The sequence below is a fragment of the Dyella sp. genome, assembly GCF_035685805.1.
GTDB lineage: Bacteria > Pseudomonadota > Gammaproteobacteria > Xanthomonadales > Rhodanobacteraceae > Dyella_A.
In genome coordinates this window covers 1-111305 of sequence record NZ_DASSAB010000045.1, presented here as the reverse complement: position 1 = coordinate 111305, position 111305 = coordinate 1, and the positions used below count along the sequence as shown (strand labels likewise).

At 66.9% G+C, this 111305-nt stretch carries 107 protein-coding genes, 1 tRNA gene, 1 pseudogene and 1 riboswitch (1 of these 110 running past the window's edge); of the genes and pseudogenes, 67 read left to right on the top strand and 42 right to left on the bottom strand.

Annotated elements, in window-relative coordinates:
* The 11 genes from tolQ to VFG40_RS13765 form a co-directional block, all read left to right on the top strand.
* Positions 1–597, top strand: partial view of a protein TolQ gene (gene tolQ, locus VFG40_RS13815; protein WP_324898459.1) — the 3' portion only. Its footprint begins 90 nt before the window's first position; the window shows 597 of its 687 coding nt (coding positions 91–687); its start codon lies beyond the left edge, outside the window; the stop codon is at positions 595–597.
* Between the two features lie 10 nt (positions 598–607).
* A complete protein-coding gene (tolR, locus tag VFG40_RS13810; protein ID WP_324898457.1) occupies positions 608–1057 on the top strand; it encodes a protein TolR in 450 nt (149 codons plus the stop codon).
* Positions 1044–1985, top strand: a complete 942-nt coding sequence (tolA, locus tag VFG40_RS13805) for a cell envelope integrity protein TolA (protein WP_324898455.1) — start codon at positions 1044–1046, stop codon at positions 1983–1985. The genes tolR and tolA overlap by 14 nt, the downstream gene beginning before the upstream one ends.
* An 8-nt stretch (positions 1986–1993) precedes the next feature.
* On the top strand, positions 1994–3310 hold the full coding sequence (gene tolB / locus VFG40_RS13800) for a Tol-Pal system beta propeller repeat protein TolB (protein WP_414649301.1): 1317 nt from the start codon (positions 1994–1996) through the stop codon (positions 3308–3310).
* Positions 3311–3557: 247 nt separating this feature from the next.
* Positions 3558–4067, top strand: coding sequence for a peptidoglycan-associated lipoprotein Pal (gene pal, locus VFG40_RS13795; protein ID WP_324898453.1), 510 nt, complete (start codon positions 3558–3560; stop codon positions 4065–4067).
* Positions 4067–4918 (top strand): tol-pal system protein YbgF, encoded by an 852-nt coding sequence (gene ybgF / locus VFG40_RS13790; protein WP_324898451.1) that lies wholly within the window; start codon positions 4067–4069, stop codon positions 4916–4918. The genes pal and ybgF overlap by 1 nt, the downstream gene beginning before the upstream one ends.
* 19 nt (positions 4919–4937) lie before the next feature.
* The gene (gene queE, locus VFG40_RS13785) at positions 4938–5621 is read left to right on the top strand and encodes a 7-carboxy-7-deazaguanine synthase QueE (RefSeq protein WP_324898649.1); all 684 of its coding nucleotides are present in this window, start codon (positions 4938–4940) and stop codon (positions 5619–5621) included.
* 175 nt (positions 5622–5796) lie between these two features.
* On the top strand, positions 5797–6480 hold the full coding sequence (queC, locus tag VFG40_RS13780; RefSeq protein WP_324898449.1) for a 7-cyano-7-deazaguanine synthase QueC: 684 nt from the start codon (positions 5797–5799) through the stop codon (positions 6478–6480).
* A gap of 74 nt (positions 6481–6554) precedes the next feature.
* Positions 6555–6630: transfer RNA gene (locus tag VFG40_RS13775), tRNA-Lys, on the top strand.
* Positions 6631–6740: 110 nt separating this feature from the next.
* Positions 6741–7439, top strand: a complete 699-nt coding sequence (locus VFG40_RS13770; RefSeq protein WP_324898447.1) for an HAD family hydrolase — start codon at positions 6741–6743, stop codon at positions 7437–7439.
* Positions 7440–7452: 13 nt separating this feature from the next.
* Positions 7453–8010 (top strand): GNAT family N-acetyltransferase, encoded by a 558-nt coding sequence (locus VFG40_RS13765; RefSeq protein ID WP_324898445.1) that lies wholly within the window; start codon positions 7453–7455, stop codon positions 8008–8010.
* 10 nt (positions 8011–8020) lie between these two features.
* Here the strand turns inward: VFG40_RS13765 and VFG40_RS13760 are convergent, their stop codons facing one another.
* The 3 genes from VFG40_RS13760 to VFG40_RS13750 all read right to left on the bottom strand — a co-directional run bounded on the left by VFG40_RS13760 (position 8021) and on the right by VFG40_RS13750 (position 10971).
* Positions 8021–8524 carry a DUF2127 domain-containing protein gene (locus VFG40_RS13760; protein WP_324898443.1) on the bottom strand — a complete coding sequence of 168 codons (504 nt, stop codon included), beginning with the start codon at positions 8522–8524 and terminating at the stop codon, positions 8021–8023.
* 141 nt (positions 8525–8665) lie between these two features.
* Positions 8666–8896 carry a YbdD/YjiX family protein gene (locus tag VFG40_RS13755; protein WP_324898441.1) on the bottom strand — a complete coding sequence of 77 codons (231 nt, stop codon included), beginning with the start codon at positions 8894–8896 and terminating at the stop codon, positions 8666–8668.
* A complete protein-coding gene (locus VFG40_RS13750) occupies positions 8893–10971 on the bottom strand; it encodes a carbon starvation CstA family protein (protein WP_324898438.1) in 2079 nt (692 codons plus the stop codon). The genes VFG40_RS13755 and VFG40_RS13750 overlap by 4 nt, the downstream gene beginning before the upstream one ends.
* A gap of 167 nt (positions 10972–11138) precedes the next feature.
* Between VFG40_RS13750 and VFG40_RS13745 the strand changes: the two genes are divergently transcribed.
* From VFG40_RS13745 to VFG40_RS13710, 8 genes are all read left to right on the top strand, one after another.
* On the top strand, positions 11139–11942 hold the full coding sequence (locus VFG40_RS13745) for a DUF4197 domain-containing protein (RefSeq protein ID WP_324898436.1): 804 nt from the start codon (positions 11139–11141) through the stop codon (positions 11940–11942).
* 67 nt (positions 11943–12009) lie between these two features.
* Positions 12010–12546, top strand: a complete 537-nt coding sequence (def, locus tag VFG40_RS13740; protein WP_324898433.1) for a peptide deformylase — start codon at positions 12010–12012, stop codon at positions 12544–12546.
* 1 nt (position 12547) lies between these two features.
* Positions 12548–12829 carry a DUF427 domain-containing protein gene (locus VFG40_RS13735; RefSeq protein ID WP_324898431.1) on the top strand — a complete coding sequence of 94 codons (282 nt, stop codon included), beginning with the start codon at positions 12548–12550 and terminating at the stop codon, positions 12827–12829.
* An 86-nt stretch (positions 12830–12915) separates the two neighbouring features.
* Complete coding sequence (locus VFG40_RS13730; protein WP_324898429.1) at positions 12916–13671, top strand: queuosine precursor transporter; 756 nt, start codon at positions 12916–12918, stop codon at positions 13669–13671.
* A 71-nt stretch (positions 13672–13742) separates the two neighbouring features.
* Complete coding sequence (locus VFG40_RS13725; protein ID WP_324898427.1) at positions 13743–14474, top strand: TlpA family protein disulfide reductase; 732 nt, start codon at positions 13743–13745, stop codon at positions 14472–14474.
* A 126-nt stretch (positions 14475–14600) separates the two neighbouring features.
* Positions 14601–15668 carry an acyltransferase family protein gene (locus VFG40_RS13720; RefSeq protein WP_414649299.1) on the top strand — a complete coding sequence of 356 codons (1068 nt, stop codon included), beginning with the start codon at positions 14601–14603 and terminating at the stop codon, positions 15666–15668.
* 84 nt (positions 15669–15752) lie between these two features.
* Complete coding sequence (locus tag VFG40_RS13715) at positions 15753–16364, top strand: flavodoxin family protein (protein WP_324898425.1); 612 nt, start codon at positions 15753–15755, stop codon at positions 16362–16364.
* Positions 16365–16636: 272 nt separating this feature from the next.
* Complete coding sequence (locus VFG40_RS13710) at positions 16637–17014, top strand: hypothetical protein (RefSeq protein ID WP_324898423.1); 378 nt, start codon at positions 16637–16639, stop codon at positions 17012–17014.
* 162 nt (positions 17015–17176) lie between these two features.
* On the opposite strand, the gene pyrF is transcribed toward VFG40_RS13710, so the two are convergent.
* The 3 genes from pyrF to ettA are packed head-to-tail and all read right to left on the bottom strand — an operon-like array spanning position 17177 to position 20163.
* Positions 17177–17995: an orotidine-5'-phosphate decarboxylase gene (gene pyrF, locus VFG40_RS13705; protein ID WP_324898421.1), complete on the bottom strand. Its 819-nt coding sequence runs from the start codon at positions 17993–17995 to the stop codon at positions 17177–17179.
* 29 nt (positions 17996–18024) lie between these two features.
* Positions 18025–18501, bottom strand: a complete 477-nt coding sequence (locus VFG40_RS13700) for a cupin domain-containing protein (RefSeq protein WP_324898419.1) — start codon at positions 18499–18501, stop codon at positions 18025–18027.
* Positions 18502–18504: 3 nt separating this feature from the next.
* Entirely contained in the window at positions 18505–20163 is a 1659-nt protein-coding gene (gene ettA, locus VFG40_RS13695) for an energy-dependent translational throttle protein EttA (protein ID WP_324898417.1), read from the bottom strand.
* A 191-nt stretch (positions 20164–20354) separates the two neighbouring features.
* Between ettA and VFG40_RS13690 the strand changes: the two genes are divergently transcribed.
* From VFG40_RS13690 to VFG40_RS13630, 13 genes are all read left to right on the top strand, one after another.
* The gene (locus VFG40_RS13690) at positions 20355–21245 is read left to right on the top strand and encodes a DUF817 domain-containing protein (protein WP_324898414.1); all 891 of its coding nucleotides are present in this window, start codon (positions 20355–20357) and stop codon (positions 21243–21245) included.
* 131 nt (positions 21246–21376) lie between these two features.
* On the top strand, positions 21377–22645 hold the full coding sequence (gene glyA, locus VFG40_RS13685; RefSeq protein ID WP_324898412.1) for a serine hydroxymethyltransferase: 1269 nt from the start codon (positions 21377–21379) through the stop codon (positions 22643–22645).
* A gap of 501 nt (positions 22646–23146) precedes the next feature.
* Positions 23147–23674 carry a transcriptional regulator NrdR gene (gene nrdR / locus VFG40_RS13680; RefSeq protein WP_324898410.1) on the top strand — a complete coding sequence of 176 codons (528 nt, stop codon included), beginning with the start codon at positions 23147–23149 and terminating at the stop codon, positions 23672–23674.
* A gap of 49 nt (positions 23675–23723) precedes the next feature.
* Positions 23724–24857, top strand: coding sequence for a bifunctional diaminohydroxyphosphoribosylaminopyrimidine deaminase/5-amino-6-(5-phosphoribosylamino)uracil reductase RibD (gene ribD, locus VFG40_RS13675; RefSeq protein ID WP_324898408.1), 1134 nt, complete (start codon positions 23724–23726; stop codon positions 24855–24857).
* Positions 24858–24976: 119 nt separating this feature from the next.
* A riboswitch (FMN riboswitch) is annotated at positions 24977–25160 on the top strand.
* A gap of 127 nt (positions 25161–25287) precedes the next feature.
* The gene (locus VFG40_RS13670; protein WP_324898406.1) at positions 25288–25929 is read left to right on the top strand and encodes a riboflavin synthase; all 642 of its coding nucleotides are present in this window, start codon (positions 25288–25290) and stop codon (positions 25927–25929) included.
* Between the two features lie 114 nt (positions 25930–26043).
* The gene (gene ribB, locus VFG40_RS13665; RefSeq protein WP_324898404.1) at positions 26044–27135 is read left to right on the top strand and encodes a 3,4-dihydroxy-2-butanone-4-phosphate synthase; all 1092 of its coding nucleotides are present in this window, start codon (positions 26044–26046) and stop codon (positions 27133–27135) included.
* Between the two features lie 177 nt (positions 27136–27312).
* Positions 27313–28224, top strand: a complete 912-nt coding sequence (locus VFG40_RS13660) for an LD-carboxypeptidase (protein WP_324898401.1) — start codon at positions 27313–27315, stop codon at positions 28222–28224.
* Between the two features lie 84 nt (positions 28225–28308).
* The gene (gene ribH, locus VFG40_RS13655) at positions 28309–28770 is read left to right on the top strand and encodes a 6,7-dimethyl-8-ribityllumazine synthase (protein ID WP_324898399.1); all 462 of its coding nucleotides are present in this window, start codon (positions 28309–28311) and stop codon (positions 28768–28770) included.
* Entirely contained in the window at positions 28770–29216 is a 447-nt protein-coding gene (nusB, locus tag VFG40_RS13650) for a transcription antitermination factor NusB (protein WP_324898397.1), read from the top strand. The genes ribH and nusB overlap by 1 nt, the downstream gene beginning before the upstream one ends.
* Positions 29216–29788 (top strand): GNAT family N-acetyltransferase, encoded by a 573-nt coding sequence (locus VFG40_RS13645; protein ID WP_324898395.1) that lies wholly within the window; start codon positions 29216–29218, stop codon positions 29786–29788. The genes nusB and VFG40_RS13645 overlap by 1 nt, the downstream gene beginning before the upstream one ends.
* Before the next feature lie 27 nt (positions 29789–29815).
* Positions 29816–30829, top strand: a complete 1014-nt coding sequence (thiL, locus tag VFG40_RS13640) for a thiamine-phosphate kinase (protein WP_324898393.1) — start codon at positions 29816–29818, stop codon at positions 30827–30829.
* Positions 30826–31365, top strand: a complete 540-nt coding sequence (locus tag VFG40_RS13635; RefSeq protein ID WP_324898391.1) for a phosphatidylglycerophosphatase A family protein — start codon at positions 30826–30828, stop codon at positions 31363–31365. The genes thiL and VFG40_RS13635 overlap by 4 nt, the downstream gene beginning before the upstream one ends.
* A 49-nt stretch (positions 31366–31414) precedes the next feature.
* Positions 31415–32383 carry a potassium channel beta subunit family protein gene (locus VFG40_RS13630; RefSeq protein ID WP_324898389.1) on the top strand — a complete coding sequence of 323 codons (969 nt, stop codon included), beginning with the start codon at positions 31415–31417 and terminating at the stop codon, positions 32381–32383.
* A gap of 76 nt (positions 32384–32459) precedes the next feature.
* On the opposite strand, the gene VFG40_RS13625 is transcribed toward VFG40_RS13630, so the two are convergent.
* The gene (locus VFG40_RS13625; protein WP_324898387.1) at positions 32460–33035 is read right to left on the bottom strand and encodes a YggT family protein; all 576 of its coding nucleotides are present in this window, start codon (positions 33033–33035) and stop codon (positions 32460–32462) included.
* 242 nt (positions 33036–33277) lie between these two features.
* Positions 33278–34096, bottom strand: coding sequence for a pyrroline-5-carboxylate reductase (gene proC / locus VFG40_RS13620; RefSeq protein ID WP_324898385.1), 819 nt, complete (start codon positions 34094–34096; stop codon positions 33278–33280).
* Positions 34097–34415: 319 nt separating this feature from the next.
* On the opposite strand from proC, the gene VFG40_RS13615 reads away from it, so the two are divergent.
* Positions 34416–35453 (top strand): type IV pilus twitching motility protein PilT, encoded by a 1038-nt coding sequence (locus VFG40_RS13615; protein ID WP_324898383.1) that lies wholly within the window; start codon positions 34416–34418, stop codon positions 35451–35453.
* Between the two features lie 81 nt (positions 35454–35534).
* On the top strand, positions 35535–36701 hold the full coding sequence (locus VFG40_RS13610) for a PilT/PilU family type 4a pilus ATPase (protein ID WP_324898380.1): 1167 nt from the start codon (positions 35535–35537) through the stop codon (positions 36699–36701).
* 110 nt (positions 36702–36811) lie between these two features.
* Here VFG40_RS13610 and VFG40_RS13605 read toward each other — a convergent pair whose 3' ends face one another.
* From VFG40_RS13605 to gshB, 7 genes are all read right to left on the bottom strand, one after another.
* Positions 36812–37741, bottom strand: coding sequence for a BON domain-containing protein (locus tag VFG40_RS13605; protein WP_324898378.1), 930 nt, complete (start codon positions 37739–37741; stop codon positions 36812–36814).
* A 231-nt stretch (positions 37742–37972) separates the two neighbouring features.
* A complete protein-coding gene (locus VFG40_RS13600; protein WP_324898376.1) occupies positions 37973–39760 on the bottom strand; it encodes a hypothetical protein in 1788 nt (595 codons plus the stop codon).
* A 67-nt stretch (positions 39761–39827) separates the two neighbouring features.
* Entirely contained in the window at positions 39828–40754 is a 927-nt protein-coding gene (locus VFG40_RS13595; protein WP_324898374.1) for an aspartate carbamoyltransferase catalytic subunit, read from the bottom strand.
* A 30-nt stretch (positions 40755–40784) separates the two neighbouring features.
* Positions 40785–41222: a Holliday junction resolvase RuvX gene (gene ruvX / locus VFG40_RS13590; RefSeq protein WP_324898372.1), complete on the bottom strand. Its 438-nt coding sequence runs from the start codon at positions 41220–41222 to the stop codon at positions 40785–40787.
* A gap of 25 nt (positions 41223–41247) precedes the next feature.
* On the bottom strand, positions 41248–41817 hold the full coding sequence (locus VFG40_RS13585; protein ID WP_324898370.1) for a YqgE/AlgH family protein: 570 nt from the start codon (positions 41815–41817) through the stop codon (positions 41248–41250).
* A 58-nt stretch (positions 41818–41875) separates the two neighbouring features.
* Entirely contained in the window at positions 41876–42739 is an 864-nt protein-coding gene (locus tag VFG40_RS13580; RefSeq protein ID WP_324898368.1) for an energy transducer TonB, read from the bottom strand.
* Positions 42740–43714 (bottom strand): glutathione synthase, encoded by a 975-nt coding sequence (gshB, locus tag VFG40_RS13575; RefSeq protein WP_324898366.1) that lies wholly within the window; start codon positions 43712–43714, stop codon positions 42740–42742.
* Positions 43715–44116: 402 nt separating this feature from the next.
* On the opposite strand from gshB, the gene pilG reads away from it, so the two are divergent.
* From pilG to VFG40_RS13540, 7 genes are all read left to right on the top strand, one after another.
* Positions 44117–44476, top strand: coding sequence for a twitching motility response regulator PilG (gene pilG, locus VFG40_RS13570; protein WP_414649305.1), 360 nt, complete (start codon positions 44117–44119; stop codon positions 44474–44476).
* Between the two features lie 32 nt (positions 44477–44508).
* Positions 44509–44880, top strand: a complete 372-nt coding sequence (locus VFG40_RS13565) for a response regulator (protein WP_324898362.1) — start codon at positions 44509–44511, stop codon at positions 44878–44880.
* Positions 44877–45416, top strand: coding sequence for a chemotaxis protein CheW (locus tag VFG40_RS13560; protein WP_324898360.1), 540 nt, complete (start codon positions 44877–44879; stop codon positions 45414–45416). Before VFG40_RS13565 ends, VFG40_RS13560 begins: the two co-directional genes overlap by 4 nt.
* A gap of 125 nt (positions 45417–45541) precedes the next feature.
* Entirely contained in the window at positions 45542–47572 is a 2031-nt protein-coding gene (locus VFG40_RS13555; RefSeq protein WP_324898357.1) for a methyl-accepting chemotaxis protein, read from the top strand.
* A 73-nt stretch (positions 47573–47645) separates the two neighbouring features.
* Positions 47646–53807, top strand: coding sequence for an Hpt domain-containing protein (locus tag VFG40_RS13550; RefSeq protein WP_324898355.1), 6162 nt, complete (start codon positions 47646–47648; stop codon positions 53805–53807).
* Positions 53800–55557, top strand: a complete 1758-nt coding sequence (locus VFG40_RS13545) for a chemotaxis protein CheB (protein WP_324898353.1) — start codon at positions 53800–53802, stop codon at positions 55555–55557. Before VFG40_RS13550 ends, VFG40_RS13545 begins: the two co-directional genes overlap by 8 nt.
* Positions 55557–56027, top strand: a complete 471-nt coding sequence (locus tag VFG40_RS13540; RefSeq protein WP_324898351.1) for a chemotaxis protein CheW — start codon at positions 55557–55559, stop codon at positions 56025–56027. Before VFG40_RS13545 ends, VFG40_RS13540 begins: the two co-directional genes overlap by 1 nt.
* 41 nt (positions 56028–56068) lie before the next feature.
* Here VFG40_RS13540 and VFG40_RS13535 read toward each other — a convergent pair whose 3' ends face one another.
* The gene (locus VFG40_RS13535) at positions 56069–56806 is read right to left on the bottom strand and encodes a 16S rRNA (uracil(1498)-N(3))-methyltransferase (RefSeq protein WP_324898349.1); all 738 of its coding nucleotides are present in this window, start codon (positions 56804–56806) and stop codon (positions 56069–56071) included.
* A 63-nt stretch (positions 56807–56869) separates the two neighbouring features.
* On the bottom strand, positions 56870–58234 hold the full coding sequence (bioA, locus tag VFG40_RS13530) for an adenosylmethionine--8-amino-7-oxononanoate transaminase (protein WP_324898347.1): 1365 nt from the start codon (positions 58232–58234) through the stop codon (positions 56870–56872).
* 68 nt (positions 58235–58302) lie between these two features.
* On the opposite strand from bioA, the gene gspN reads away from it, so the two are divergent.
* Together gspN and VFG40_RS13520 are read left to right on the top strand one after the other, a co-directional pair.
* A complete protein-coding gene (gene gspN, locus VFG40_RS13525) occupies positions 58303–59082 on the top strand; it encodes a type II secretion system protein N (RefSeq protein WP_324898345.1) in 780 nt (259 codons plus the stop codon).
* Positions 59079–59855, top strand: a complete 777-nt coding sequence (locus VFG40_RS13520; RefSeq protein ID WP_324898343.1) for an inositol monophosphatase family protein — start codon at positions 59079–59081, stop codon at positions 59853–59855. The genes gspN and VFG40_RS13520 overlap by 4 nt, the downstream gene beginning before the upstream one ends.
* An 81-nt stretch (positions 59856–59936) precedes the next feature.
* Here the strand turns inward: VFG40_RS13520 and VFG40_RS13515 are convergent, their stop codons facing one another.
* Positions 59937–60902, bottom strand: coding sequence for a lipase secretion chaperone (locus VFG40_RS13515; RefSeq protein ID WP_324898341.1), 966 nt, complete (start codon positions 60900–60902; stop codon positions 59937–59939).
* Positions 60902–61849, bottom strand: a complete 948-nt coding sequence (locus VFG40_RS13510; protein WP_324898339.1) for a lipase family alpha/beta hydrolase — start codon at positions 61847–61849, stop codon at positions 60902–60904. Before VFG40_RS13510 ends, VFG40_RS13515 begins: the two co-directional genes overlap by 1 nt.
* Positions 61850–62123: 274 nt before the next feature.
* Between VFG40_RS13510 and nudE the strand changes: the two genes are divergently transcribed.
* The 5 genes from nudE (at position 62124) to VFG40_RS13485 (ending at position 65653) form a co-directional block, all read left to right on the top strand.
* Positions 62124–62681 carry an ADP compounds hydrolase NudE gene (nudE, locus tag VFG40_RS13505; protein ID WP_324898337.1) on the top strand — a complete coding sequence of 186 codons (558 nt, stop codon included), beginning with the start codon at positions 62124–62126 and terminating at the stop codon, positions 62679–62681.
* Entirely contained in the window at positions 62678–63496 is an 819-nt protein-coding gene (gene cysQ, locus VFG40_RS13500; RefSeq protein ID WP_324898335.1) for a 3'(2'),5'-bisphosphate nucleotidase CysQ, read from the top strand. The genes nudE and cysQ overlap by 4 nt, the downstream gene beginning before the upstream one ends.
* Positions 63493–63942 (top strand): hypothetical protein, encoded by a 450-nt coding sequence (locus VFG40_RS13495; protein ID WP_324898333.1) that lies wholly within the window; start codon positions 63493–63495, stop codon positions 63940–63942. Before cysQ ends, VFG40_RS13495 begins: the two co-directional genes overlap by 4 nt.
* Before the next feature lie 41 nt (positions 63943–63983).
* The gene (mazG, locus tag VFG40_RS13490) at positions 63984–64790 is read left to right on the top strand and encodes a nucleoside triphosphate pyrophosphohydrolase (protein ID WP_324898331.1); all 807 of its coding nucleotides are present in this window, start codon (positions 63984–63986) and stop codon (positions 64788–64790) included.
* 83 nt (positions 64791–64873) lie between these two features.
* Positions 64874–65653 (top strand): GIN domain-containing protein, encoded by a 780-nt coding sequence (locus tag VFG40_RS13485; protein WP_324898329.1) that lies wholly within the window; start codon positions 64874–64876, stop codon positions 65651–65653.
* A gap of 9 nt (positions 65654–65662) precedes the next feature.
* Here the strand turns inward: VFG40_RS13485 and VFG40_RS13480 are convergent, their stop codons facing one another.
* From VFG40_RS13480 to VFG40_RS13465, 4 genes are all read right to left on the bottom strand, one after another.
* Positions 65663–66790 carry an SLC13 family permease gene (locus tag VFG40_RS13480; RefSeq protein ID WP_324898327.1) on the bottom strand — a complete coding sequence of 376 codons (1128 nt, stop codon included), beginning with the start codon at positions 66788–66790 and terminating at the stop codon, positions 65663–65665.
* On the bottom strand, positions 66787–67416 hold the full coding sequence (locus tag VFG40_RS13475) for a glutathione S-transferase family protein (protein WP_324898325.1): 630 nt from the start codon (positions 67414–67416) through the stop codon (positions 66787–66789). The genes VFG40_RS13480 and VFG40_RS13475 overlap by 4 nt, the downstream gene beginning before the upstream one ends.
* 65 nt (positions 67417–67481) lie before the next feature.
* A complete protein-coding gene (locus tag VFG40_RS13470) occupies positions 67482–69965 on the bottom strand; it encodes an ABC transporter permease (RefSeq protein ID WP_324898323.1) in 2484 nt (827 codons plus the stop codon).
* The gene (locus tag VFG40_RS13465; protein ID WP_324898321.1) at positions 69962–70669 is read right to left on the bottom strand and encodes an ABC transporter ATP-binding protein; all 708 of its coding nucleotides are present in this window, start codon (positions 70667–70669) and stop codon (positions 69962–69964) included. The genes VFG40_RS13470 and VFG40_RS13465 overlap by 4 nt, the downstream gene beginning before the upstream one ends.
* Here VFG40_RS13465 and VFG40_RS13460 point away from each other — a divergent pair.
* The 3 genes from VFG40_RS13460 (at position 70668) to VFG40_RS13450 (ending at position 73177) form a co-directional block, all read left to right on the top strand.
* A complete protein-coding gene (locus tag VFG40_RS13460) occupies positions 70668–71294 on the top strand; it encodes an arylesterase (RefSeq protein WP_324898318.1) in 627 nt (208 codons plus the stop codon). The two genes, VFG40_RS13465 and VFG40_RS13460, sit on opposite strands and share 2 nt — an antisense overlap.
* Before the next feature lie 116 nt (positions 71295–71410).
* Entirely contained in the window at positions 71411–72142 is a 732-nt protein-coding gene (locus VFG40_RS13455) for a response regulator transcription factor (RefSeq protein WP_324898316.1), read from the top strand.
* A gap of 108 nt (positions 72143–72250) precedes the next feature.
* Positions 72251–73177: a sensor histidine kinase gene (locus VFG40_RS13450; RefSeq protein ID WP_324898314.1), complete on the top strand. Its 927-nt coding sequence runs from the start codon at positions 72251–72253 to the stop codon at positions 73175–73177.
* Between the two features lie 155 nt (positions 73178–73332).
* Here VFG40_RS13450 and VFG40_RS13445 read toward each other — a convergent pair whose 3' ends face one another.
* Together VFG40_RS13445 and VFG40_RS13440 are read right to left on the bottom strand one after the other, a co-directional pair.
* Complete coding sequence (locus tag VFG40_RS13445; RefSeq protein WP_324898645.1) at positions 73333–73962, bottom strand: 3-oxoacid CoA-transferase subunit B; 630 nt, start codon at positions 73960–73962, stop codon at positions 73333–73335.
* A gap of 93 nt (positions 73963–74055) precedes the next feature.
* Positions 74056–74691: pseudogene (locus VFG40_RS13440) on the bottom strand (CoA transferase subunit A); the annotation flags it as partial.
* A 215-nt stretch (positions 74692–74906) separates the two neighbouring features.
* On the opposite strand from VFG40_RS13440, the gene VFG40_RS13435 reads away from it, so the two are divergent.
* The 3 genes from VFG40_RS13435 to VFG40_RS13425 are packed head-to-tail and all read left to right on the top strand — an operon-like array spanning position 74907 to position 78260.
* Positions 74907–75275, top strand: a complete 369-nt coding sequence (locus VFG40_RS13435) for a BlaI/MecI/CopY family transcriptional regulator (protein ID WP_324898312.1) — start codon at positions 74907–74909, stop codon at positions 75273–75275.
* Positions 75262–77148: a M56 family metallopeptidase gene (locus VFG40_RS13430; RefSeq protein WP_324898310.1), complete on the top strand. Its 1887-nt coding sequence runs from the start codon at positions 75262–75264 to the stop codon at positions 77146–77148. The genes VFG40_RS13435 and VFG40_RS13430 overlap by 14 nt, the downstream gene beginning before the upstream one ends.
* 50 nt (positions 77149–77198) lie before the next feature.
* Complete coding sequence (locus tag VFG40_RS13425) at positions 77199–78260, top strand: isoaspartyl peptidase/L-asparaginase family protein (protein ID WP_324898308.1); 1062 nt, start codon at positions 77199–77201, stop codon at positions 78258–78260.
* Positions 78261–78269: 9 nt separating this feature from the next.
* On the opposite strand, the gene VFG40_RS13420 is transcribed toward VFG40_RS13425, so the two are convergent.
* The 3 genes from VFG40_RS13420 to VFG40_RS13410 all read right to left on the bottom strand — a co-directional run bounded on the left by VFG40_RS13420 (position 78270) and on the right by VFG40_RS13410 (position 81817).
* A complete protein-coding gene (locus tag VFG40_RS13420; protein WP_324898306.1) occupies positions 78270–78857 on the bottom strand; it encodes a response regulator transcription factor in 588 nt (195 codons plus the stop codon).
* A gap of 85 nt (positions 78858–78942) precedes the next feature.
* Positions 78943–80214 (bottom strand): ATP-binding protein, encoded by a 1272-nt coding sequence (locus VFG40_RS13415; RefSeq protein ID WP_324898304.1) that lies wholly within the window; start codon positions 80212–80214, stop codon positions 78943–78945.
* Between the two features lie 46 nt (positions 80215–80260).
* Positions 80261–81817, bottom strand: coding sequence for a peptide MFS transporter (locus tag VFG40_RS13410; protein ID WP_324898302.1), 1557 nt, complete (start codon positions 81815–81817; stop codon positions 80261–80263).
* 284 nt (positions 81818–82101) lie between these two features.
* Here VFG40_RS13410 and VFG40_RS13405 point away from each other — a divergent pair, with 284 nt between their 5' ends.
* The 4 genes from VFG40_RS13405 (at position 82102) to VFG40_RS13390 (ending at position 84575) form a co-directional block, all read left to right on the top strand.
* A complete protein-coding gene (locus VFG40_RS13405) occupies positions 82102–82476 on the top strand; it encodes a diacylglycerol kinase (protein ID WP_324898300.1) in 375 nt (124 codons plus the stop codon).
* 86 nt (positions 82477–82562) lie between these two features.
* Positions 82563–83183 carry a LemA family protein gene (locus VFG40_RS13400; RefSeq protein WP_324898298.1) on the top strand — a complete coding sequence of 207 codons (621 nt, stop codon included), beginning with the start codon at positions 82563–82565 and terminating at the stop codon, positions 83181–83183.
* Between the two features lie 16 nt (positions 83184–83199).
* A complete protein-coding gene (locus VFG40_RS13395) occupies positions 83200–84072 on the top strand; it encodes a TPM domain-containing protein (protein WP_324898296.1) in 873 nt (290 codons plus the stop codon).
* Entirely contained in the window at positions 84072–84575 is a 504-nt protein-coding gene (locus VFG40_RS13390; protein ID WP_324898294.1) for a TPM domain-containing protein, read from the top strand. Before VFG40_RS13395 ends, VFG40_RS13390 begins: the two co-directional genes overlap by 1 nt.
* A 45-nt stretch (positions 84576–84620) precedes the next feature.
* Here VFG40_RS13390 and VFG40_RS13385 read toward each other — a convergent pair whose 3' ends face one another.
* Positions 84621–86588 carry an alpha/beta hydrolase family protein gene (locus tag VFG40_RS13385; RefSeq protein WP_324898292.1) on the bottom strand — a complete coding sequence of 656 codons (1968 nt, stop codon included), beginning with the start codon at positions 86586–86588 and terminating at the stop codon, positions 84621–84623.
* 215 nt (positions 86589–86803) lie between these two features.
* On the opposite strand from VFG40_RS13385, the gene lgt reads away from it, so the two are divergent.
* Positions 86804–87706 (top strand): prolipoprotein diacylglyceryl transferase, encoded by a 903-nt coding sequence (lgt, locus tag VFG40_RS13380; RefSeq protein WP_324898290.1) that lies wholly within the window; start codon positions 86804–86806, stop codon positions 87704–87706.
* A 199-nt stretch (positions 87707–87905) separates the two neighbouring features.
* On the opposite strand, the gene VFG40_RS13375 is transcribed toward lgt, so the two are convergent.
* Positions 87906–88916: a TIGR00266 family protein gene (locus VFG40_RS13375; protein WP_324898288.1), complete on the bottom strand. Its 1011-nt coding sequence runs from the start codon at positions 88914–88916 to the stop codon at positions 87906–87908.
* 118 nt (positions 88917–89034) lie between these two features.
* On the opposite strand from VFG40_RS13375, the gene VFG40_RS13370 reads away from it, so the two are divergent.
* The 3 genes from VFG40_RS13370 (at position 89035) to VFG40_RS13360 (ending at position 90846) form a co-directional block, all read left to right on the top strand.
* Entirely contained in the window at positions 89035–89829 is a 795-nt protein-coding gene (locus VFG40_RS13370; RefSeq protein WP_324898286.1) for a thymidylate synthase, read from the top strand.
* A 79-nt stretch (positions 89830–89908) separates the two neighbouring features.
* Positions 89909–90397 (top strand): dihydrofolate reductase, encoded by a 489-nt coding sequence (locus VFG40_RS13365; protein ID WP_324898284.1) that lies wholly within the window; start codon positions 89909–89911, stop codon positions 90395–90397.
* Positions 90397–90846 carry a (deoxy)nucleoside triphosphate pyrophosphohydrolase gene (locus VFG40_RS13360; protein WP_324898282.1) on the top strand — a complete coding sequence of 150 codons (450 nt, stop codon included), beginning with the start codon at positions 90397–90399 and terminating at the stop codon, positions 90844–90846. Before VFG40_RS13365 ends, VFG40_RS13360 begins: the two co-directional genes overlap by 1 nt.
* Positions 90847–90891: 45 nt before the next feature.
* Here VFG40_RS13360 and coaE read toward each other — a convergent pair whose 3' ends face one another.
* From coaE to pilB, 4 genes are all read right to left on the bottom strand, one after another.
* Positions 90892–91506, bottom strand: a complete 615-nt coding sequence (coaE, locus tag VFG40_RS13355) for a dephospho-CoA kinase (protein WP_324898280.1) — start codon at positions 91504–91506, stop codon at positions 90892–90894.
* Positions 91507–91514: 8 nt separating this feature from the next.
* A complete protein-coding gene (locus VFG40_RS13350; RefSeq protein ID WP_324898278.1) occupies positions 91515–92375 on the bottom strand; it encodes a prepilin peptidase in 861 nt (286 codons plus the stop codon).
* A 69-nt stretch (positions 92376–92444) separates the two neighbouring features.
* Positions 92445–93713, bottom strand: coding sequence for a type II secretion system F family protein (locus tag VFG40_RS13345; protein ID WP_324898276.1), 1269 nt, complete (start codon positions 93711–93713; stop codon positions 92445–92447).
* Positions 93714–93849: 136 nt separating this feature from the next.
* Positions 93850–95580, bottom strand: a complete 1731-nt coding sequence (pilB, locus tag VFG40_RS13340) for a type IV-A pilus assembly ATPase PilB (RefSeq protein ID WP_324898274.1) — start codon at positions 95578–95580, stop codon at positions 93850–93852.
* 237 nt (positions 95581–95817) lie between these two features.
* On the opposite strand from pilB, the gene VFG40_RS13335 reads away from it, so the two are divergent.
* The 4 genes from VFG40_RS13335 to VFG40_RS13320 all read left to right on the top strand — a co-directional run bounded on the left by VFG40_RS13335 (position 95818) and on the right by VFG40_RS13320 (position 99838).
* Entirely contained in the window at positions 95818–96672 is an 855-nt protein-coding gene (locus VFG40_RS13335) for a glycosyltransferase family 2 protein (protein WP_324898272.1), read from the top strand.
* Positions 96673–96759: 87 nt separating this feature from the next.
* On the top strand, positions 96760–97890 hold the full coding sequence (locus VFG40_RS13330) for a glycosyltransferase (protein ID WP_324898270.1): 1131 nt from the start codon (positions 96760–96762) through the stop codon (positions 97888–97890).
* Positions 97887–98816, top strand: a complete 930-nt coding sequence (locus tag VFG40_RS13325; RefSeq protein ID WP_324898268.1) for an NAD-dependent epimerase/dehydratase family protein — start codon at positions 97887–97889, stop codon at positions 98814–98816. The genes VFG40_RS13330 and VFG40_RS13325 overlap by 4 nt, the downstream gene beginning before the upstream one ends.
* Positions 98792–99838: a glycosyltransferase family 2 protein gene (locus VFG40_RS13320; RefSeq protein WP_324898266.1), complete on the top strand. Its 1047-nt coding sequence runs from the start codon at positions 98792–98794 to the stop codon at positions 99836–99838. Before VFG40_RS13325 ends, VFG40_RS13320 begins: the two co-directional genes overlap by 25 nt.
* Before the next feature lie 78 nt (positions 99839–99916).
* On the opposite strand, the gene VFG40_RS13315 is transcribed toward VFG40_RS13320, so the two are convergent.
* From VFG40_RS13315 to VFG40_RS13280, 8 genes are all read right to left on the bottom strand, one after another.
* A complete protein-coding gene (locus VFG40_RS13315; RefSeq protein WP_324898264.1) occupies positions 99917–100864 on the bottom strand; it encodes a glycosyltransferase in 948 nt (315 codons plus the stop codon).
* The gene (locus VFG40_RS13310; RefSeq protein WP_324898262.1) at positions 100861–102330 is read right to left on the bottom strand and encodes a lipopolysaccharide biosynthesis protein; all 1470 of its coding nucleotides are present in this window, start codon (positions 102328–102330) and stop codon (positions 100861–100863) included. Before VFG40_RS13310 ends, VFG40_RS13315 begins: the two co-directional genes overlap by 4 nt.
* Before the next feature lie 253 nt (positions 102331–102583).
* A complete protein-coding gene (locus VFG40_RS13305; RefSeq protein WP_324898260.1) occupies positions 102584–103435 on the bottom strand; it encodes a class I SAM-dependent methyltransferase in 852 nt (283 codons plus the stop codon).
* Positions 103413–104528: a hypothetical protein gene (locus VFG40_RS13300; RefSeq protein WP_324898258.1), complete on the bottom strand. Its 1116-nt coding sequence runs from the start codon at positions 104526–104528 to the stop codon at positions 103413–103415. The genes VFG40_RS13305 and VFG40_RS13300 overlap by 23 nt, the downstream gene beginning before the upstream one ends.
* A gap of 62 nt (positions 104529–104590) precedes the next feature.
* Entirely contained in the window at positions 104591–105769 is a 1179-nt protein-coding gene (locus tag VFG40_RS13295) for a DegT/DnrJ/EryC1/StrS family aminotransferase (protein ID WP_324898256.1), read from the bottom strand.
* Between the two features lie 73 nt (positions 105770–105842).
* Positions 105843–107924 (bottom strand): hypothetical protein, encoded by a 2082-nt coding sequence (locus tag VFG40_RS13290; protein WP_324898254.1) that lies wholly within the window; start codon positions 107922–107924, stop codon positions 105843–105845.
* Positions 107921–110044: a tetratricopeptide repeat protein gene (locus VFG40_RS13285; RefSeq protein WP_324898252.1), complete on the bottom strand. Its 2124-nt coding sequence runs from the start codon at positions 110042–110044 to the stop codon at positions 107921–107923. Before VFG40_RS13285 ends, VFG40_RS13290 begins: the two co-directional genes overlap by 4 nt.
* Before the next feature lie 61 nt (positions 110045–110105).
* On the bottom strand, positions 110106–110540 hold the full coding sequence (locus VFG40_RS13280) for a pilin (protein WP_324898250.1): 435 nt from the start codon (positions 110538–110540) through the stop codon (positions 110106–110108).
* Between the two features lie 286 nt (positions 110541–110826).
* Between VFG40_RS13280 and VFG40_RS13275 the strand changes: the two genes are divergently transcribed.
* Positions 110827–111305, top strand: a 479-nt coding sequence (locus VFG40_RS13275) for a DUF72 domain-containing protein (protein ID WP_324898248.1), incomplete at its 3' end; no start/stop codon positions are given.

Sequence of the window (111305 nt, the reverse complement as noted above, 5' to 3'; positions counted from 1 at the left end):
ATGTCCTGGGTCATCATCATCCGCAAGTACTCGCAGATGAAGGCGGCGATGGAAAACGCCGAAGCCTTCGAGGAGCGCTTCTGGTCCGGCGGCGACCTGGCGCAGCTGTTCCGTGAGGTAAGCAACGGCGGCGGCGAGAACGGCGGCATGGAGAACATCTTCGAGTCCGGTTTTCGCGAGTTCGCGCGCCAGCGCCAGCGCAAGACCAACGACATGCGCGTGGTGATCGAGGGTTCCGAGCGCGCGATGCGTGTAGCCGGCACCCGCGAGATCGGCCTGCTCGAGCGCAACCTGGAGTTCCTCGCCAACGTCGGTTCGATCAGTCCTTACGTGGGCCTGTTCGGCACTGTGTGGGGAATCATGGGGGCCTTCCAGGGCCTGGGCGAAATGAAGGACGTGACCATCGCCGTGGTTGCGCCGCACATCTCCGAGGCACTGATCGCCACCGCCATGGGCCTGTTTGCCGCGATCCCCGCCGTGTGGGCCTTCAACCGCTACGCCACCCGGGTGGAGCGCGTCGCGTCCCGCTACGAGGTGTTCCAGGAAGAGTTTTCCTCGGTGCTGCAGCGGCAGATCCAGTCCGACGACGGCCACTGAGGCGCTGGCCATGCGATCGACCCACCGCAAGCGGCACAAGCTGAAATCCGAGATCAACGTGGTGCCCTACATCGACGTGATGCTGGTGCTGCTGATCATCTTCATGGTCGCCACGCCGATCCTCAAATCCAACGTCGACGTGAACCTGCCCCAGGCCAATGCGCGCTCGCTGCAGGACAAGAAAGACCCGGTGATCATCTCCGTCGGCGCCGATGGCCAGCTGTTCCTCACGCTCGGCACCGCCAAGAAGGAGCCGATCGACGTGGACACCATGAAGGCCAAGGTCGGCGCCTTCGTGAAGGCCAACCCGGAGGTCAGCGTGCTGGTCGCCGGCGATCGCGACGGCAAGTACGACGGCGTCTATCAGGTGCTGAGCGAGTTGCAGCAGGCGGGCGTTGCCAAGGTCGGTCTGATGAGCCAGCCACAGCAGGGGACGAGCGCGCCCGATGGACGAAAGTAAGCGCACGCCCAAAGCGGTCGTGCTGGCGGCGATCCTGCACCTCGGCATCGTGGCGTTTCTCTACCTGGCGGTTCTGCCCTGTTCCACCTTCGAAAAGTGGTTCGAGCTGCTGCACCTGCCGGCTGGCTGGAATCCGATCGCCTGCGCCCAGCCGCTGGAGTTGCCGGGTCAGCCGATCGAGGCCGTGCTGATCGGGCCCACCGGCAGTCCCCCGCCCGAGGCCAGCAAGGCCAAACCGGTGCCCGCCACCGTGCCGCCGCCGCCCTCGGTGCCGCCGCCCAAGCCCGTAGTGCAGGCGCCGGAGGTCAAGACGTTGCCACCGCCGCCCGAGCGTCCGGACGTGGTCGATCAGGAGAAGGTGGTTGCCGACGCCATGCAGAAAGCCGAGGACGCCAAGCGGGAGCAGGAAGAAAAGCAGCGCCAGCGTCAGGCGGAACTGGACGCCCAGGCGGCAAAGAAAAAAGAAGAAGAGCGCAAGAAGATCGACGACCTGTTCGCCAAGCTGGACAAGGCCCAGGCAGCGACGCGCAAGGCGGACAGCCGCAAGCGCCAGGCCGAGCAGCAACTGGCCGACCTGAAGGACGCCAAGGCGGACGGCCAGGCCGACCTGCCCAAGGCAGACCAGCGCCAGACCGGCACCAACGGCCCGGACACCGGGCTGCTCGGGCGCTACCTCGCGGCGGTTCAGAACGCGGTCACCCAGAACTGGTTGCGCCCGGATAACATGCCGAACACCCCGTGTGTCGTGCATATCACCCAGTTGCCTGGCGGCGACGTGATGAGCGCTAAGGTCGACAGCAGCTGCCCGTACGACGAGGCGGGGCGCCGGTCGGTCGAAAACGCGGTGCTGCGTGCGCAACCGTTGCCCTATCAGGGCTTCGAGAGCGTGTTCCAGCGTGATCTCACCTTCACCTTCAGGCCGCAATGATCAAGTCCATGCGCAAACCCAACGTGTTTCTCGCTCTTGCCATGCTGCTGTTCGCCGCCTTGGCGGTGTCGCCCGCGGGGGCGCAGTCGCTCAACGTGGACATCGTCGGGGGCGTCAAGACCGCCACGCCAATTGCAGTGGTCCCCTTCGCCCAGGACGGCGGCGCGCCGCTGCCGACCGACGTGGCGGAAGTGATCCGGGCGGACTTCAACCGCTCCGGCAAATTCCGCTCGCTCGCCAAGAGCGAAATCGTGGAATTCCCCACCGCTGGCGCTGACATCAAGTTCGCCACCTGGCGTCTGCTCAAGCAGGACTACATCACCGTCGGGCGAATCAACGACGCCGGTGGTGGCCTGCTCAAGATCGACTACGAGCTGTGGGACGTGAACAAGCAGCAGAGCCTGCTGGCACAGTCCTTCACCGTGCCGGCCGGGGATCTGCGCGGTGTCGCCCATCAGATTGCCGACCAGATCTATGAAAAGATCACCGGCGTGCGCGGTGCGTTCTGGACCCGCATTGCCTACATCACCGCGGTGGGGCTGGGTAACAACACCACCTATTCGCTGATCGTCGCCGACTCGGACGGCTATAACCCGCAGGTCGTGGCGCGCTCGCGCGAGTCACTGCTGTCGCCGTCATGGTCGCCCGACGGCAAGAAGATCGCGTACGTCTCCTTCGAAAGCGGCAATTCCAACGTCTACGTCCAGGACATCACCACCGGGTCGCGCCAGCTGGTGGAGTCCCACTCCAAGGGCATCAACGGGGCGCCCGCCTGGTCGCCGGACGGCAGCAAGCTCGCCGTCTCGCTGTCGTACGTGGGCAATCCGGAAATCTTCGTGCTCGACATGGCCAGCCGCAAGGAAACGCGCCTGACCACCAACCTGTCGATCGACACCGAGCCGAGCTGGGCTGCCGATGGCCAAAGCCTGTACTTCACCTCCGACCGGTCCGGCCGGCCGCAGGTCTACCAGATGTCCGCCACCGGCGGAGCGCCGGAGCGAATCAGCTTCCAGGGGCAGAACAACGCCGAGGCGTCGGTCAGCTACGACGGCAAGCAGATCGCCATGGTGCAGGGCAACGGGAACGTGTATCGTATTGCTGTCATGGACAAGAGTCTGGGCGGACAGGTGCGATTCCTGTCGCCGGGCCCCATCGACGAGTCGCCCAGCTTCGCACCGAACGCCAGCATGCTTCTGTACGCCGCAACCGAAGGCCGTCGCGGCGTGCTTTATGCCGTGTCGGCCGACGGCCTGGTCAGGCAGCGCCTCGTGCTTTCCGATGGCGATGTCCGCGAGCCGGCATGGGGTCCGTTCCGGCAGCGTTGAATTCTCCGAGTCGGTCGATCATTGGCCGGAACGGATGCCCACGGAGTGGGTCCGTGGGGACGCTCAGGCGTCCCTTCGGTTTAGGGTCGTCGCAGTGGCTTTGCGGCGATCTGTCAGTCGATGGCGAGGCAACCCGCCATGCCGACTTGTTAGTCAAAACAACAGCCGGACCACCGGCGAAATGCTGTCCCGAAACCGCAATCGTCATTGACTGTCGGAACTCAAACCCGTTTGAAGGATCGTCACCATGAATAAGACCGTTCGCGTCGCCCTGGTCGCCCTGCTGTGTGTTGGCGCGGCCGCCTGTTCCAAGAAGCAGGAAGTCAAGCCGGCTGCCCCGGCTCCGGCTCCCGAGCCCATGACCCAGCCCGCCCAGGACGACGGCAAGTACACGCCTGCCGATCTGGACACCGACGCCTGCCTGCGTCAGCGCGTTGTCTACTTCGATTTCGACAAGACCGAGATCAAGCCGGAGTTCCAGCAGATCATGGCGTGCCACGCCAAGTACCTGCAGGACCGCCCGAGCTCGGCGATCCGTCTCGAAGGCAACACCGACGAGCGCGGTACCCGCGAGTACAACCTCGGCCTCGGCGAGCGCCGCGGCAATGCCGTCTCCGACGCGCTGCAGGCGGCCGGCGGTTCGGCTGGTCAGCTGAACGTGGTGAGCTACGGCAAGGAAAAGCCGGTGTGCCGTGAGCACAACGAGGATTGCTGGAGCAAGAACCGTCGCGTCGAGATCGTCTACACGGCGCAGTAATGAAGAAGAAACTGGCTAACAGCTTTGCAGCCAGGATCGGCATGGCGGGCGCGATTGCGTCCGCCATGCTGGTGGCTTTCCCGGCCCTGGCACAGGATTCCCGCCTCAGTCTCGCCGAACGTGTCTCGCGGCTCGAGCAACAGGCGCAGAACCAGGATCGGGGCGGCGTCGGCATGGTCAATCAGGTGCAGCAACTGCAGTCGCAGGTGCAGCAGCTGCAGGGCCAGATCGAGGAGCTCCAGCATCAGTTGCAGCAGCTGGATGAAAAGAGCAAGGCGCAATACATTGATCTCGATTCACGCCTTGGCCGGCTTCAGGGCCAGGCGGGAACCACGGCAAACGCGGCACCGACGACCGGTGCCGATGCCGGCAACACTCCGGCCGCGCCGGCAACGCAAGTTGCAAGCCCGGCTAACGGGGCGAATGCCGCTGCTGCTCCGCAGGCAACCCCTGCCGGCGCGGACGAGCAGGCCGCCTATGACACGGCGTTCAAGGCACTGCGCGGCGGCGACTATGCCACCGCTTCGCGCGGCTTTCGCGACTTCATCCAGCAGCATCCGGACAGCGCGCTGGCGCCCAATGCATGGTACTGGCTCGGCGAGTCGTACTACGTCACGACCAATTACCCGATCGCGCTCGAGGCATTCCAGCGGCTGCTGAGCCAGTTCCCGCAGAGCGACAAGGCGCCTGACGCCCTGCTCAAGGTGGGCTACACCCAGTCGGAGCTGAAGCAGCCGGAAGCCGCCAAGGCCACGCTGCAGAACGTGGTGAGCAAGTATCCGGGCACCAAGGCGGCCAGCCTTGCGCAGGAGCGTCTGAACCGCATCCAGCTGCAGTCGTCGGTCAACTGAGGCCCTTGCGGTGAGCGACATCGATACGGGCGTGGCCGAGGCCCGCCCGGGCGCAGGAACCGCCGAGCGGTTGCGCATCACCGAGATCTTCCACTCCGTGCAGGGCGAGGCCGATGCCATCGGCTGGCGTACCGTGTTCGTGCGGCTCACCGGCTGCCCGCTGCGCTGCGTGTGGTGTGATACCGAGTATTCCTTCCATGGTGGCGGCTGGCAGGCGATCGACGAGATCCTTGCCGAAGTCGCCCGGCACGATGTGCGCCATGTCTGCGTGACCGGCGGCGAACCGCTGGCACAGAAGCGCTGCGTGACTCTGCTGCAGCGGCTGTGCGATACCGGCTACGAGGTGTCGCTGGAAACTTCGGGCGCCCTCGATGTGGCGCCGGTCGATCCGCGCGTGCGCAAGGTGATGGACCTGAAGGCGCCCGATTCCGGTGAGAGTGCCCGCAACCTGTGGTCGAATCTCGACCATCTGCTGCCGCATGACCAGGTCAAGATCGTCGTTGCCAGCCGCGCCGACTACGAGTGGGCCCGCGGCGTGGTGGCCGACCATGCGCTGGAGCAGCGTTGCATGGTGCTGTTCTCGCCGGTGCATGGCGCGGTGTCGCCGCGCGAGTTGGCCGAATGGATCATTGCCGACCGGTTGCCGGTGCGTTTTCAGCTGCAATTGCACAAGCTGCTCTGGAACGACGCTCCGGGGCACTGAGGGTGGGGATTGACCCGGCGCGCGAGCGAGAGCCAGCCTCCGGCAGCGTCCGGCACCGCGTTCGCCTCGCTGCCCGCTTCTCCTCTCCCGCCGCGCCGCTTCACCCCGCGCATCGGCCCGCTGCCGGTAGCGTGCTCACCGGCCGGTGACCGGCCGTTCCGCAGGAATCGCAACCATGAACGACAATTCTTCTCCCAAGGCCGTTGTACTCGTCTCCGGGGGCATGGACTCGGCAGTGACCATTGCTCTCGCCCGCGAGCAGGGTTATCGCGTGCACGCCCTGAGCGTCGCCTACGGCCAGCGCCACAGCTCGGAGCTGCAGGCCTCGGCCGAGGTGTCGCATGCCCTTGGGGCGGTCGAGCACAAGGTCGTGACTATCGACCTGCGCAGCATCGGCGGCTCTGCCCTGACCGCGGACATCGACGTACCGCTGGACAGCGATGCGCCGGGCATTCCGGTGACCTACGTGCCAGCGCGCAACACCATCATGCTGTCGATCGCGCTGGGCTGGGCCGAGGTGCTTGGCAGCCGAGACATCTGGTGCGGCGTCAACGCGGTGGATTACTCCGGCTACCCGGACTGCCGCCCGGCGTTCGTCGAAGCGTTCGAACAGCTGGCCAACGTGGCCACCAAGGCCGGAGTGGAGGGGCTTGGTCTTCGCATCCACGCACCGCTGATGCGCATGAGCAAGGCCGATATTGCGCGCGAAGGTGCCCGGCTGGGCGTCGATTTTTCCCGGACCGTCAGCTGCTACCAGGCCGATGCCGATGGGCGGGCCTGCGGCCATTGCGATGCGTGCCGGCTGCGCGCCCAGGGTTTTCGTGAAGCCGGGTTGAGCGATCCCACCCGCTACGTGTGAGGATGTCGCTTGTGCCGCTGGCGAGCACTCCCTAAAATTGCCGGCTTGCGTTTAATTGCGCAACCGCGTCACGCGGGCCGTTAGCTCAGTTGGTAGAGCAGTAGACTTTTAATCTATTGGTCCCGAGTTCGAGTCTCGGACGGCCCACCATCGACATACCGTCCGGCATCCTTGCCGGGCGGTTTTTTTTGGCCATCGTCACGGGCCGATGGCGACGCATGAAACAATGTGCGGCATCCTCACCATGGAGCCCGCCAACGATGAGCCATGTGCCCGCTTCACTGGATCTGCTGATCTTCGACTGCGATGGCGTGCTGGTCGACAGCGAGCGCATCACCAACCGGGTATTCGCGCAGATGCTGGGCGAGCTCGGCCTGCAGGTGAGCGAGCAGTACATGACCGAGCAGTTCTACGGCCGCACCGCCGCCGAATCGGTGCGCCGCGCCGAGCAGCTGCTCGGGCGTCCGCTGCCGGACGAGTTCGAGGCGCATTACGGCGAGCGCAGCCGCGCTGCGCTGGCGAGCGAGGTGACGCTCATGCCCGGGGTGGCGGACATGCTCGAGCGCGTCGAGACGCCGTGCGCCATCGCCTCCAATGGCTTGCGCGTAAAGATGGAGATCACGCTGCGTGCCACCGGGCTGCTGCCGCGATTCGAGGGCCGCTGGTTCTGTATCGACGACGTGGTACACGGCAAGCCCGCGCCGGATATCTACCTGCACACGGCGCGGGCGTGCGGAGCTCGCCCCGGCCACTGCGTGGTGGTGGAGGATTCGCCCACCGGCATCGCGGCCGGCGTGGCAGCCGGAATGACGGTGCTCGGCTACGCCGCGCACCTGCCGGCCGAGCGCCTGCTGGAGGCGGGCGCGCAGCAGGCGTTCGACGATATGGCAGGCCTGCCGGCGCTGCTGGCCGCGCTGCGGCAAACCCGGGCAGATGCTGCCTCAGCCGACACGCGCTGAGCGGGCCCTTCGCATGGACAAATTTCCCGGCCTGCCGCTGACCACCGATCGGCTCCGTCTGCGCATCATGCAACCGGAGGACGCGCCCGACCTGCTGGCGATCTTCGGCAATGCCGAAGTCGTGCGCTACTGGAGCCATCCGTGCTGGACGAGCCTTGCCGAAGCGCAGGCGATGCTGGCGCGTGACGCCACGGCGCGGCAGGACGGCACCGCCTTGCGGCTCGGCATCGAGATGATCGAGGCGCCGCGGATCATCGGCACGCTGTCGCTGTTCAACCTCAGCGCCGCCAATCGCCGGGGCGAAATCGGCTATGCGCTGGCGCGTGAATGCTGGGGTCGCGGCCTGATGCACGAGGCCCTCACGCGCTTCGCCGGCTGGCTGTTCGACACGCTCGCGCTGCGCCGACTGGAGGCCGACATCGATCCGGCCAACCGTGCATCGGCGGCGAGCCTCCGACGCATCGGCTTCCAGCGCGAGGGACTGCTGCGCGAGCGCTGGCTGATCGATGGCACGCCCGCCGACACCGAACTCTACGGCCTGCTCGCGCACGAATGGCGCGCCGGTCGCTGACGCAGCCGGCTCAGTGCCGGTGGTGCGGCTGCATGGCGATGCGGGCCAGATAGATCACGATCGCCACGTTGGCCAGCAGCACAGCGAACTTGAGTGCGCTGGCGTGCTGTACCACCTCATAGAGTTCCACCGGGATCAGCGAGCCGGTGGCGATCACGGTGAACCACTCGGCCCAGTGTCTGCGCATCCACAGGCCGATGCCCTCTATCGCGAACAGCGCCGCGTAGCCCAGCGCCACCGCGCCGATCAGCACGAAGCGGTGCGGTCCCATCGTGCTCAACAGCTCGATCAGCTGCTGTCTGATGCCGTCCGACTCGCTCAGCGAGAGGTGCGCCAGCCAACCCAACAGCCGATCGAGGTTGTACTGGCGCTTGAGGTGGAACGCTGCGCCTGCCGCCGCCAGCAGCCCCAGCGCCTGCAGCATCTTGTAGCTGGCGATCAGGCGCAGCCCGAGCCGATGGGCGGATTCGGGCGTCGCGTCGTTCGCGCGCGAGGCGTGAAGAGGTCTGTTCACCTGAGGGGAAGCCGAAGCGCGGGGGATACCGATTGTGGCGGTTGCCGAACCGCATCGCCACGTCATCACGCACTGTGGTCGCAAATGAAAAGGCCACGCCGTCGCCGGCGTGGCCTTGGTTGCATGGTCGCCAGACGACTCTCAGCAGCAGCGCCCGCCCGTACCGCGATAGCGCGCGGCCTGGCGCTCGCGGAAAAACGCCTCGTAGCTGGGAATGGCCCGCTCGGGATGATGCCGCTTCAGATGCTGCACGTAGACGTCGTAGTCGGGCACGCCGCAACACAGGCGGGCCGTCTGCACCGCCCACTTCCATGCGCTGTGCAGCCAGGGACGCACGTGTCCGCGGCGGGATGCGCCAACCGCGGCACTCATGACTGCGGCACCGTGCTCAGCGCCACGTAGGGCTCCTCGTGCGCAGTGGGCTGGTTGGCCTTCATCGCCCGCAGGATCGCGCGCAGCACGAACAGGGCCATCGCCACCACCAGCAGCATGAACAGTCCGGTGAGCGTCATGTCCACGTAATTGTTGGTGACGATGCGCTGCATTTCCTCGGCCGTCTTTGCCGGGGCGATCAACTTGCCGTCGGCGATGCCCTGGGCGTACTTGTTGGCCGCGGCGGTGAAGCTGATCGGGCCGACCAGCTTCTCGTAGCCCGCGGTGAGCGTGCAGATGATCAGCCACAAGGCCGGAACGCCCGGAGCCCACATGTAACGCTCGCGCTTGAGCTTGACCACCACCACCGTGCACAGCATCAGGGCGATGGCGGCCAGCATCTGGTTGGCGATGCCGAACAGTGGCCACAAGGTGTTGATGCCGCCCAACGGGTCTACCGCGCCCTGGTAGAGGAAGTAACCCCACAGCGCCACACAGATCACCGTGGCCACCAGATTGCCGGTCCACGACTCGGTCTGCTGCAGCGGCTTGTGCACGAGCCCGGCGATCTCCTGGATCATGAAGCGTCCCACGCGGGTGCCGGCGTCCACCGTGGTGAGGATGAACAGCGCCTCGAACAGGATCGCGTAGTGGTACCAGAACGCCATCATGCTCTCGCCGGGAATGATCCCGTGCAGCAGCTGGGCCATGCCCACGGCGAGCGTGGGCGCACCGCCGGCGCGGCTGAGGATGGAGTTTTCGCCGATGTCCTTGGCCGTCTGCAGCAGCTGGTCCGGTGTCACCACGAAGCCCATCTGGCTGATCGCGGTAGCCGCGCTTTCGACCGTGGTGCCGAGCAGGGCGCTGGGCGAGTTCATCGCGAAGTACACGCCCGGATGCAGCGACGCCGCCGCCACCAGCGCCATGATCGCCACGAAGGCCTCCATCAGCATGCCGCCGTAGCCAACCATCTGTGCCTGGCCCTCATTGGCCAGCAGCTTGGGCGTGGTGCCTGAGGCGATGATCGAATGCCAGCCCGACACCGCACCGCAGGCGATCGTGATGAACAGGAACGGGAACAGGTTGCCGGCAAAGACCGGGCCGGTGCCGTCGATGAACCTGGTCACGGCCGGCAGCTGCAGCGTCGGCGCGGCCAGGAAGATCGCCAGCGCCAGCAGCGCGATGGTGCCGATCTTTAGGAAGGTCGAGAGGTAATCGCGCGGCGCCAGCAGCAGCCATACCGGCAGCACCGATGCAAAAAAGCCGTAGCCGATCAGCATCCAGGCCAGGTGCTTGGCGTCGAAATCGAACATCGGGCCCCACACCGGCGAGTCGAACACCGCCTTGCCCATCCAGATCGAACCCAGCAGCAGCACCAGGCCGATGATCGATACCTCCAGGATGCGGCCTGGACGGAACCAGCGCAGATAGACGCCCATCAGCAGCGCGATCGGAATGGTGGCGGCCACCGTGAACAGGCCCCAGGGGCTGTGGGTGAGTGCCTTGACCACCACCAGCGCCAGCACCGCCAGCACGATCATCATCAGCACCAGCACGCCGAACATCGCCACGATGCCCGGCACCGGACCCAGTTCGTCACGCAGCATGTTGCCCAGCGAGCGGCCGTCGCGGCGCAGCGACAGGCCCAGCACCATGAAGTCCTGCACCGCGCCGGCAAACACCACGCCGAACAGGATCCACAGCGTGCCCGGCAGGTAACCCATCTGCGCGGCGAGCACCGGGCCTACCAGCGGTCCAGCGCCGGCGATCGCGGCGAAATGGTGGCCGAACACCACCCACTTGTCGGTCGGCACGTAATCCAGGCCGTCGTTGCGCAGGACCGCCGGCGTCGCGCGGCTGGGATCCAGCTGCAGCACCTTGTTGTTGATGAACGTGCCGTAGAACCGGTAACCGATGACGAACACGCAGATCGACGCGGCTACCAGCCAGATCGCATTGATCGGCTCGCCGCGCCGCAGAGCCACCACGCCCAGGCAGAAGGCGCCGATGATGGCGATGGCGGCCCACAGGATTTTCCCTGCCGGGCTGGGTGCAGGTGTCGCGCTGGCATTCATCGCGGGTGTCTCCTTCAGGGATAACCCAAGGGTCGCCCCCGCGACGGGGGCGGTCAATGGTCGCAGCCGCGATCGCCCATTAGCCATTGGTCGAATGCTCCCGAGCGCCGCGCTGGCACCGGCAGGACGCCGCTACACTGTCACCACGCCAGCCTCGGGAGCACGCCATGCGCCACACGCCTCGCCTTGCACTGCTCGGGTTGGCCCTGGGCAGCGGCCTGTTGCTTGCCAGCGCTCCCGCCACCGGCGCAGGCCAGTTCAAGGACCTGCTGAACAAGGCCCGGCAGGCCGCGCAGGACCGCACCGATGGCCGCAGCGCCAGTTCGCTGCCCGGCAGCGATATCGCTGCCGGTCTGAAGGAAGCCCTGGCCCAAGGCACGACCCGCGCGATCAATTCGCTCGGCCGCGACGGCGGCTTCTGGAACAACGAGAAGGTGCGCATACCGCTGCCCGGCAAGCTCGCGCAGGCCGGCGAGCTGGCGCGGCAGCTGGGGCAGGGCGCCAAGGTCGATGCATTCGAGCTGAGCCTCAATCGTGCGGCCGAAAAGGCGGTGCCGCAGGTCGCGGACATCTTTGGTGATGCCATCCGCAAGATGACCCTCGACGACGCCCGCGGGATCCTGGCCGGCGGGGACCACGCGGCGACGGACTTTTTCCGCCGGGTGGCGGGCGACGCGCTGTCCGCGCGCATCCGTCCAATCGTGGCGCAGGCCACCGACAGCGTCGGGGTGACCCAGAAGTACAAGGCGTTCACCTCCGGCAGCGGCGGCGCACTCGGCGACGTGCTCGGGTCGCTCGGCGGGATCGGCGGCAAGTCCGCTGGCGGCAGCGCGCTGGACCTGGACGATTACGTCACGCGCAAGACCATGGACGGCCTGTTCACCATCATCGGCGAGCAGGAGCAGTCGATTCGCGAGAATCCGGCCGCCCGCACGACGGACCTGCTGAAGAAGGTCTTCGGCAGCCGCTAGCCGCGGCGCCCTTGCAATCCCCCGCGTCGGCCACAGTCACATGGGGTCCCCGCTGCGAGAGCCAGTCATGATCCACGAGATCCTCAAGATGGGCGATCCGCGCTTGCTGCGCATCGCCCCGCCGGTACCCGACGCGATGATCGGCAGCGCCGAACTGCAGACGCTGATCGACGACATGTTCGAGACCATGCAGCACGCGAACGGGGTCGGCCTTGCCGCGCCGCAGATCGGCGTGGACCTGCAACTGGTGATCTTCGGTTTCGAGCACGCCGAACGCTATCCGGAGGCGCCGGAGGTGCCGCGCACGATCCTGCTCAATCCCGTGATCATGCCGCTCTCGCAGGACATGGACGAGGGTTGGGAGGGCTGCCTGTCGGTGCCGGGCCTGCGCGGCATGGTCAGTCGCTACAGCATGATCCGCTACAGCGGGCTGGACCCGGCGGGCGAGCCGATCGACCGCCGGGCCGAAGGGTTCCACGCGCGCGTGGTGCAGCACGAGTGCGATCACCTGATCGGTCGCCTGTACCCCTCGCGGATCACCGACTTCAGCCATTTCGGCTTCACCGACGTGCTTTTTCCGGGCCAGGATCTGGGAGACGACTGACATGCGTGCGATCTGGAACGACACCGTGCTCGCCGAGAGCAACGACACCGTGGTGGTGGAGGGCAACCACTACTTCCCCGCCGAGGCGCTGGTGCGCGAGCACTTCCGTGACAGCGACCGCCACACCAGCTGCCCGTGGAAGGGCACCGCGAGCTACTACGACGTGGTGGTGGGCGAGGCGGTGAACGCCGGGGCCGCCTGGTATTACCCCGCGCCCAAGGAGGCGGCCAAAGAGATCGCCGGCCGCGTGGCGTTCTGGAAGGGCGTGCAGGTCATCAACTAGCCGGTCGCGACAGATCGCCCCCGGCCGTGCCCGCCGGCGCAGCGCCCGGCTATGCTGCGCCGTCGCCACGTCCGCAAGGGGAACCGATGTCCGCGTCTGCACCGCCCGCCGCGCCGCTGCGCGGCTTCCGCTACTACGACCTGCTGGTCGGCGGCATGGTCGCCGTGCTGCTGTGCTCCAACCTGATCGGTCCGGCCAAGGTGTGCACGGTGACGCTGCCGCTGCTGGGCGCGCTCACCTTTGGCGCCGGCAACCTGTTCTTTCCGATCAGCTACATCTTCGGCGACGTGCTTACCGAGGTGTACGGCTACGCGCGGGCGCGGCGCGCGATCTGGGCCGGGTTCGGCGCGATGATCTTCGCCACCGCCATGTCGCAGGTGATCCTGCGCATGCCGGCCAGCCCCTCCGAGCCGTTCAACGCGCAGCTGCAACCGGCGCTGGAGGTCGTGTTCGGCGGCACCTGGCGGATCGCGCTGGCCTCGCTGGTGGCGTACTGGATCGGCGACTTCGCCAATTCCTTCGTGATGGCCAAGATGAAGCTGCTCACCCGCGGCCGCCTGCTGTGGACGCGCACCATTGGCTCCACCCTGGTTGGCCAAGGTGTGGACAGCCTCACCTTTTACCCGATCGCCTTCATCGGCATCTGGGAAGGCCAGACCATCGTCAAGGTGATCGCATTCAACTGGCTGATGAAGGTGACGGTCGAGGTGGTGTTCACGCCGCTGACCTACGCGGTCGTGGGTTTCCTCAAGCGCCGCGAGGGCGTGGACATCTACGATGAGGGAACCCACTTCAACCCTTTCAGCCTGAAGGACGAGGGTAGCGCCCGGCGTCACGACTGAGACGCCCGATTGACGTGATGCTCGACGCGCCATGAGACTTGTCGCGCAAGCATTTCAAGGAGGAAACGGCCATGAACAAACGCTTTCGTCGATCGATGCTCGCCCTCTCGCTTCTTGCCGTGGCGGTGCCCGCCATCGGCAGGCAGATCACGCTCGAGAAATTCCGTGCAGGGATGCTGGTGCCCAATGACACATCCGTCCAATTCGAGGATGCTTCTGGCAAGCCGATCACCTTCGATCAATTCGTCGCCGCAGCCCGCGGAGGGTCCTTCTCCAAGGACATCGACACCGAGGCGAGGAAAGCCGTTTTTCGCGTGAATGATCGCGCGACTTTGCACAAGTCCGCGGCCAAGGCGCCGGCATTGGACGTGACCCGTGGACAGCCGTTGCCTGCAACCGAGTTGTCGACGCTGGCTGGCGAACGGTGGACACCAGTGAGCAAGGACGGGCGCTACACCTTGCTGAGCTTCTACTTCGACGCGTGCGTACCGTGCATCGCCGAGATTCCCGCGCTAAACGCATACGCCCGTGCCCATCCGGAGGTGCGTGTGCTTGCGGTGACCTTTGATGGCGCGGTGAGCGCGCGCACGTTTCGCGCCACGCGCCATCTGGAATGGCCGATCGCGCCCGATGCCCAGACTTTCATCGACGCGCTTGGTGTGCGCACCTATCCCGTGCTGCTGCTGGTGCGTCCGGATGGCACGCTGGCTGATTCATTCACGGACGCCAGACTTGAGTCTGCGGACGGGGCTGCGCGACTCGCGGCATGGGTGCATCGTGCCCAGTCCAGCATGCTTCGCTGATACAGCGCACGAGACTGGCGCCTGAAGCTGTTTCGTCGCATATCCTGGAGATCTGCACTGACTGCCGCGCCGTCGAACTCCCCCGTCCTCCGCAGCCGCCACGCCGGCATCGACCGGTTGCGTGGCATGGCCATCCTCCTGGTGGTGCTGCATCACCTGGGGCTGCGCGTGCCGTTGCGCGACACGGTGCTGGGCGGGTGGCTGCCGCCGCGGTTGCTGGACGCGATGAACGACAACGGCTACGAGGCCGTGTTCGTCTTCTTCGTGATCAGCGGGTTCCTGATCGCCGTCAATGCACTGGACCGTTGGGGCGATCTGGCGCGCATCGAGCCGGCCACGTTCTATCGCCGCCGTGGCGCGCGCATCCTGCCATGCCTGCTGGCGCTGGTGGCGGTGCTGGCCCTGCTGCACTCGCTGGGCGTGCCCGACTACGCGATCTCCCGACCCGGACAGTCGCTCGGCGGCGCCGTCGCCGCGGCGCTGGGCCTGTATCTGAACTGGTACGAAGGACAGACCGGCTACCTGCCGGGCAATTGGGACGTGCTGTGGTCGCTGTCGATCGAGGAGGTGTTCTACCTGGGCTTTCCGCTGGTCTGCCTGCTGGCGCGCCGGCGCGCGGTGCTGGTGCCGCTGCTGGTGCTGCTTGCGCTGTCGTTGCCGTGGTCACTGGCGTCGATCGTCGGCAACGAGGTGTGGAAGGAGAAGGCCTACCTGCCCGGCATGGCGGCGATCGCGACGGGCATCCTGGGCGCGCTGTGGTTGCGCGCGAAGCCACCCGGCCCCCGCGACGCGCGCGTGCTGCGCTGGTTCGGTGGTGCCGCCATGCTGGCCGTGATGACGCTGATGGTGCCGTGGCTCTGGCGTGCCCTGCACGACGGCGTGCTGCTTATGCTGACCGTCGCGACGATGTGCCTGCTGGTGGGCATGGGCCGGTCCGCGCCTTCGACCGGCCGCGCGCGTGGACTCGGCTGGCTGGAAAGCTGGGGGCAGCTGAGCTACGAAATCTATCTGACCCACATGTTCGTGGTGTTCGCCGCGTTGCACGTGTGGCATCGGTGGAGGGCCGGACCCGGTGCGGCGCTCATGCTGTACGCAGCGGTGCTGCCCGTCTGCTGGCTGCTCGGCTGGGCCGTGGCGCGGGGCTTCTCGCAACCGTGCGAGTGCGCGTTGCGTGCGCGGCCCGCGGCGATGTGAAAGTGCCCTGTCCGCCGTGCAGACCCTCCATGCACGGCAGACCCTGCAGTCTTTGGTCCTCCATTCGATATCGAGGACGTCGCCGTGGCACTAAGCGCATTCGGGCTCAACTGCACACTCAAGCAAGGGCAACAGCCGTCCTCCACGCAGAAGTTGCTGGACCAGCTGATGGCCGAACTGCAAAAGCATGGCGTGACCACCGCGACCGAGCGGGCGCTCCATCACGACATCAAGCCGGGCGTGTCCAACGACGAAGGCCAGGGCGATGCGTGGCCGGCGATCCGCCAGCGCATCATGGATGCGGACATTTTCGTGATCGCCACGCCGATCTGGATGGGCCAGCCGTGCAGCGTCAGCAAGCGCGTGATGGAGCGCCTGGACGCGGTGCTCGGCGATATCGACGAGCAGGGACGCTATCCCACCTTCGGCAAGGTGGCGATGGTGGGGGTGGTGGGCAACGAGGACGGCGCCCATCACGTCACGGCGGAGCTCTACCAGGCACTGGCCGACGTCGGCTTCAGCCTGCCCGGCGGCAGCTCCGCATACTGGGTCGGCGAGGCGATGGGCAGCACCGACTACAAGGATCTCGAAAAGACCCCGGACAAGGTGCGTCGCACGATCGCCACGCTCGCCAGCAATGCAGCGCACTTGGCAAAACTGCTGAAAACGAGCCCTTACCCGGCTCCCTTGTCCTGAGTTGCATGCGTCCGCCCCGCGTCGGCACGAGGGGCGGGGCCAGCCTGCGAACGGCTGGTAGTGGTTGCGCAGACGATAAAGTCCCTGTGTCGCCCGCCGATATCAACAGTGCGAAGGATGTGCTGAATGGTCCGCTCCCGAGTAAGGTCGTGCGAAGGCCGGCCGGCAGGAAGCTGGCAGCCCGGCGAATACGAAGCGCGGAGCGTCCGCGCGGTGGTCGGGTCAGTCTCCCGCAGATGGAGTCGGACGGCGTTGAAAAGGTCACGTGTCATATGAAGGATCGCTACAAGCCGCCGCCGGCTGCCGCCGGCAAGATCGTCGACTGGACCGCTCCCGAATTGAAGTCGCTTCTCAGTGGCTCGGAGGGGTGGGGACTGGACAATCGGGGCGAGTTTCCGCCGCGGCCTTGCACGCTGCATCTGTCTTCCGGCGAAGCGGAAGGGCAGGCTGCGACGCTGGTGCTCGAGCGGGCCGACCTCTTCGTGGTAGAGGCACTGTTCGTGATCCCGAAGGGGGTGCAGGTACGCGTGGATCGCATGCAGGGCGGCACGTTGCGTTCCACCTTCGGCACCGTCGTGGACGGGCACCTCGGCAAGCGCGCCGAGGATGTTGCCAACGGCATGTACGTCTACTGGATCTATCCACGCTAGGTCGTTGGCTGACGCGTCCTGTCCTGGACGCTTGCGGCGCCAAGCCAGCAGCTCGTGCCATTGTCCTGCGTCCCGCTGCCGGACAAAGTCATATGGCCGTCCCCGGCGCAGGCGCATGGTGCAGGGTGCTGGACGAATGCACCCCTCTACGTGGACGACGTCCTACTCGCTGCGCAGCTGGTTGATGGTGTCACGCAGCTGCCGGGCGGCGGCGCGCGCGGCCTCGGCGAAATCCTCGCCCTGGCCGGCGTAGAGGATGCCGCGCGAGGAATTGATCATCAGGCCGGTGCGGTCGGCGGTGAGGCCATGACGGAGCACGGCCGCCACGTCGCCGCCTTGGGCGCCGATGCCGGGCACCAGCAGCGGCATGTCGCCGACGCGGGCGCGGACCTGGCCCAGTTCCTCCGGCCAGGTGGCGCCACACACGAGGGCGCAGTTGCCATGAGCGTTCCAGTCGCGCGCGACCGTCTCGGCCACCCGCAGGTAGAGCGGCGCGCCGCCGCAGTCGAGCGCCTGGAAATCCGCGCCGCCCGGGTTGGACGTGCGGCAGAGCAGGATCACGCCCTTGTCGGTGCGCTCCAGGAATGGCGCGATCGAGTCGCGACCCATGTACGGATTGAGCGTCACCGCGTCGGCGCCGAAGCGGCCGAACGCCTCGCTGACGTAATGCTGCGCGGTGGAGCCGATGTCGCCGCGCTTGGCGTCAAGGATCACCGGCACGCCGGGATGCTTGTCGTGGATGTGGGCGATCAGCCGCTCCAGTGTCTCCTCGGCACGCAGCGCCGCAAAGTGCGCGATCTGCGGCTTGAATGCGCAGGCGAGGTCCGCGGTGGCGTCGACGATCGCCGCGCAGAACGCGAACACCGCGTCGGGCTGCTCCTTCATGTGTGCCGGCAGCTTGCCCAGCTCGGGGTCGAGGCCGACGCAGACCAGCGAGTCGTTGCGCTGCCAGGCGTCGGCGAGGGTCTGCATGAAGTGCATCGCGGGTTCCTTGGTGACAGGCGCCGCCGTCAGTACGGCGTGCCGTCCTTGTGCAGGTAGGTCCAGTGGCCGTCGAGGCTGAGGCCTTTCAGGTCGACGTCTGGGTAGTCGACCGTGTCCTCGTCGCGCCGTTCGCCGATTTCCAGGTACACGACGTCCTCGCTGCTGCGGTTGAGCAGTGCATGACCGTCGCCGGTGCCGGCCTTGAAGCCGGCACACATGCCGGGGCGCAGCGGTGTCTCCCCCGCATCGGTGACAAGCACCGGCGCGCCCTGGAGGATGTAGACGAACTCGTCCTCGTGGCTGTGCGCGTGGCGCAGCGCCGAGCGCGCTCCTGGCCCCAGTCGGGCCAGGTTGACGCCAAAACCGGTCAAGCCGAACACGTCGCCCAGCCTGCGTTTCAGGCGCTCGCCCATCTGCGCGGCGAAGGGCGCGGGATAACCCGAGCCGGTGCGCACGGGGGCGTCACCGGCATCGATTGCGACAGGGTGCCCGGCGTCGCTCATGCGTCAGACCAGCTTCTTGTACTTCACCCGGTGCGGGCCGGAGTCGTCGCCAAGGCGGCGCTTCTTGTCGGCCTCGTACTCGTTGTAGTTGCCGGGGAAGAACTCCACGTGCGAGTCGCCTTCGAACGCGATGATGTGCGTGGCGATGCGGTCGAGGAACCAGCGGTCATGCGAGATAACGATCGCGCTGCCGGGGAACTCCAGCAAGGCGTCTTCGAGCGCGCGCAGGGTTTCCACGTCGAGGTCGTTGGACGGCTCATCGAGCAGCAGCACGTTACCGCCCTGCAGCAGGGTCTTGGCCATGTGCAGGCGGCCGCGCTCACCGCCGGAGAGGCTGCCGACGATCTTCTGCTGGTCCACTCCCTTGAAGTTGAAGCGGCCGATGTACGCGCGCGACTGGATCTCGAAGTTGCCGATGGTGAGGATGTCCGAACCGCCGGAGACCTCCTGCCACACGTTGTTCTTCGGATCGAGCGCGTCGCGCGACTGGTCGACGTAGGCCAGCTTGGTGGTGTGGCCGAGCTTGACCTCGCCCGAGTCCGGCGTCTCCTTGCCCATGATCATCTTCATCAGCGTGGACTTGCCGGCGCCGTTGGGACCGATCACGCCGATGATCGCGCCCGGCGGCACCTTGAACGAGAGATCCTCGATCAGCACGCGGTCGCCGAACGACTTGGTGACGTTCTTGAACTCGATCACTTCCTGGCCCAGGCGCTCGCCCGGCGGAATGAAAATTTCATTCGTCTCGTTGCGGCGCTGGTACTCGACCGAGTTCAGCTCCTCGAAGCGGGCCAGGCGGGCCTTGCCCTTGGACTGGCGACCCTTGGCCGCCGAACGCACCCACTCCAGCTCTTTCTCGATCGCCTTCTGGCGCGACTTTTCCTGGTTGGCTTCCTGCTTCAGGCGCGCGTCCTTCTGCTCCAGCCACTCGGTGTAGTTGCCCTTCCACGGGATGCCGCGGCCGCGGTCGAGCTCGAGGATCCACTCGGCAGCGTTGTCCAGGAAGTAGCGGTCATGGGTGACCGCCACCACGGTGCCGGGGTAGTTCTGCAGGAACTGCTCCAGCCAGTCCACCGACTCGGCGTCCAGATGGTTGGTGGGCTCGTCCAGCAGCAGCATGTCCGGCTTGGACAGCAGCAGGCGGCACAGCGCCACGCGGCGCTTCTCGCCGCCGGACAGCGGGCCGACCACGGCGTCCCACGGCGGCAGGCGCAGCGCGTCGGCCGCCACTTCGAGCTGGCGCTCGAGCGCATGGGCGTCGTTGGCGGCGAGCAGGTTTTCCAGCTGCTCCTGTTCCTTGGCCAGCTTGTCGAAGTCGGCGCCCTCTTCGGCGTAGGCGGCGTAGACCTCTTCCAGCCGCTTCTGCGCGTCCAGAATCTCGGACACGCCTTCCTCGACCACTTCACGCACGGTCTTCTCGGGATCCAGGTCCGGCTCCTGCGCCAGGTAGCCGATCTTGGTGCCCGGCTGGGCGCGGGCTTCGCCCTGATAGTCCTTGTCCACGCCGGCCATGATCCGCAGGACGGTGGACTTGCCGGCGCCGTTCACGCCCAGCAGGCCGATCTTGGCGCCGGGGAAGAAGCTCAGCGAGATGTCCTTGATGATCTGGCGCTTCGGGGGAACGATCTTGCTGACCCCGTTCATGGTGTAGATGAATTGCATGCTGGCTCCGAAAGACGGTCCGCAAGCCGCGTCTGCGCGCGACCCGGCAAGGTGGGAAGAATGGGGAAAAGGCCTGCGATTATCGCCGATCGGCCCCTTCGCTGCCACGCGATGGCCCCGGCCGGGCACCCCCGGCGCCCGGCCCTGTTGCACATTGGTGTTTTCAACTGGCCACGGTGCAGGGGGGAGACATGGAGGCACTGGCTCGCAGGGCAAGCTGGCGCCGGCGGCTGATTCGGTTCGACCGCCTGCTCGCCCGCCGCGCAGCCGGCCGGGGGCGCTGGGGCGTGTTCCCCCACGAGTTTCTCGCGTTCGGCCTCAAGCAGGCCTCGGCCTGCCTGTTCGGTGGCCTGATGGTGGCGCTGCTGCTGGCCAGCTGGCGCTGGTATCCGGCACATGCGGCGCTGGCGCGCTACGACTTCCTGACGCTCTCGGCGCTGGCAATCCAGGGGGTACTGCTGGCGACCGGCCTGGAGACGCGGGAGGAGGCCAGGGTAATTGCACTGTTCCACGTGGTCGGCACGGCGATGGAGCTGTTCAAGACAGCGGCGGGGTCGTGGGTCTACCCGGGTGCATCGGTGCTGCACCTGGGGGGCGTGCCGCTGTTTACCGGCTTCATGTACGCGGCCGTGGGCAGCTATATCGCGCGGGCCTGGCGCCTGTTCGACTTCCGCTTCAGCCATCACCCGCCATTTGCCGCCACGGTGGCGCTGGCGGTGGCGATCTACGTCAATTTCTTCAGCCACCATTTTCTGCCGGACGTGCGCGTGGCCCTGTTCATCGCGCTGGCGCTGCTGTTCGGGCGCACCTGGGTGCACTACCGGATCCGACGCGTGCACCGGCGCATGCCGCTGCTGCTGGGATTCGTGCTGGTGGCAGCGTTCATCTGGCTGGCCGAGAACGTCGGCACGTTCAGCCATGCATGGCTCTACCCCGCCCAGCGGGCGGGCTGGCACATGGTGCCGCCGGGCAAGCTGGGCGCGTGGCTGCTGCTGATGGTGATCAGCTACGTGATGGTCTCGGCGGTGCACCGGGAGGCGCGCCGGCGGCCCGGGCCGCCGGGGCCGTCCCGCCGTCACTGAGCCTCCGCAGCCGTGGCAGGCGCCGCCCGGTGCCGGCTCCACGCATGCTGCGACACGGCGTGCCGGTGGCCGCAAACCCCCGCGGGGTCTACAATTCCCGCCCTTATCCGCGCCACCCACTGAGGCCACGAATGTTTCCGAAGGACTGCACGATCGCCGGTTATGACGACGAACTGGCCAAGGCAATTGCCGACGAGGGCCAGCGCCAGGAAGACCACGTCGAGCTGATCGCCTCGGAGAACTACGCCAGCCCCCGCGTGATGGAGGCCCAGGGCTCCAAGCTCACCAACAAGTACGCCGAGGGTTACCCGGGCAAGCGCTACTACGGTGGCTGCGAGTACGTCGACGTGGCCGAGAAGCTGGCGATCGACCGGGTCAAGCAGCTGTTCGGCGCCGACTACGCCAACGTGCAGCCGCACTCGGGCTCGCAGGCCAACCAGGCGGTGTACTTCGCCCTGCTGCAGCCGGGCGACAAGATCCTCGGCATGAGCCTGGCCCACGGCGGTCACCTCACCCACGGCGCCAAGGTCAATCTCTCGGGCAAGGTGCTCGACGCCGTGCAGTACGGCGTGGACGCCAACGGCATCGTCGACATGGATGAGGTCGAACGCCTCGCGCTGGAGCACAAGCCGAAGATGGTAGTGGCCGGCTTCAGCGCCTACTCGCAGGTGCTGGACTGGGCCCGCTTCCGCGCCATCGCCGACAAGGTGGGCGCCTACCTGTTCGTGGACATGGCGCACATCGCCGGCCTGGTCGCCGCGGGCGTCTACCCCAGCCCGCTGCCGCACGCGCACGTGGTCACCTCCACCACCCACAAGACCCTGCGCGGTCCGCGCGGCGGCATCATCGTTGCCAGCAACCAGGGCATGGGCGAGGCGGCCGAGGAGATCGCCAAGAAGCTGCAGTCGATCGTGTTCCCGGGCATCCAGGGTGGCCCGCTGATGCATGTGATCGCGGCCAAGGCAGTGGCCTTCAAGGAAGCGCTGGAGCCCGGGTTCAAGAGCTATCAGGCGCAGGTGGTGAAGAACGCCCAGGCGATGGCAAAGACCTTCATCGAGCGCGGCTACAAGATCGTCTCCGGCGGCACCGAGAACCATCTGATGCTGGTCGACATGATCGGCAAGGACGTCACCGGCAAGGCCGCCGAGGAGGCCCTCGGCAAGGCGCACATCACGGTCAACAAGAACGCCGTGCCGAACGACCCGCGCAAGCCCTTCGTCACCTCCGGCCTGCGCATCGGTACGCCGGCAGTCACCACGCGCGGCTATCAGGAGGCCGATTGCGTCGAGCTGACCCAGTGGATCTGCGACGTGCTGGATGCGCCGGAGGACGAGGCGGTGATTAGCTCGGTAAGGGAGAAGGTTACCGCGCAGTGCAGGAAGTTTCCGGTTTACGGGTGAAGGCGCAATGGCCAGTAGCACGGCGACGTCCATGGATGATGGCGTATGGGCTGCTGTTTGCGGCCCCTTCGTTTTTACTGGGGCTTCTCTGGACAAGTTTAGGAATCATCGTCTTCGGCGTATTCCCCCTGGCTGCAATGTTGCAAGGCGCTTTGGAGCAATACATTTACTCAGAGAGTGATATCCGGCTTCTAGGATTTGTCACCCCACGCCTGACTCTGGCCTGCGCTGGGGGCTCTGGATTGCTCGCGGTGTCTTGCCTGACGCGCACATGGTTGAAAGGTAGGTCTCTAGCCGGAGTGAGGCCTTGGTGGTGGTTCGCTCTCGCGTGCGGTTGCGTGGCATCAATGGTCGCCTTTTGCCTTGCTTGGTCCTCGGGGCTGGCCTCGGCTGGCTGGATTGAAGTCCTCTTTATGTTTTTCAGCACCGGCATTCCGCTGATACCGCTCGCTGTGTATCTCTGGCATCACCGCCCACCTTCCGAATAGCAGACTGACCGTAATGCATTGCCCCTTCTGCCAGCACGAAGACACCCGCGTGATCGATTCGCGCCTCGCCGACGACGGTGCCACCGTGCGCCGCCGGCGCGAGTGCCCGCAGTGCGGCGAGCGCTTCAACACCTTCGAGACCGCCGAGCTGAAGCTGCCGGCGATCGTGAAGAGCGGCGAGCGGCGCGAGGCGTTCGATGAGCGCAAGCTGCGCACCAGCTTCGAGCGCGCGCTGCAGAAGCGGCCGGTAGCCAGCCAGGACGTGGACACCTCGGTGCGCGAGATCATCAACGACCTGCGCCGCAGCGGCGAACGCGAGGTCAGTTCGCGCTACATCGGCGAGCTGGTGATGCGCGAGCTGGGCAAGCTCGATCAGGTCGCCTACGTGCGCTTCGCCTCGGTTTATCGCAAATTCGAGGACGTGCAGGCGTTCCGCGAGGAGATCGAGAAACTCGAGCGCGACCTGCCGGAGCTGGAAAAGCTGCAGCTGTCGTTGCTCGCCAGCGATCCGTCGCGCAAGGCACGCAAGGGCGAGAAGTAGCCGCCCGGGCGGTATGCTGCCGGCCGGATCCGCCGCCGAACGAGCCGTCATGCCGTTTTCCGCCATCGACCACGCCCACATGGCCCGCGCGCTCGCGCTGGCCGAGCGCGGGTTGTTCACGACGCAACCCAACCCGCGCGTGGGCTGCGTCATCGCCCACGGTGACGCCGTGGTGGGCGAGGGCTGGCACTGGCGCGCCGGCGGGCCGCACGCCGAGGTTGTTGCCCTGCGCGACGCCGGCGGGCGCTCGCGCGACGCCACCGCGTACGTCACGCTGGAACCCTGCGGCCTTCAAGGCCGCACGCCGCCGTGCGCGGATGCGCTGATCGCTGCGGGCGTGGCGCGCGTGGTGATTGCGGCCGAGGACACCTCGCAGGCCGAAGGCGCAGGTTTGGCGCGGCTGCGCGCCGCCGGCATCGCGATCGAGACGGGCTTGATGCGCGAGCCGGCGCGCGAGCTCAACGTGGGCTTTTTTCGCCGCATCGAGACCGGTCGCCCGTTCGTGCGGTTGAAGCTGGCGATGAGCCTGGACGGACGCACTGCGCTGGCCAACGGCGCATCGCAGTGGATCACCGGCGAGGCGGCCCGCGCCGACGTGCAGCGCTGGCGGGCGCGCAGCTCGGCGATCCTCACCGGCAGCGGCACCGCGCTGGCCGACAACCCGCGGCTCACCGTGCGGCTGGCGTCTGCTTCGGGTTGCGCCGGGACGGTTCAGGGCGAGGAGTCCGAGGGCCGGCAGGCGCCGCACGCACCCCTGCGTGTGGTGCTGGATCGCGCGCTGCGCACGCCGGCCGGCAGCCACCTGCTGGATGGCGCTGCGCCGACGCTGGTGCTGCACGGCGCGGGTGCAATGGTCGATGACGAGCGTTTCGCCGGTGTCGAACGCGCCACGGTACCGGTCCGCGACGGCCGGCTGGATCTCGCCGCCGTGCTGGCCCTGCTGGCTGCGCGCCAGGTCAACGAGGTGCACGTGGAGGCCGGTCCGGTGCTGGGCGGGGCGCTGCTGGCCGCGGGGCTGGTCGACGAGCTGCTGCTGTACGTCGCGCCGGTGCTGCTCGGCGACACGGCCAGACCGCTGCTGCAGTTGCCGAACCTCCTCGCCATGACCGACCGGTGGCAGCTGCGTACCGTCGAGCAGCGTTCGGTGGGCATCAACTGGAGGCTGCGCCTGCGCCCCGGCTGATTCCCGTCTGCCGCGGCCAGTCGTCCGCGGCGGCGAACGCTGCTTCCCCTTGCCGCGGCCAGCCTCGCGGTCGGCGGGTGCTAGAATTCGGCGGCTGGCTCGCCAGCGACAACCAATTACAGCGTCTTCAGGGCGGGGTGAAATTCCCCACCGGCGGTAGGTGGAGCGGGGCGACCCGCGAAGCGAGCCCGCGAGCGCCTTCGCTGTCATGGCGAAGGGTCTAGCAGATCCGGTCCGATGCCGGAGCCGACGGTTGGAAGCGGGCAGCCGCTTTCTCACAGTCCGGATAAAGCGAAGACGGTTCGACGCGTGGCCCCTGGCTGCGCGCCGGCCTCATGCCTTGGGGCGTTTCACGCTTTCGACGCGGGAACGTTGCGATGACCATCGAGCAGACAGGCCACCACGCCACTTCCATCCGGGAGGCGTGCTGATGTTTACCGGCATCATCCAGAGTGTCGGCCGCTTGGTGCGGCTGGAGCCGCGCGGCGGCGACGTGCGACTGGTGGTGGATACCGCCGGCCTCGACCTTTCCGACGTGCAGCTGGGCGACTCCATAGCCGTCTCCGGCGTGTGCCTCACCGCCGTGACGCTGGAGGCCCACGGCTTCGGCGCCGATGTGTCCAACGAGACGCTCTCGCTCACCACGCTGGGCCAGCTCAAGGCCGGCGACCCGGTGAACCTGGAGAAGGCGCTGCGCCTGGCCGATCGCCTCGGCGGGCATCTGGTGTCCGGCCACGTCGATGGCGTTGGCAAGGTGGTGTCGATCACCCCGGACGGCCGCTCGCAGCGCTGGACCTTCGAGGTACCGGCGGCCATCGCGCGCTACATCGCGGCCAAGGGCTCGGTGTGCATCGACGGCACCAGCCTCACCGTGAACGAGGTCAGCGGCGCGCGCTTCGGCGTGAACCTGATCCCGCACACGGTCGAGCACACGGCGTTCCACGCACGCCGCGCGGGCGATGCGGTGAACATCGAGGTGGACGTGATCGCGCGCTACGTCGAGCGGCTTATCGGCGGCTCCCAGGCGTCCGGCATCGACGTCGATTTCCTCAAGCAGCACGGCTTCGCCTGAGCTCGCCGCCGCAGTCGTCCCCGTGCGGCCGCGCCCGTGCCGCCATCCCCATGCCGTCATTCCCGCGCCTGCGGGAATGACGTGAAGAAAATCCAGACTCCCCCGGGAACACCCATGCCCTTCAACACCATCCCCGAGATCCTCGAAGACATCCGCGCCGGCCGCATGGTCGTCATCCTCGACGACGAGGACCGCGAGAACGAGGGCGACATCGTCATGGCCGCCCAGATGGTGCGGCCGGAGGACGTCAACTTCATGGTGCGCGAGGCGCGCGGCCTGCTGTGCCTCACGCTCACCGAACAGCGCACGCGCCAGCTGGGCCTGCGTCCGATGGTCAGCGACAACACCTCGCCGTACCACACCAACTTCACCGTCTCGATCGAGGCGGCCGAGGGCGTCACCACCGGCATCTCGGCGCACGACCGCGCCCGCACCATCCAGGTGGCGGTGAAGTCCGACGCGAAGCCGCAGGATCTCTCGCAGCCCGGCCACGTGTTCCCGCTCACCGCCCAGCCCGGCGGCGTGCTGACCCGCGCCGGCCACACCGAGGCGGGCTGCGACCTGGCCGCGCTGGCCGGGCTGGAGCCGGCGGCGATCCTGATCGAGATCCTGCACGAGGACGGCTCGATGGCGCGCCGCCCCGAGCTGGAGGTATTCGCGGCCAGGCACGGCCTGAAGATCGGCACCATTGCCGACCTGATCCGCTACCGGCTGGAGACCGAGAAAACCGTCGAGCGGGTGCACGAGGAAGACGTCGACACCGAGTTCGGTGCGTTTCGGCTGGTTGCCTACCGCGACGCGATCCGCCGCGGCCTGCACTTCGCCCTGATCAAGGGCGCGGTGGACGACGGCGCCCCGGTGCTCAGTCGCGTACACGTACGCAACACGCTGTCCGATGTGCTGCACCTCACCCGCGACGATCTCGGCCTCACCGTCACCGCCGCGCTGCGCCGGATCGCCGACGAGGGGCGCGGCGTGCTGCTGGTGCTCTCCGGCGAGGACACGCCCGAAGCCTTGCTGGCGCGCCTCAAGGGGCAGCCGGCCGCGATCAGCGCCGAAGATGCCCAGCACAACCAGTGGCGCCAGCTCGGCCTGGGCGCCCAGATCATGGCGGACCTGGACGTGCGCCAGCTGCGCGTGATCGGCACGCCGCGCAAGCTGGTGGGGCTGGGCGGCTTCGGGCTGGAAGTCGTCGAGTACGTCTGAGGAGAGACGAGGCAAAGGAAGTCCGAAATGGGACGTGGGCAGTAAGAGCGGAGCGCTTTCCGCCCCGATGCGCATGGCCGTGCGGTGGACCGCTGCTGGCCTTCTCCACGACACTCCGTGCGCACATGCTCGACTCTCACCTCGCACTCCTCCTCCCTCACTCCTAGCGCCCGAGCCATGCCCCGCATCCGCCTGATCGCCCCTTCCGGCTATGCCGCCGATCCCGCCGCGATGATCCGCGGTGTGTCGCGGCTGCGGGTGGCGGGCTATGCGGTGGAAAACGAGGCGGTGCTGGATCGGGCCGACCTGCGCTTTGCCGGCACCGATGCCGAGCGCGCCGGAGATATCAACGCGCTGGCGCATGCCGGCACCTTGCCGGATATCGCCCTGGTCACCCGTGGCGGCTACGGCGCGGCGCGGCTGCTCGATCAGCTGGAATACGACGCGCTGCGCGAGCGCCTCGCCGGCGGCACGCTGGCCATGGTGGGCCACAGCGACTTCACCGCGCTGCAGCTGGCGCTCCATGCCAGGAGCGGCCTGACCACCTTCGCCGGCCCGCTGCTCGCCGACCTGGGCGCCGAGCCGAACGACGCAGCCACCTGGGCGCAGTTCCGTGGCACCCTGTCCGCCCCGTCGAGCGAGGTGAGCTGGGCTTGCGCGGGTGATGCGTCACTGCAGCTGGAAGGCCTGCTGTGGGGCGGCAATCTCGCGGTACTGTGCAGCCTGCTGGGAACACCGTATTTCCCGCGCATCGACGGCGGCATCCTGTTCGTGGAGGACGTCGGCGAGCCGCCGTACCGGATCGAGCGCTTGCTGTATCAGCTGCACCTTTCCGGCGTGCTCGGGCGCCAGCGCGCGCTGCTGCTGGGCGGCTTCAGCGATTGCCGGCCCGGCGCGCGCGACAACGGCTACACATTGGGCGCGGCGTTCGCGCAGCTGCGCGCGGTTGCCGGTATTCCCGTGATCGATGCCCTGCCGCACGGCCATGGCAGCACCCAGCTGACCCTGCCGTTCGGCGCACCGGCGCGTCTGCGTGTGGATGGCCCGGCTGCCCGGCTGCACTTTTCCGGCTATCCGCACCACGGCTGACTCACGACGCCACAAGCGAGCGACGCCGCAAACCCGTAAAATGCGCGGTCTGCCCGGGCCGCGCGCCCACCGAGGATGTACTGCATGAAAACCATCGAAGGCACCTTCGCCACGCCCAAGGGCCGCTTCGCCATCGTCGCCGGCCGCTTCAACGGCTTCGTGGTGGAGCCGCTGGTGGCCGGGGCCCGCGACGCGCTGGTGCGCCACGGCGTGGACGATGACAGCATCGAGCTGATCCGCGTGCCGGGTGCGTGGGAGATCGCGCTGGCCGCGCACAAGCTGGCGGCCTCGGGCAAGTACGCAGCGGTGATCGCACTGGGTGCGGTGATCCGCGGCTCCACCCCGCACTTCGACTATGTGGCCGGCGAGTGCGCCAAGGGGCTGGCCCAGGCGGCCTACGCCTCGGGCGTGCCGGTCGCGTTCGGCGTGCTGACCACCGACTCCATCGAGCAGGCCATCGAGCGCTCCGGCACCAAGGCCGGCAACAAGGGCGTGGACGCGGCGCTGGCCGCGCTGGAGATGGTCAACCTGTACGGGCAGCTGTGATGGCGCCGCCGAGCCAGGGCATCGACATGGCCGCACGCTCGCGTGCGCGCCGCCGTGCGCTGCAGGCGCTGTATGCGTGGCAGCTTTCGGGCAGCCACATGAACGCGGTGATCGAGCAGTTCCGCCACGAGCAGGACATGGAAATCGCCGACCTCGAGTACTTCGAGGATCTGCTGCACGGGGTGGAAAAGCACGTCGATGCGCTGGACGCCAGCCTGCGCCCGCACATCGACCGCGAGGTGTCGCAGATCGATCCGATCGAGCGCGCCGCCCTGCGCCTGGCCGCCTACGAGCTGGGCTATCGCCCCGATGTGCCGTACCGCGTGGTGATCAACGAGGCGATCGAGGTGACCAAGCGCTTCGGTGCCGATCACGGCCACAGCTACGTCAACGGCGTGCTGGACAAGCTGGCCGCACAGCTGCGCGCGGTGGAGAAGCGCGGCTGATGGTGTTCACCCTGGCCGGCGCGTCGGTGCTGCGGCAGGCGCCCGTGCTGGAGACGCCGCGCCTGCGCCTGCGCGCGCATCGCGCGGACGACCTCGACGCGCTGCACGCGATCTGGTGCGACCCGGATGTCTACCGCTACATCGGCGGCGAGCCGGCCACGCGGCAGGACGTGTGGATGCGTCTGCTGCGCTACGGCGGCATGTGGCCGCTGCTCGGCTACGGATTCTGGGCGGTGGAAGACAAGGCCACGGGCGCGTTCGTGGGTGATCTGGGCTACGCGGATTTCCAGCGCGAGATCACCCCATCCCTTGAGGGCATGCTGGAGCTTGGTTGGGTGCTCGCGCCGTCGGTGCACGGGCGCGGCTACGCCAGCGAGGCGCTGGCGGCCGTGCTCGGCTGGGGCGATCGCTATCTCGGCGCGCACCGCGAGGCCTGCATCATCTCGCCTGAGAACGCCGCCTCGATCCGCCTGGCCGAGAAGGCCGGCTTCCGTGGGTGGTGCGAGACCACCTTCCACGACGCGCCGATCCGCATGTTCACGCGCGACGTGCCCGCCCCGGTCGGCGCCTGACGCTCAGCCGCCGATGGCCACGCACTGATGGAATTTCGCCTGATCGACCGGATCCATGCGCGTACCGCGCAGGCGCGCGAGGACGTTCGCCTGGGTATCGGCGACGACGCCGCGCTGCTCGCTGTGCCGGACGGGCAGGAGCTGGCGGTGGCGCTCGATACGCTGGTCGAAGGGGTGCATTTCCCCGCGGGCACGGCGCCTGCCGACATCGGCTGGAAAGCGCTGGCGGTGAACCTCTCCGACCTCGCTGCGATGGGCGCCGCGCCGGCATGGGCCCTGCTCGGGCTGACCCTGCCGGTGCTGCCGGCCGAGGCGCTGGCGGCACGCGTCGACGGCCTCGCCGACGGCTTCGCGCAGCTCGCGCAGGCTTACGGCGTGGCGCTGGTCGGGGGTGACACCACGCGCGGCCCGTTCGCGCTGTCTGTCGCGGTGCACGGGTTCGTGCCGCCCGGCCAGGCGCTGCGGCGCGATGGCGCGCAGGTGGGCGATGCGGTGTTCGTCACCGGCACGCTCGGCGACGCTGCCGCCGCGCTGCAGTTGCTGGCCGCGGCGGCCGACCCCGCCGAGGAGGCGCGCCGCGCGATCCTGCGTGCACGGCTGCATCGGCCCCAGCCGCGCGTGGCGGCGGGGCTGGCGCTGCGCAGGCAGGCCACGGCGTGCATCGACGTGTCCGACGGCTTGCTGGCCGACCTCAGCCATCTGTGCGCCGCCAGCGGCGTGGCCGCCGAGCTGGAGGTGACGCGGCTGCCGCTGTCGCCGGCGTTGCGAGGCGTGGTCGATCACGCGCAGGCCTGCCGCTACGCCCTCGGCGGCGGCGACGATTACGAGTTGTGCTTCACCGTGCCCGCGGCGCAGGCCGAGGCGGTGCAGGCGGATCTGCTGCGGCTCGGCTGCGGTGCCACGCGCATCGGCCAGATCGTGGCCGGCGCCGGCGTGCGTGCGCGTGCCGCGGACGGAACCTGGCTGAGCACCGACCGCGCCGGCTGGGACCATTTCGCGGGCGCCACCGCCCACTCTGAAGAGGCCCCGGCCAGCCCATGATCCAGCCTGTTCCCGCCGTGCAGAAGAAGATCCTCACGCCGCTGCAGCGGCGGGTGCTGATGGCCTCGCCGGCCGGCTGGATCGCCAGCGGCCTGGGCTCGGGGCTCACGCCGTGGGCGCAGGGAACGTTCGGCTCCGCGGCCGCGATCATTCCCTGGCTGGCGTTGCGGCACCTGCCGTGGCCGCTGTATGCGCTGGTGGTGGGGCTGACGTTCGCGCTGGGCGTGTGGGCCTGCGACGTGGCCGGGCGCGCGCTCGGCATCGACGACCATCGCAGCCTGGTGATCGACGAATTCGTCGGCCAGTGGATCGCGCTGTGGCCGATCGTGGCCGTGGCGTCATGGCAGGGCGTGCTGCTGGGCTTCGTGCTGTTCCGGCTGTTCGACGTGTGGAAGCCCTGGCCGATCCGCTGGCTTGATCGCCACCTCAAGGGCGGCATGGGCGTGATGGTGGACGACCTCGTCGCCGGCGTATTCGCCGCGCTGGCAGCGGCGGCCGCGCTGTACGCATGCGGTGTCGCACTGGCGTCCCCGTGACGCGGCCTCTGGCATCCTGCCGGGCCTGACGCAACTGCGGGAGCCTTTCATGCAATACCGCCGCCTGGGCCGCTCTGGCCTGCAACTGTCTGCCTTCTCGTTTGGCGCGTGGATCAATTTCGGGCGCCAGGTCGGGCGCTCGCTGGCGCGCGACCTGCTGGCGCTGGCGCACGATCGCGGGGTCAACTTCTTCGACAACGCCGAGACCTACAACCAGGGCGCCGGCGAAGAACTGATGGGCGACGTGCTGGCCGACCTGCGCTTTCCCCGCGACAGCTACTGCGTGTCGAGCAAGGTGTACTTCGGCGCGGTGGCCGATCCGAAGCCGACCCAGCGCGGCCTGTCGCGCAAGCACGTGATCGAAGCCTGCCACCAGGCGCTGAAACGGCTGAAGGTGGATTACCTGGACCTGTACTTCTGCCATCGCCCCGACCCGGACACGCCGATCGACGAGACGGTGGCGGCGATGGATCTGCTGGTGCGTCAGGGCAAGGTGCTCTACTGGGGCACCAGCGAATGGCCGGCGGAGGCGATCGAGGAGGCCCACCGCGTCGCGCGCGAGCAACACCTCACCGCGCCGGTGGTGGAGCAGCCGGAGTACAACCTGCTGCATCGCGAGCGGGTGGAACGCGAGTACGCGCCGCTGTACGCGAAGTACGGCATGGGCACCACGGTGTGGTCGCCACTGGCATCCGGCCTGCTCACCGGCAAGTATCGTGATGGCGTCCCGGCCGACTCGCGGATGACCCAGCCCGGCTACGAGTGGCTGCGCGACGAGCTGCTGGACGAGGGCGCGGCCCGGGTGGCGCGTGCGCAGAAGCTGCAGCCGCTGGCCGAGGAGCTGGGTTGTTCGATGGCCCAGCTCGCGCTGGCCTGGTGCCTGACCAACCGGCACGTGTCCACCGTGCTGCTCGGCGCCAGCCGGCTGGCGCAGCTCGAGCACAATCTGGATGCGCTTGCGGTGTTGCCGCGGCTTGATCCGGCGATGAAACAGCGGATCGAGACGGCGGTGGGCTGATCGCCCCGATCAGGCCGACCCCGCCGGGGTCGGTGCCCGATCGATCAGCCGTCTTGGGGATCGGTAGCCCCGGACATCAGCTGCCCAGTGCCAGCGCCGTGCCGAGATCTATCAGCGGCGCGGCGATCAGGATGCGCGCCAGCACGATGCCCAGCATCACCACCATCGGCGAGAAGTCGAACAGGCCCACCGTCAGCTTGCCGCGCAGCGGACGCAGCAGCGGCTCCACGATCGCACCGGCCAGCCGCAGTACCGGCTGGCGCCGGTCCACCTGCAGCATGCTCAGCAGCGACCAGCCGAAGATCAGCACCAGGTAGAACACCAGCGTGAAATCGATCAGGTCGGCCAGGCCCAGCACCAGCAGCCCGCTCACGTGCGGCGTCACGCCCAGCAGCGCGAACAGCAGCGCGCGCTTGACCAGCATCACCAGCCAGGCGAGCAGCAGTGCGGCGAGGTTGATCCGGCGCCAGTTCGGGATCACCCGGCGCAGCGGCGCCAGCACCGGGTTGGTGCTGCGATAGAGCAACTGGCTGACCGGATTGTGGAAGTCTGCACGCGCCGCTTCGGCCAGCACCCGCAGCACGAACAGCGTGGCCAGCAGGTTGAAGGCCAGTTCGATCAGTACCGACAACGCATTCAGCAGGTAGGTCATGGGGGATGCTCAAGTCAACGAGACGCGGGCGTCACCGTCGCGGTCCGTTCGCAGGGAACGGAAGCGGCCAGCACGCAGGCGAACTGCGTATCGAGCCGGCGCTCCGAAAGTCTGCGAACGAACCGAACCGGTTCCAGGCGACGGGATTTCATGCGGAAACAGCGATGTCCGAAAGAGCGGCCTGCCTATATCCAGCCTGCCGTCCCGACATTATGCGGCCTGCACGCGGCTGCTCCGAACCCCTAGCTCTTGTCCAGCTCGGCGGCCAGTTCACCGCCGCGACGTGTCGCCGCCGCGACTGCCCGGGCCACGATACCGGCCAGGTCATCGCGGGAGAAGCTGTCCAGCGCGGCCTGGGTGGTGCCGTTGGGAGAGGTGACGCGGCGGCGCAGCTCGCCCGGCGCCTCGCCGCTCTCCACCAGCATCCGTCCCGCGCCCAGGCAGGTCTGGGCGGCCAGCGCGCGCGCCGTGTCCCGGTCCAGGCCTTGCGCCACGGCGGCATCCTCGAGCGCTTCCACCATGGCGAAGAAATAGGCAGGGGCAGAGCCGGAGATGCCGGTGACCGTGTCCATCAGCGCCTCGTCGTCGACCCAGCGGGTGAGGCCTGCGGCGTCGAGCACGTGCTGGGCCTGGGCTCGCTGCGGCGGGCTGACCCGGGCATTGGCGCAGAGCCCGGTCGCACCCGCGCCGATCAGCGAAGGGGTATTGGGCATGCAGCGCACGATCGGCAGCGCGCCGAACCAGCGCTCGAGCTGGTCCAGCCGTACACCGGCGGCGATCGAGATCAGCAGCGGGCGCGAGCGCTGCAGGGTGTCGCGCAGCTCGGCCTGGATCGCCGGCATGATCTGCGGCTTGACCGCCAGCACGATCACGTCTGCGTCGGCCACGGCCAGGCGGTTTTCAGCGAAGGTGGCTACCGCGAATTCCCGGGCGAGGCTCTCGCGGGACGCGGCCTGCGGTTCGGCCACGGCGATGGACGAGGCACTGATGCCGGTCTTTAGCAGGCCGCCGATCAGGCTGCGCGCCATGTTTCCGCCACCGATGAAGGCGATGCGTGTCATGTGGGCTCCCGTGAAGTCGTCAACTCACTACCTTAACGCACCTGCCGTGGAGCGTGCCGCCGGCGGCCGCGTCGGCCGGCCCCTGCGCGGCGGCAGGACCGGCCCCGCGGCAGCTCGCAAAACCGCGTAACGGGGCTGGTCGTTACGCCCCCGGCACGAGTAGTATCGAGCCGCTACGAAGGGGATCCGGGGTTGCTCCAGGGCACAGCGGCAGGCGCGACCCGCGCCGCGGCGCGCTGCCTGCAGCACGGCCATGCGCCCGCATCGTTTGCATCACCCAATATTCTTTACAAACGATCGGTTGAGGGGGAAACACCCGATGGATATCGCCGAACTGCTCGCCTTCTCGGTGAAGAACAAGGCCTCGGACCTGCATCTGTCGGCAGGCCTGCCGCCGATGATCCGCGTGGACGGCGACGTGCGCCGCATCAACATCCCGGCGCTCGAGCACAAGCAGGTGCACTCGCTGATCTACGACATCATGTCGGACAAGCAGCGCCGCGATTACGAGGAGTTCTACGAGACCGACTTCTCGTTCGAGATCCCCGGCCTGGCGCGCTTCCGCGTCAACGCGTTCAACCAGAACCGCGGTTCCGGCGCCGTGTTCCGCACGATTCCCTCCGAGGTGCTGACGCTGGAGGATCTCGGCTGCCCGCGCATCTTCAAGGAGCTGATCGAGCAGCCGCAGGGCCTGATCCTGGTGACCGGGCCGACCGGCTCGGGCAAGTCGACCACGCTGGCGGCGATGGTCGACCACATCAACAAGAACGAATACGGCCACCTGCTGACGATCGAGGATCCGATCGAGTTCGTGCACACCTCGCAGAAGTGCCTGGTCAACCAGCGCGAAGTGCACCGCGACACGCACGGCTTCAACGAGGCGCTGCGCTCGGCGCTGCGCGAGGATCCCGACTTCATCCTGGTCGGCGAGTTGCGTGACCTGGAAACGATTCGCCTGGCGCTGACCGCCGCGGAAACCGGCCATCTGGTGTTCGGCACGCTGCACACCAGCTCGGCGGCCAAGACGGTGGACCGCATCATCGACGTGTTCCCGGCGGGCGAGAAGCCGATGGTGCGCTCAATGCTGTCCGAGTCGCTGCGCGCGGTGATCTCGCAGTCGCTGCTGAAGAAGGTCGGCGGCGGACGCATGGCCGCCCACGAGATCATGGTCGGTATCCCGGCGATCCGTAACCTGATCCGCGAGGACAAGGTGGCACAGATGTATTCGTCGATCCAGACCGGCCAGCAGTACGGCATGCAGACGCTCGATCAGAACCTGCAGGATCTGGTCAAGCGCGGCGTGATCGCGCGGCAGGAGGCGATCGGCTACGCGAAGAACAAGGAAACCTTCAAGTAAGCGCACGGCCCGGCAGGCAATGCCTGCCGGCCAACGTCCGCCGCGGTCCACCGTTTTTCTGTCTCCCGGAGGAGACTCGCCATGAGCGATTTCGATTTCACCTCGTTCCTCAAGCTGATGGTCCACAAGAAGGCGTCGGACCTATTCATCACGGCGGGCGTGGCCCCCTCCATGAAGGTGCAGGGCCGCGTGGTGCCGATCACCCAGAGCCCGCTCAGCGCACAGCAGTCGCGCGACATGGTGCTCAACGTGATGACGCCGTCGCAGCGCGAGGAGTTCGAGAAGACCCACGAGTGCCAGTTCGCCATCTCGGCGCAGGGCGTGGGGCGTTTTCGCGTGTCCTGTTTCTACCAGCGCAATTGCGTCGGCATGGTGCTGCGCCGGATCGAGTCCAAGATCCCCACGGTGGAAGAGCTGAACCTGCCACCGGTGATCAAGCAGCTGGCGATGACCAAGCGCGGCATCATCATCTTCGTCGGCGGCACCGGTACCGGTAAGTCGACTTCGCTGGCGTCGATGGTGGGCTACCGCAACCAGAACTCCACCGGGCACATCATCACCATCGAGGACCCGATCGAGTACGTGCACAAGCACGAGGGTTGCATCATCACCCAGCGCGAGATCGGCATCGACACCGACAGCTGGGAGAACGCGCTGAAGAACACGCTGCGCCAGGCCCCGGACGTGATCATGATCGGCGAGGTGCGTACCCGCGAGACGATGGAGCACGCGATCAACTTCTCCGAGACCGGCCACCTGTGCCTGTGCACGCTGCACGCCAACAACGCCAACCAGGCGATGGACCGCATCCTGCACTTCTTCCCCGAGGATCGCAGGCAGCAGTTGTTCATGGACCTGTCGCTCAACCTGAAGGGCGTGGTCGCGCAGCAGCTGATCCCCACTCCCGACGGCAAGGCCCGCCGCGTGGCGGTGGAAGTGCTGCTGGGCACGCCGCTGGTGCAGGATTACATCCGGCAGGGCGAGATCCACAAGCTCAAGGAGGTCATGAAGGAGTCGACCAACCTGGGCATGCGGACCTTCGACCAGAGCCTGGTGGAGCTCTATCACGCCGGCGAGATCAGCTACGAGGACGCGCTGCGCCACGCCGACAGTTCCAACGAGGTGCGACTGCGCATCAAGCTGGCGCAGGGAGGCGATGCCCACACGCTGTCGCAGGGCCTGGACGGGGTGGAGCTGGAGGAGACGCGCGAGCAGCATCAGTTCGGCGGCAACATGCTGCACCGCTGAAGCGACAACAAACGCCGCCCGGCGGTCGAGCAGGCAAAGAAAAGGCGCCCCGCGGGGCGCCTTTCTTCGTTGTTCCCTTCCCGCGCTGAAGCGGGGAGGGAAGGTACGGCTTATTCGCCGGAGGTGGTGACGACCAGGCCATTGGTGCTGACCGATTTGGCGCCCTTCACCGACATGGCTACCTGCTTCGCCTTCGCGATCTCAGCGGCGCTGGCAACGTGACCGGTCAACGTGACCACGCCGTTCTTGGTGTCCACCGAGATATCGGTGAAGTCAACGCCCTTGGTGGTGGCGAACTCGGACTTCACCTTGGTGGTGATCCAGGTATCGGACGTGGCCTGAGCGACCGAATTGGCGGCGTGGCCCACGCTGTTGCCCATGTCGTGGTCGTCTTCCATGCGGCCGGTCGTGGTCAGGCCGGCGGTGTTGACCGACTTCACGCCCTCGATCGAGCGGGCCAGCTTCTTGGCCTTCATGACCTCAGCGGCGCTCGCCGCCGTGCCGCTCAACGTGACGACGCCATTCTTGGTGTCGACCGAGATATCGGTTGCATCCACGCCGTCGGCGGCGGCAAACGTGGACTTCACCTTGGTGGTGATCCAGGTGTCGGACGTGGCCTGCGCGACCGAATGGGCCGCGTGGCCCACGTCGTTGCCCACGTCGTTGTCCATGTCGTGGCCATCGTCCGTGCGACCGGTCGTGGTGAGGCCAGCCGTGCTGACCGACTTCACGCCCTCGACCGACATGGCCAGCTTCTTCGCCTTCATCACCTCGGCGGCGCTTGCGGCCGTGCCGCTGAGCATGACGACACCGTTCTTGGTGTCCACCGAGATATCGGTTGCGTCAACGCCGTCAGCAGTGGCGAACTCGGACTTCACCTTGGTGGTAATCCACGTATCGGACGTGGCCTGCGCTACCGAACCGGCAGCGTCGCTGGCGTTCTGCGCGGCAGTCTCCTGGGCCTGCGCCAGCGGGGCGGCGGCAAAGGCAGCGACAAGCGCCATCGCGATGACGTTTTTGCGAATATTCTTCGTGTTCATGAGGATCTCCTGTTGTTGGCAGCCTTCTCGCCTCGGTGAACCAAGACAAGATCCGTAAGCCGGTTCGGCTTTCGCGCATCCATGGCAACAGTGCGGCCGTGAACACCTTGTGGGTGAGCCGGGTCGCGGTTCAGGCGGGTATCAAGCTTGCGAAGATCGCGTATGCACGCAGGCGGCAAAAAAAGGGGGCGCCTGTGGCGCCCCCTCTTGCCTGCCACCGCGGAGGGGCAGTTACTTCAACGTGCTCTGGCTGGTGATTACCAGGCCATCGCCATCCACGTGCATTTCCGAACTGACCGCCTCGATGCGGGCTGCCTGTGCCTGCATCGCCTGCAGCTGCGCGTGCGTACGCGCCGCGGTGTCCGCCTTGGCCTTTGCTGCATCGGCGGCATCGCCACCAGCAGCTTCGTCGCTGCTCTTGGCCATGGCCTCGCTCATGGCGGTGAGGCTGTCGGCCTTGTCCATCATCAGCTTGATCCAGCTTTGATACATCGCGCCGTCCAGGTGCATGCGCATCATGCGGCCGGCGTCGCCGGTGGGGGCCTTCAACGTGTCAGCCAGCTTGGCCTCCTCGCCGGCACCGATACCCAGTGCGAGTGCCTTTTCGCCCATCGCGAGCCATACCGGCTGGCCGATCATGCCGGTCAGGTCGGCCGGCAAGGCGGCGGGCTTGCCGTCGGCGGTCAGCTTCAGCTGGGCGAGGGCCGGCGTCATCATCTGACCCATCGCGAGCAGGCCCGCCGGGTTGCTGGTGCCCAACACCACGCGGCCGGTGAACTTGGGCAGCCCCTGGCCGCTGGCGGCGTCGAAGCTGTCCAGAGCGATGCGCAGGCCCAGCAGATCGCCAAACGGAGGGATGGCGGTCTTCTGCAGTGCCGGCCCCATCTTGGCGAAACCATCGTTGAGGTCGGTGAGCGCCGGGCAGGTGAAGGGCTTGGCCGCGACCGCATCGGCCTGCGCCATCCAGAATCCGCGCAGGTCGGCCACCGGCAGTGCAATGCTCAGGTCGAACGGTGCGGTGGCATCGGCGCCGAGGCCCGGCAGCGCAACCTTCAGCCCGGAGAACGCCTGGCTGATGTCGCTGGCCAGCGCAACGTCCAGACGCATGTCCTGATGCTTGGCGTCGAGCTTGGTGTAGCCGAAGCTCATCATCGGCACGCGCGAGGCGATCCGGCTCGCGTCGCCCTGGCAGGCGGCGGGAATCTGCATCTGGTTCGCCACCGGCTCGCCGGTCTTGGCCGATTCCGCCTGCGCGTGGGCCTTGAACATTGCCATGAACAGCGGGTCCTTGCCGCTGGCCAGCAGCGGCAGGGTGCGACTGAAGTCGATCAGCCCCACCGCCTGCTTGCCGTAGCCCTTGCTCTTGGCCAGCTTCTCCAGCCGACCATCTTCCTGCAGGCTCTTGGCGGGGCGGTCCAGACCCAGCGCCTGGCGCAGCAGCGCGTCGGAGGCATCGGCCGGGAGCAGAGCCGCGACTGCCTGCTTGCCGACCACGGCGAGGATCACCTCGGTGCCGGCCTCCGCGGACACGTGCCGGCGATAGCTCAGGTCACCGATCTTGGCGCTCTCCAGCTTCTTGCCGTAAGCGCCCTCCAGGCGGCCCACGAAGGCCTCGAAGGCGGCCGGGTCGGCAAGCTGGAAACGCACCACCGGTGACAGACCCAGTCCGTAGATGGCCGAATAGCCCTTGGTATCCAGGCCCGCGTTCTTGGCGAAGGTCTCCACCGTCTTGCCGTCGAGCTCGCTGGCAAAGGCGCGCAGGAGATTGGCGGCGCCCGGGTCCTTGGCCTGCAGCTGGTCGGCGGCTGCCTTCATCTGGGCGACCTGGGCAGGAAGCTGCAGGTTTGCCTGGGCGAACAGCGCCGCACGGGTGTCATCGTCCAGCACATCCAGGTTGGCTGCCACGTACGGCGTATCGGCCGGTACGAACGCCAGCGGTGCGTCTTTGTCCTTGTGTCCGCAGGCGGCCAGCAAAATACCGGCCACGCCCAGCGCCAAACCGCGCTTCATCAGTCGCATAGTGATCCCCGTTGAATGGATGTCGCGGCGCACATTATGCCGCTTTCAGACGTGTCGCTGGCGGCCGTCAGCGTGCCAGCAGCTCGCCCAGCACTGCCATGCGCACGAACACGCCGTTGCCGACCTGCTCGAGGATTCGCGACTGCGCGCCGTCGGCTACGTCGGAGGCGATCTCGATGCCGCGGTTGATCGGCCCCGGATGCATCACGAGGCAGCCTTTGCGGGCCCGCGCAAGGCGCTGGGTGTCCAGACCGTACTGACGGAAATAGGCCGCCTCGTCGGGCAGCTCGGTCTGCGCCATGCGCTCCTTCTGCAGACGCAGCATGATCACCGCGTCGACTCCTTCGATGGCACGATCGAAGTCGTCCACCTGCTGACACGGGGGCAGGTCGCCCGCGTCGGGCATCAGCGCCGCCGGACCGCACAGGCGGATATCGCGCACCCCGAGCGCGCTGAGCGCGTGCACGTCCGAGCGGGCCACGCGGGAGTGCTTCACGTCGCCACAGATCACCACGCTGAGCTTGTCGAAATCGGGCCGGTGCTGGCGGATGGTCAGCACGTCGAGCAGGCCCTGGGTGGGGTGGGCGCGGTTACCGTCGCCGGCGTTGATGACCGATACCCCGCTCATGGCGTGGCGCACCAGTTCATCGGGGGTGCCGGACACCTTGTGCCTGACCACGATGGCGTCCAGGTGCATCGCCTCGAGCGTGTGCAGGGTGTCGTACAACTCCTCGCCCTTGTTGGCCGAGGAGAAGCCAATGTCGAAATTCACCACGTCCGCACCGAGCCGGCGGGCCGCCAGCTCGAACGAGGTGCGCGTGCGGGTGGAGGGCTCGAAGAACAGGTTGAGCACGGTGCGGCCGGCCAGCAGGTCGATCTTGCGAGTGCCATGGGCGCAGGCATCGCGCATGGCCATCGCCCGGTCGAGCAGCCGCTCGATGGTTTCGCGCGGCAGGTTTTCGAGCGTGGTCAGGTGGCGCAGGCGTGGGCTCATTGGCGGCTACTTGGCGAGAGTGGGAGGAGGTCAGGGCGCCGAAGCGGTACCGGCTTCGAGGAGCCAGCGTTCGAGGATCACGGCGGCGGCTTCCGCGTCGATGTGAGCACCGTCCCGGCGCCGCTTCACGCCGGAGGCACGGGCGCTGGCAAAGCGTCCGGCTGCTTCCTGCGAACTGTGGCGCTCGTCCACCAGCAACGGCGTGGTGCCGTAGCGGCCAGCCAGGGCAGACGCGAACCGGCGCGCCAGCTTGCTGGCCGGTTGCTCGGAGCCCTCCAGCGTCAGGGGCAGTCCGACCACCAGGGCGGCAGGCATCCACTCCCGCTGCAGCCGGTCCAGCATCTGCCAATCGGGCTGGCCGTCGCGCATCGGTACCGTTGCGAGCGCCCGTGCACTCTGGGTGATGCGGTTGCCAACTGCCACGCCGATCATCTTGCTGCCCACGTCAAAGCCCAGCACGCAGCTCATCGGCTCACGCTCATGCTAGCCGGGCTCATGCGTGGCCCGCGTAGCCTGGCAACTGCAGCGGATCCACGCCCATCAGGCCCGCGGCGGCGCTCCAGCGCTCATCCAGCGGGGTGTCGAAGATGATCCGGTCGCTGGCTTCCACGGTCAGCCAGCTGTTGTCCATCAGCTCCTGCTCGAGCTGGCCTGCGCCCCAGCCGGAGTAGCCCAGTGCCAGCATGGCGTGCTGCGGGCCTTCGCCGGCCGCCATCGCCGCGAGGATGTCGCGCGAGGTGGTGATCGACCAATGGTCGTTGACCCGGTAGCTGGACTCCCAGTGGCCGTGCTCGCGGTGCAGCACGAAGCCCCGTTCCTGCTGTACCGGACCGCCGATCAGCACCGGCGCATCGGCAAGATCCGGGTCGGCGCAGTCGAGTTTCATCTGGGCGAGGATGTCGCCCAGACGGTATTCCGACAGCTGGTTGACCAGCAGGCCCACGGCACCGTCTTCGTCGTGCTGGCACAGCAGCGCCACGCCGCGCGAGAACGGCGTATCGGCGAGGCTGGGCATCGCGATCAGGAAGTGCCCGGTGAGCGAGGAGGGGAGTGAGACGCGCATGCCTGCATTGTAGTCGCCCCGGCGGCTGCCTGCGTGCATGGCCGGTGAGGCGGCGTGGCTACTTGTTGCGCAGGATGTCGCCGGGCAGGAACTGCCAGGTGCGGGTGATGTAGAGCTCGTCCACGCCCTTGTCGCGCGGAATGGGCGGGAACGGCGCCGACAGCCTGACGATGCGCTGCGCTGCGGCGTCGAGCAGGGGTGAGCCGGAGCTCTGGATCACCTCGATGCTGGTGATGCTGCCGTCCCGGTTCAGCCCCACCGTGAGCAGCAGCTCCCCGTGCAGTTGCCGCTTGCGCGCCTCGCTCGGGTAGTTCAGGTTGCCGATGCGCTCGACCCGGTCCGACCAGCCGCGCATGTAGGCGGCGTAGGCGTATTCCCGCGTGCTGGCGGAGATGTATTTCTTCTTCGGCCGCTTGGCGTAGGCCTCGTTCTTGTGGCGCAGCTCGGCAGCGAGCTGCGCGATTTCCTGCTGGCGGCGAAGTTCCGCGGCGGCATGGGCCGGATCGCTCTCCACCGGAGGCTTGCCGCTGCTGGCCTCCACGCTGAAACGGCTCTCGCCGCGGGTGGTGACCAGGCGCTGGTCGGTCGGGACCTGCGGCGCGGGGGTTGCGGCCTCTACCCGCGCGCTCGCCACGCCCGGGGTCGGCTTGGGCAGCGGTCCGGAGAAGTCGTTGGACGGCCGCGCCGCGCGGTCGCTTTCGCCACCCCCGCGGTTGTTCGCCTGGGCAAGGAAGTCGGCCTTGTCCGGTGCCTGCTGGTTCGCCACGTTGACCAGCGTCACGTCCAGCGTGGGCAGGCTCGGCTTGGGCTTGACGAACTGGAACGTAATGCCGAGCGCGAGCACGCCGTGCAGCAGCAGCGAAAACAGCAGCGTGGCTCCGATCAAATCGGGGCTGCCGGTGCGTGGGGCGGTCTGGCTCACTTAGGCGGGGTTTCCATGGGCGGTCTGTTCGATGGCGTCGAACAGCGAGCCGGCAATGTTAAGCCCGAACTGCGCGTCCAGCTCGCGTACGCAGGTAGGGGATGTGACGTTGATCTCGGTCAGATAGTCGCCGATCACGTCCAGTCCGACGAAGCGCAGCCCGCGCCTGCGCAGTTCCGGTGCCACTTCGGCGGCGATCCAGCGATCGCGGTCCGACAAGGGCACGCCTTCGCCGCGTCCACCCGCGGCGAGGTTGCCGCGGAACTCGTTGCCCTGCGGGATGCGCGCCAGCGCGAACGGCACCGGCTCGCCATCGACCAGCAGGATGCGCTTGTCGCCGGCACTGATTTGCGGGATGAACTTCTGCGCCATCGCAAAGTGTCGCTGGCCACCCTGGGCGTCGCCGGCGAGCAGCGTCTCCAGCATGGAGTTCAGGTTGGTATCACCCGCGCGCACGCGGAAGATGCCGCGACCACCCATGCCGTCGAGCGGCTTGAGCACGGCCTCGCCATGTTCGTCCACGAAGCGGCGCAACTCGGCCGCATCCCGGGCAACCAGGGTCGGCGCCATGCACTGCGGGAACTCCAGCGCGAACAGCTTCTCGTTGCAGTCGCGCAGGGCGCGCGGGTCGTTCACCACCTGCACGCCGCCGCGCTGGGCGGCCTCCAGCACAATCGTGTCGTAGATGAATTGATCATCCACCGGCGGATCCTTGCGCAGCAGGGCGACGTCCATCGTGCGAAGGTCCTGCCACTGCGCCTGGTCCAGCTCGAACCAGCCAGACGGGTCGTCGCGCACCCTGATCGCGGCGAGCCGTCCCCACGGCTCGCCGTTGCGCAGCGCCAGCGCGGACTGCTCCAGGTAGAACAGCCGATGGCCGCGACGCTGGGCCTCCAGCAGCATCGCGAACGTGGTGTCCTTGGCGATCTTTATGGCGCTGATGGGATCCATCAGCACCGCAATCGAGAGCGACATGCGCGCCTCCGCAGTAGGGTGGGGTGGCGTCGCCTGCGTCCTGTGCAGGAGCGGCGTGCGCACGGTGGGAGTGGCGATGTTCGCCGAGCAGGCACGCCCCGGCAAGGCGCTGCCCCTTCAAGCTGCGCCCGTACCTGCCGACAAGGAGTCTGCGGGGCGTCACAGTAGGCGTCCCGAGTGTTTTTGTCTTGACGCGCCGAGGGGCAAGCGGTAAACAGCAACGGCTGATAACGCCTTGTGAAAACGGCGTCCAATACAAAAAGAAGCGGCATTTTTTTCATCTGCACCGATCGGGTCGGGCGTCACGCCCGTCGGCGGTGCTTCACCTGAGCCTGGGGCGGGCCGCAGGGGGGTTGAGTGAACTTGAACGTGAGTGCTAACGGCTTGGCCGGGCTGAAGGTCATGGTGATCGATGACTCCAAGACCATCCGGCGTACCGCAGAGACCTTGCTGAAAAAGGAAGGCTGCGACGTGCTGACGGCCGTGGATGGCTTCGAGGCGCTGGCGAAAATTTCCGATCAGAAGCCCGCCATCATCTTCGTCGACATCATGATGCCGCGGCTCGATGGCTATCAGACTTGTGCGCTGATCAAGAACAATCCCCAGTTCCGGGGTACGCCGGTCATCATGCTCAGCTCGAAAGACGGCCTGTTCGACAAGGCCAGGGGCCGCATCGTCGGCGCCGAGCAATATCTCACCAAGCCGTTCACGCGGGACGAACTGCTGGGTGCCATACACCGCCATGTCAGCACGGAAGCCTGAATTCCGTGACTGCGGCGTCTGAGGGGAGGCCTGTGGCAAAGATACTCATCATCGACGATTCGCCGACCGACGTGCGCGTGTTCACCACGCTGCTCGAGTGTGCCGGCCACGCCGTCGCTGCCGTAAGTACCGCCGAGGAAGGCATCGAGCGCGTGCGCTCGGATCTGCCCGACCTGGTGATCATGGACGTGATCATGCCCGGCATGAACGGGTTCCAGGCAACGCGTACGCTCACCCGCGATCCGGCCACCGCGTCGGTGCCGATCGTCATGATCACGACCAAGTCGATGGAAACCGACCGCGTGTGGGGGCTGCGCCAGGGCGCCCGCGCCTTCATCACCAAGCCGGTGAAAGAGAAAGAGCTGCTGGCGTGCATCAACGATCTGCTGCCGAGCGCCGCATGACTCAGTCCGCCAACCTCTCTCCGTTCGAGATCCTTGCGCGTTACGAGCGCCTGTCGCTGGCCCACGCCTCGGAGTCGCAGCAGACGATGGAGGCGCCCGGGCTGTGGCGCGGCATCGGCTACCGCGTCGGCTCGCGGCTGTTCGTCAGCGGCATCGAGGAAATCAACGAGCTCCTCGCCGTGCCGGTGCTCACGCCGGTGCCGGGCACGCAGCCGTGGCTGCTCGGTGTGGCCAACGTCCGCGGCAACCTCGTGCCGGTGATCGACTTCGCCCGTTTCCTGTTCGGCTCGCGCACGCAGCCGACCGAACGCACGCGCCTGCTGGTGGTGCGCCAGGGCGGCGGCAGCGTGGCGCTGATGGTCGACGAGGTGTTTGGTCAGCGCACGGTGGATGAGCAGCAGCGCCGCGAATCGGAGCCGGAGGACGATCCGCGCCTCGCTCGTTTCGTGGACGATCGGGTGGGCGAGCAGAAGCTCGCCCTGTTCAACATGGGGCGGCTGGTGCGCGCCCCCGATTTCCGCCAGGCCGCAGCCTGACGGTTTTCAGCGGTTCGAGGTAGGGCCGGCGCCGGGCAGGGCCGGAAACAGGGGCAGCAAGACTCGGACGATGTGCCCGGCGGCACCGGTGCATGGTCCCAAGGTTGTGGAAGGGTGAGGTGAACATGAGCACTACAGGGGGCATCGGCAAGGAACGCGGCTATACCGGCCTGATCGTTCTGCTGCTGATCTCGATCGGTTTCGCGGCGCTGGACTTCGTGCTTCTCAACCAGAAGAACGCAGAGGATCGCCAGGCCGTGGCACTGACCACGCAGATCCAGGTGCTGTCGCAGCAGACCGCCAAATACGCGATTGAATCGGCTGACGGCAACGTCAACTCCTTCCAGGAGTTGTCCGCCACGCGCAACGCGATCGATTCGGCGGTGCAGCGGCTGACCAAGGGCGACCCGAAGGGTGGCATGCAGGCCTATGGCGACGGCAATGCGTCGCCGGCCGGTCGCGCGGTTACCGCGCTCAATAACGCATGGGCCCAGCTGGACGGCGACATCGGCAAGATCCTGTCGAACAAGTCGGTCGTGCTTGATTCGGCCAGTCGCGCGGACACCCTGTCCAAGCAGATCCCGCTGCTCAACTCGAGCACCGAGCAGGTGGTGAACATCCTGCAGCAGCGCAACGGCAGTGCCGATCAGATGCTCGGCTCTTCGCGCCAGATGCTGGTGGCCGACCGCATGATCCGCCGCGTGCAGGAGGTGCTGCAGGGCGGCGACTCCGCGCAGTCGGCCGCAGACGGCCTCGCCCGCGACGCGCAGCTTTACGGCACCGTGCTCAAAGGCCTGACCGATGGCGACAGCGCCACCGGCATCCGCGCCATGAACGACGCCAACGCGCAGAAGATCCTCAGCGACATGCAGACCAACTGGACTGCGCTGGCCGATCCGGTCGCCAAGCTGGTCTCTGCGGCGGGCAACATCACCGATGTGAAACGCGCCGGCAACCAGGCCTCGCTCGACTCGCAGAACGTGCTGCTGCGCGCCAACGAACTGGCCGACCAGATTGGCAAGCTGCCGTTGCGGCGGCTGTTTCCGAACGTCTGGTGGGGCCTGATCGGCGCGATCGGCGCGGTGGCTTTCGCGCTGCTGCTGGTGGTCACGCTGGTGCGCGACCAGCGCAAGCGGTTCCAGGACTCGGCCGAGCTCAACCAGCGCAACCAGGAGGCGATCATGCGCCTGCTGGACGAGATGGGCTCGCTCGCCGAAGGCGACCTTACCGTCAAGACGACCGTGTCGGAGGACATCACCGGTGCCATTGCCGACTCGGTGAACTACGCCATCGACGAGCTGCGCACGCTGGTGACCACCATCAACGAGACCTCCGAGCAGGTCTCGTCCTCCGCCCAGGAGACCCAGACCACCGCGCGCCAGCTGGCCGAATCGGCACAGGCGCAGGCGCAGCGGATCAGTACCGCGACCTCGGCGATCAACCAGATCGCCAGCTCGATGGACAACGTGTCCAAGGATTCGGCCGAGTCGGCCGACGTGGCCGAGCGCTCGGTGCAGATCGCCTCGCGCGGTGCCGAGGTGGTGCGCGAGACGATTTCCGGCATGGACTCGATCCGCGACCAGATCCAGGAGACGTCCAAGCGCATCAAGCGCCTGGGTGAGTCGTCGCAGGAAATCGGCTCGATCGTGGAACTGATCAACGACATCGCCGAGCAGACCAACATCCTCGCCTTGAACGCGGCGATCCAGGCCGCCTCGGCGGGTGAGGCCGGTCGCGGCTTCGCGGTGGTGGCGGACGAAGTGCAGCGTCTGGCAGAACGCTCCGCCAGCGCCACCAAGCGCATCGAGGCGCTGGTGCAGACGATTCAGTCCGATACCAACGAAGCGGTGAGCTCGATGGAGCAGACCACTGCCGAGGTGGTGTCCGGTGCGCGCAAGGCGGAGGACGCCGGCAGCGCGCTGGGCGATATCGAGCGCGTTTCGCACGACCTGTCCGCGCTGATTCAGAACATCTCCACGGCGGCGCGCCAGCAATCGGCCGCTGCGACGGACATTTCGCAATCGATGAACGCGATCCAGGAAATTACCTCGCAGACCTCGCAGGGCGCGAGCCAGACCGCCGATTCGATCGGCTATCTGGCTCAGCTCGCCAGCGATCTGCGCCGCTCGGTGGCTCATTTCAAGCTGCCGGGTTGACACGGGCTTACATGACAGGGGGCAACCTCGACGGTTGCGCTATGCCTTTTGGCGCAGCCGCAGTGAGGGGCGCATGAGACTTCAAGACCACATCGATTTCACCACCCTGCAGTGGGTCAAGCCCGAGCTCGACGAGACGCTCGCGGCCGCCCGTGATGCATTGGAGTCCTACGTCGACAACCCGGGCAACCGGGATGCGATGCGCTCGTGCGCCGACAGCCTGCATCAGGTGCACGGCACGCTGCAGATGGTCGAGCTCTACGGCGCCGCGATGGTTGCCGACGAGATGGAGACGTTGTCCATCTCCCTGCTGGAGGATCACGTCCAGCACCGCGAGGAGGCCTACGCTTCACTGATGCGCGGCCTGATGCAGCTGCCCGATTATCTCGAGCGGCTTTCCAGCGGGCATCGCGATGTGCCGGTGGTGCTGCTGCCGCTGCTCAACGAGCTGCGCGCCAGCCGCAAGATGGCTGCGCTGACCGAGGTAGCCCTGTTCAACCCCAAGCTCGATGCGCCGCTGTCGCCCCAGGCACCGCCGGCAGTAAGCGAGGCCGAAGCGGTGGCGCGCCGCCCGCAAGTGGCCGACCTGCGCCTGCGCTTCCAGCAGCAGTTGCTGGCCTGGTTCCGCGGGCAGAACGCGTCGCAGCAGCTGCTCGGCATGCGCGACACGCTGAACGCGATCACCGGTTGTTGCCACAGCTCGCCCGGGCGGCGGTTGTGGTGGATCGCCGCGGGGGCGCTGGAAGGACTGGAGCAGGGTTATCTCAAGCCCCAGGCTGCCGAGGTGCGGCAGCTGATCGGCAAGGTCGACCGTTGCATCCGCCAGATGATCGAGCACGGCGAGGAGAGCCTGCGTGGCGGCGACGCCGACGAGCTCTCGCGCAAATTGCTCTTCATCGTGGCGCAGGCCAAGCAGCGCAGTCCGCAGATGCAGCAGCTGCGCGAGACCTACGGTCTGGACAGCCTGCTGCCGGACGCTGCGGAGCTGGAGCACGCCCGCGGCTCGATGGCCGGACACAACCGCGCGCTGCTTGACTCCGTCTCGCGCGCACTGAAGGACGACCTGCTGCGCGTGAAGGAGGCGCTGGACCTGTTCCTGCGCCAGAGCGACGGCGATCCGGCACAACTGGCCCCGCAAGGCGAGGTGCTGGAGCGCGTCGGCGACACCCTGGGCATGCTCGCGCTGGCGGTGCCACGCCGCGTGATCAACGAGCAGCGGCGGATCATCGATGAAATCGCCAATCGCCTGCGCGCGCCGGAAGACGAGACGCTGCTCGACGTGGCCGGTGCGCTGCTTTATGTGGAAGCGTCGCTGGACGATCACATCGAGAGCCTCGGCAGCAGTGAGGAGTCGGCCGATCATGGCGCCGCGCCTACCCTTCCGCGCAGCGAGGCACGCCACATCCTGGCGACGCTCATGCAGGAAGCCACCGCCAACACCGGTCGCGTCAAGGATGCGATCGTGGCTTTCGTGGAATCGGGCTGGCAGCACGCCCAGCTGAGCGATGCGCCCGCGCAGATGGACGAAGTCGCCGGCGCCATGCGGATGCTGGCCAGCGTCCGCCCGGCGGAGCTGGCCGACGGCATCGGCCGGTTCATCGGCAACGAGTTGCTGGGCGATCGCCGCGTACCCAGCAGTGCGCAGATGGACCATCTCGCCGACGCCCTGGCCGCCCTGGAGTATTACCTCGAGGCCGCGCGCGAGCATCGCGGCGGGCTGGAACACATTCTCGACGTGGCCGAACACAGCCTGTCGATGCTCGGCTACTGGCCGGTGCCCGCCGCGCGCCGCGCGCAGGTCGTCGACGAGCCCGTGTCGAGCGCACCGATTTCATCGTCGGCGACCGCTGGGGCGCTGGCAGGGCTGGAGGAAGAACTCGCCGGTCAGCCGGAGTTGTCCGAGTCGGTCAGCGTCAATGACGGTGACGACCTGGGCAGCCTGATGTTCGGCGAGGCGCCGGCTCCGGCCGATGCGGCGCAGGACGTCGGCGGGCTGCGGCTTGCCGAAACCCTGGATCATTCCTCGTCGCCATCCGATCCGTCGGCGGACGACGCGGGCGAGTGGATCGAGGAAGAAGTCTTCGAACAGCGCGCCGTGGCCGATCCGTTGGCCGCAGACGCGGGCTTCCAGTCGTCGGCAGAAGGGATCGACGACGACATCCGCGAAATCTTCCTCGAGGAAATGCAGGAAGAGATCGACAATCTGATCCAGGCGCGCAAGGTGTGGCTGGCCGATCCGGTGCAGACATCGGCGCTGACCTCTATCCGCCGCTCCTTCCACACGCTGAAGGGCTCCGGTCGGCTGGTGGGTGCCGCGGTGCTGGGCGAGTTCGCCTGGCGCGTGGAGAACATGCTCAACCGCGTACTCGATCAGACGATCCAGCCGCACGACGGCGTGCAGGCACTGATCGGTCATGCCATCGAGGCGCTACCGCAGTTGCTGGCTGCCTTGCGCGGGGAGGGCACGCCCAGCGCCCCGCTCAGCGCGATCATGCAGACTGCCGATCGCCTCGCCGCCGGCGAGCAGGCGGACCTCTCCGACCTGGTCAGTGACGGTGCCACCGAAACCGTGCGTCGCATCGTGCGCCGCCGTGCCGTGAGCTTTGACAGCGAGAGCGCAAGCGTGCCGGAGGCAAGCCTTGCGGGCATGGTCGAAGCCAGTGCCGAGAGCGAGGCACCGGCCACAGTCGAGGCCATCCCGCTGCCGGTGATGCCGCCGGTGGACTCGGTGTTGCTCGAGATCCTTCGCAGCGAAGTCGCCCAGTACCTGCAGACGATCCGCTCGCACATCAGTCGCAGCGGTGACGAATTGCGGGTCGAGGACGGCCTGCTGCGCGCCGTGCACACCCTCCATGGCGCCATCGCCATGGTCGATATCCCGCTGCTGACGCAGTTGCTGTCGCCGCTGGAAAGCCTGCTCAAGCGCCTGCGTGCGGCCGGTGCCCCGCTTTCTGCTGAGGGCGTGCATCTGCTGGGCCGCTCGGCCGACGTGGTCGACCATGTCATGGCGCAGTTCGACGTCAGCGAGCCCCAGCTGCCCGACGTCGACAGCCTGACCGCGCGTTTGATCGAGCTTCGCGATGCGCAGCCCGAGCCGCAGGTGGCCCATGTGGTGTTCGACGCCCACGCCGACGACGACTCCGGGACCGAGGACGAAGCGGGCGCATCGCTCGATGAGAGCCTCGCCGAAGCCGATGCCCGACGCGAGGAGGCGCTGGAGAGCGAGCATCACGATCGTCTCGCCGACGAGATGATGGCGGCACTGGACGCGTTCGAGCCGCAGGGCGTCGAGCCCTCGACGCATTCGTCGGAGCCCTCGCTCACCCCGATGGCCTCGGACGAAGAGGACATCGAAGCCATGTTCGCGGGCCTCACCGACCACTCGGTGGACGCGGCCCTGCCGCCGTCCCCGGCGCATCCGGCGTGGTCCGACGCGCCGGTCGACGCGGCGGATCATCCCGCTGAGGAAACTTCTGAAGAAGAATCCGCCGATGTGGCGGAAGCCGCGACGCCGGAACGGGAGGAGCCCTTGTCGGATTCTCCTGCGGTTGCGCTGGATGACGTGGAGCTTTCTCCCGCCGATGCACTGGATGCGGACGGCCCTGAGCTGCCGCGCCTGGATTCGGACGAGGCAATGCTTGAGGCAGACGCTGACGCCGGAACCGAGCCCGAGGCACGGCCGGAAGCAGAGCCGGAAGCAGAACCGGAAGCAGAACCAGAGGCAGAACCAGAGGCAGAACCAGAGGCAGAGTCCACGGCACCCGCCGAGGAACTTGCGCCGGATACTGCTGCCGAGCCCGCCGTGGCTGATGGCGAAGCCGACAATGACGAAGCCGACGAGCACGAGTTGTGGCGCGGCGACATCGATCCGGACCTGCTGGAAGTGTTCACCGAAGAGGCACGCGAGATCCTCGACCACGCCGACGAGGCGCTGGCGCAATGGCGCGCCGAGCCGACCGATCTAGCGCAGGTGCCATCACTGCAACGCGACCTGCATACGCTCAAGGGTGGCGCGCGCATTGCCGGCTTCATGCCGGTCGGCGACCTCGCCCACGCCATCGAGACGTTGCTGGAAAAGCCGATCGGCACCGAGGCCGCTCAGGTCGCCCCGCTGATTGGTGCGCTGGAGGTGGGTTTCGACCGGCTGCATGCATTGGTGCAGCGGATCGGTCAGAACAAGGGCATCCGGTATCCGCAGGACATCATCGATCGCCTGCTCGCGCTGGCCGGCGAAGAGGCGCTGGTGGAACGCGATGACGAGCCGCACGTTGCGCCCGCTCGCGAGTCCGTGCCGTCGCCCACCGCAGCGGCGCCGCAGGTGGACCTGCCGGAGTTGTTGCCGGAGCTGTTGTCCGATGGGCACGACGAGACGCGCTCGCCGCAGGAACAGATCCGCGTCCGCGCCGAGCTGCTCGACAACCTCGTCAACCACGCGGGCGAGGTGGCGATCTACCGTTCCCGCCTGGAGCAGCAGGTTGCGGGTTACCGCTTCAACCTGGTCGAGCTGGACCAGACCGTGGTGCGCCTGCGCAGCCAGCTGCGCATGCTCGAGATCGAAACCGAGGCGCAGATCATTGCCCGTTTCCAGCGCGAGCATCGCGAGGCCGGCATGGCGGTGTTCGATCCGCTCGAGCTGGACCGCTTCTCGCAGCTGCAGCAGTACTCGCGTGCGTTGGCCGAGTCGGTGTCGGATCTGGTCTCCATCCAGAACATGCTCGACGAGCTCACCCGCCAGTCCGAGACCCTGCTGATCCAGCAGTCGCGCGTCAGCGCCGATCTGCAGGAAGGCCTGCTGCGCACTCGCATGCTGCCGTTCGACACCATGGTGCCGAACCTCCGCCGCACGCTGCGCCAGGCCGCCCAGGAGGAGGGCAAGCGTGCCCAGCTCTACGTCGAGGGCGCGCACGGTGAAATGGACCGCAACCTGCTCGACCGCATCAAGGCGCCGTTCGAGCACATGTTGCGCAACGCCATCGCCCACGGCATCGAGTCGCCGGCGGAGCGCCGCAAGGCCGGCAAGCCGGAGGAAGGTTCGGTGCGCATCCGGGTCGCCCGCGAGGCTACCGAGGTGGTGGTGCGGGTCAGCGACGACGGTGGTGGCCTCGATCGCGAGGCGATCCGCAAGCGCGGCGTCGAGCGCGGCATGCTTCGCGCCGAGGCCAAGCCCAGCGACGACCAGTTGCTGGCGCTGATCACCCAGCCGGGCTTCTCCACCGCCAGCTCGGTGACCCAGCTGGCCGGCCGTGGCGTCGGCATGGACGTGGTCGCGAACGAGATCAAGCAGCTTGGTGGTTCGCTTTCGATCGAGTCGCAGCCGGGCAAGGGCACCACCTTCGTATTGCGCCTGCCGTTCACGCTGGCGGTGACCCAGGCGATCCTGGTGCGTATCGGCGAGTCCACCTTTGCCATCCCGATGACCTCGGTGCAGGGCGTGGCGCGGATCACGCCGGACGAGCTGGCGATCCACATGGCCGCCGACGAGCCGTCGTTCCTGCACAACGGCGAGGACTACGGCATCCACGACCTGGGCGATCTGCTGGGATTGCCGCCGAGCTACGCGACGGACGAGCCGCAGCTGCCGCTGTTGCTGACCCGTGCCGGCGACCTGCGTGCGGCGATCCGCATCGACGCGGTGATCGGCTCGCGCGAGATCGTGGTCAAGTCGGTCGGTCCGCAGATCAGCTCGGTGCCGGGCCTGCTTGGCGCGACCATCATGGGCGACGGCTCGGTACTGATCATTCTCGATCTGGCACCGCTGGTCCGCTACGGCATCGCGCGGCGCGAGCAGCGGCTGGCCGAGGGCCTGAGCGCCATCTCCACGCCACTGATCGAAGAGGTGCGGACCAAGCCGCTGGTGATGGTGGTCGACGACTCGATCACCATGCGCAAGGTCACCGGCCGCGTGCTGGAGCGCCACGAGTACGAGGTGGGCACGGCGAAGGACGGCATCGATGCATTGGAGAAACTGCACGAGCGCGTGCCGGACCTGATGCTGCTGGACATCGAGATGCCGCGCATGGACGGTTACGAGCTGGCGACGCAGATGAAGGAGGATCCGCGCTTCCGCGATATCCCGATCATCATGATCACCTCGCGCACCGGCGACAAACACCGCCAGCGCGCGTTCGATATCGGCGTGGATCGCTATCTCGGCAAGCCGTATCAGGAGGCCGAGCTGCTGGCGCAGATCAGCGAGGTGCTCGAGCAGCGGGCGATGGAGCTGGCCAATGGCTGAAACGACCGCCGTCGCCCTGTTGTTCGACGACGATGAGCTGGGCGTCCACCTGCGCGAGGCGCTGCAAGAGCACGGCGCCCGCATCGTGCACGAGGGCGGCCTGGCCGGCCTCAGCCTCGAGCTGATGCAACGGCTGGACGCTGACGTGGTCGTGATCAACCTCGATGATCAGGTGGACGAGGTGCTCGATCGCCTCGACGACGTGATCCAGGGTGATCGGCCCCGGATCGTCTTCAACGAGGCCCAGTCCAGCCGATCGCTTGACGGGTGGGCTCGTGCCCGCTGGGCTCGACACCTGGCGGCCAAGGTGCTGGCGCAGGGCGACGTGGATCCGCCTCGCCCGCCGGCGCCGGCCATCGAGGAACAGCAGCTGGCACCGGCGGCATCGGTACCGCCGCACGGTCTGCTTGCTTCCGCCGATGACGCCGTTGCCGACGTCGTGGCGCGTACGCACGAATCGGAGATCGCGGCGGAGTCGGAGTCGCTGGAAGCCGAGCTGGAGGCCCTGCTGTCGGGCGATCCGCTACCGGGCACGACCGACGAAGGCGCCGCCGAGCTGCTGTACGCCGACCCGCTGCCTGCGGCGGCGGGCAGCCTCGCCGATGCGGGTGACCTGCACTCGAACGGCGTCAACAACGACGACAATCTGGAGCTCGATGATTTCGAGCTCGACGAGCTCGCGTTGGGCGACCTTGATTTCGGTAGCGAAGCGCCACTTTATGACGGCGACTTCCTCGATAACGCCGGCGGCTCCGAAGCGGATCTTCCCGCAGTGGACGTGAGCCTTGCCGACGACACGTTTGGCGATGCGGACGACCGCGCCGACATCGCTACGGTCGGCCTGGAACTGCTCGACGATGAGCCCGTGCCGACGTCCGAACCGGTTCCCGGGACGGCCGTGCCGGCGTCCTCCACGGGTGCCGCTGCGGCAACCGCGCCGCGGGTCTCCGATGCGTGGTCGCTGGTGGACGACGATCAGCCCCCGGCGGCCATCGTACGACCCTCGGCGTCCGATTTCGGGGTGGAGAAGCTCAGCGCGACGGACTACCTGGCGCCGGAGGCGGACTCGGCCGAGCCGACATCGGAGCCATTCATGACCCTGGAGCTGGTGTCGCTCGAGGAAGCGATGGCGCCGAAGCCGTACGAATCCGGACGCCCGAGCGAGATGTTCCTGGAAGAGCTGTCCGGCGGCTTGAGCCGGGTGGTGCTGGTCGGTGCCACCACCGACAGCCGCGCCTCGGTGCGTGAGTTCCTGACCCGTCTGCCTGCCGGCATGCGAGCCACGATCGTGCTGACCCAGCATCTGGGCGGCCGGCCGGTCGAAGAGCTGGTGCAGGAGCTGGCCGGTCACTGCGCACTGTCGGTGCGGGTAGCGGCAAGCGAGCAGCCGGCGCGTCCGGGCGAGCTGCTGGTGGTACCACCGGAGCATCACGTACGCGTGCTGCGCGACGGCACGGTCGAGCTGAAAGCCTCTCAGGACGTACCGGCGAGCAGCCCGTCGATCGATGCCAGTTTCACCGCGGTCGCGAACATCTTCGGCATCGACGCGCTGGCGATCCTGTTCGCCGGACGCGCCAACGACGCGATGGCGGGCTGCCAGGCCGTGCACGATCGCGGCGGGCGCGTCTGGGTGGAAGATGCTCCGGGCGAACACTTCGCCGACATGGTCAGCGGCGTCATGGCCGAGCGGCTGGCCGATTTTTCCGGCACGGCGGCCGAGCTGGCCGCGCGCCTGATCGAGGAATACTGATGAGCGAACAACCCCTGCCGCGCGAGATCCGCTGCGTGCTGGTGCCGGTGGGCGACCTTCGCCTGCTGCTGCCCAACGCCACCGTGGCGGAAGTGATCACCTTGCCCACGCCCGAGCCGGTGGCGGACGCGCCGCACTGGCTGCTCGGCCGAATCGCCTGGCGCGGCTGGCGCGTGCCGCTGGTCTCTTTCACCAAGCTCGCCGGCGCGGGCGAGGGCGATCCGGATCTCGCCCTGCGCGTGGCCGTGTTGAAGGCACTGGGAGACAATCCGGAGCTGCCGTTCATCGCGGTGCTTACGCAGGGCTTCCCGCGACTGACCACGCTCAACGCCGAGCTGATCATCCCCACGCACGACGGCACGGCCCTGCCTCCCGGCGTGCGTGCGCAGGTACTGGTGCGCGACGACATGGCGGTAATCCCCGACCTGGAAGGGATCGAGCGCGAGCTGGCAGGGCTGCTCGCCGCCTGACCGGGCCGTCGGCGGCGCATGGGCGCAGCCGACGTATCGGCTCAGAGATCGCCGTGCAGCGCCTGCAGCGCGGCCAGCGCGGCAAGGCCTGCCGTTTCGGTACGAAGAATCCGCGGCCCCAGCCGCAGTCCCGCGAAGCCATGTTTCTCGAGCAGTGCGACGTCGCGCTCGCCCAGGCCTCCCTCCGGCCCCACCACCAGTATGGCGCCAGCGGCGGTGGGTGCCAGTTCGCCCGCGCGCTGCGAGCCCCCGGGCAGCAGGGCCAGCCTCAGCGCGGCAGACTGCGGATCGAGTGACTCCAGCCACCGCGCCAGCGGCAGCGGCCCGCAAAGGGTGGGCAGACACGCGCGGCCGCTCTGCTCGCACGCGCTGGCGATGACAGCCTGCCAATGCTCCAGGCGCTTGGCTGCGCGGGATGGATCGAGCTTCACCTCGGACCGCTCGGTGAGCAGCGGCACGATCGCCTGGACCCCCAGCTCGGTCGCCTTCTGCACGATCAGATCCATCTTTTCGCCGCGCGCCAGACCCTGGGCCAGCACCAGCGGCAGCGATGACTCCGCCTGCACCGCCCAGCGGTCGCCAACGCTCACCGACACCTGCCGCTTGTCGACCGCGACGATGGTCGCGGCATAGTCGTGGCCGTCGCCGTTGAACAGCACCAGTGGTTGTCCCACGCCCAGCCGCAGCACCCGCGCCACGTGTTCGCCTGCCTGGGCCGGCAGGGTCACGGTGTGGCCTGGAACGAGCGTCTGCTCGACGTGGATGCGGATGGTGCGCATGGAAACAGCCAACAGCGATGAAGCGCGCAGGATAGCGGAGCGCCGGGCGCCACTTCGACCGCGTCAGTTGGCCAGTGCCACCTCGATGCCGGCCACGGCCACGTCGACCAGCTGGTCGAGCTCCTGCGGGGTGGTCACGTACGGTGGCATGAAGTAGACGATGTTGCCGAGCGGCCGCAGCAGGGCGCCATGCTCGAGGCCATGCAGATAGACGCGCAGGCCACGCCGCTGCTCGGCGGGGAACGGCCGGCGGCTGGCCTTGTCGGCGACCAGCTCCACCGCGGCGATCATGCCGGTCTGGCGCACATCGGCCACGTGCGGATGGTCGCGCAGCGGCGCCAGTCGACGACCCAGTTGCGCCGCCAGCTGGCGATTGCGCTCCAGCACCGGCTCTTCGCGGAAGATCGCCAGCGTTTCCAGCGCCACCCGACAGGCCAGCGGGTTGCCGGTGTAACTGTGCGAATGCAGGAAGGCCTTGCCGGCGCTGTATTCGGCGTAGAACGCCTCGTACACCTGCTCGGTGGTGAGCACGGCCGAAAGCGCCATGAAGCCGGCAGTCAGACCCTTGGACAGGCACATGAAGTCGGGCGACACGCTGGCCTGTTCGCAGGCGAACAAGGTGCCGGTGCGGCCGAAACCCACGGCGATCTCGTCGGCGATGAAGTGCACGTCGAACTCGTCGCACAGCGCGCGCAGGCCGGCAAGGTAATCCGGGTGATACATGCGCATGCCGCCGGCGCACTGCACCAGCGGTTCGACGATCACTGCGCAGGTCTCATGGGCATGGCGCTCCAGCAACGTGCGCAGTTCGCCCAGCCGGCGCGCGGCGATCTGCTGCGGCGTCTCGCCCGGCTCGCCTTCGTAGGTGTCTGGCGAGGGCGTGAGGATCGGCGTCAGCAGCAGCGGCGCGTAGGTCTTGCGGTACAGCGCCACATCGCTCACCGAGAGCGCGCCCAGCGTCTCACCGTGGTAGCTGCCGCTGAGCGCGATGAAGCGGGTCTTCTCGCCGTGGCCTTGGTTGAGCCAGTAATGGAAGCTCATCTTCAGCGCCACCTCGATCGCCGCCGATCCGTTGTCGGCGAGAAACACGCGCTCCAGCCCCGGTGGCGTGATGCGCACCAGCTCCTCGGCCAGCGCGATCGCCGGTTCGTGGGTGAAGCCGGCGAAAATCACGTGCTCCAGCTGCTGCGCCTGATCGGCCAGCGCCGCGGCGATGCGCGGGTTGGCGTGGCCGAACAGGTTGGTCCACCAGGAGCTGATGCCATCCAGATAGCGGCGGCCGTCGGCGTCGATCAGCCAGGCGCCCTCGCCGCGCACGATCGGCACCATCGGAATGCGCTCATGGTCGTGCATCTGCGTGCAGGGGTGCCACAGGTGGCGAAGGTCGCGCTGGGCGAGTGCGTGGTTGCTGCGGTCGTGCTTGGTCATCCGGCTATGATCGTGGGCCCGCGCCGGCCACTCAAGCCGCGCCCACGAACCGAGCCGGAGCCCATCCGTTGAAGTGGTGGAAGAAATTGCTGCTGGGCCTTGCCGCCGTGCTTGCCGCACTGGTGCTGGTGCTGTGGTTCGCGCCGGCGCGCTGGTTCGTGCCGCTGGTCGAGGCGCGGCTGGGCGGTGCCCAGCTGCGCGCGGTGTCGGGCAGCATGTGGGACGGTCGGGTGGGCGAGGTGGTGCTGGCTGACGGCACGGCGTTGGGCCGACTCGACTGGCAGCTGTCCCGCCGCGCCCTGCTGGGGCAGGTGCGGCTGCATGCCGCGGTCGCAGGGCCAGTCGTGCGCGGTCACGCCGACCTGGCGCAAGACGGAAACCATGCGCGCTGGCGCGACGTGCAGCTGGCGGTGACGCTGGACGCGCTGCCGCAGCCACCGGCCACCCCGTGGGGAGTGCCGCGCGGCGAGGTGATCCTGCAGCTGGAGCAGATGCAGGTGATCAATGGCTGGCCCGACAGCGTCACCGGCCGTGTGCGGTGGCCCGAAGCGGTCATGCAGACACCCCAGGCCACCGTGGCCCTGGGTGAACTGCTGGCGGAGCTGAGCGGAAGCCACGGCGTGCTGCGCGCCGACCTTCACGATGCCGGCGCCGGGCCGCTGGCGCTGGCGGGCGTGATCCAGCTGAGCCCGATCGGCTGGCGCCTCGACGCGCGTCTTTCCGCGCGCCACGCCGACCCCGCGCTGCAACGCTGGCTCACCCGCCTGGGTCCGCCGGATGCGCAAGGCGTGGTCCATCTTCAACGTGGCGCCGGTGTCGGCGCCCTGTCTGCCGGAGCCTCCCGATGACGCCTGTCGACCTCACCGCCGCCCTGACCGCCGCGCGCGAAGCCGCCGCGGCCGCCGCCGAGGTGATCCTGCACTACTGGCGCAAGGGCGTGGACGTGGAGCTGAAGTCCGACGATACCCCGGTCACCATTGCCGATCGGGAGGCCGAGCTGGCGATCCGCCGCATTCTCACCGCGGCGCTGCCGGGGGCGGCGATCTACGGCGAAGAGTTTGGTCTGGATGGTGAGCGCGATGGCCTGCTGTGGCTGGTCGATCCGCTGGACGGCACCAAGAGTTTCGTGCGCCGCACGCCGTTCTTCTCCACCCAGATCGCGCTGATGCACGCCGGCGGGCTGGTGCTTGGCGTGTCCAGCGCGCCGGTCTACGGCGAGACGATGTGGGCGCACGCCGGCGGTGGCGCCTGGCTCGATGGAGAGCGCGTAGGCGTGGCTCCGACCGCAGCGATGGCGCAGGCCTCGATCTCCACCGGCAACGTCAAGACGCTCACCGCCGACGCGCGCTGGGACGCGCTGGGGCAGATGATCCGCGACGCCAACCGCATTCGCGGCTATGGCGATTTCTGCCACTACCACCTGCTGGCGCGTGGCAGCCTCGATCTGGTGATCGAGTCGGACGTCAACATCCTCGACGTGGCGGCGCTGGCGGTGATCGTGCGCGAGGCCGGCGGCGTGTTCACCGATCTGGACGGCGCGCCGCTCACGCTGGACACGCGCAGCGTGCTGGCCGGCACGCCGACCCTGCATGCCGACGCGCTGGCACGGCTGCGCCGCTGACCCGGGTCGCGGCGGAACAGCCGGTGTAGCCCTTCCGCGGGAGACCTACGGGCGAGTTCTCCCCTGCGCCTGCTGCCGAGCTCAACGCGCCGGTTGCAGCAGGCCTGCCTGCCACATTGCCTGCGCCTGCAGTCGCTCCGGCCCATCGAAGCGTTGGTCAAGCAACTGCTGCAGCGCCACCCGCCGCTGGGCCTGGGTGAGCGACGGGTCGCTTTGCAACGAGAGTGCCTCGGCGGCGAACGCGTCGAGCCGCTGCTGCCACTGTGCGCGCTGGCGATCCAGCGCAGCCAGCCGATCCGCGGCGACAGGGCCCCAGATCGCCGCGCGTTCGGCATGCCGCTGTGCCGGCGTGAGCCCGGCCTCGGCGAATTGCTCCGTCTGTGCCTGCACGGTGCTGGCGACGGTGGCCAGCGCGTGGTCGTCCGCGGCGTCCGGATCGGGCGCGTCGGCATGGGCCAGCTGGCGCAGCAGGAGGGCATCGTCTGCGTCGGCCGTGGGATAGAAGGCCTGCGCCAGCACCGGGCCGAGCAGGCGCTCGCGCAGCGCCCGGTCCTGCGCGAGCCGGTCAGGCAGGTCGCGGCTCCCATCGGCTGCGGCCAGCGCGGTGCGCGCCTGCTGATAGGCGACGTAACGCTGGAACAGAGCCATCACCGCGGCCTGCTGGGGGACGTCGATCGGCCGCCGCTGCAGATCCTCCCGCAGCAGCAGGCGCACGCCGGCGAGATCGGTCTCGCCGAGCAGGCTGAGGTAGTAGTCGAACAGCCTTCGCAGCGCCGGATCCGCTGCCACTCGGCCGGCGAAGCCGATCGTCACCCCGCCATCCACGGCGGTGCCACGTAGCGAGCCGTCGCGCAGCGCGCGATGGGGGTCGGCCGGGAGCGGGAAGACAGTCGCCGGCCGGCGCGGCACGGTCCCGCCCGCGCCGGCCAGCGCGCTGGCGGCCACCGGTTCGATCTGCCTCGCCGCCGTTGCAATGGCCGGAGTGCGCCCGAGCCACGCAAGTGCTCCCAGCGCGACCGCTGCCAGCGCGAGCCAGACCCGCCACATCAGAGGCCGAGACCCTTCAGGCGATTGGCCTGGCTGCGGTACACCGCCACCGGATCGGCCGAGAACAGGCCGCGCAGGCCGAACAGCTGGTTGACCTCGTCGAGGTGGTTCCAGCCGTAGTTGTCGCGGATGACCGTGCCCCAGTGGCTGGAACAGCGGCCGACCAGGCCATCGCTGGCGCCTCCGAAGAAGAACAGGCTGCCGGCGCCGAGCAGCGCGTCGGAGGCATCGAACCCGTTGCTGAGCACGCCGGTGCCACCGTAGGAGAAATATCGGATGCCGTTGACCGACGCGGCGCCGCTACCGCAGGCGGTCGACGGCTGTCCGGCCGGGAAGCGGGCGTTGAAGTTGGCGGTGCCGCTGCTGGAGAGCTGGGTCAGCGCGTCCATCGCGTTCTGCGACGACTGGCCGCCGGAAAAGCTGCTGATGAGGTTGGCCAGCGCGGTGGCGAAACCTTCGGCCAGCGCACGCTGCACGCTGCCAGCTGGCGCCAGCACGGCGATCCCGTCGGCTACTGCGCTGCCGCGATGCGGCGTACCGACGCTGGTCACCGACGCCACCAGGTCCGGACGCACGGCGGCCACGTAGCGGATCGTCAGGCCGCCCTGGCTGTGCCCGATCAGATTGAACTTGCTGTAGCCGTGCACGGCGCGCAGGTTGTCCAGTTGCTCGATCAGCTGATTGCCGCGGGTGATGTCGCTGCCGAGCTGGCTCACGCTGGCCACATACACGGTGGCGCCACCGGCGCGCAGCCCGCCGCTGATTCCGTACCAGTAATCCACGCTGCCGAACAGCTGGTCGAAGCCGAACAGGCCATGCACCAGGACGATCGGATAACGGGTACGCGTGTAGCTGTCGGTAGCGTGCACCGTGGCGGGGACGAGGGCGGTCATGCTCAGCAGCAGGCTGGCGAGAAGGGCGCGGAAGATGAAGGTGAAGCGGCGCATGGCAGGGTTCCTGGTCGGGAGCGCAAAGGCGCGGGCAGGGTGCGTACGCTCCAGTATGGGCACCGATGCGGTCCTGCCGCCATGCGAAAAAGTCAAAGATAATCAACAAGATATTTGCGCGATGCAGCATCGCCAGCCGGCGCGGTGCAGGCGCGCCCACCCGTGCGCTGATGTGTGGCGCATGTGCAAACGCAAGACGTATGGAGCCTGGCGAGGGTGCGCCGTGCCGCCGCGCACCGGCGGGGTCGCGGCACGCGCGGGCTAGAATGTCCGGATGGCCAAACTACCGATCATCCACGCGCGGCGCGATGTCGCCCAGAGCACCTTCCTGCGGGCCGAGCAGCTCGACCTGGAGTTCTCCAACGGCGAGCGCCGCACCTACGAGCGGCTCAAGTCGCACGGCCTCGGAGCCGTGATCATCGTGCCGATGATCGACGCCGAGACGGTGCTGCTGGTGAACGAATACGCCGCCGGCCTGGGACGTTTCGAGCTGGGCCTGCCCAAAGGTCGGCTGGACCAGGACGAGACCGCCGAGCAGGGTGCCAACCGCGAGCTGAAGGAAGAGGTCGGCTACGGTGCCAACCGGCTCACCATCCTGCACAACCTCTCGCTCGCCCCGGCCTACATGACCCACATGGCGCACGTGGTGCTGGCGCAGGATCTCTATCCGGAGCGACTGGAAGGCGACGAGCCGGAGCCGCTTGAAGTGGTGCACTGGAAGCTCGCCGACCTGCATGAGCTGATCAGCCGCGACGACGTCACCGAAGGCCGCTCGATCGCCGCGCTCTTCATGGCGCGCGAATACCTCGCCGGCCGGATGCATCGCGCATGAGCGGGTCGTCACTGTCGCCGCTGCTGCTGCAGGTCACCGATATCGCCGCGGCCGCCGCGGTGGCGATCATGGAGATCTATGCCAGCGACTTCGCCGTGCAGCACAAGGACGACCGCACGCCGCTCACCGCCGCCGACCTGGCCGCCCAGGCCGTCATCGCCAAGGGGCTGGCGGAACTGGGCGAGGTGCTGCCGGTGGTGTCAGAGGAGGCGCGCGCCAGCGACTGGAGCGTGCGCCGGCAGTGGTCACGGTACTGGCTGGTCGACCCGCTCGACGGCACGCGCGAGTTCGTCAAGCGCAATGGCGAGTTCACCGTCAACATCGCGTTGATTGAGCGCCATCGGCCGGTGCTGGGGGTGGTGCTGGCGCCCGTGACCGGAGATGCATACGTCGCCCAGCGCGGCGCAGGAGCGTGGCGCCGCGAGGGCTCGGCGCCGTGGCAGCCGCTGCGCAGCCGTGCGCTGGCCCGCCCGCCGGTGGTGGCCGGCAGCCGTTCCCACGGCGGCACCGGCGAGGCCCTGCTCGATGCCCTGCTCGGCGGGCCGCACGAGCCGCTGCCGATGGGCTCCTCGCTCAAGTTCTGCCTGATCGCCCGCGCCGACGCGGACGTCTATCTGCGCCGCGGGCCCACCAGCGAATGGGACACCGCCGCGGCCCAGTGCGTACTGGAAGAGGCCGGCGGTGCGGTGCTCGATCTGGAAGGCGCGCCGCTGCGCTACAACCGTGGCGAGTCGCTGCTCAACCCGGAGTTCATCGCAGTGGGCGATACCGAGATCGACTGGGCGGCCCGACTGGCCGCTTCCATCCCCGGATGACCGGCCGGGCCGCGGCAGGCGCAACGGCCCCGCCGGGTGCATCACGGCGACCGCTCTGGCTGGGCCTGCTGGTGGCGCCGTGGGTGCCTGCGCTGGTGCTGGCCGCGGTCGCGGCACTGGATGCAGTAGGCCGCGGAGACTTTACCGGCCTGCACGGCTGGCCGGCGACGTTCGCCACGCTCGGCCTCACCCTTGCCACCTGCGGTGCGGCCCTGCTCGTCAGCCTGCCGGGCCTGCTCTGGCTGAGCGCCCGGGGCCGCCTCGACGCAATCCACATCTTTCCTGCCGCGGTGCTGGTCGCCGGCGCGCTGGCCGCCCTCGCCGCCGCGTTCGGCGCTCCGTTGAGCGCCTTCGGAGATGCCGTGGCGCTGGCGTGCGGCGCGCTCACCGGTGGCGCCTTCTGCGTGATAGTCCGCCTGCCTTGGCGCGCTGCGCGGATGCGCTAGCGCCCGGTCCATTCCTTGAGCCTCATGGAAACGTTGCCGTCATGACCCGCCATCACCTCGACGACCTGCTTGCCATCATGGCCCGCCTGCGTGATCCCGGGCGCGGTTGCCCGTGGGACGTGCAGCAGGATTTCGCCACCATTGCGCCGTACACGCTCGAGGAAGCCTACGAGGTGGTCGATGCGATCGACCGCGAGGACTGGGGCGACCTGCGAGACGAGCTGGGCGACCTGCTGCTGCAGGTGGTGTTCCATGCGCAGATGGCCAGCGAGCAGGGGCTGTTCGACTTCGCCGACGTGGCCCATGCGATCAGCGAGAAGATGATCCGCCGCCATCCGCACGTGTTCGGCGACGTGAGCTACGACGACGTCGAGGCACAGAAGGTCGCCTGGGATGCAATCAAGGCGCAGGAGCGCGCGGCGAAGGGCGAGGCGGCCGACTGCAGCGCCCTGGCCGGGGTCTCGCGCGGCCTGCCGGAGTGGAAACGTGCGCAGAAGCTGCAGGAAAAGGCCGCCCGCACCGGCTTCGACTGGTCCGAGCCCGGCCCGGTGCTGGACAAGCTCGCCGAGGAGATCGAGGAGGTGCGGGCCGAGTTTGCCGGCGGTGCCGACACGGCCCGGCTGCAGGACGAGATCGGCGACGTCGCCTTCGTGCTGGTGAACCTGGCGCGCCACGCGGGCGTGGATTTCTCGCAGGCGCTGCGCCACGCCAATGCCAAGTTCGAGCGCCGCTTCCGGCGCATGGAGGCGATCGCCGACGCCACTGGCGTGCCGTTCGCCGAGCGCGCGCTCGATGCGCAGGAAGCGCTGTGGGATACGGTCAAGCGCGAGGAGGCCGGCAACAGCTGACCGCGCGGCGGCGGCGCTTGCAACCTTTTGCCGGGCCGGGGCATCCCATCGCGGATCGTTCCCTGACTGTAAGGAGTTCTTCCATGCGCCATCTCCTGATCGTTGCCGCCCTGCTGGCTGCGCCGCTGCCCGCGCTGGCGGCCAGCGAATGCAAGTACGAAGCCCCTCGCAATCTCGACGCCGACCTCGCCGGCGTGCGTGGCGTGCAGATCTCGCTGCGCTCCGAAACGCTGCATCTGGTGGGCCGAACCGGCGCCGGTACGTCGCTCAGCCTGAAGGGCCGTGCCTGCGCGTCCGATCAGGCCACGCTGGACGATCTGCAGGTGCGCCAGCGTCGCGAGGGTGATCAGCTGATCATCGAGGTGGCCGAGCATCGGGGCATGCACATCAGCATGTTCGGCAATTCCTACAACTCGCTGGAACTGGACGTGGCGCTGCCCGCCAGCATGCCGGTGGCGCTGACCGTGGGCTCGGGCGACGCCGACGTGAGCGGCGTGCAGCAACTCGATGCACAGGTGGGCTCGGGTGACCTCAACGTGCGCCAGATCGCCGGCCGCTTCGCCGCCAGCGTGGGGTCCGGCGACATCGACGCCAGCGACGTGGGCAGCCTGTCGCTCGGCTCGGTCGGCTCGGGCGATGCACGCGTGAGCGGGGTACGCGGCGATGCGTCGGTGGGCAGCATCGGCTCCGGTGACGTCACCATCAAGCAGGTCGGTGGCAGCGTGCATGCCGACACGATCGGCTCGGGCGACCTGCAGGTGCGCGATGTCGGCGGCGATCTGTCGCTCGGCGCCAAGGGCAGCGGCGACGTCGACTACAGCGGCGTCAAGGGCAAGGTAAGCGTGCCGCGCGACGACGACTGATCACGCAGCTCACCCGAGCCAGCGCCACGCCAGGTAGCCCAGTGGCGCGCACACCAGGAAAAACGGGATCGAGACTCGATGAAACAGCCGCAGCCCGTGCGGCTGTTTCGCCAGCCGCAGCGCGATCAGGTTCGCCAGCGAACCGATCACCAGCCCGAAGCCGCCGACGTTGGCGGCGACGGCAAGCGCAATGGGATCGCTGCTGCGGTCCAGCAGCAGCACGGTGGCCGGCACGTTGCTGATCAGCTGCGAGGCGAGCGCGCCGGCAAGAAATATCGTGAGCGGCCGGTGGAAGTCGAACGGGTCCAGCGCCCGATCCACCACGCCGAGCGCGGCAACGTGCCCGAGCCCCAGGAAGATCGCGGCGAAGGTGGCCAGCAGGGCCCAGTCGACCCGGCGCAGGCTGTCGCGGGCGAGCAGCCCGAACGGGATCAGCAGTCCCAGCGCACCCTCCAGCGCCAGGCCGTGCTCCATCAGCACCACCATCGAGACCAGCGCCGCCAGCGACACGCTGGCCAGCAGCGGGTCCACGCGTCGATCGGCGAGCGCGCCGGGGTCGAGCGTGGTACGACCCTTCGGCAGCCACACGAACGTGAGCACCGCCAGCAGCAGAAGCATCACCGCCGCCGCTGGCAGCATGCCGCGCACGAAGGCAAAGAACGGCAGGTGCGCGCTCTGCCACAGCAGCAGGTTCTGCGGGTTGCCGATCGGGCTCAGGGCAGAGCCGGCGTTCACCGCCAGCGCCTCGAGCACCACCATCGGCAGCACCGGCAGGCTCGACACCGCACCGATCGCTACCGTGAGCGGCACCAGCAGGAAAAGGCTCACGTCGTTGGTGAGTACCATCGACACCACCGCGGCACTGGCCACCAGCAGCAGGCCCAGTCCGCGCAGCGAACCGGCCCGCGCCACCAGCACCGCAGCGGCGCGCTGCACCAGGCCACTGTCGCAAATGCCCTGGATGGCAATCATCAGGCCCATCAATCCGGCCAGCGTGGGCAGCTGAAGCCAGTGCCGATAGCGCGTTGCCGGCTGCGGATCGGCCAGCGCCAGCACGGCCGCGACGGCGCCGAACAGCAGCAGCAGCCATTCCGCCTTGAGCCAGTGCGCAAGCCGCCCCGGCGGGGGGGTTGTCACCACCCGCTCAGGCCCTCGATGGCATACACGCGCTGCCAGCTCTCGCGGCCGCGGATCAGCTCGGCCAGGCGCGCCAGCGCCGGCCACTGGTTGGCCGGGCGCGGCATGTTGCGCGACCAGCGCATCAGCATCGCCAGCAGCAGGTCGGCGGCGGAAAAGTGCTCGCCCAGCAGATAAGGGCCGCGCGCCGCCAGTTCGCGGTCGAGGTAGTCCCACACGCCCTCGATCTTCGCCGCCAGCGCGGAGCGCACGTGCGGCGGGTGCTCGCGCTCACCCAGTTCCGGCGGGTAGAACCAGAAGCGGTATGTCGACATCAGCGTGTTGCTCAGATACACCAGCCACTGCTGGAACGCCTCGCGGTCGGGCGTGCCCGGCGCCGGCGCCAGGCCGCACTCGGGATGGCGGTCGGCCAGCATCATCAGCAGCGCGGCTGACTCATGCCGTGCGCGCCCGTCGATCACCAGCGTGGGCACCACGCCGCGCGGATTGAGTGCCAGATAGGCCGGGTCGCGCTGAGCCCCCTGCTCGATGTCCACCAGCTTCAACTCATGCGGCGCGCCGGTTTCGACCAGCGCCATGTGCACCACCATGCTGGCGGTGCCGGGGGAGTAGTAGAGCGTGTACATGCAGTCTCCGGGAGGATCGGGTGCGGCGGCACGCCGGGCGAGCCGCCGCGATCTTGGCCGGACGCTCAGGCCTGGCGCAAGAGCCGCATCGGCGAGGTGCGCGTCACCGCGCGCGTACCGGCCAGACCGAGCAGCATAACCACCACCGCGGCGAGCAGCGCGTACAGCGCCAGCGGCAGCAGCGGCGGCGAGAAACCGTCGATATGGAATACCGCGCGGCCCAGCCACCAGCCGGTGCCGGCGGCGCCGATGGCCGCGGTGAATCCGGCCACCGCGCCGAGCAGCGCGAACTCGCACGCCGCCGCCACCCGCAGCTGGCCCCGGCGCGCGCCCAGCGTGCGCAGCAGGGCGGCTTCATGCCGGCGTTCGGCGGCACTGGCGGCCAGCGCCGCGGCCAGCACCAGCGCTCCGGCGAGCAGGCTGAAGCCGAGGATCCAGCGCACGGCGTTACTGACCCGGTCGACGATTTCGCGTACCCGGTCGAGCAGCGCATCGACGTCGATCAGACTGAGGTTGGCGTAGTCGCGCGAAAGCTTCGCCAGCGCATCGGCGCGTCCGCGCGGCAGGTAGAAACTGCCCAGGTAACTGTGCGGCAGCGCACTGGCGTGATCGGCATCCAGCAGCAGGAAGAAGTTCACCCGGAACGAGCTCCAGTCCACCTCGCGCACGCTGCTCACGGTGGCATCGATGTCCTTCTCGCCAATGCTGAAGCGCATCGTGTCGCCCAGCTTGAGATGGAACATGTCGCGCCACATCGCGTCCACCGATACCTGCGCCTGCGCCGGGTGCGGTGCAAACCAGCTGCCGGCGACCAGGCGATTGGCGGGCGGCAGCGCATCGGTCCATGACAGGCGCAGCTGGCGGTCGGTCCAGTCCTTGGCGCGTTCGTCGGTGAGCGGCAGCTTGTCTACCGGCGTGCCGTTGATCGCCACCAGCTTGCCGACGGCCAGCGGCAGCACGTTGAGCTGCTGCGCGCCCAGCCCGCCGAGTGCCTGCGCAAAGCCGGCGCGCTGTTCGTCCTGCAGGTTGAGCACGAACCAGTTCGGCGTGTCGGTCGGCAGCTCGCGGCGCCAGCCTTCCAGCAGCGATGGCGCCACCACGGCGAGCAGCAGCAGGGCGACCAGCCCGAGGCTCAGCGCCGTGGCCTGGATCAGGCTCAGGCCACGGCGCCGCGCCAGCGCCGCCAGCCCCAGCCGCAAGGCGGGGTGCGCGCCGGGCGCGGTGCGCCGCGCCAGCCACAGCAGCAGCGCAGCCAGCCCGGCGGCGATGGCCGCCACGCCGAGCAAACTGGCGGCGAGGATGCCGGCCATCTTCGCCGAGTCGCTCTGGCCCCAGATCAGCGCCAGCGCGACCAGTGCAGGAATGAAATACAGCGCATCGAAGCGGCGCACGCGGCGCGCCACGCTGGCACGAAACACCGCCACAGGCGGCACCTCGGCCAGCCGTGCCAGTGGCGGCAGCGCAAAGCCCGCCAGCACCGCGACACCCACCGCGGCGGCGGCAAAGGCCGGCATCAGCGGCAGCTGAGTCGGCACGTTGCCGAACAGCGAACTGGCCACCAGCCAGGCGCCCTGCGCCAGCGCCAGCGTGAGCGCGATGCCGATCGCCACCGCCGGCACCGCGAGCGCGCCGAGCGTACCCAGCAGCAGCGCCATCACCCGTTTGCGCGAGGTGCCCAGCGCACGCAGCAGCGCCACCTCCTGGGTCTTGCGCCGCGCGTAGCGCTGCGCCGCCAGCGCAATCGCCACCCCGGCCAGCAGGGCCGACAACAGCGCGGTGAGACGCAGAAACGCGCTGGCCCGATCGAATGCGGTGCGCATGCGCTCCTGGGTCTGTTCCGGCGTGATCAACTGGGCGCCCTGCGGCAACGTGGTGGACTCCGCCCAGCGGCGCCAGCGCTGCACGGCGTCCGGCTCCCCGCCCAGCAGCAGGCGATGGCGCGCACGGCTGCCCATGCCAAGCAGGCCGACGGCGCGGGCATCATGCAGGTTCATGATCGCCCGCGGCGCCAGCGCGAACAGCTCGCCGCCATCGGGCTGGCGCACCAGTTCGGCGGCGATGCGCAGGTCGCGCCCGCCCACCTGCACGGTGTCGCCGACCTGCAGCCCCAAACCGATCAGCGCGCGATGGTCGAGATAGACAGCGCCGCCCGGGGGCGCCCGGCCCGGGACGTTCCTGCCGACCGCGTCGTGCAGCTCCAGCGTGCCGCGCAACGGATAGCCGTCGTCGGTGGCCTGCACGTCCAGCAGCTGGCTGCGTCCCTGGGTAAAGGCCACGCTAGGAAAACTGGCGACCCGGTTCACGCGCAAGCCGTCTTGCGTGGCTTCATCGACGAACGAGGCGGGCAGCGCCTGCGGCGCACTGATGCCGATATCGCCCCCGATCAGCTCGGCCGCGCTGGCGAGCATGCCGCGCTCGATACGCGTGGCCAGCGTGGCAACCACGCCCAGCGCCACCACCGCCAGCACCAGCGACGCGGCCAGCGTGCGCAGTTCCGGCAGGTGCCATTCGCGGCGCAGGCTGCGCAGCGCGAGCGGGAGCATGTTCATGCGTTCGCGCCTTCGGTCGCCGTGGCGCCAAGCACCCGTCCTTCCTCCAGCTCGATCCGTCGCTGGCAGCGTGCCGCCAGTGCGCTGTCGTGCGTCACCAGCACCAGCGTGGTCGCGCGGTCGCGGTTGAGCGCAAACAGCAGATCGGCGACGTGGTGCCCGGTGCGCTGGTCGAGGTTGCCGGTGGGTTCGTCGGCAAACAGCAGACGTGGGCCGTGCACGAACGCGCGGGCGATCGCCACGCGCTGCTGTTCACCGCCGGAAAGCTGGGCAGGATAGTGCCGGCGCCTCGCCGCCAGGCCGACGGCATCCAGCGCCTCGCGCGCCCGCGCGCGGGCGTCGCGGGCGCCTTCCAGCTCCAGCGGCAGCATCACGTTCTCTTCGGCGGTCAGCGCGGGCAGCAGGTGGAAAGACTGGAACACGAAGCCGACCAGTCGCCGGCGCAGGTCGGCCCGCGCCTCCTCGTCGAGGGTCTCCAGCGCCTGGCCGTCCAGCCGGATGCTGCCGCTGCTGGGCAGGTCCAGCCCCGCGAGCAGCCCGAGCAGCGTGGTCTTGCCCGAGCCGGAGGCACCGACGATGGCGAAGCTCTCGCCCGCGTGCACCTTCAGAGTGGCGCCGCGCAGGATGGTCAGCGTGCCCTCGGGGCCGGTGACCGTCTTGCTAACATCGACCGCTTCAAGCACCGGACGGGAAGAGTCACTCATGCGTCGTTTCCTTTGCACACTGGGGGTTTTGCTGCTGTGGGGAGCGACGGCCGCGCAGGCGGCGCCGGCACGGACCGTACTGGTGCTGGGTGACTCGTTGTCCGCTGCGCACAACATTCCTGTCGAAGCGGGCTGGGTGCACCTGCTGGGCGAGCGTCTGGGCAAGATGGCGCCACCCTGGCGCGTGGTCAATGCCAGCATCAGTGGCGAAACGTCGCTCAGCGGCCGCCATCGTCTGCCGAAGTTGCTGGCGAGCGAGCGCCCCGCCGTGGTGGTGATCGAGCTGGGCGCCAACGACGGCCTGCGCGGATTGCCGCTGGACGCGCTGCGCGACAACCTCGCCGCGATGATCACCATGGCACGCAAGAGTGGCGCACGCGTGCTGCTGCTGGGCATCGAGCTGCCGGTGAACTATGGGCCGCAGTACCGCGACGGCTTGCGCGCAATCTATGCGGAGCTCGCGCGCAAGCAACAGACCGCGCTGCTGCCGTTCCTGCTCGAAGGCGTGGCGCTGGATCCGGCGCAGATGCAGGACGACGGCCTGCATCCGCTGGCCACCGCGGAGCCTCGGGTGCTGGAGAACGTGTGGACGGAGCTGAAGCCGCTGCTGAGCGCGACGCGCTGAGCGCCGCGCCGTTCTTGACCGTTGGCTAAACGTCGCCCCGCTCTTTCACATTGTGGTCACTGCGCCGACCGGTAGCCTTTCACAAACGTGAAATCGGGAAACGGCGAGACACACTTATGAGCGTACGTGACGAACAGTCGGGCCTGGTGCTGCTGGTGGAAGACAATCGCCAGATTGCGGAGATGGTGGGCGAGTTCCTGGAGCGCCGCGGCTACTCGGTGGACTATGCCGCCGATGGCGTGAGCGGGCTGCACCTGGCGGTCTCCAACAGCTACGACGTGGTGGTGCTGGATCTCATGCTGCCGGGCATGGACGGCCTGGACGTCTGCCGCAAGTTGCGCAAGGACGCCAAAAAGTCCACCCCGGTGCTGATGCTCACCGCCCGCGACACGCTGGAAGACAAGCTGGTGGGGCTGGAAGCGGGCGCCGACGATTACCTGGTCAAGCCATTCGAGGTGCGTGAGCTGGAGGCCCGCCTGCGTGCCCTGATCCGCCGCGACCGCCGCCAGGTATCCACCGAGGTGCTCACCGTCGGCGACATGACGCTGGACACCGCCACGCTGCGCCTGACCCGCGGCGGGCAGGAGCTGACCGTGTCGCCGATCGGCCTGAAGCTGCTGGCGATCCTGATGCGCGAGTCGCCCCGGGTGGTGAGCCGACGCGACATCGAGCGGGAGATCTGGGGCGATACCCTGCCCGATTCCGACACCCTGCGCTCACACCTCTACAACCTGCGCCGCGTCATCGACAAGCCGTTCGACCGCGCCCTGCTGCACACGATTCATTCGGCCGGCTACCGTCTTGCCGACCTCGACTCGGAGGTGGCCACCGCGACGCAGTCCGCTTGAGATAACCGGAATGTGTTGCGCAACATCGTCATGAATAACAGGGGTACTCCTCAAGCACCGGCACACTTCCGGGCCGGCGCGTTCCAGCGTCGAATCGCGATCATCTTCGTGCTTCAGCTTCTCGCGGTCGGCATCAGCGTGATGATGGGGGCGTACAACGTGGCGCCGATCGGTGCCGTGCTGGTGCTGATCGCGATCACCTCTACGCTGGCATGGCTTGCCGCACGGCGCGAGTGGTTGCCGATCAGCACGCTGGCGCGGCTGGTCAGCGGCTGGAACGAGCAGCAGCCCGACGTCGACGCCCTTTCGCCCGACCGCCTGTCGACCCGGGCAGACGCGGATGTGGCGACGCTTGCAAAAGGATTGCACGGTTTCGCCACGCGGATCGCCGGCTATACGCAGCGCGAGCGCAACTTCACCCGCGATGCCAGCCACGAACTGCGCAGCCCGCTGACGGTGATCAAGATGTCGGTGGACATGCTGGCCGAGGAAGAGGGGCTCAGCGATTTCGGCGAGCGTTCGCTCAGCCGCATCCGCCGCTCGGCGCGGGAGATGGAAGCGCTGGTGGAAGCGCTGCTGATTCTGGCGCGCGAAAAGGACAACGGCGTCGACGAGGAGTTGTTCGTGGTCAACGACGCTTTGCGCCATGAGCTCGACTTCGCCCGCGACATGCTCGCCGGCCGTCCCGTGGAGCTGACGCTGGAGGAGCCCTCGCGGTTCGCCGTGCAGGGTTCGCCACGGGTGTTCGCGGTGCTGTTCTGGCAGTTGATCCGCAATGCGTGCCAGCAGACCGAGCGCGGCCGCGTGATGGTGACCGTGATGCCCGGCATGGTGGTGGTGACCAACCAGGCCGAGCCGCTGGCGGAGGAGCAGTCCGGCGCCAAGGTTCCGCTGTACGGCGCCGACCGGCACGGGTTCGAGCTGGCCATCGCCCAGCGCATCAGCGACCGCTTTGCCTGGCCGCTGGAGTTGCAGACACGTCCGGGCAGCCAGAACGTGGCGCGAATCCGCTTCCCGCAGAGCCAGGCCGCCTGAGCCGCATCATCTGAGTCCTGTCGTGAGGCAGGCGACTTGTGCGGCACCCCATCTGGCTTTGCCTTGCTGTCCGCTTGGCGTGGTGCCGTGGAGCGTGCATCAGGTGCGCGCCCGCCGGCATTCCGGCCCGGCGAGGCGCGAGGCGCTGAGCCGCGTCAGTCCTGCAGTGTCGGCGACACGGCGAACGTGCAGCCGGTCTTCTCGCGGACCTGATCCAGTGTCACGCCTTCGTGCAGCTCGGTGAGGGTCAGCCCGCGGCCCTTGTCGACCTCGAACACGCACAGATCGGTGATGATCAGATCCACCACCTGCGTGCCGGTGAGAGGCAGGTCGCACTGCTCGCGGATCTTCGGCGACCCGTCTTTTGCGGTGTGCTCCATCAGCACCACCACGCGCTTCACGCCGCTGACCAGGTCCATCGCCCCACCGGGGCCCTTGACCATCTTGCCGGGCACCATCCAGTTCGCCAGGTCGCCGTGGCATGACACTTCCAGGCCACCGAGGATCGACAGGTCGATGTGGCCGCCGCGGATCATCGCGAACGAGTCGGCGCTGGAGAAGAAGCTCGAGCCGGGCAGGGTGGTGATGGTCTGCTTGCCCGCATTGATCAGGTCCGGGTCGACGTGCGCGTCGTCCGGGAACGGACCAATGCCGAGCAGGCCGTTCTCCGACTGCAGGATCACGTCCATCCCCTCGGGAATGAAGTTCGCGACCAGCGTGGGAATGCCGATGCCCAGGTTGACGTAGAAGCCGTCGCGCAGTTCCCTGGCGGCGCGGCGCGCCATCGCGTTGCGGATCGGGCTTTCCTTACCCGTGTTGGCGCCGGCCACGGTGCGGAACTCGATGCGCTTCTCGTAGGCCGCACCCTGGATGATGCGGTCGACGTAGATGCCCGGCACGTGGATCTGATCCGGCTTGAGCGTGCCGACTTCCACCAGCTCCTCCACCTCGGCCACGCACACCTGGCCGCAGGTGGCGATCATCGGGTTGAAGTTGCGCGCAGTCTTGCGGAACACCAGGTTGCCCAGCCGGTCGCCCTTCCACGCCTTGACGATGGACACGTCGGCACGGATCGCCTCTTCCAGCACGTACTCCTTGCCGTCGAAAGTCTTGGTTTCCTTGCCCTCGGCCAGCTTGGTGCCAAACGCCGTGCGCGTGTAGAAACCGGGAATGCCGGCGCCACCGGCACGCAGCTTCTCTGCCAGTGTGCCCTGCGGCACCAGATGCAGCTCCAGCTCGCCAGCCAGCACCTGCCGTTCAAATTCCTTGTTCTCGCCCACGTAGGAGGCGTACACGCGCTTCACCTGACGGGTCTTCAGCAGCGGCCCCATGCCGAAGTCGTCCACGCCGGCGTTGTTGCCGACGATGGTCAGCCCGGTCGTGCCGGCGGCCAGCAGGGCACCGATGAGGTTTTCGGGAATGCCGCACAGGCCGAAGCCGCCCGCGGCGATCGTCATGCCGTCGACCAGCAGTCCGTCCAGGGCTTTCTCGGCGCTTGCGTAAACCTTGTCCATTGCGATGCCTGCTCAGCGTGGGAATCAGCGCCCAAGGATACGACGGAACGACGAAGTGCCGCCTCGTACCAAGGTCCCATGCCCCGCGTCTGCGCCAGCCCCCAATGGCGCTGATGCGCCAGGGCCGGTCCCTGCGCGGGTCGGAAGTCGGTTGACGCTCATCGATTACACATGTAAACATGATGTTCGATTACGCATGTAAACGTGAGCCCGTCATGATCAGCGAAGCCGAAGCCGTGGTGATGGAAGTGCTGTGGCGCAGCGCCCCGCGCAGCGCCGAGGAAATCCTGGCCGAGGTCGGCCGGGCCCAGCAGTGGCAGGAGGGGACGGTGAAGTCGCTGCTCAACCGGCTGTTGAAGAAGAAGGCGGTGAAAGCGGAACGCGACGGCCGGCGCTATCTGTACAGCCCGCTGCTGCCGCGCGAGAAGTACGTGCACCAGAGCAGCAAGAGCTTGCTCGACCGCCTGTTCGGCGGACGCGTGGCGCCGCTGGTGGCGCACTTCTCGGAGCAGCGCAAGCTGACGAAGAAGGACATCGCCGAACTGCGCCAGCTGCTGGAGGAGCTCGACGATGAACAGCCTTGAGGCCATGGCCTCAACGTGGATGAGCCACGCGGCCCGGATGATCTGGGTGTTTACCCTGGCGGTGGCGCTGGTACTTGTCTTGCGCCGGTTGCTGCGACGCGCCTGTGGCGCCGAGGCGATGCCGCTGTTGTGGTCGCTGGTGCCGCTGGTGCTGGCGGCCGTGCAGATGCCGCACCCGGCCGTTCGCGTGGATGCGCTGCCGCCTGTTGTGGTGCGCATCGCCGGCGGAGGGAGCTGGGCGCCGGTGGCGAACGCGCCGGCATGGACGATCCCCTGGCCCTTGCTGATCATGGCCGGCTGGCTGGCCGGTGCGGTCGGTGTGCTGTTGCTGATCGGCATGGCCCAGCGACGCTACCTGCGTCGCCTCGCGGGCGCGCGGACGGTCGATATCGCCGGTGCGTATTGCCCGGTGTGGCAGGCCACGCGAAGCGACCTCGGACCCGCCGTGGTGGGGGCGCTTGGCGTGCGCATCGTGCTGCCAGCGGACTTCCATGCGCGCTACACCCCGACCGAGCAGGCGCTCATCCTCGCCCACGAGCAGGCGCATGCCCGGCGCCGCGACGGCCTGTGGCGGCTGCTCGCCCAGAGCCTGGTCACGCTGTTCTGGTTCCATCCGCTGGCCTGGGTTGCACTGGGCTGCCTGTGCCAAGACCAGGAGCTCGCCTGTGATGCCGCCGTGTTGCGCGCGCACGGCGCCCCGCGCCGGGACTACGCCAACGCCATGCTAAAAACCCAGTCCTCGCCGCTGATGCTGCCGGTGGGGTGTTCCTGGTCCGCCCGTCACCCGCTCACGGAGAGAGTCGCCATGTTGAAGCTGCCCGTTCTCACCCCTGTCCGTCGCCTGGCCGGCCGTGCCGCGCTCGGCGCGATCGTGCTGGCCGGCTCGCTCGCCGTTTACGCCGCGCAGCCATCGCCGGCGACGCATCATCCATCAGCGGAAGCCGTGAAAGAGGCGCTGGCGCTGTTCGACGGCGCCAGGACCGCGGTTGCCGACTACTGGCTCCACCACGGCTACGAGCTGCCGGCCGACAACGCCGCCGCGCGACTGCCCGATGCGTCGCTGATCGTCGGCAAGGACGTCGAAGGCGTGAAGTTTGCGGACGGCCGACTCGCTGCCACGCTGAGGAATTCGGCCGGCGGCGGGCACGTCGTGCTGGTGGCGATGCCCGACGCGCAGCACAAGACGATGCGCTGGCGGTGCGAGAGCCCGGATGTTCCGGAGATCGCCCGACTGCAAGACGGCTGTGCCCATGTTCCCGCAGGAACGCCGGGCGACGCGTCTGGCAACGCGGCTTTCACGCTGGATTTGGCGGCAAGTGTCGGCGGCGAACCTCCCCATCTGCACTCCACCACCTGCCTCAAAGACGCGGGCGATGCCTACCGCTTTGTCCTCACCACGGACACGACGCTGCCACCCTGGCAAGGGCAGGTGGGGGTCGTGCCCGCACCGGATGGCCAGTTGGAGATCCATGCCAGGCTCGCGGGCGGGTCGCTCGACGCGCCAGCGACGCCGATCCTGCGCACGCGAGTCGGCCAGAAGGCGGCGATCCAGATCGGCCGGGTGGTGGCCGGCGCGGACCACACGCTGCGCCTGGACCTCACTGCCTGGCCGGGGTGCGGCACGCCGCGACCGATCGTCGATGACGGCAACGTGCACGCCCGGTTCGCCGGCCCCAGTGCTCGTGCCATGGCGTCCATCTTTGCCGAACGGGCCGGGCTGACCTTGGTCGACCCGGCATCGCTTGACGACGCCCTCCCGGTGGCTGGCAACTTCGAGGGGGTGCCGCCCCGAGCCGCACTGCAGCTGATTGGCAACCTGGTCGGAATGAAACCCCGGTTTTCCGGCCACACCGTGCGATTTGTTGCCCAGTAGCCGCCGGTGCCGGCCGATATACTCCCCGCATCGCCGGGGAGTATGCACACGTGAAGCCGCGTCGCCGTCTTTGGAGCCTGCTTGCTTTGCTCGGGCTGGCACTGTCCGCCCACGCAGCCGGCCCGGTGCTGGTGATTCACGGCGGGGCAGGCGTATTGCGGCGGGACATGCCGCCGGCGCGCGAGAAGGCGGTGCGGGCTGCGCTCACCCTCGCGCTCAGGGCCGGCTATGCGGAGCTCAAGGCGGGCAAGCCCTCGGTGGATGCGGTAACGGCATCGCTGGCCGTGCTGGAGGACGATCCGCTGTTCAACGCCGGTCGTGGTTCGGTGTTCACCCACGCCGGCACGCTCGAGATGGACGCCGCCATCATGGACGGCTACACGCTGCGTGCGGGTTCGGTGGCGGCGGTGTCGGGGGTGCGCCATCCGATCCAGCTGGCCCGCGCGGTGATGGAGCACACGCCGCACGTGATGCTGGTCGGCGGCGGAGCTGAAGCATTTGCGCAGGCGCAGGGTCTCGCGCGCGAGACACCGGCATGGTTCCGCACCGAGGAACGCTGGCAGCAACTGCAGCAGGCGCTTCGCGAGGACGCAGCGGGCTCGTTGCACGACGCGGCGGGCGGCTCGCGTCACTTCGGCACGGTCGGTGCGGTGGCCCTGGATGCGCATGGCCATCTGGCGGCCGGGACCTCCACCGGTGGCACCAACGACAAGATGCCCGGCCGGGTCGGCGACTCGCCGATCATCGGCGCGGGCACCTATGCCAATGCAAGCTGCGCGATCTCCGGCACCGGCTGGGGCGAGTTCTACATGCGTACGGTGGCGGCCTACGCCATCTGTTCACGGGTGACCCAGCTGCGCGTGCCGCTGGCGCGGGCGGCAGCCGAGGTGATCAACCAGGAGATTCCGGCCATGGGCGGCAGCGGCGGCGCCATCGCGCTGGATGATCAGGGGCACATCGCCATGCCGTTCAACACGGACGGCATGTTCCGTGGCTGGATCGATGGCGCCGGCGTTGCGCACGTGGCGATCTACGGCGACGAAGACGACGGTACCGGCGAACTGCTGCCGGCTCCGGCTCCGGCACCCGACGACGCGGCGTCCGGCTACTGATCCTGGCGGTCAGTCGTCGCGCTCGGGCCGCTCGCGCACCGGATGCTTGCTCAGCTTGCGCTGCAGCGTGCGCCGATGCATGCCCAGTCTGCGGGCGGTTTCGGAGATGTTGCCGTCGCACTCGGTGAGCACGCGATGGATGTGCTCCCACTCCAGTCGGCGCAGTGCCAGCGGGGCTTCCGGCGCATCGAGCACGTCATCGTCGTCGGCATGCGGGCCATCGCCGTCGACCAGCGCGCGCACCACCGCATCCGCGTCCACCGGCTTGGCCAGGTAGTCGTGCGCGCCGCGCTTGATTGCCTCCACCGCAGTGGCGATCGAGGCGTAGCCGGTGAGCAGCAGGATGCGCATGTCCGGCACCAGCCGCTGCAGGTCGGGGATCAGCCGCAGGCCGTTCTCCTCGCCCAGCTTGAGGTCCAGCACGCAGTAGCGCGGCTGGTGGCGCCGGGTAAGCGCGCGTGCCTCGTCGGCGCTGACGGCATTGATCACCTCGAACCCTCGCGAACCGAGGGCGCGGGCGAGCACCCGGCCGAAGGTGACGTCGTCGTCGATGATCAGCAGGGGACGCTGGGGAGCGGGGGCAATCGAATCGGTCATCGTTGTTTCCAAAGGAGCCGCTTTGTCTATTGTTGCCGCAGCGTGGCGCGCATGCACGTGCCGCGGCGCGGCGACGTGGTGGGTGTCAGCCGCCGGCCATCGCCGACAGCGGCAGGCGGATGCTCACCACGGCGCCATCTTCGGTGTTGACCGCGGTGAGTTCGCCGCTGAGGCGGTCGGCGGTCGCCTCGGCCAGCGTCAGCCCGATGCCCAGTCCACCCTGTTTCTGGCTCTGGCCCAGCACGGTGCCGGGCCGGCTGGTGACGAAACCGGGGCCATGATCGCTGACACGCAGTTCCAGCCAGTCGCCGTCGTGCCGGACCCGCAGCGCCACCTGCTGCGAACCGCGCTGGGCGGAGGCATCGGCGGCGTTGTTGAGCAGGTTGATCAGCGCGTGGCGCAAGCCCGGCGGGCTGCGCAGCACGGTGCTGGCGGTGTCGGCGTCGAGTTCGAGCTCCAGCTCGGCCTCCGGCCGCAATAACTGGAAGCGCTCCAGGCAGCCGCGCACGAACTGGCCCAGGCTCATCTGCTGCTCTTCCTGCGACAGCTGCGCCTTGCCGAAGGCCACCATCTCGCGAAGGATCGTGCGACAGCGTTCGACCTGGTCCTGCAGCAGGGCCAGGTCGTCGGCAAGCACCGGGTCGGCGCGGTGGTCGCGGCGCAGCTCGGGCAGCAGCGTGCGCATAGTGGAGAGCGGGGTGTTGAGTTCGTGGGCGGCACCTGCCGCCTGGGTGGCGATGGCCAGGATGCCCTCGTCGCGCAGCGCGCGCTCACGCACGCGCTGCACTTCGATCTGCTGCTGGCGCACCGCGCTGGCCAGTCGGTTGATGAAGAATCCCAGCAGCGCCGCGGTGATCACGAAGTTCACCGCCATGCCGATCACGTGCAGCGCGAAGCCGCCGGGGCCGTCCATCACCGGCGGCAACGGCACGTAGTGCCCGATCAGCATCAGGTAGGCCAGCCCGGTCAGCGCCGACACCGCCAGCAGCGCCGGTACCGTGAGCGCGGCGGCGCCCAGCGCGATCGGCATCAGCAGCAGCGTCACGAACGGATTGGTGGCGCCGCCGGTGAAGTAAAGCAGGCACCACAGCACCACCGTATCCACCGCGATGTGGCCGATGGTTTCCCACTCCCGTACCGGCCACGGCTGGGTCAGCCGCCAGGAGGCGAATGCGGCGAACACCGCGTGGAAGCCGATCGCCACCATCAGCGGCAATACCGGCACCTCCATGTGCATCCACAGCGCCGCCACCAGCACGGCACTGCTTTGCCCGACGATTGCGCACAGGCGCAACCACGCCAGGGTTCGGGTCAGGGCGGAGGGGGCAAAGCGCTGGGGCGAGGCGAGATGGAGCATGACGATCCGCAGCAGGGCCCGCTGCCGGTGGCAGCGGACCGCGCAATCACGTGACGGGGTTGTTATAGCCTTCTTCGCTGCGCGACGCCGGCAGCGGGGTGCGCAGCGAGGCGTCGTTGGCGTGGCTGGTGGAGAGCTTTTTCATCAGCGGCAGCACCAGCAGCGCGATCACCGTGCAGCCAATGCCCACGAAACCGAGCTTGTTGAACAGGCTGGTGTAGATCGCCAGCGACTGCAGCGGGTCGGTGAGGCCTTCGGGAATGTGCGCATAGTTGGCCACCACGCTGCCCAGGTACTGCGAGATGCCGACGGCGACGTAGTACGCGCCCATCATGAAGCCGCCCATGCGCGCCGGCACGTAGCGGGCGATCATCGCCAGGCCCAGCCCGGACACCAGCAACTCGCCGAGAGAGTACAGGCCGTAGCCCCAGACCATGGTCCAGGACGAGACCTGGCCGTTCACCGCCCAGATCGCGCCGATGCCGTAGACGAAGAAGCCGGCTGCCACGGCGCCGAAGCCCCAGGCGAACTTCACCGCGACCGACGGGTTGCGGCCGAACCGGCCCAGGGCGTTGTAGATCCACACCAGCACCGGGCTGAGCAGCACGATCCAGATCGCGTTGAGGTTCTGGTACTGCTCGGGGATCCATTGGATGTGGAACCCGAGCAGGTTCATGTCGGTATCGACGTTGCGCTGTGCGAACAGGTTCAGCGAGGTCGCCATCTGGGCGTAGAAAATGAAGAAGAAGATCGTCTGCACCGTGAGCACCAGGGCGGCGATCAGGCCGGCGCGCTCGGTCTGCTCCGCACTGCGGATCAGGTGCACGAAGATGCCCAGGATCACCACGCCGGCCAGGTACACGCAGATCTTGGCCGCCAGCAGGCTCTGCAGGATGAAGGCGACCACCGCGACCATCACCAGCGACGCGGCCAGCAGCGCCAGCGCGCGCATCGGCTTGACCGGCTGGTTGTCCGGCGGCGATCCGATGTGCGCAAGCGTGCGGAACATCAGTGCGTAGTTGACCAGGCCCAGCATCAGGCCGATGGCGCAGGCGCCGAACGCGGTGTGCCAGCCCCAGTTGTCGCCGTAGCGTGCGGCCACGTGATCGCGGATCCACGGCGTGGCCGTCATCGAGATCATCGAGCCCACGTTTACTGCCATGTAGTAGATGGTGAAGGCGCTGTCGATCTTGGTGTCGTCGCCCTCGTAGATCTTTCGCACCAGGTTGCCGGCATTGGGCTTGAAGAAGCCATTGCCGACCACGATCACGCCCAGTGCGCTGTAGAGCAGCGTGGGGTCGCTGGAGGGGATCCACAGCATCGCGTAGCCCAGCGCCAGCACCACCGCGCCGAGCAACATGGTGCGGCGCGTGCCGAGCAGCTTGTCGCCGATCCAGCCACCGATGGCGGGGGTGGCGTAGATCAGCGCGGCCGCCGCGCCCCACACCAGATTGGCGCGGCTGTCGACGAAGCCGAGCTTCTTCATCATGTAGGTGACCATCAGCACCTGCATGCCGTAGAAGCCGAAGCGCTCCCACATCTCGATGAGGAAGACGGTACTGAACGCGCGCGTCTGCGACACGGGTGGGTTCTGAAGTGCCATGTGGATTCCGACCAGATTCATGCCATGGCGCTGCGTGCCAGCGCGCCGCCTCACTGTGCCCGGACCAGCGGACACAACCGTCGAAGCCTACCCGATCCCGTGCCCGGCCGTGGTTGCACCGCGCCAAAAAGCAGCAGGCCCGGCACGCCCGCCCGGATCGCGCCGCGGCGGGCCTGCCGGCGTCGGCGATGCGGGGCTGTGGCATCATCCTCGCGCCGCCGCGGCTGGTTCGCGTGGCGACGGGGCCGTCGCCCGGCGCGTCCGTTTTTTCTCAGGAGACATCCATGCCCGGCAGCGGCTTTCGCGGCGATCCCCGCCAGCTCTGGAACGCATTTCGCTGGTCGATGAAGGGGCTGCAGGCGGCATGGCGGCACGAGGCGTCGTTCCGGCTCGAGGCGATCCTGGCGATCGTGCTGGTGCCGCTGGGCCTGTGGCTCGGCCACGGCGCGCTGGAAAAGATCGCACTGGTGATGCCGGCGGCGCTGGTGCTGTCGGCAGAGTTGCTCAACTCGGCGATCGAGGCAGTGGTGGACAAGGTCAGCCCGGAGTTCCACGAACTGGCCGGCCGTGCCAAGGACATGGGCTCGGCCGCCGTGTTCCTGCTGCTGGTGTTCACCATGCTGTGCTGGGGGCTGATCCTGCTGCCGCGCTGGTTCTGAGGGCGGCCGTCATGCCGCTGCACGCGGCGCGTCGTATGCTGCGCATCGCCTGCACGTCATCCGATTCCATCCTGGGAGTGAAAGCCATGAAATTCCTGCGCGTCAGCGTGCTCTTGTTGCTTCTTGCCGGCCTTTCCGGCTGTGGCTACAACGCCATCCAGCGGCAGGACGAGGCGGTCAAGGCGTCGTGGTCGGAGGTGCTCAACCAGTACCAGCGCCGGGCCGACCTGGTGCCGAACCTGGTCAACACGGTGAAGGGCTACGCCCAGCACGAGGAGAAGGTGTTCACCGAGGTGACCGAGGCCCGGGCGAGGGTCGGCTCGATCCAGGTCGGCGCCGATACGGTCAATGACGCGGCCAAGCACAAGCAGTTCCAGGCCGCGCAGGGCGAGCTTTCCAGCGCGCTTTCGCGGCTGATGGTGGTGAGCGAGAACTATCCCCAGCTGAAGGCCGACGGGCTGTTCCAGAACCTGCAGGCGCAGCTCGAGGGCACCGAGAACCGTGTCACCGTGGCCCGCAACCGGTACGTCCAGGCGGTGCAGGAATACAACACCATGATCCGCAGCTTTCCGAACAACCTGACCGCCAAGATGTTCGGCTACCAGGTCAAGCCGAACTTCAGCGTCGAGAACGAGAAAGCCATCTCGACGGCACCCCGGGTCGACTTCGGCACGTCCGCGCCGGCCGCGGCCGCCTCGGCGCGCTGAGGTGATGCGGCGCCTCATGCGCCTGCTGGTGCTCGCGCTGTTGGCGCTCGCATGGGCCTTGCCCGCGGCGGCGCAAGACGTGCCGGTGCTCAAGCGGCACGTCACCGACCTCACCGGGACCCTGACCGCGCAGCAGGTCGACACGCTCGATGCCAAGCTGGTGGCGCTGGAGAAGGCCAAGGGCACGCAGCTGGTCGTGCTGATGGTGCCGACCACCGGTGACCGCGACATCGAGAGCTATTCGCTGGCGGTGGCCGAGGCCAACCGGATCGGCCGCAAGGGCACGGATGACGGCATCCTGCTGCTCGTGGCCAAGGACGACCGGCGCGATCGCATCGAGGTGGGCTACGGACTGGAGGGCGCGGTACCGGATGCTGCCACCGCCCGCATCCGGCGTGAGTTCATCGAGTCGCGCTTCAAGCAGGGCGACTTCTATGGCGGCATCGATGCCGGCGTCGATGCGTTGACCACCCTGATCAACGGCGAGAGCCTGCCGCCGCCAGCGCGCGCGAAAGACTCCGGTCGTTCCGGCAACATGGGTCACACGTTGCTGATCGGCGTGTTCGTGGCATTTTTCCTGCGTCGCCTGTTCGGACGGATTCACGTGCTGGTGCGCACTCCACTCGGCGCCCTGATCACCGGCGGCCTGTTGTGGGCGCTGGCTGCCACCGTGGGTGCGGGGCTTCTGGGGCTTCTGATTGGCGGCGTGCTGATGCTGTTGCCCGGCGGTGGCGGTCGCTCGATCGGTCCCGGTGGCTGGGGCGGATTCGGCGGCGGCGGCTTTGGCGGCGGTGGCGGGTTCGGCGGCGGCAGTTTCGGCGGCGGCGGTGGCGGCTTCAGCGGTGGCGGCGGCAGTTTCGGTGGCGGCGGATCGTCGGGGAGTTGGTGATGACTCGGATGCAGCGCCTGCTTGCGAACGCGTTCGGCGGCTGGTTTCAGTTGCGCCGGCGGTTTCCGCCCGACCTGCTCGACGCGCTGGCACGCGCGGTTTCAGACGGCGAAAAACATCATCTGGGCGAGGTGCGGTTCGCGGTCGAGTCGCGCCTGCCGGTAGCTGCGGTGTGGTCCGGCATGACGCCGCGGCAGCGCGCGGAGCAAGTGTTCGCCCAGCTGGGCGTGTGGGATACCGAGCACAACAGCGGTGTGCTCATCTACCTGCTTCTGGCCGAGCGGCGGATCGAGATCGTTGCCGATCGAGGTGTCTCGGCACGCACAAGCCGCTCCGCGTGGGATGCCGTATGCAGGGCCATGCACGAGTGCTATCAGCGCGGAGAGTGGCGGCAGGGCAGCGTCAACGGCATCCAGGCTGTACATGCCGTGCTGCTCGCTTCATTTCCGAGCGAAGGTAGAGAAAACCCCGGTGAGCTTTCCGATCGCCCGGTGGTTCTGTAGCCAGTAAAGAAAAGGCCGCCGGGAGGCGGCCTTTTCTGGACGATGTCAGGCGCCCTTGCCGATGTATTTCTCGAGAAAAGCCTGCAGCCGGTCGTAGAGCTCGACGTTGTTTTTCTCGTTGTAGAACCCGTGACCTTCCTTTGGCTTGGTGAGTGTCTCGTACGGCTTGTGCGCTTCATCCAGTGCGGCCCGCATCGCCTTGAACTGGGCGAATGGCGCGCGCTGATCCTCCTCGCCATGGATGAGAAGCACCGGTACGTCGATCTTCCCGGCGAGCTTGGCCGGTGAGTTGCTGTCAAGCTCTGCGGCATCTTCTCCGATGGCCACCTTCAGGTAGTTCCGTCCGCTCTCGCTTTCCCTGATGTCGCCCTTGTCGTACATCATGCCGAGGTCGTAGATGCCCGCGTAGCCTACAGCGCACTTGAACAGGCCCGGCGCGCGAATCGGTGCCATCAAGGCAGAATAACCTCCGAAACTGCCCCCGTAGATACATATGCGGTCAGGATCGGCGAAGTGCTGCGCGATCGCCCATTTGACGCCTTCGATCAGGTCCTGCTGCACCCGGGTGCCCCACTTCCGGTAGGCCGCTTCCTGGAAGTCCGCGCCCCGCCCGCTGGAGCCTCGATAGTTGACCTGCAGCACCAGGTAGCCGCGACTGGCCAGGAACTGGGCATCATCTTCAAAGAACCAGTCATCACGCACACCGGTGGGTCCGCCGTGGGGCATCAGTACCATCGGCAGGTTGTCTGGCTGCTTGTTCTTCGGGATCGTCAGGATCGCCTCGAGCGTGGTTCCGTCGCTCGTCTTGAACATCAGAGGACGCCGCTCGGCCATCTGGTTCGGGTCGATCCACGGTGCCACGTCGAACAGCTTCTGCACCTTGTAGGTGCGCGTATCGATCAGATAGAAGGTGCCCGGGTTGTGGTCGTTTGCCACGCCGAAGAGAAGCTCGCCGCCGTCATCGCTGAAATTGACAAAGTGGACCAGAGACCCGGCGAACTTCTGGCTCAACGCGCGATGAAGTTTGGAGGCTGGTGAACTCAGTTCGATATAGCTCGTCCGGGGGATACCGGTCGCCAGTGTCGTGGCGAATGGCTGACGCGGGATGGCAGTCCACTCAATCGTGTCGACCTCCCCGATCACCGGCACCGCCAGCATCTTGCGCTCTCCGCCGCTCTCGCTCTCCTGCACGAGCGACGTGGGGCCGCCATCCGGTGCGTAACTTGCGTAAATCCCGTTGCCGTCCGGCGTACTGCTGATCGGCGCAAAACTGCCTCCGACCTGCTCCGCACCCATTGCCGCCCAGCTGGCTCCCACCCGGTGATAGACGACATAGTTGAAGTCGGCATTTCGGCCATAGGCATAGTGCGCCTTACCATCGCGACCGACCATGAATTCCATGCCACCAATGCCGATGTCTCCGATCAGGTGACGAGCGCCACTGTCGGCATCCACGTCATACAGCATGCTTTTGTCGCTGTTGTCCCAGCTGTGCGCAGTCATGTAGAAGTGGCCATTGGAGGGTTCGGGAATTCCCTCTACCTCGGCCCAGCCATGATCTCCCCCGCGATTGCTTCGGCGTCCCTCGTTTGCGTCGAACCCGCTGTTCGCCTCGTAGCCGTACAGGTAGTCCTGATGCTTGCCATCCAGATCCGCAGCGATGATCTCGCCGGTCAGCAGCGGCTTGTCCAACGAGCCGAATTCCCTCCCCTTTTCGATGATCAATCGCGTGTTGCTGGTCCAGAGGAAGTCTGCCGGAAGTTGGTACCTTGGCAGACGCAGCATGCTTACCGGCCGACTCATGTCGGCTATCTTGAAAACTACTAGCGCGTGGGCACCATCGTCGCCGTCCATCCGCACCGCGATATGCTGCCCGTCCGGCGAGAGCCGGGGCTTCGATATCGTCGAGTGTTTCGCGAAGGTGCTTGCCGGAATCTGCTCCGCGGCGATGCCTGCGATGGGCATGACCACGAGCATGGCGGACAGTAAAGTCCGCGACAGACGCATCTGCATGTTTTTCCCCTGTTGCTCCCTGCATTGATCCGGCGGCGAGGAGCGCGCCGCCGGGAGGAGTCGGAGCCCCTGCAATCCCGACATCCCCGGTCCGGGTCAAGTATGCCAGCTCCCGGTGATTTCGACGGTCGATGTCGGGGAAGCAGGTTTTTGTCCGCAGTTGGCCTACGTTCGTACCGGTACACTCTGCGTTTTTGCCGGCCTCCTTGCTGCTTATGACGCCCCCTTTCATCGTCCACTTCGACCCGGTCGCTTTTCGCCTGGGCTTCCTCCAGGTGCACTGGTACGGGCTGATGTACCTGCTGGGCTTCGTGCTGGTGGCGGTGCTGGGCGAGTACCGGCGCCGGCGGGGGCGGCTGCCGGTGAGTCGGGACGCGCTGGGCGACCTGTTCTTCTACGGAATGATGGGTGTGATCGTGGGCGGCCGTGTCTGGTACATGCTGTTCTACTACGCCGGTGGCATCGGCTGGATGTGGCGCGAGCCGTTGTCGCTGTTCAAGGTGTGGGACGGCGGCATGAGCTTCCACGGCGGCTTGCTGGGCGTGGTGCTGGCCGGCTGGTGGTGGTCCCGGCGACATCGGCTGCACCCGTTCGACACGATCGACTTCGTTGCCCCGCTGGTGCCGCTGGGTCTGGGGCTGGGGCGGTTCGGCAACTTCGTCAACGGCGAGCTGTGGGGCAAGCCCAGCGACGCGCCTTGGGCAATGATCTTCCCCGGCTCGGCGACCGAGGATCTGCAGCTGGCGGCGGCAGACCCGTCCCTGGGCGAGCGGCTGCGCCAGTTCGGAGCATTGCCGCGCCACCCCTCTCAGCTCTACGAGATGGTGCTCGAAGGGCTGGTGATGTTCGTGGTGCTGTGGCTGGTATCGCTCAAGCCACGGCCGCGCTACCTGATCTCCGGCCTGTTCGCGCTGATGTATGGCGGCTTCCGGTTTGCGGTTGAGTTCGTGCGCGTCCCGGACGCGCAGCTCGGCTATCTCGCATGGAACTGGCTCACCATGGGGCAGGTGCAGTCGATCCCGCTGATCGTGGTGGGCGTGGTGCTGATCGGGCTGTCGCGCCGCGCACCGACGCTGCCGATCGCCCCGCCGCAGTCGCCGCTCGCCGCGCACGACTGAGGGCGGCTCGGCGCAGTGGCCTCGGCCATGACGCCGCCGTCCGAGAGGCTGGCCATATCGCGAGGGCATAAGAACCGGGCTGGCGAGCAGCAGCGGGCTTCATCGTACGTGGCGGCGGGAGCGGCTTCGGCGCCGCCCCCGTGGCTGCGGCCCCTCGGCCCGCCGGGGCTGAACCCGGCGGGCCGAGGGGCAGGGCTGCCTAGAAGTTGCGGTCGCCGCCGAGGATGTCTCCCAGTCCTCCGAGGATCGAGCCTTCGCCGCGGCGCTGGCCGCCGCCCTGCGGTGCAGCGGCGAGCATGCGGCCGGCCATCCGGGAGAACGGCAGCGACTGCAGCCAGACCGTGCCCGGACCGGTCAGCGTGGCCAGGAACATGCCCTCGCCGCCGAACACCATGCTCTTGATGCCGCCGACCGCCTTCACGTCCATGCTCACGGTGTCGTGGAAGGCCACGACGCAGCCGGTGTCGACATCGAGCCGCTCGCCGGCACGCAGCTCCCGCTGCACCACGGTGCCGCCCGCGTGCACGAAGACCCAGCCGTCGCCCTCGAGCTTCTGCATGATGAAGCCGTCGCCGCCGAACAGCCCGGTGAGGATCTTGCGCTGGAAGAAGATGCCCAGCTGCACGCCGCGGGCGCCGGCGAGGAACGAGTCCTTCTGGCAGATCAGGCGGCCGCCGTGCTCGGACAGCTTCATCGCCATCACGGTGCCGGGGTAGGGCGCCGCGAAGGCCACCTTGGCCTTGCCCTGCCCGGTGTGCGTGAACACGGTGGTGAACAGGCTCTCGCCGGTGATCACCCGCTTGCCGGCGGAAAGCAGCTTGTCCATGAGGCCACCGCCCTGGCTGGCGGTCGAGCCGTCGCCGAACACCGTGTCCATCTGCACGTGGGCTTCCTTGTACATCAGCGCGCCGGCCTCGGCGATCGCGCTCTCGCCGGGATCCAGTTCGATCTCCACGAACTGCATGTCGGTGCCGACAATGCGGTGGTCGATGTCGTCGGCGCTGCTGCTGCGGCTGGGCGGTGCGGGCGGCGGCGCCGCGTCCAGGCCGGCCTGCAGCTCGGCCACCGCGCGGATCGGCTGCCACTCGCCAATGCCTTCGCGCCAGCAGTAGCCGTCGGGCTGGTTGCGGGCCTGTTCGCGCGCAGCGACGTCGTCCAGCGGGCCGATGCGGTCGGTGTTCTTGCCGTAGCTGAAATACCACTGCGTCATGGCGCTGATCTCCTTGGGTGAAAGCCCGAGTCTAGGCCGCGTCGGGTGACCGGGCGAGTGACCGATGTCATGCCGGAGTTGGCTCCCACACCGCCGGCGGCACCGTTATCCTTGCCGGATGCGCGCCTACCTCGACCTGCTTCGCCACGTGCTGGAACACGGCACCGACAAATCCGACCGCACCGGCACCGGCACGCGCAGCGTGTTCGGCTGGCAGATGCGTTTCGACCTTCGCCAGGGCTTTCCCTTGGTGACCACCAAGAAGCTGCATCTGAAATCGATCGTGCACGAGCTGATCTGGTTCCTGCGCGGCGAGACCAACATCGGCTATCTGAAGGAGCACGGCGTCCGCATCTGGGACGAGTGGGCTGACGAGCAGGGCGAACTGGGCCCGGTCTATGGGCGGCAGTGGCGTGCATGGCCCACGGCCGACGGCGGCGTCGTCGACCAGATCCGCTGGGTGGTTGACGAGATCCGCCGCAACCCCGATTCGCGCCGGCTGATCGTCAGCGCATGGAACGTGGGCGAGCTGTCGCAGATGGCGCTGATGCCCTGCCACACGATGTTCCAGTTCTACGTTGCCCAAGGGCGGCTCAGTTGCCAGCTGTACCAGCGGTCAGGTGACATCTTCCTGGGCGTGCCGTTCAACATCGCCAGCTATGCCTTGCTGACCCACATGGTGGCGCAGGTATGTGGCCTGGAGGTCGGCGACTTCGTGCACACGCTGGGGGACGCGCACCTGTACGCCAATCATGTCGAACAGGCGCGGCTGCAGCTTTCGCGCGAGCCGTTGCCGCTGCCGCGGCTGCGGCTCAATCCGGAGGTTGCGTCGATCTTCGACTTCCGCTTCGAGGATGTCGCCTTCGTGGACTACGTGTCGCACCCGGCCATCAAGGCTCCTGTCGCGGTGTGACGACGCGCGCGCCGCGGTACCATCACAGCCTGTGATGGCGCGGTCCCCGCGCCGCAACTTCATGCGCCGAAGGACTGCCATGGCCGTTTCGCTGATCGCCGCTCTTGACGAGAATTTTGCCATTGGCCGCCACGGGAAGCTGCCGTGGCATCTGCCGGATGATCTGCGCTGGTTCAAGCAGCTCACGCTCGGCAAATACGTGCTGATGGGCTACAACACCGCGCTGGCCATTGGCCGGGCGCTCCCGGACCGGACGAATCTGGTGCTGTCCCGTCGCCACGAGGCACCGTTCCCGGGTCAGGTCACCGTCCGGTCGATCGAAGAGGCGCGCGCACGCGCCGATGGCACCGGGCTGATGGTGATCGGAGGCGGCCAGGTCTACGCCGAGACGCTGCACGTTGCGCAACGTCTGTATCTCACCTGGGTCAGCGCCGCTGTAGAAGGTGCGGATACCTTCTTTCCCGGCGTGCACTTCAGCGACTGGACCGAGGTGGCGCGTACCCACCACAAGGCGGACGCCGCGCACGCCTACGATTTCGACATGGTCGAATACATTCGCAGCCAGTAATGAATGCGTCGTCTCCGGCTCCGGCACCGCTCCATGTGATGGCGGGCGTGCTGTGTGATACGCACGGCCGGGTACTGCTGTGCGAGCGGCCAGTGGGCAAGCATCTGGCCGGCCTGTGGGAGTTTCCCGGAGGCAAGCTTGAGCCCGGCGAGTCGCCGGCTGAGGGGCTGGCGCGTGAACTGCACGAGGAGCTGGGCATCCACGTGCTTTCCTGCACGCCGTTCGTGGTGCTGCCCTGGCGTTATGACGCGCTCAGTCTGCTGCTCGATACCTGGCGCGTGCACGCATGGGAAGGCACCGCACGGTCGGTTGAAGGGCAGGCACTGCGCTGGTGCCTGCCGAACGCGGTGGACGTGACGCAGCTGGCGCCGGCCGACCAGCACATCCTGCACCGACTCCTGGATACGGCTGCCGACCCGGCTGCGCCGGCCGGCACTTCGGCGCGCTGAGGCGTATCTCCTCGGGTCGGAAGCGAGGCGTGCCGCGCCAGAGGATCAGGCAGTGCGGGCAGTACTCAGGGCGAGATACTTCGTGTGCAGCGTCGCCACCTGTGCGTCCAGTGCATCGCGGTCGCCCCGGTTGTCGATGACATCATCGGCGATGGCCAAGCGCTCGGCGCGGCTGGCCTGGCTGGCAAGCATGCGACGCGCCAGTTCCTCGTCCACGCCATCGCGTGCCATCAGGCGCGCCATCTGTTCTGCCTCGGGCAGCTCCACCGCAAGCACCCGATCGACCCAGCGGTAGTGGGGCAGGTTTTCCACCAGCAGGGGAATGGCGAGCACGCAGTACGGTCCGGCATCGGCGCCGGCACGATCTCTCAGCCACTGGCGCACGCGCGGATGGACGATCGACTCCAGCGTGGCCCGGGCGTCCTGATCAGCAAAGATGCGATGCCGCATGGCGGGGCGGTCCAGCCGCCCGTCGCTCCCCAGCACCTCGCTGCCGAAGGCCTGCACAATCGCCGCCAGCCCGGAGCTGCCGGGCTCGACCACCTCGCGCGCCGCCTGGTCGGCGTCGTACACGGCGATCCCGCGGGTTTCGAAGCAGCGCGACGTGGCGGTCTTGCCCGCTGCAACACCCCCGGTGAGCGCGACCACGAAGCGCGTCATGGCGGGTCCTAGCGCAGCCCGCTGAGGTGCAGGTAAGCGCCGAGCAAGCGATCGCCGGCCACGAACCAGACCCAGCCGGCAGCTGCTATGAAAGGGCCAAACGGCATCGGGAGATCTCGCTCATGCTTCCGCATCGCCATCAGGCTGCCGCCTACGATCGCGCCGATGAGCGATGACAGCAGCACCACCGGAAGCAGACAGGTCACACCCATCCAGGCGCCCAGTGCCGCGAGCAATTTGAAGTCGCCATGGCCCATGCCCTCCTTGCCGGTCAGCAGCTTGAAGCCCCAGTAAACGCTCCACAGGCTCAGATACCCGATGGCGGCGCCCAGAATGGCCGTGCCTGGCGCGACGAACATCGGGCCGAGCGAGAGCAGCAGGCCGACCCACAGCAGCGGATAAACCAGCTGGTCCGGCAGCAGCTGGGTGCGGAAATCGATGCCGGACAGGGCGATCAGCATCCAGCTCAGGAACAGTCCTGCCGCCGCCGCCGGGGTGGCGCCGAAGCGCCACACCACGACCGCGCTGCACACGCCGCTGAGCAACTCCACCAACGGGTATTGGGGCGAGACCGGGGCGCGGCAGTAGCGGCACCGGCCTTTCAGCATCAACCACCCCAGCAGGGGGACGTTGTCCCTCGCTGCCAGCGGATGCTTGCAGTGCGGACAGTGCGAGCGCTCGCGCACGATGCCCGGCGGCAGCGCGGAGGCGTCATCAGGCTCCAGCTGCAGCACCTCGCGGGCCTCCCGCCGCCACAGGGCTTCCATCCGCGCGGGTAATCGCAGGATCACCACGTTGAGGAAACTGCCGACCAGCAGGCCGAGGACGCCGGCAAAACTGATCCACACCCACAGCGGAAACTCGGACATGCGTTTTCCTGCAGCACAAAAAAGCAAAAAGCCCCCCTCCCGGCGGGAGAGGGGCTTCGGAGGCGAAGCTTACACGGTGCCTGCGAGCTTGAAGATCGGCAGGTAGAGCGATACCACCATGCCGCCGACCAGCACGCCCAGGATCACCATGATCAGCGGTTCCAGCAGGGTCGACAGGGTGTCGACCGCGTTGTTGACCTCCTCCTCGTAGAACTCGGCCACCTTGAACAGCATGTTGTCCAAGGCACCGGATTCCTCACCGATGGCCGTCATCTGCACCACCATGTTGGGAAACAGGCCGGTCTGGCGCATTGCCAATTGCAGCTGGTGACCCACTGCGATGTCGTCGCGCATCAGCCGGATGGCGTCTCCGTAGACGATGCTGCCGGTGGCGCCGGCCACGGCGTCGAGAGCCTCCACCAGCGGCACACCCGCGCGGAATGTGACGCCAAGCGTGCGGGCAAAGCGGGCGATCGCCGATTGCCGAAGGATGTTGCCGATCACGGGCAGCTTCAGCATCAGCCGGTCGAGAAAATGGGCGAACTTGGTGGACCGGCGCTTGGCCATGGTGAGCGCCACGATGCCGCCAACAATGCTGCCGATAACCAGCCACCAGTAGCTCTGCATGAACTTGGACGCAGAAATCACAACCTGCGTCGGCGCTGGCAGCTCGGCACCTGCTTGGCGAAAGGTTTCCTCGAACACTGGAACCACGAACAGCAGCAAGATCATGCTCACAAGCAAGGCCACGGCGAGCACCATGACGGGGTAGAACAGAGCCTTCTTGATCTTGCTCTTGATGGCCTCCATCCGCTCCTTGTAAGTGGCGACCGTGTCCAGCACGGTGTCCAAGACACCCGCAGACTCGCCTGCGCGCACCAGGTTGCGGTAGAGCTCGTCGAACTGCACCGGGTACTTGGCGAGCGCCTCGTTCAACGAAGCACCGCCCTCGATGCCCTGCTTGACGTCCACCAGCATGTTCTTGAAGCGGATGTTCTTCTGGCCGTCCGCGATGATTTCGAACGACTGCACCATCGGCACGCCCGAGGCCATCATGGTGGCGATCTGGCGGCTGAAGATGGCCACGTCGCGGGGCTTTACGGTACTCCCGCTCGCGCCGAAGAGCGGTTTGGCACGCTCCCGCACGGTCTGCGGGTTCATTCCCTGTCGACGCAGTTCGGCCTTCACCAGCGAAGCGTTCTTCGCCGGCATCTCGCCCTTCATGCGCTTGCCGCGCTTGTCCAGGGCGACCCAGTCGTACATGGTCGTCTGGCTTACCTGGGCGCGCTGGGCGCCCAGGTTTCGCGCGTTCTTTGCCGTTGCAGTAGCCGTAGCCATGCGGTTTCCCCCTAATGCCCACCCTGGACCGGCCGAAGGCCGATCAGATCCTGCCAGCTTATTGCATTTTCAGCGCCAAAATCCGTGCCCCTGCCCGCAGCAGCAGTGTGTCCCGGGCCACAATCGCCGTGGCCTGTCAGTCCTTGGTCACGCGGTCGATCTCGGCGAGGCTGGTCAGCCCGTTCTTCACCTTGCGCAGCGCCGATGCCCGCAGGTCGTCGATGCCGGCCTCGCGGGCCACCTCGGCAATCTGCATGGCATTGCCGCCCTTGAGCACGATTTTCTGGATATCTTCGAGCATCGGCATGACCTGATAGATGCCGACGCGGCCCTTGTAGCCCTCGTTGCACGAATCACAGCCGGCCGCCTCGAAGATGGTCAGCCCCTCGTCGATGTCCTGCTGGGTGAAGCCGGCGGCCAGCAGGACCTCCGGCGGCAGCTCGATCGGCTTCTTGCACTCGTGCAGGCGGCGCGCGAGGCGCTGCGCCACGATCAGGGTTACCGACGAGGTGATGTTGTACGGGGCAATGCCCATGTTCATCAGCCGCGCGATGGTCTGCGAGGCGTCGTTGGTGTGCAGCGTCGAAAGCACCATGTGGCCTGTCTGCGCCGCCTTGATCGCGATTTCGGCCGTTTCCAAGTCGCGGATTTCGCCGACCATGATCACGTCCGGATCCTGGCGCAGGAACGAGCGCAATGCCGCAGCAAAGGTCATCCCTCGCTTGACGTTCTGCTGCACCTGGTTGATGCCCTCGACGCGGATTTCCACCGGGTCCTCCACCGTCGAGATGTTGCGCTCGGCGGTATTGAGCATGTTGAGCGCGGTGTAAAGCGACACCGTTTTGCCCGAGCCGGTCGGGCCGGTAACCAGCACCATGCCGTAGGGTTTGTGGATGGCATCCACGTAGAGTTTCTGCTGCTCCGGCTCGTAACCCAGCTTTTCGATGCCGATCTTGGCCGCCGACCCGTCCAGGATACGCAGCACGATCTTCTCGCCGAACAGCGTCGGCAGCGTGCTTACGCGGAAGTCCACCGCGCGGCTCTTGGACAGGTTCAGCTTGATACGCCCGTCCTGCGGCACGCGCTTCTCTGCGATGTCCAGCTGCGCCATCACCTTCAGTCGCGAGGAAATCCGGTTGGCGAGCTTCATCGGCGGACTGGCTACGGCGCGCAGCATGCCGTCCATGCGCAGACGCACCCGGTACTGGCTCTCGAACGGCTCGAAATGGATATCCGACGCACCGCGTCGGATCGCGTCCACCAGCACCTTGTTCACGAATTTCACTACCGGCGCGTCATCGGTGCCGCTGGCGTCGATGCCGGTGCTCTCGGGCTCGTCGTCACCGCCGCTGGTCTCGAGTGCGAGGTCGTCCAGATCGCTGTCACCCATGTCGGTGACGGTGTTGTTCATCGCGGTGAGCGCGGTTTCAATTGCGCGCAGCAGCTGCGCACGGTCGACCAGGATCGGTTCGACCATGCAGTTGGAGTGGAACTTGATGTCGTCCAGTGCATGCGACTGCATCGGATCAGCGATGCCAACGTAAAGTCGCTTGCCGCGCCGGAACAACGGCAGCGCCTTGTGCTTGCTGATCAACGCCTCGCTGATCAAGTTCAGCGGCATGCTAGCGGGCGACAGCGAAGCGACGTCCATCATCGGCATGCCGAACTCAACTGACGCCACCTGGGTGAAACGCGCGCTGTCCACCATATGGCGATCCAGCAGCCACGCCGCCAGCGTCGACTTCGCCTGGGCGGAATCAACGACCGCCTTGCGAACTTCGGCTTCGGGGAGGACGCCCTCGGACACCAGCCGCCGCGCCATGCCGGACAGCCCTGCAAGCGACGCCTGCTGTACTTGAGAAGACATGGTGAAGTTGGCCCCAGCTCGCTGATTAACGTGGAATTTACCCCACTCTACCAGCCAGATCATCTGTCGCAAGTCTCGTTTCCGGTGGTGCACCCGGTCCAGGCGGCTGCAGCTGGGAGCCAGCAGCGGCAAAGGCAGTGCTAGCGACACCGCCGGCGTGATTCCACGCCGCCGGCCGCGGCGCAGCCTTGCGGCCCACGTTATGATCCGCGGCAGGTTTCACGGGGGCGCCATCGCTTGAACGTCAGCATCATCCTTCCCGCCAAAAACGAGGCGGGCGCGCTCGTTGCGCTCTTGCCCAGGCTACGCGAGCTGTATCCGGCGGCCGAGCTGCTGGTCGTGGACGATGGTTCCACCGACCACACCGCGGCAGTCTGCAGCGACGCGGGCGTGCGCCGTCTCGAGTCGCCGTATTCGATGGGCAACGGCGCTGCTATAAAGCGCGGTGCGCGGGCAGCCTCCGGCGATGTGCTGGTGTTCATGGACGGCGATGGCCAGCACGATCCGGCTGACGTCTCACGCCTCGTGAGCCGCCTGGCGGAGGGCTACGACATGGTCGTGGGTGCGCGGGCCTGGGAGGGGCAGGCCGGGGTGGGGCGCGGACTTGCCAACACGTTCTACAACTGGCTCGCTTCGCGCATGACCGGGCACAAGGTCGATGACCTCACCTCGGGTTTCCGCGCGGTGCGGGCAGACAAGTTTCGTGAATTCCTGCACCTGCTGCCGAACGGGTTCAGCTACCCCACCACCAGCACGATGGCGTTCTTCCGCAGCGCCTATCCGGTTGCGTACGAGCCCATCCACGTCGCGCAGCGCGACGGCACCACCAGCCACATCCGTCCCCTGCGCGACGGTCTGCGATTCCTGCTGATCATCTTCAAGATCGCCACCCTGTACTCCCCGCTGAAGTTGTTCGTACCGGCGAGCGCAATGTTTTTCCTGCTTGGCTGCGCCAACTACGCATGGACCTTTCTGCATGGCGGGCGTCTTACCAACGGCAGCACGTTATTGTGGAGTGCCGCAGTAATCGTATTTCTCATCGGGCTCGTCTCCGAGCAGATCACCAACCTCACCTATCGCCGCGATGGTTGAGTTGTCCTGGGTCATCGCGGGCAACTCCCCCCTGCGCGGTTCGAGCTTGGGCTTGGGCGACAGTCGCCGCAATACAGTGGAACAGGCGTGAGCAAGCATCCTGTTCGCGTCCTGCTGATAAGCACCTCGTACCCCGCGAACGCCGGCGATTGGCGTGGCATATTCATGCGGCACCTCGTGGGTGCGCTCGCACGGGTAGCCGGGATTCGGCTCAAGGTATGGCTTCCACCTGGCGACTTGCCGGCTGCGGCCGAGCAGGTCATGTCGGTGCGGGAATCGGTCTGGCTGAGGGGGCTTCTTGATGCTGGTGGGGTGTCGCATCTGATGCGGAAAGGAGGGCTCAGAGGATGGCTTGCCCCGCTTTTGTTGTTGCGGCTGCTCCGCGATGTTTATCGGCGATCAAGCGATGTGGACGTTTATCACATCAATTGGCTGCAGTGCGCGCTACCACTCCCCGAAAACGGCCGGCCGGCGGTCATTTCGGTGCTCGGTAACGATCTGAAACTCCTGCGTGTGCCGATGATGCGGCTGCTCATGCGTCGGATCATGCGGCGGCGTCGCGTCGTGCTCTGCCCGAATGCACAGTGGATGTCGGTCCCTCTGCACGCCGCATTCGGCGACATTGCCCAAATCGTCCCGGTCTCTTTTGGAATCGACCCCAGTTGGTACAGGGTGAAGCGCTGCTACGAGACGCGATCGCCCGCGCGATGGCTGGCAATTACCCGACTCACCGCAGACAAGCTTGGCGACCTTTTTTCCTGGGGCTACCGATTCTTTGGCGCGACCGGTCGCGAGTTGCATCTTTTCGGGCCAATGCAGGAGCCCATCGATGTTCCGACATGGGTGCACTATCACGGTGCCGCGACGCCGGAGACGCTCGCGGCGCAATGGTTCCCTAGCGCCTGTGGGCTGATTACCCTCAGCCGGCATGCCGAGGGCAGGCCGCAGGTCATGCTGGAAGCCATGGCCTCCGGTCTTCCGATTATCGCTTCCGACATGCCGGCACATGCGTCGCTGGTGGCCGACAATGAAACCGGCGCGCTGTGCAATTCGATCGATGCGCTCGGTCGGGCGCTGGCATTGATCGAGAATGTAGACGTCAATGTTCGCCTCGGAGAAGCTGCCCGGGCATGGGCAGCCCGCGAGGTGGGCACCTGGGACGACTGTGCCCAGCGCTACCTCCGCATATACAGCGATCTCCTGGGGGAGGGCGCATGACGGTTGGCAGCGTGATGGTGCTTGGAGCCGGGGGGTTCATCGGCCGGCGTCTCGTGCAGGCGCTGGCCGCCGCAGGACGACCCGTAATCGCAGTGAGTCGTCATGCGGCGAATTTTGACCACGACGGCGTGGAGCAGGTCGTCGGCGAACTTCGCGCAGCAGAAGATTTCAGGCCGCTCCTGGCGCGCAGTCAGACTGTTGTCCATGTGGCCTCCAATTCAACTCCGGCGAGTTCGGCCGGGCTTCCCCTTGCGGAGATCACGGGCAATCTCTACCCGACGCTGGCATTGCTTCAGGCGATGCAGTCGTTTCCTGATAGAGGCTTGCTCTATTTGAGTTCGGGAGGGTGTCTCTACGCGTCCAGTGCTCCAACCGGCGTATCGGAAAAGGCGCCTCCCGATCCGCGCTCCTACCACGGTGCAGGCAAAGTCGCAGCCGAGAGTTTCATCTCTGCCTGGACCAGCCAGTTCCGCACGTCGGCGACCATTCTTCGGCCCTCCAACGTCTATGGACCAGGCCAGGCGGCGCGGACCGGGTTCGGGATAGTCCCGACAGCTTTTGCGCGCATGCTGAAAGACGAGACGCTGACTGTTTGGGGTGATGGCTCGTCGGTACGCGACTACTTGTTCATCGACGACCTCGTTGCGCTTTGCCTCAAGATGATCGCAACGCCCATGCCAAGCGGTGCCCGCATGTTCCACGCAGGTAGCGGGGAAGGGGTGAGCCTGCGGAATCTGCTTGCAGTCATGGAGCATGCGTCAGGCAAGCGCCTCAGGCGTATCTATGAGGCGAGCCGTGCGGTCGATGCCAATTGCGTTGTCCTGGATTCGTCAGAAGTACGCAATGCTTACGACTGGAAACCGGCGGTCACTCTTGAGGCGGGACTGAGGCGGACATGGGAATGGTTCACCACTACGCAGCGCTGAGCAGGCCCTCGGCACCCGACTGCTCGGTATGCATCGCCAACTTCAACGGTGAGCATCTGCTTGTCGATTGCATCGACTCCATCCTGGGTCAGGTGGACGGAGGTTGCATTGAAATCATTGTCCATGACGATGCGTCAACCGATCGGTCGGTGGCCCTCCTCAGGGAGCGGTATCCCCAAGTCGAAATCCTCGCGAGTGCAGTGAACGTGGGCTTCTGCATCAGCAACAACCGAATGGTGGAGCACGCGCGCGGCACCTATGTTCTGTTGCTTAACAACGACGCTGCGCTGTTCCCTGACGGGCTGCGTACGCTGCTTGATGCTGTCGCCGCCGCACCAGACCGCGCGGCTGTCCTCACCTTGCCCCAGTACGACTGGGAAACCGGGATCCTCGTGGATCGAGGTCTTCTGCTGGATCCGTTCTACAACCCCGTGCCTAACCTTGATGCATCGCGAGGGGACGTCGGGATGGTCATCGGCGCTTGCCTCTTCATGCCGCGATCCCTCTGGCATGCACTCGGGGGCCTGCCCGAGTGGATGGGCTCGATCGCCGAGGACATGTTTCTCTGCTGCACCGCACGTTTGTCGGGGGCACGTGTGCAGGTGGCTGCGGCCAGCGGCTACCGACATCGCCAGGGAGCCAGCTTCGGCGGGAACAAGCCCCGCGCGGGAAAATTGCTCACCACCTTTCGCCGTCGTCAGCTGAGCGAACGAAACAAGACCGCGGTCTTGTTCATTTGCACGCCAACTTCGGTGGTCTGGCCATTGCTCGGACTCCACCTGCTGTTTCTGGCGATCGAGGGGGTGGTAATGGCACTGCTGGCCAGGAAGCGAAGCATCTGGACAGAAATCTACGGAGCCGCCATCCGGGCGGTGCTGAAGGACATCCGCGTTCTGATAAGGCGGCGTAGCCTGCGGCAGAGCCTCAGGTCCGTCAGCCTTCGGGAATATGTACAGCCGTTCACCCTGTTTCCGCACAAGCTACGTCTGCTGTATCGGCACGGCAAGCCGGTAGTCAGGTGAGCAAACCGATGCACGGCGCAATGGGGTGAAGCGCGGTGCCCTTACGGGTGCCAGCACGAAGCGCCTGGGCCTCTGGGGCTAGTGTCGATACAAGATCGGAGCACGATTTCTGACCATTCGCCCGCGGAGCTCCACATAGGCCGAGCGGGCGATGGAAGCAGCTAAGCGGGCGGACATTTCAAGAGTTCCCGCCGGTGCTGCTGCGAATACACGGGGGACCCATTCCGTAACGAGCGCGAGTCGTCGAGTCCGTACCGCGCGGAAGATCACTCGGCGCAAGAAGTCCGCCATTCCCGCAGCGACATCGCCCTCGTCGATGCTGCCCTTGGGCACGCGCGTCAAGGCCTCCCAATAAAGTGCGCGCACCCGATCGTTGGTCTGGTTGACCAGTGAGCCCGACGCATTTACCCGGTAAACCGTCAATGGCTCGGCGAGGTGGCCCAGCAGGCCGAAACTGGCGTGCAGCAGGTGCACTCGGTAATCGATCATCGGCTCCGCTATTGCCAGCCACGGCGGTACGCTTTGTGCTCGAAACATCACGGAGCTGTTGTTGAATACGTTACCCCTGCGCACTACCCCAGCAAGATCGAACACAGCGTCTCCGACGTCATTGAACAACCCGATAGGTTTTCCGTCTTCGCGGACGGTTTTCGCATTGGTATAGACCGCTGCGCACTCGGGGTGTGCATCCAGGTAGTCCATTTGCCGCAGGAGTTTTCCAGGCAGCCAATAGTCATCGCCGTCCAGCCTGGCAATAAGCGGGGCACTGGCATGGGCCAGCACGGCCTGGGTATTTCCTGATGCGCCGACCTGCGGAGAATGACGAAGATGACGAATCAGATCGGGATGGGCCGCGGCGAACTCGGCGACGATCTCGCTGGTGCCGTCATCGGAGCAGTCATCGCCGACAAGAATCTCCATTCGCACGTCGTGCCGCTGCTCCAGAACGCTCTCAAGGCATGTCCGGATGTAGCGTTGCTGGTTATAAGTGAGAACGCAGACACTGACTTGGGGGGGGGCGGTCATGACGACACCGTAGGTTTCTTGGCGCCGGTGGGGGCTTTCCCGCCACGCAGGTTCTTTAGCAGCGTAACCAGCTCGCCCAGCGCGCTGTTCTTCGTGACAGCAGCCATGGTCAGGTAAAGCGCGGCGGCGAGAAAAATTGCCAGTGCGGTGGTCATTGTGCTGGCGGGTAGCCAATGAATGACGCTCCAGCCGGTCGCGGCTGCCAAAAGGGAAAGTCCGAACGTTGCTCTTTGATCTGCAATCTGGGCTGCAATGCCGTAACCCAGGAGCACCTTCGAGTAATGTGCGTTGATGACGGCAGAGAGGACGCTAGCAGCGAGTACGGCGCCGGCTATCGCTACAGGACCGCCTAAGCTGCCTAGCAGAATCAACCCGATCGCCAGGGTCTTCTTGACCAGCGAAAGACGAAAGAACAAGTCCGATCGGCCCTGTGCGCTCACTGCTGCGAGGTTGAGCACATGTAACGGCCAAAGCGCTGCGCTCAGCGCGAGAATGCTCAGCAGTGACGCGGCGGGAGTCCATTTCGGGCCGTACAAAAGAAGTGTTAGTGGCCTCGCAATGACGGCCAGGCCCAGCATGCTTGGGACAAAGATGAACATGGCCAGGCGCATCGACAGACGAAGCGCCCCAAGCAGCTTATGCGGCTGATCACCGACTGCGGAAAACACCGGGAGCCCTACTCGATTGAGCAGGTTTCCCATGAAAGAGGTGGGCGCCTGCTGTGTGTTCTGCGCCAGCGTGTAGTAACCCAGCTGTGCGGTATCGAACAGTTTTCCGATAAGTAGAGCCTGCAGCCGGAGGGTGAGGGTGTCCAACAACCCTGACATCAGCATATAGATGCCGAAGCCAGAAAGACTGCGGAAGGACGCCATCCTGAAATGACCCCTGGGCCGCCAGCGAGAGTAGACCCAGAGCAGCAGGGCACGCATGCCAATAAGTACGATGGCCTGCCACACCAGGCTCCATACACCATAGTTGCCCCAGGCCAGACCGAGGGCGACGACGGCGGAAGCGATGGACGCGAATAGCTCAGCCTTGGTGCGCTCCTTGAAGCGAAGCTGCATGGTGAGTAGCGCATCGGGTACCGCAGCGAGCGCCCCCAGCGGCAGAACCATCACGATGACCCGGATCAGCGCAGCGAGCCTCGGCTGATGAAAGTACGTGGCGATAGCGGGGGCCAGTAGCCACAGTAGGCTGGCGAGCAGCAGTGCTGTCCCGGTGGTGAACAGGAAGACAGTCGTTTCGTCGTCATCGGTGGTCCGCTGCCGCTGGATCAGCGCCGTACCGAAGCCCGAATCCGCCAACAAGGCCCCCATGCTGGTGAACACCAGCACCATGGCAATCAGGCCGAAGTCCGAGGGGCTGAGGAGTCGCGCCAGCAGTACCATCACCGCCACTTGCACGCCGAAGCGCGCAGCGATCTCAATGGCGCTCCACCAAGCAGCCTTGCTGGCGCGCTCCATCATGGTGGTGGTTAAGTGAGGCACAGGCTAGTTGACCATCCGGACAGTCATGGTCGGCCACAGGAGTTTGCAATGTATCCGTTGATTCAGCATCACATGATGGCGTGCCGCCAAAAGCTGCTGCGCCTGGATGGCGACGCTGCAGACGGTCATACCCGTTGTGCTGGCCGGGCCTGGCGATGTCATGCGGGTACTTGTGCCCCTTAGATGGCTCATCGCCTTAACCGCCGGACGATGGCTGACGTGTCGGACTCACTTAGCGCTTCGGGTGTGAGCAGAAGAACAGTGGCCTGCGATTGAATTCCCCGCGGAACCGTTCCAGTTCGAATTTACTGATGGCTTCGTCGAGCACATCCTCCGGAAGCTCGTCCACCTGGACGTTCGGGGGATTTCCTTGCGGCGCAAGATTCCGGTAGCTGAGCGAGCCGTCTCCGTTTCGGGACGGGTAAGCCACTGATGTCACGAACCACCCGGCGCGCTTCAGCCAGCTTCCGAACAAGCGCAGCTTGGCAGTGTCTTCGCTGACACCGATGATTGGTTGAGTCTTGTCGCCGCCCCAGTTGCTTCCGAGCTGAAACACCAGGCCCCGCGCTCGTGATCGAAGCAGGTCCAAGTATTGTGTGGCGTAGGCCGTAAAGTCTTCGCGCTGCTCAAGCAAGTCGCGATCAAAGTCGTGCCCTGCGTGGTGCAGCACATTCAAGTGAAGAAGAAAGTCGAAGCACGGGATCTCGAGCAGTTGCCGCAGTCCTATGGCGCGATTGATTACGCTAACGTTGGTGAGGTTGAAGTACTCCGCGATGCGCTGGATGAAAAGTGCGTGGTTTGGATTGGCTTCAATGGCGGTGAATCGTGCACGTGGGTAGAGCTTTGCCAGGCTGAGTGTGAAGAAGCCAGTGTTTGCTCCGAAGTCGCCCCAGTGCTCACCGTCGCCGGGTTGCCTTGCGGCGAGAAGATAGCTCAGCCTCGACTTGTCCCCACGCCACTGTTCATCAATGGTCTCCGAATAGCCGAGCTCTGCAGATACGAATTCCGGAATGCTCTGGTAGGTGGAGTGCTTCGATGCGTCCGCGTAAAGCGTCTGCAGTTCAGTTTTTATGTGGTCGGTCATGCAGTGCCTTTATTGCTGATTGCCAAAGCTCGTGAAAGAAGCAGCGCCAGGAATCTTTGCGCAGGTAGACGTCGCTTTGCAGCCCATCGATAAGGACCCGCGCCCAGGAAAGGCGGGCTCCATGCCATACCGGCAGGCGGCGCGATGCCAGCGTTTCTAGTAGCCCCCCAATCCAGGCATATCGGGGCCGGCGCCTGCCAGCATTGATGCCAATGTAGCGGTGCGGATCGCCGTATAGGCAATCACCGATGAATGCTTGCAACAGAGGTTGGCCTTGATCCGTGCAAAATTGGATCGGGCCCCATAGCCTCGGATTCATCTCTATGAAAACCGTTCGATCTCCATTTTGGATGAGCTCGATCATCCCCAGCCCGGCAAAGCCGGAAGTCCTCAGCAACTGCACGATTTGACGGGCTAGAACTGACTCATGAAATGTGCTCGGCTCCGCCAGCAGCATGGACTTTCCGTCCGGCTGCTGCAGCAGGTTCCTTTGGGACCAGGCAAGCTCAATGCGAGTGGCCGACGAGAGATAGGTCAACAGGTAGATGCTGTCTCCACTGACGTACTCTTGGAAAAAGAAGTCGTCGCACTTGTTGGATTGCCGAAACCGGTGGACATCGTCTTTCGTCAATAGCAGCGCCGGGTAGAGCGATGTTCCCTTGCTGCTCACGTTCGCAAGCGGCTTGGCGACTATCGGTGGTGAAAGGGCGGCGCGCCCGCTTATCTCGGCGGGAACGCTGATGCCTGCGTTGGCAAAAAAGCTTGCCGCCTCCCGCTTGTTGGTCAGGCGACTGTAGATCGCCTCGTCAACCAGTGGGATTTGGCAGCCTTGGTCTTCGATCGTTGCGCGGTGTTGAAAAAGGAAATGGTTGAAGTACTCCGACGAGGGCAGAACCACGAGCGTGCGTTGTCCCGCCACTAGTCGCGCGCGCGCAACGCACGTCATGAAGATGTCCAGCGAGAGCTCCTCTGTCTCACGGATACAGACGACGTCCCTCCGGAATTTTGTATGAAAAATCCGGTCGTGCGCAGTGCGCGCAACAATAAAGGCTCGCTCTCCACACATTGCCAGTACCCGCAGGAAGGCGACCACCGCCCTGTCATTTCCACCGCTGAATACAATGAACGAGCAGGGTCTGGTCATCTCAGGCCGCATTACGCGCTGGCTGCAAGAACGCGAAAGACGCTGCCAATAGTGGCTACCTCGTCTTCGTGCAGCATGGATCCGGTGGGAAGTACCACGACGCGCGCTGCGACTGCGTTGGTCTGTCCAAGCACCAGGCCCGCGTGGGGGAACAGTTCGCGATAAGGCTTCATCTTGTGACACCCCGGCCAGAAGTACTTGCGTGCCAGGATGTTCTCGGCGTGCAGTGCGGCCACGATCTCGTCTCGGTCGACGAGGCAATCCTGACCGATCTCCACGATGACGTACTGGAAATTATTGCGCTCGACTCCGTCGTAGGGAAGCAGTCGGATTCCTGGCAGCCCGGCGAGGACATCTGCGTAAGCTCTGTAATTGCGTCGATTAGCGTCGATGACTGCGGCGAGATGAGCGAGATTTGTCAAACCCATGGCCGCACATATCTCGACCATCTTTCCGTTGGTCCCGGGGTGAATGACATTGTCATACCCCTGGAATCCGAAATTGCGCATAAGCCGCATCGTTTCAGCCAATGCGTCATCGTCGGTAGTAATTGCGCCGCCTTCGAAGGTATTGAAGAACTTGGTAGCGTGAAAGCTGAAGACCTCACATGCGCCGAAGCGGCCGATAGACTGCCCCTTGTAGCTGCAGCCGAATGCATGCGCGGCGTCGAACATCAATTTCAGGCCGTGCTCGTCGGCGATTTCCTGTAGCTCGTCGACCGGCGCGCCGCGGCCCCACAGGTGTACGCCAATGATGCCGCTCGTGCGCGGTGTGATCATTCGCCGTACAGCGCCCGGATCCAGGTTGTGGGTATCTGGATCAATATCGGCGAAGACGGGCGTGATGCCTTGCCAGTGAAGCGCATGGGCCGTGGCAATGAACGTGTAGGCAGGCACGATCACCTCGCCCGTCAAGCCCAGCGCGCGAATCGCAATCTCCAGCGCAACCGTGCCGTTGCACATCGCGATGCAGTGCTTCACGCCAAGGTAGGCGGCTACCTGCTTCTCGAATTCCTGCACGACGGGGCCGTTGTTGCTAAGCCAACGGCTGTCGAGAATGCTGTTGACCCGCTCAAGAAAATCTTCCCTGCTGCCAATGTTCGGGCGCCCGACATGCAGGGGCTCGGCAAACGCCGGATCTGCCCCGTTTATGGCGAGATCTGCCTTGGTGAGGATGGTTTTGCCTGGCACGTCGAGGAATCCCGGGTCTGGAATGGTGCGGCGGTGACCGAAGCGTAATGCAGGCGGAGCCGAGCTCCGCCAGCTACTTCGCTGGAAGTTGTTCCCGCAGCCGCGCTATGTCTCGATCGAGGCTGCCTGCAGTGTTTAGAGACTGCAGTCTAAGGATGGTCGACCTGGCATTGCGGTAGTCCTTTTCGGCCAGCTGCATGCGTGCGACCGTGATGGCGTAGGCCGCTGTCGCAGGCTCTTTTGCTTCGGCCGCCAAGGCCATGCGCAGGCCAAGCTCATGATCATGAAGAACATTCCACGCATAGTCGCTGTAGGAGGCCATCAGTCTGGCGTTTGGGTTGGGATGTCCCAGCGCGGCAAGATACGCAGCCACCATATGCCCGCGGGGCAGATCACAGGTGCCTCGTACCGCGCACTTGGTCAGGGCGGCAAGCGAGCTCTCGTCCTGTACACCCGGAGGCTTCCTCTCAAGCTTGGTGACCATGCTCGTCCACCATGCTTCCTTCAGTGGCAGATGCATCATGGCGTTCAGGAAGATCAGCGCCTGTTCCGGAAGGATGGAGCTTTCCGGCAGGGCCATGGCGCGCTCCAGTGGCGCTTGCGCCAGGTGGATGAATGGCGAGTCGGGCTGGTAGTGGGAGTAGACGATATAGGTGCGCCCGAGCTCGTACTGGGCGCGAGGAGACGCCGGTGCTCTATCGGCAAGCTCGCGAGCCAGCCGCAACGGATCTCCCCAGGCATAGGCCGTGACCGCCGTCTGGGCTATCCACAGCAGCATCAGCCCGCCCAGCAGGACGAATCTCGGCAGCGCCAGCGGAAGCGCCTGCGATGTTTCGTTCCGGACGCTCCGAGCTGAGCCTGGTCGGTCATCCCTCTTCGTCGAGGCCAGTCCATCGACGGGCGCACCCAGCAGCGGCACGATCGCGATGAGGAGCCCCAGGCTCGCGAAGTAGTTCCGATGCTCGTAAATGAGTTCCAGCGGGATGATTGTCGCTGTCAGCAGATGGCAGCCGAGAAACCACGCGATGCCCAGCGTGACCAGGGGACGACGCTTCCAAATCCACAGGGCGACACACACGAGACCGGCGAGCAGGATGATGCTCGCGAGCGTTGTCCACGGCGTCAGCAGTCCGGTCGAAACCTGAAAGTCGTCGTGATAGAACGACAGCGCATCCGGCGTGGGCACCACGGTCCAGCGGATGTAGTCCAGCACGATGCGTGCTTCGCTCATCAGCCGCTGTGGCATGGTGAAGTCGCGCGTAGCCCAGGTTTGAGGCTTCAGCAGCGCGGGCAGCATTCGCGCCAAGCCTGCAACCATCGGTAGGGCGAGCACGACCAGGAACAGCGCGACGATGCGGCGGTCGATAGAAGCCTTCTGTACGGAGGTTCCAATAGCAGGTGCGGCGCTCTCTGGAGCGCTCGCTGCCCCCCGGCCGTTGCGAAAGCGGAATAGCACGCACTCCAGGAAAAACGCGTACAGGGGCAGCATCACCGCGGTCTCCTTCGCCAGCAGCCCCACGGCGGCCGGTAAGGAGATGCTTGAAATACAAAGCAGGTACGGGCGAATCCCGCGCTCGTGCGCAAACATGCGGCGTCGTCCGGCTAGGTAGCCGATCAGGCCCAGCAGCACAAATGCGTTCGCCATGCTTTCCATGCGTTGAACCACATAGAGCACGCCCGTCAGATTGATCGGCAGCAGCATCCAGCCGAGCGCCAGCAGTGCCGACAGAGTGCTTTTCTGCAGCTCGCGGGCGTTATCGGGCCGCTCGACCCCAACGCTCACGGGCGGCTCCCCGTCGCTGACCTGCAGCAGGCCACGCGCAAGCAGGAAGACCAGCCAGCCGTTCAACAGGTGAATAAGCAGGTTGGTGAGCTTCATGCCATAGGGCTCCAAGCCCGTGGCGAGATAGTTGAAGGCGAAGCTGAGCGAGGCCAGCGGTCGCTTCAGCGTGCTGGAAGGCGAGGACAGGGCCGCCCGCGTCAGGCTGGCAGCATCAGGGTGGCGGACGTGCAGATCCGTGTTGTCGACGATATTGGGGTAGTCATCGAATACGAAGCTGCCCGAAAGACCGGGCCAGTAGACGATCAGGGTCAGCGCAAGGGCGGGAAGGATGAGCCAGCGGCTTGGCCAGCGAAAAATGCGGAGCGACATCATGGAGAGGGTGCGCGCTTTGCCTGCAGGTCAGCCTGCAGTGTATGACGAAGCCTTGCGGACTCGTTGTCCCAGTAGTGCTGGTGCTCAAGCACCCAGGCATGCAATCGCGCCATGCCCAGCCCTGGTCGCGGTGCCAGTTGCCGTTCGGCGGCATAGTGATCGAGGTGTGCAATGCCCTGCGCCGGGAATCCTGCCGCGCCGAGGATCGCGGCTTGCCTCAGTGCCACGGCAATGTAAACCCGCTGATCCAGCGCTTTGTTGAAGGCCGCCAGCGCCGCTGCCGGATCGTCCGCTGCCAGTGCCATTCGGCCCCGCAGGAACAGGAGGTCCTGGCGGCGTCCCGGCTGCCGCGTGAGCAGTCGGTTGCCCGCGGCGACACGGAGCAGGTTGTCGATCGTGCTGAGCGTGAGGTCCGGGCATATCGGATCACTGGCGTGGTCGATGGCATTGCCGAACCAGTCGACGAGAAGCGTGCCAGTGTTGGGTGTTTTTTCCAGTGCCGACTCTGCGACGCCAAGGGTTATGGCATCCAGGTGGCCCTGCCGGCAACGCGCGGTGATCAAGCCAAGAGCGGCCTGTACATCGTCCGGATGTCGCTTCAGCAGTGATTGCAGCCTCGCAACCGACTGCAGCGGCCGCCCTTCTGCGGCCTCGACTGACGCAGCACTTACTTGGGCCCGTGCCGAGCCTGGATTTAGTCTTGCCCACAGCATGACTTGCTGATTTGTGTTCCCCCACAGGCTCGCCCGGGCGTAGGTCATGCTGCCAAGGCCAACCAGAAGCAGCAGCGCGATGAATGCCCGCAAGCCAGTTGATTGCAGGGTTGCTGACGCCCGCGTGCGCCCGCGCTCGCTCTGGGGCGCCGGAGAGCAGTCAGTCGCACCCCTCTGGGTCACACCGCAAAGCCACAGGGCCAGAGGCCAGAACATGAGTATGGCGGGCAGATAGTTGCGATGTTCGAAATAGAGCTCCAGCGGAATGGTGCTCGACTCGAGCGATTGCGCAACGAGGTAGAACGCCATGGCGAGCGTTATCGCAGGCCAGCGACGACGGAATAAGACGGCGCCGCCGATCAGCCCGACCAGCGCGATCAAGGCGGGGAGCGTCGTCCAGGGCGACAACAGCGACGTCGATGGCACGATGTGGTCATTGAAGACGCCTGACGTGAACGGGCGTGGCGCCCACAGCAGCCTGAGATAGTCCATCAACACGCGTGGCTGCGTGAGCAGCCGTTGCCCCAGCGTCCATGGCCTTATGGTCTCCATGTCGCCGCTCATGCCCATCAGTCCCGCGCGCAGCAAGTAGGCGGTGACCGCGAGGGTCGGCGCACCAGCGAACAACATCATGGTGAGACGGTAGATGCGGCGATGGTCGTTCGATGCTGCGGTAGTTGGGTCGACAGCGGATGCTGTGGCGGCCTTCATCGGGACGTGCGCGTCCTTCAAGAGCGCCAGCTCGATGATGAGCGCAAGTGCCGGCAGCAGTACGCCGTTCGCTTTGCTGAGCATGGCAAGGACGGTGCAGCCCACCAGCGCGGTGAGGATCCAGGTTATGCCTCGCAGGCGATCGCCCCGCAGCAGTGCGCGTCGTCCGCGCAGCCATAGAATCAGGCCCAGCAGGGTGAATAGTGTCGATAGCATCGCTTCGCGCTGTACGACATAAAGTGTCGTCGACACCAGGAGCGGGTGCAGTGCCCAGAAGCTGGCGCCCAGGATGGAGGCAATGGCAAGCCGCTGTTGTCGCGCAGGAGCGTCGTGGTCCGCGTTCCAGACCGCTCGGGCCCGGTATAACTCATACAGCAGGCGAGCCAGCAGGCTTGCGTTCGCAAGGTGGACAAGCAGGTTCGTCCGCTTGAACGGGAGCGGCGCAGCCGGCCAGTCGCGGGCATCGAGCAGGAAGCTGAGCAGCGACAGCGGACGCCCCAAAGGATCCGCGCGCCCGGAGGTGATGTACCGCCAGAACCCGTTCCAGTCTCCCACGGGGCCCGTGGCGCCCAGCGCAGGCAGGTTGGCATAGTCATCGAACAGAAAGCCGCCTGACAGGCCGGGCCAGTACGCCAAGCCTGTCAGCAGCAGCATGGCCAGGGTGGCCAATGCGGGATATCCCCACAGACGTTTCATGTCGTTCCGAAAAGCAGAAGGGCCGCGCATGGCGGCCCTTCTGAATCATGCTGCGAGAGAATCAGTCGCGGCAAGCGGTCGGCAGGTACTTCTGGTCCACGTTGGTGCCAGCAGCGGCCTTGCAGTTCCAGGTGATGCTGCCTTCGCCCGGTACGGCGGAGAACACCAGCACCTTCGTTGCCACCTTGTCGTTGACTTCGTTACCGAACGTCGCCGTGATGAGGCCGTTAGCGGCATCGACCTGGGTGACGTACTTGCCCTTGATCGAGAGAGCACTTGCCAAGCCGGCGGAGGTGTTCGTGGTCGGGAAGTGGCCCTTGTTGTTGTAGAACTCCGCAACGGCGGTCTTGGCGCCATCGGAGAGCACGGCGCCCTCGGAGACCTGCGAGCGGATCACGTAATCCTGGTAGGCCGGGATGGCGATGGCGGCCAGGATGGCGATGATCGCGACCACGATCATCAGTTCGATCAGGGTGAAGCCCTTGGCCATGCGCATGCGAAGATCCTCCCGACGCAAAACTGGTGTTTGGCATCGGGGGCTACCAAGTGGATCAACGATACCACCGAATTTCCGGGCCTTGTTAAGAGCGGCTGCGACCAAGGGCCCTGCCCGCGCATCCATTGATGGCCCCAGCCCCGAGGAGTCGCGATGTCCCCGCAACGCAGCATTTTCCTGGTTGCCCTCCTTTGCGTTTTCGGCGCCGACGCGGCCGCCGTCGTCGGCCGCCCCGATCGCGACGAGGCGTCGCGGCTGGCGCGCGGCGCCGAGCTAAAAATCGGGAATGTCCGCGCCTCCGCTTCGCCTGCCCCGGAACCTGCGCATCGGCTGCGCGGGTTGGTCGATCCCGCGCCAGTACGCGGCGCTATTCGGCGAGGGGGAATCCATGCTCGCGCGCTATGCCACGCGTTTCGATGTGGTCGAGGTCAACTCCTCCTTCTACCGTTCGCACCAGCGCAAGACCTGGGAACGCTGGGCGGCTTCGGTGCCGGCGCGCTTTCGTTTCACCGCCAAGCTGCCGCAGGAGATCAGCCACGAGCGCGCCCTGCGCGGCTGCGCGGCCTGCCTGTCGCGATTCCTTTCGGAAGTCGATGGCCTGGGCGGGAAACTTTCGTGCCTGCTGCTGCAACTGCCGCGCAGCCGTCCGCTCGAACCTGCGGTGGCCTCGCGCTTCTTCGCCACGCTGAGGGCGCGCCATGAAGGCGGGTTCGCCGTGGAGCCGCGACATGCGAGCTGGTTCTCGCCTGCGGCCGACGAACTGCT

Bases quoted from the DNA above. Each gene is read 5' to 3' on its own strand.
- tolR (WP_324898457.1), top strand. From the start codon at position 608: ATGCGATCGACCCACCGCAAGCGGCACAAGCTGAAATCCGAGATCAAC.
- tolA (WP_324898455.1), top strand. From the start codon at position 1,044: ATGGACGAAAGTAAGCGCACGCCCAAAGCGGTCGTGCTGGCGGCGATC.
- tolB (WP_414649301.1), top strand. From the start codon at position 1,994: ATGCGCAAACCCAACGTGTTTCTCGCTCTTGCCATGCTGCTGTTCGCC.
- pal (WP_324898453.1), top strand. From the start codon at position 3,558: ATGAATAAGACCGTTCGCGTCGCCCTGGTCGCCCTGCTGTGTGTTGGC.
- ybgF (WP_324898451.1), top strand. From the start codon at position 4,067: ATGAAGAAGAAACTGGCTAACAGCTTTGCAGCCAGGATCGGCATGGCG.
- queC (WP_324898449.1), top strand. From the start codon at position 5,797: ATGAACGACAATTCTTCTCCCAAGGCCGTTGTACTCGTCTCCGGGGGC.
- VFG40_RS13770 (WP_324898447.1), top strand. From the start codon at position 6,741: ATGAGCCATGTGCCCGCTTCACTGGATCTGCTGATCTTCGACTGCGAT.
- VFG40_RS13765 (WP_324898445.1), top strand. From the start codon at position 7,453: ATGGACAAATTTCCCGGCCTGCCGCTGACCACCGATCGGCTCCGTCTG.
- VFG40_RS13755 (WP_324898441.1), bottom strand. From the start codon at position 8,896: ATGAGTGCCGCGGTTGGCGCATCCCGCCGCGGACACGTGCGTCCCTGG.
- VFG40_RS13750 (WP_324898438.1), bottom strand. From the start codon at position 10,971: ATGAATGCCAGCGCGACACCTGCACCCAGCCCGGCAGGGAAAATCCTG.
- VFG40_RS13745 (WP_324898436.1), top strand. From the start codon at position 11,139: ATGCGCCACACGCCTCGCCTTGCACTGCTCGGGTTGGCCCTGGGCAGC.
- def (WP_324898433.1), top strand. From the start codon at position 12,010: ATGATCCACGAGATCCTCAAGATGGGCGATCCGCGCTTGCTGCGCATC.
- VFG40_RS13735 (WP_324898431.1), top strand. From the start codon at position 12,548: ATGCGTGCGATCTGGAACGACACCGTGCTCGCCGAGAGCAACGACACC.
- VFG40_RS13730 (WP_324898429.1), top strand. From the start codon at position 12,916: ATGTCCGCGTCTGCACCGCCCGCCGCGCCGCTGCGCGGCTTCCGCTAC.
- VFG40_RS13725 (WP_324898427.1), top strand. From the start codon at position 13,743: ATGAACAAACGCTTTCGTCGATCGATGCTCGCCCTCTCGCTTCTTGCC.
- VFG40_RS13720 (WP_414649299.1), top strand. From the start codon at position 14,601: ATGGCCATCCTCCTGGTGGTGCTGCATCACCTGGGGCTGCGCGTGCCG.
- VFG40_RS13710 (WP_324898423.1), top strand. From the start codon at position 16,637: ATGAAGGATCGCTACAAGCCGCCGCCGGCTGCCGCCGGCAAGATCGTC.
- pyrF (WP_324898421.1), bottom strand. From the start codon at position 17,995: ATGCACTTCATGCAGACCCTCGCCGACGCCTGGCAGCGCAACGACTCG.
- VFG40_RS13700 (WP_324898419.1), bottom strand. From the start codon at position 18,501: ATGAGCGACGCCGGGCACCCTGTCGCAATCGATGCCGGTGACGCCCCC.
- ettA (WP_324898417.1), bottom strand. From the start codon at position 20,163: ATGCAATTCATCTACACCATGAACGGGGTCAGCAAGATCGTTCCCCCG.
- VFG40_RS13690 (WP_324898414.1), top strand. From the start codon at position 20,355: ATGGAGGCACTGGCTCGCAGGGCAAGCTGGCGCCGGCGGCTGATTCGG.
- glyA (WP_324898412.1), top strand. From the start codon at position 21,377: ATGTTTCCGAAGGACTGCACGATCGCCGGTTATGACGACGAACTGGCC.
- nrdR (WP_324898410.1), top strand. From the start codon at position 23,147: ATGCATTGCCCCTTCTGCCAGCACGAAGACACCCGCGTGATCGATTCG.
- ribD (WP_324898408.1), top strand. From the start codon at position 23,724: ATGCCGTTTTCCGCCATCGACCACGCCCACATGGCCCGCGCGCTCGCG.
- VFG40_RS13670 (WP_324898406.1), top strand. From the start codon at position 25,288: ATGTTTACCGGCATCATCCAGAGTGTCGGCCGCTTGGTGCGGCTGGAG.
- ribB (WP_324898404.1), top strand. From the start codon at position 26,044: ATGCCCTTCAACACCATCCCCGAGATCCTCGAAGACATCCGCGCCGGC.
- VFG40_RS13660 (WP_324898401.1), top strand. From the start codon at position 27,313: ATGCCCCGCATCCGCCTGATCGCCCCTTCCGGCTATGCCGCCGATCCC.
- ribH (WP_324898399.1), top strand. From the start codon at position 28,309: ATGAAAACCATCGAAGGCACCTTCGCCACGCCCAAGGGCCGCTTCGCC.
- nusB (WP_324898397.1), top strand. From the start codon at position 28,770: ATGGCGCCGCCGAGCCAGGGCATCGACATGGCCGCACGCTCGCGTGCG.
- VFG40_RS13645 (WP_324898395.1), top strand. From the start codon at position 29,216: ATGGTGTTCACCCTGGCCGGCGCGTCGGTGCTGCGGCAGGCGCCCGTG.
- thiL (WP_324898393.1), top strand. From the start codon at position 29,816: ATGGAATTTCGCCTGATCGACCGGATCCATGCGCGTACCGCGCAGGCG.
- VFG40_RS13635 (WP_324898391.1), top strand. From the start codon at position 30,826: ATGATCCAGCCTGTTCCCGCCGTGCAGAAGAAGATCCTCACGCCGCTG.
- VFG40_RS13630 (WP_324898389.1), top strand. From the start codon at position 31,415: ATGCAATACCGCCGCCTGGGCCGCTCTGGCCTGCAACTGTCTGCCTTC.
- VFG40_RS13625 (WP_324898387.1), bottom strand. From the start codon at position 33,035: ATGACCTACCTGCTGAATGCGTTGTCGGTACTGATCGAACTGGCCTTC.
- proC (WP_324898385.1), bottom strand. From the start codon at position 34,096: ATGACACGCATCGCCTTCATCGGTGGCGGAAACATGGCGCGCAGCCTG.
- VFG40_RS13615 (WP_324898383.1), top strand. From the start codon at position 34,416: ATGGATATCGCCGAACTGCTCGCCTTCTCGGTGAAGAACAAGGCCTCG.
- VFG40_RS13610 (WP_324898380.1), top strand. From the start codon at position 35,535: ATGAGCGATTTCGATTTCACCTCGTTCCTCAAGCTGATGGTCCACAAG.
- VFG40_RS13605 (WP_324898378.1), bottom strand. From the start codon at position 37,741: ATGAACACGAAGAATATTCGCAAAAACGTCATCGCGATGGCGCTTGTC.
- VFG40_RS13600 (WP_324898376.1), bottom strand. From the start codon at position 39,760: ATGCGACTGATGAAGCGCGGTTTGGCGCTGGGCGTGGCCGGTATTTTG.
- VFG40_RS13595 (WP_324898374.1), bottom strand. From the start codon at position 40,754: ATGAGCCCACGCCTGCGCCACCTGACCACGCTCGAAAACCTGCCGCGC.
- ruvX (WP_324898372.1), bottom strand. From the start codon at position 41,222: ATGAGCTGCGTGCTGGGCTTTGACGTGGGCAGCAAGATGATCGGCGTG.
- VFG40_RS13585 (WP_324898370.1), bottom strand. From the start codon at position 41,817: ATGCGCGTCTCACTCCCCTCCTCGCTCACCGGGCACTTCCTGATCGCG.
- gshB (WP_324898366.1), bottom strand. From the start codon at position 43,714: ATGTCGCTCTCGATTGCGGTGCTGATGGATCCCATCAGCGCCATAAAG.
- pilG (WP_414649305.1), top strand. From the start codon at position 44,117: ATGGTGATCGATGACTCCAAGACCATCCGGCGTACCGCAGAGACCTTG.
- VFG40_RS13560 (WP_324898360.1), top strand. From the start codon at position 44,877: ATGACTCAGTCCGCCAACCTCTCTCCGTTCGAGATCCTTGCGCGTTAC.
- VFG40_RS13555 (WP_324898357.1), top strand. From the start codon at position 45,542: ATGAGCACTACAGGGGGCATCGGCAAGGAACGCGGCTATACCGGCCTG.
- VFG40_RS13550 (WP_324898355.1), top strand. From the start codon at position 47,646: ATGAGACTTCAAGACCACATCGATTTCACCACCCTGCAGTGGGTCAAG.
- VFG40_RS13545 (WP_324898353.1), top strand. From the start codon at position 53,800: ATGGCTGAAACGACCGCCGTCGCCCTGTTGTTCGACGACGATGAGCTG.
- VFG40_RS13540 (WP_324898351.1), top strand. From the start codon at position 55,557: ATGAGCGAACAACCCCTGCCGCGCGAGATCCGCTGCGTGCTGGTGCCG.
- VFG40_RS13535 (WP_324898349.1), bottom strand. From the start codon at position 56,806: ATGCGCACCATCCGCATCCACGTCGAGCAGACGCTCGTTCCAGGCCAC.
- bioA (WP_324898347.1), bottom strand. From the start codon at position 58,234: ATGACCAAGCACGACCGCAGCAACCACGCACTCGCCCAGCGCGACCTT.
- VFG40_RS13520 (WP_324898343.1), top strand. From the start codon at position 59,079: ATGACGCCTGTCGACCTCACCGCCGCCCTGACCGCCGCGCGCGAAGCC.
- VFG40_RS13515 (WP_324898341.1), bottom strand. From the start codon at position 60,902: ATGTGGCGGGTCTGGCTCGCGCTGGCAGCGGTCGCGCTGGGAGCACTT.
- VFG40_RS13510 (WP_324898339.1), bottom strand. From the start codon at position 61,849: ATGCGCCGCTTCACCTTCATCTTCCGCGCCCTTCTCGCCAGCCTGCTG.
- nudE (WP_324898337.1), top strand. From the start codon at position 62,124: ATGGCCAAACTACCGATCATCCACGCGCGGCGCGATGTCGCCCAGAGC.
- cysQ (WP_324898335.1), top strand. From the start codon at position 62,678: ATGAGCGGGTCGTCACTGTCGCCGCTGCTGCTGCAGGTCACCGATATC.
- VFG40_RS13495 (WP_324898333.1), top strand. From the start codon at position 63,493: ATGACCGGCCGGGCCGCGGCAGGCGCAACGGCCCCGCCGGGTGCATCA.
- mazG (WP_324898331.1), top strand. From the start codon at position 63,984: ATGACCCGCCATCACCTCGACGACCTGCTTGCCATCATGGCCCGCCTG.
- VFG40_RS13485 (WP_324898329.1), top strand. From the start codon at position 64,874: ATGCGCCATCTCCTGATCGTTGCCGCCCTGCTGGCTGCGCCGCTGCCC.
- VFG40_RS13475 (WP_324898325.1), bottom strand. From the start codon at position 67,416: ATGTACACGCTCTACTACTCCCCCGGCACCGCCAGCATGGTGGTGCAC.
- VFG40_RS13470 (WP_324898323.1), bottom strand. From the start codon at position 69,965: ATGAACATGCTCCCGCTCGCGCTGCGCAGCCTGCGCCGCGAATGGCAC.
- VFG40_RS13460 (WP_324898318.1), top strand. From the start codon at position 70,668: ATGCGTCGTTTCCTTTGCACACTGGGGGTTTTGCTGCTGTGGGGAGCG.
- VFG40_RS13465 (WP_324898321.1), bottom strand. From the start codon at position 70,669: ATGAGTGACTCTTCCCGTCCGGTGCTTGAAGCGGTCGATGTTAGCAAG.
- VFG40_RS13455 (WP_324898316.1), top strand. From the start codon at position 71,411: ATGAGCGTACGTGACGAACAGTCGGGCCTGGTGCTGCTGGTGGAAGAC.
- VFG40_RS13445 (WP_324898645.1), bottom strand. From the start codon at position 73,962: ATGGCGCGCCGCGCCGCCAGGGAACTGCGCGACGGCTTCTACGTCAAC.
- VFG40_RS13435 (WP_324898312.1), top strand. From the start codon at position 74,907: ATGATCAGCGAAGCCGAAGCCGTGGTGATGGAAGTGCTGTGGCGCAGC.
- VFG40_RS13430 (WP_324898310.1), top strand. From the start codon at position 75,262: ATGAACAGCCTTGAGGCCATGGCCTCAACGTGGATGAGCCACGCGGCC.
- VFG40_RS13420 (WP_324898306.1), bottom strand. From the start codon at position 78,857: ATGACCGATTCGATTGCCCCCGCTCCCCAGCGTCCCCTGCTGATCATC.
- VFG40_RS13415 (WP_324898304.1), bottom strand. From the start codon at position 80,214: ATGCTCCATCTCGCCTCGCCCCAGCGCTTTGCCCCCTCCGCCCTGACC.
- VFG40_RS13410 (WP_324898302.1), bottom strand. From the start codon at position 81,817: ATGGCACTTCAGAACCCACCCGTGTCGCAGACGCGCGCGTTCAGTACC.
- VFG40_RS13405 (WP_324898300.1), top strand. From the start codon at position 82,102: ATGCCCGGCAGCGGCTTTCGCGGCGATCCCCGCCAGCTCTGGAACGCA.
- VFG40_RS13400 (WP_324898298.1), top strand. From the start codon at position 82,563: ATGAAATTCCTGCGCGTCAGCGTGCTCTTGTTGCTTCTTGCCGGCCTT.
- VFG40_RS13395 (WP_324898296.1), top strand. From the start codon at position 83,200: ATGCGCCTGCTGGTGCTCGCGCTGTTGGCGCTCGCATGGGCCTTGCCC.
- VFG40_RS13390 (WP_324898294.1), top strand. From the start codon at position 84,072: ATGACTCGGATGCAGCGCCTGCTTGCGAACGCGTTCGGCGGCTGGTTT.
- VFG40_RS13385 (WP_324898292.1), bottom strand. From the start codon at position 86,588: ATGCAGATGCGTCTGTCGCGGACTTTACTGTCCGCCATGCTCGTGGTC.
- lgt (WP_324898290.1), top strand. From the start codon at position 86,804: ATGACGCCCCCTTTCATCGTCCACTTCGACCCGGTCGCTTTTCGCCTG.
- VFG40_RS13375 (WP_324898288.1), bottom strand. From the start codon at position 88,916: ATGACGCAGTGGTATTTCAGCTACGGCAAGAACACCGACCGCATCGGC.
- VFG40_RS13370 (WP_324898286.1), top strand. From the start codon at position 89,035: ATGCGCGCCTACCTCGACCTGCTTCGCCACGTGCTGGAACACGGCACC.
- VFG40_RS13365 (WP_324898284.1), top strand. From the start codon at position 89,909: ATGGCCGTTTCGCTGATCGCCGCTCTTGACGAGAATTTTGCCATTGGC.
- VFG40_RS13360 (WP_324898282.1), top strand. From the start codon at position 90,397: ATGAATGCGTCGTCTCCGGCTCCGGCACCGCTCCATGTGATGGCGGGC.
- coaE (WP_324898280.1), bottom strand. From the start codon at position 91,506: ATGACGCGCTTCGTGGTCGCGCTCACCGGGGGTGTTGCAGCGGGCAAG.
- VFG40_RS13350 (WP_324898278.1), bottom strand. From the start codon at position 92,375: ATGTCCGAGTTTCCGCTGTGGGTGTGGATCAGTTTTGCCGGCGTCCTC.
- VFG40_RS13345 (WP_324898276.1), bottom strand. From the start codon at position 93,713: ATGGCTACGGCTACTGCAACGGCAAAGAACGCGCGAAACCTGGGCGCC.
- pilB (WP_324898274.1), bottom strand. From the start codon at position 95,580: ATGTCTTCTCAAGTACAGCAGGCGTCGCTTGCAGGGCTGTCCGGCATG.
- VFG40_RS13325 (WP_324898268.1), top strand. From the start codon at position 97,887: ATGACGGTTGGCAGCGTGATGGTGCTTGGAGCCGGGGGGTTCATCGGC.
- VFG40_RS13320 (WP_324898266.1), top strand. From the start codon at position 98,792: ATGGTTCACCACTACGCAGCGCTGAGCAGGCCCTCGGCACCCGACTGC.
- VFG40_RS13315 (WP_324898264.1), bottom strand. From the start codon at position 100,864: ATGACCGCCCCCCCCCAAGTCAGTGTCTGCGTTCTCACTTATAACCAG.
- VFG40_RS13310 (WP_324898262.1), bottom strand. From the start codon at position 102,330: ATGATGGAGCGCGCCAGCAAGGCTGCTTGGTGGAGCGCCATTGAGATC.
- VFG40_RS13305 (WP_324898260.1), bottom strand. From the start codon at position 103,435: ATGACCGACCACATAAAAACTGAACTGCAGACGCTTTACGCGGACGCA.
- VFG40_RS13290 (WP_324898254.1), bottom strand. From the start codon at position 107,924: ATGATGTCGCTCCGCATTTTTCGCTGGCCAAGCCGCTGGCTCATCCTT.
- VFG40_RS13285 (WP_324898252.1), bottom strand. From the start codon at position 110,044: ATGAAACGTCTGTGGGGATATCCCGCATTGGCCACCCTGGCCATGCTG.
- VFG40_RS13280 (WP_324898250.1), bottom strand. From the start codon at position 110,540: ATGCGCATGGCCAAGGGCTTCACCCTGATCGAACTGATGATCGTGGTC.